Source organism: Candidatus Mycalebacterium zealandia, from assembly GCA_014075295.1.
Classification (GTDB): domain Bacteria; phylum Desulfobacterota_D; class UBA1144; order Nemesobacterales; family Mycalebacteriaceae; genus Mycalebacterium; species Mycalebacterium zealandia.
In genome coordinates, this window is the sequence record CP046180.1 from 287,348 (window position 1) to 402,690 (window position 115,343).

The 115,343-nt window shown below is 49.9% G+C and carries 111 protein-coding genes and 1 tRNA gene (2 of these 112 running past the window's edge); 63 read left to right on the plus strand and 49 right to left on the minus strand.

Annotated features, from left to right (window positions below):
* On the plus strand, positions 1-436 hold the final stretch of the coding sequence (gene dnaE / locus GKS04_01420) for a DNA polymerase III subunit alpha (protein QMU55849.1). 3,056 nt of this gene lie to the left of the window's left edge; the window shows 436 of its 3,492 coding nt (coding positions 3,057-3,492); its start codon lies beyond the left edge, outside the window; it ends in the stop codon at positions 434-436.
* Here dnaE and GKS04_01425 read toward each other — a convergent pair.
* The 3 genes from GKS04_01425 to GKS04_01435 all read right to left on the minus strand — a co-directional run bounded on the left by GKS04_01425 (position 348) and on the right by GKS04_01435 (position 4,006).
* Entirely contained in the window at positions 348-2,687 is a 2,340-nt protein-coding gene (locus tag GKS04_01425; GenBank protein QMU55850.1) for a DUF4131 domain-containing protein, read from the minus strand. The two genes, dnaE and GKS04_01425, sit on opposite strands and share 89 nt — an antisense overlap.
* A 126-nt stretch (positions 2,688-2,813) precedes the next feature.
* Entirely contained in the window at positions 2,814-3,296 is a 483-nt protein-coding gene (locus tag GKS04_01430; protein QMU55851.1) for a 2-C-methyl-D-erythritol 2,4-cyclodiphosphate synthase, read from the minus strand.
* Positions 3,293-4,006 carry an NTP transferase domain-containing protein gene (locus tag GKS04_01435; GenBank protein ID QMU55852.1) on the minus strand — a complete coding sequence of 238 codons (714 nt, stop codon included), beginning with the start codon at positions 4,004-4,006 and terminating at the stop codon, positions 3,293-3,295. The genes GKS04_01430 and GKS04_01435 overlap by 4 nt, the downstream gene beginning before the upstream one ends.
* An 81-nt stretch (positions 4,007-4,087) precedes the next feature.
* On the opposite strand from GKS04_01435, the gene GKS04_01440 reads away from it, so the two are divergent.
* The 6 genes from GKS04_01440 to GKS04_01465 are packed head-to-tail and all read left to right on the plus strand — an operon-like array spanning position 4,088 to position 10,596.
* Positions 4,088-4,825: an MBL fold metallo-hydrolase gene (locus GKS04_01440; GenBank protein QMU55853.1), complete on the plus strand. Its 738-nt coding sequence runs from the start codon at positions 4,088-4,090 to the stop codon at positions 4,823-4,825.
* Positions 4,822-6,114: an adenylosuccinate lyase gene (locus GKS04_01445; GenBank protein ID QMU55854.1), complete on the plus strand. Its 1,293-nt coding sequence runs from the start codon at positions 4,822-4,824 to the stop codon at positions 6,112-6,114. Before GKS04_01440 ends, GKS04_01445 begins: the two co-directional genes overlap by 4 nt.
* 10 nt (positions 6,115-6,124) lie before the next feature.
* Positions 6,125-7,117 carry a thioredoxin domain-containing protein gene (locus tag GKS04_01450; protein QMU55855.1) on the plus strand — a complete coding sequence of 331 codons (993 nt, stop codon included), beginning with the start codon at positions 6,125-6,127 and terminating at the stop codon, positions 7,115-7,117.
* Positions 7,118-7,123: 6 nt separating this feature from the next.
* Positions 7,124-8,329: a glutamate--cysteine ligase gene (gene gshA / locus GKS04_01455; GenBank protein ID QMU55856.1), complete on the plus strand. Its 1,206-nt coding sequence runs from the start codon at positions 7,124-7,126 to the stop codon at positions 8,327-8,329.
* A 48-nt stretch (positions 8,330-8,377) separates the two neighbouring features.
* On the plus strand, positions 8,378-8,755 hold the full coding sequence (locus GKS04_01460; protein QMU55857.1) for a hypothetical protein: 378 nt from the start codon (positions 8,378-8,380) through the stop codon (positions 8,753-8,755).
* Between the two features lie 41 nt (positions 8,756-8,796).
* Entirely contained in the window at positions 8,797-10,596 is a 1,800-nt protein-coding gene (locus GKS04_01465; GenBank protein ID QMU55858.1) for a DUF4209 domain-containing protein, read from the plus strand.
* A 28-nt stretch (positions 10,597-10,624) separates the two neighbouring features.
* Here GKS04_01465 and GKS04_01470 read toward each other — a convergent pair whose 3' ends face one another.
* Positions 10,625-12,322, minus strand: coding sequence for a CBS domain-containing protein (locus GKS04_01470; GenBank protein ID QMU55859.1), 1,698 nt, complete (start codon positions 12,320-12,322; stop codon positions 10,625-10,627).
* A gap of 84 nt (positions 12,323-12,406) precedes the next feature.
* Here GKS04_01470 and GKS04_01475 point away from each other — a divergent pair, with 84 nt between their 5' ends.
* The 8 genes from GKS04_01475 to atpC are packed head-to-tail and all read left to right on the plus strand — an operon-like array spanning position 12,407 to position 19,574.
* The gene (locus tag GKS04_01475; protein QMU55860.1) at positions 12,407-13,696 is read left to right on the plus strand and encodes a cation:proton antiporter; all 1,290 of its coding nucleotides are present in this window, start codon (positions 12,407-12,409) and stop codon (positions 13,694-13,696) included.
* Between the two features lie 22 nt (positions 13,697-13,718).
* Positions 13,719-14,231, plus strand: coding sequence for a hypothetical protein (locus GKS04_01480; GenBank protein QMU55861.1), 513 nt, complete (start codon positions 13,719-13,721; stop codon positions 14,229-14,231).
* Positions 14,224-14,784: a hypothetical protein gene (locus GKS04_01485; protein QMU55862.1), complete on the plus strand. Its 561-nt coding sequence runs from the start codon at positions 14,224-14,226 to the stop codon at positions 14,782-14,784. The genes GKS04_01480 and GKS04_01485 overlap by 8 nt, the downstream gene beginning before the upstream one ends.
* Positions 14,766-15,308, plus strand: coding sequence for a hypothetical protein (locus tag GKS04_01490; protein QMU55863.1), 543 nt, complete (start codon positions 14,766-14,768; stop codon positions 15,306-15,308). The genes GKS04_01485 and GKS04_01490 overlap by 19 nt, the downstream gene beginning before the upstream one ends.
* A 27-nt stretch (positions 15,309-15,335) precedes the next feature.
* Positions 15,336-16,865 (plus strand): F0F1 ATP synthase subunit alpha, encoded by a 1,530-nt coding sequence (atpA, locus tag GKS04_01495; protein QMU55864.1) that lies wholly within the window; start codon positions 15,336-15,338, stop codon positions 16,863-16,865.
* A gap of 12 nt (positions 16,866-16,877) precedes the next feature.
* Positions 16,878-17,756: an ATP synthase F1 subunit gamma gene (gene atpG / locus GKS04_01500; GenBank protein ID QMU55865.1), complete on the plus strand. Its 879-nt coding sequence runs from the start codon at positions 16,878-16,880 to the stop codon at positions 17,754-17,756.
* Position 17,757: 1 nt separating this feature from the next.
* Positions 17,758-19,161 (plus strand): F0F1 ATP synthase subunit beta, encoded by a 1,404-nt coding sequence (gene atpD / locus GKS04_01505; GenBank protein QMU55866.1) that lies wholly within the window; start codon positions 17,758-17,760, stop codon positions 19,159-19,161.
* On the plus strand, positions 19,158-19,574 hold the full coding sequence (gene atpC / locus GKS04_01510; GenBank protein QMU55867.1) for an ATP synthase F1 subunit epsilon: 417 nt from the start codon (positions 19,158-19,160) through the stop codon (positions 19,572-19,574). Before atpD ends, atpC begins: the two co-directional genes overlap by 4 nt.
* Positions 19,575-19,670: 96 nt before the next feature.
* Here the strand turns inward: atpC and GKS04_01515 are convergent, their stop codons facing one another.
* Positions 19,671-22,124, minus strand: a complete 2,454-nt coding sequence (locus GKS04_01515; GenBank protein QMU55868.1) for an adenosylcobalamin-dependent ribonucleoside-diphosphate reductase — start codon at positions 22,122-22,124, stop codon at positions 19,671-19,673.
* Positions 22,125-22,297: 173 nt separating this feature from the next.
* Between GKS04_01515 and GKS04_01520 the strand changes: the two genes are divergently transcribed.
* The 4 genes from GKS04_01520 to GKS04_01535 all read left to right on the plus strand — a co-directional run bounded on the left by GKS04_01520 (position 22,298) and on the right by GKS04_01535 (position 24,865).
* The gene (locus tag GKS04_01520; protein QMU55869.1) at positions 22,298-22,912 is read left to right on the plus strand and encodes a DUF924 family protein; all 615 of its coding nucleotides are present in this window, start codon (positions 22,298-22,300) and stop codon (positions 22,910-22,912) included.
* A gap of 286 nt (positions 22,913-23,198) precedes the next feature.
* On the plus strand, positions 23,199-23,612 hold the full coding sequence (gene ruvX / locus GKS04_01525) for a Holliday junction resolvase RuvX (GenBank protein ID QMU55870.1): 414 nt from the start codon (positions 23,199-23,201) through the stop codon (positions 23,610-23,612).
* Positions 23,613-24,410 (plus strand): alpha/beta fold hydrolase, encoded by a 798-nt coding sequence (locus GKS04_01530; protein QMU55871.1) that lies wholly within the window; start codon positions 23,613-23,615, stop codon positions 24,408-24,410. It begins immediately after the preceding gene.
* A 23-nt stretch (positions 24,411-24,433) separates the two neighbouring features.
* Positions 24,434-24,865, plus strand: a complete 432-nt coding sequence (locus GKS04_01535) for a DoxX family membrane protein (GenBank protein QMU55872.1) — start codon at positions 24,434-24,436, stop codon at positions 24,863-24,865.
* A 3-nt stretch (positions 24,866-24,868) separates the two neighbouring features.
* On the opposite strand, the gene grxD is transcribed toward GKS04_01535, so the two are convergent.
* Both grxD and GKS04_01545 read right to left on the minus strand, forming a co-directional pair.
* Positions 24,869-25,192: a Grx4 family monothiol glutaredoxin gene (gene grxD / locus GKS04_01540; protein QMU55873.1), complete on the minus strand. Its 324-nt coding sequence runs from the start codon at positions 25,190-25,192 to the stop codon at positions 24,869-24,871.
* Positions 25,193-25,194: 2 nt separating this feature from the next.
* A complete protein-coding gene (locus GKS04_01545; GenBank protein QMU56669.1) occupies positions 25,195-25,452 on the minus strand; it encodes a BolA/IbaG family iron-sulfur metabolism protein in 258 nt (85 codons plus the stop codon).
* A gap of 44 nt (positions 25,453-25,496) precedes the next feature.
* On the opposite strand from GKS04_01545, the gene GKS04_01550 reads away from it, so the two are divergent.
* The 10 genes from GKS04_01550 (at position 25,497) to GKS04_01595 (ending at position 38,322) form a co-directional block, all read left to right on the plus strand.
* A complete protein-coding gene (locus GKS04_01550; GenBank protein QMU55874.1) occupies positions 25,497-25,937 on the plus strand; it encodes a CBS domain-containing protein in 441 nt (146 codons plus the stop codon).
* Positions 25,930-27,327 (plus strand): cobyrinate a,c-diamide synthase, encoded by a 1,398-nt coding sequence (locus GKS04_01555; GenBank protein QMU55875.1) that lies wholly within the window; start codon positions 25,930-25,932, stop codon positions 27,325-27,327. Before GKS04_01550 ends, GKS04_01555 begins: the two co-directional genes overlap by 8 nt.
* Entirely contained in the window at positions 27,324-28,388 is a 1,065-nt protein-coding gene (locus GKS04_01560) for an aminotransferase class I/II-fold pyridoxal phosphate-dependent enzyme (GenBank protein ID QMU55876.1), read from the plus strand. Before GKS04_01555 ends, GKS04_01560 begins: the two co-directional genes overlap by 4 nt.
* The gene (locus tag GKS04_01565) at positions 28,378-29,871 is read left to right on the plus strand and encodes a cobyric acid synthase (protein ID QMU55877.1); all 1,494 of its coding nucleotides are present in this window, start codon (positions 28,378-28,380) and stop codon (positions 29,869-29,871) included. Before GKS04_01560 ends, GKS04_01565 begins: the two co-directional genes overlap by 11 nt.
* Before the next feature lie 11 nt (positions 29,872-29,882).
* Positions 29,883-30,932, plus strand: a complete 1,050-nt coding sequence (gene cobW, locus GKS04_01570; GenBank protein QMU55878.1) for a cobalamin biosynthesis protein CobW — start codon at positions 29,883-29,885, stop codon at positions 30,930-30,932.
* Positions 30,933-30,950: 18 nt separating this feature from the next.
* Positions 30,951-34,679: a cobaltochelatase subunit CobN gene (gene cobN / locus GKS04_01575; protein ID QMU55879.1), complete on the plus strand. Its 3,729-nt coding sequence runs from the start codon at positions 30,951-30,953 to the stop codon at positions 34,677-34,679.
* A 52-nt stretch (positions 34,680-34,731) separates the two neighbouring features.
* Complete coding sequence (locus GKS04_01580; protein QMU55880.1) at positions 34,732-35,763, plus strand: gfo/Idh/MocA family oxidoreductase; 1,032 nt, start codon at positions 34,732-34,734, stop codon at positions 35,761-35,763.
* Between the two features lie 48 nt (positions 35,764-35,811).
* Positions 35,812-36,870 (plus strand): aminotransferase class V-fold PLP-dependent enzyme, encoded by a 1,059-nt coding sequence (locus GKS04_01585; GenBank protein QMU55881.1) that lies wholly within the window; start codon positions 35,812-35,814, stop codon positions 36,868-36,870.
* A 25-nt stretch (positions 36,871-36,895) separates the two neighbouring features.
* Positions 36,896-37,252: a hypothetical protein gene (locus GKS04_01590; GenBank protein ID QMU55882.1), complete on the plus strand. Its 357-nt coding sequence runs from the start codon at positions 36,896-36,898 to the stop codon at positions 37,250-37,252.
* A 305-nt stretch (positions 37,253-37,557) separates the two neighbouring features.
* On the plus strand, positions 37,558-38,322 hold the full coding sequence (locus GKS04_01595) for a glycosyltransferase (protein QMU55883.1): 765 nt from the start codon (positions 37,558-37,560) through the stop codon (positions 38,320-38,322).
* Positions 38,323-38,446: 124 nt separating this feature from the next.
* Here GKS04_01595 and GKS04_01600 read toward each other — a convergent pair whose 3' ends face one another.
* Complete coding sequence (locus GKS04_01600; GenBank protein QMU55884.1) at positions 38,447-39,376, minus strand: NAD-dependent epimerase/dehydratase family protein; 930 nt, start codon at positions 39,374-39,376, stop codon at positions 38,447-38,449.
* 175 nt (positions 39,377-39,551) lie between these two features.
* Here GKS04_01600 and GKS04_01605 point away from each other — a divergent pair, with 175 nt between their 5' ends.
* Together GKS04_01605 and GKS04_01610 are read left to right on the plus strand one after the other, a co-directional pair.
* Complete coding sequence (locus GKS04_01605) at positions 39,552-40,106, plus strand: GNAT family N-acetyltransferase (GenBank protein QMU55885.1); 555 nt, start codon at positions 39,552-39,554, stop codon at positions 40,104-40,106.
* Between the two features lie 67 nt (positions 40,107-40,173).
* A complete protein-coding gene (locus tag GKS04_01610) occupies positions 40,174-42,207 on the plus strand; it encodes a hypothetical protein (protein ID QMU55886.1) in 2,034 nt (677 codons plus the stop codon).
* A 40-nt stretch (positions 42,208-42,247) separates the two neighbouring features.
* Here the strand turns inward: GKS04_01610 and GKS04_01615 are convergent.
* Positions 42,248-42,331: transfer RNA gene (locus GKS04_01615), tRNA-Leu, on the minus strand.
* Positions 42,332-42,520: 189 nt separating this feature from the next.
* On the opposite strand from GKS04_01615, the gene GKS04_01620 reads away from it, so the two are divergent.
* The 5 genes from GKS04_01620 (at position 42,521) to argH (ending at position 48,309) form a co-directional block, all read left to right on the plus strand.
* Positions 42,521-42,820, plus strand: a complete 300-nt coding sequence (locus GKS04_01620) for a co-chaperone GroES (GenBank protein ID QMU55887.1) — start codon at positions 42,521-42,523, stop codon at positions 42,818-42,820.
* 26 nt (positions 42,821-42,846) lie between these two features.
* Complete coding sequence (gene groL / locus GKS04_01625) at positions 42,847-44,499, plus strand: chaperonin GroEL (protein QMU55888.1); 1,653 nt, start codon at positions 42,847-42,849, stop codon at positions 44,497-44,499.
* Positions 44,500-44,587: 88 nt separating this feature from the next.
* Positions 44,588-45,808: a cation:dicarboxylase symporter family transporter gene (locus GKS04_01630; protein ID QMU55889.1), complete on the plus strand. Its 1,221-nt coding sequence runs from the start codon at positions 44,588-44,590 to the stop codon at positions 45,806-45,808.
* Positions 45,809-45,825: 17 nt separating this feature from the next.
* Positions 45,826-46,920, plus strand: coding sequence for a mechanosensitive ion channel (locus tag GKS04_01635; GenBank protein QMU55890.1), 1,095 nt, complete (start codon positions 45,826-45,828; stop codon positions 46,918-46,920).
* Complete coding sequence (gene argH, locus GKS04_01640) at positions 46,921-48,309, plus strand: argininosuccinate lyase (GenBank protein ID QMU55891.1); 1,389 nt, start codon at positions 46,921-46,923, stop codon at positions 48,307-48,309.
* Here argH and rsfS read toward each other — a convergent pair.
* Genes rsfS through prmC form a run of 8 tightly spaced genes read right to left on the minus strand, consistent with a single transcriptional unit; the run spans position 48,295 to position 54,871 of the window.
* Positions 48,295-48,612, minus strand: coding sequence for a ribosome silencing factor (gene rsfS, locus GKS04_01645; protein ID QMU55892.1), 318 nt, complete (start codon positions 48,610-48,612; stop codon positions 48,295-48,297). The two genes, argH and rsfS, sit on opposite strands and share 15 nt — an antisense overlap.
* A 38-nt stretch (positions 48,613-48,650) precedes the next feature.
* Positions 48,651-49,340, minus strand: a complete 690-nt coding sequence (gene nadD / locus GKS04_01650; GenBank protein QMU55893.1) for a nicotinate (nicotinamide) nucleotide adenylyltransferase — start codon at positions 49,338-49,340, stop codon at positions 48,651-48,653.
* Positions 49,337-50,443, minus strand: a complete 1,107-nt coding sequence (gene ribD / locus GKS04_01655; protein QMU55894.1) for a bifunctional diaminohydroxyphosphoribosylaminopyrimidine deaminase/5-amino-6-(5-phosphoribosylamino)uracil reductase RibD — start codon at positions 50,441-50,443, stop codon at positions 49,337-49,339. The genes nadD and ribD overlap by 4 nt, the downstream gene beginning before the upstream one ends.
* Positions 50,444-50,449: 6 nt before the next feature.
* Positions 50,450-51,487 (minus strand): signal recognition particle-docking protein FtsY, encoded by a 1,038-nt coding sequence (gene ftsY, locus GKS04_01660; GenBank protein QMU55895.1) that lies wholly within the window; start codon positions 51,485-51,487, stop codon positions 50,450-50,452.
* Complete coding sequence (locus GKS04_01665; protein QMU55896.1) at positions 51,429-52,142, minus strand: hypothetical protein; 714 nt, start codon at positions 52,140-52,142, stop codon at positions 51,429-51,431. The genes ftsY and GKS04_01665 overlap by 59 nt, the downstream gene beginning before the upstream one ends.
* Before the next feature lie 4 nt (positions 52,143-52,146).
* Positions 52,147-52,776, minus strand: coding sequence for an ATP phosphoribosyltransferase (locus GKS04_01670; GenBank protein QMU55897.1), 630 nt, complete (start codon positions 52,774-52,776; stop codon positions 52,147-52,149).
* Positions 52,773-54,029 carry a UDP-N-acetylglucosamine 1-carboxyvinyltransferase gene (gene murA, locus GKS04_01675; protein QMU55898.1) on the minus strand — a complete coding sequence of 419 codons (1,257 nt, stop codon included), beginning with the start codon at positions 54,027-54,029 and terminating at the stop codon, positions 52,773-52,775. Before murA ends, GKS04_01670 begins: the two co-directional genes overlap by 4 nt.
* Positions 54,017-54,871: a peptide chain release factor N(5)-glutamine methyltransferase gene (gene prmC, locus GKS04_01680; GenBank protein QMU55899.1), complete on the minus strand. Its 855-nt coding sequence runs from the start codon at positions 54,869-54,871 to the stop codon at positions 54,017-54,019. Before prmC ends, murA begins: the two co-directional genes overlap by 13 nt.
* Positions 54,872-54,980: 109 nt before the next feature.
* Between prmC and GKS04_01685 the strand changes: the two genes are divergently transcribed.
* The 6 genes from GKS04_01685 to npdG all read left to right on the plus strand — a co-directional run bounded on the left by GKS04_01685 (position 54,981) and on the right by npdG (position 58,596).
* Entirely contained in the window at positions 54,981-55,667 is a 687-nt protein-coding gene (locus tag GKS04_01685) for a YggS family pyridoxal phosphate-dependent enzyme (protein QMU55900.1), read from the plus strand.
* 3 nt (positions 55,668-55,670) lie between these two features.
* A complete protein-coding gene (gene proC / locus GKS04_01690) occupies positions 55,671-56,495 on the plus strand; it encodes a pyrroline-5-carboxylate reductase (GenBank protein ID QMU55901.1) in 825 nt (274 codons plus the stop codon).
* Positions 56,492-56,785, plus strand: a complete 294-nt coding sequence (locus GKS04_01695; protein QMU55902.1) for a YggT family protein — start codon at positions 56,492-56,494, stop codon at positions 56,783-56,785. The genes proC and GKS04_01695 overlap by 4 nt, the downstream gene beginning before the upstream one ends.
* 5 nt (positions 56,786-56,790) lie before the next feature.
* Entirely contained in the window at positions 56,791-57,078 is a 288-nt protein-coding gene (locus GKS04_01700) for a hypothetical protein (protein QMU55903.1), read from the plus strand.
* Between the two features lie 66 nt (positions 57,079-57,144).
* The gene (locus GKS04_01705; GenBank protein ID QMU55904.1) at positions 57,145-57,849 is read left to right on the plus strand and encodes an alpha/beta fold hydrolase; all 705 of its coding nucleotides are present in this window, start codon (positions 57,145-57,147) and stop codon (positions 57,847-57,849) included.
* 87 nt (positions 57,850-57,936) lie between these two features.
* Positions 57,937-58,596 carry an NADPH-dependent F420 reductase gene (gene npdG, locus GKS04_01710; GenBank protein QMU55905.1) on the plus strand — a complete coding sequence of 220 codons (660 nt, stop codon included), beginning with the start codon at positions 57,937-57,939 and terminating at the stop codon, positions 58,594-58,596.
* Here npdG and GKS04_01715 read toward each other — a convergent pair whose 3' ends face one another.
* Positions 58,597-59,013 (minus strand): YjbQ family protein, encoded by a 417-nt coding sequence (locus GKS04_01715; protein QMU55906.1) that lies wholly within the window; start codon positions 59,011-59,013, stop codon positions 58,597-58,599.
* 66 nt (positions 59,014-59,079) lie between these two features.
* Here GKS04_01715 and GKS04_01720 point away from each other — a divergent pair, with 66 nt between their 5' ends.
* The 3 genes from GKS04_01720 to GKS04_01730 are packed head-to-tail and all read left to right on the plus strand — an operon-like array spanning position 59,080 to position 62,624.
* A complete protein-coding gene (locus GKS04_01720) occupies positions 59,080-60,162 on the plus strand; it encodes a M20/M25/M40 family metallo-hydrolase (GenBank protein QMU55907.1) in 1,083 nt (360 codons plus the stop codon).
* 56 nt (positions 60,163-60,218) lie between these two features.
* Positions 60,219-61,844, plus strand: coding sequence for a site-specific DNA-methyltransferase (locus tag GKS04_01725; protein QMU55908.1), 1,626 nt, complete (start codon positions 60,219-60,221; stop codon positions 61,842-61,844).
* Positions 61,845-62,624 carry a TdeIII family type II restriction endonuclease gene (locus tag GKS04_01730; GenBank protein ID QMU55909.1) on the plus strand — a complete coding sequence of 260 codons (780 nt, stop codon included), beginning with the start codon at positions 61,845-61,847 and terminating at the stop codon, positions 62,622-62,624.
* A 103-nt stretch (positions 62,625-62,727) separates the two neighbouring features.
* Here the strand turns inward: GKS04_01730 and GKS04_01735 are convergent, their stop codons facing one another.
* Positions 62,728-65,352, minus strand: coding sequence for a TIR domain-containing protein (locus GKS04_01735; GenBank protein ID QMU55910.1), 2,625 nt, complete (start codon positions 65,350-65,352; stop codon positions 62,728-62,730).
* A complete protein-coding gene (locus GKS04_01740; GenBank protein ID QMU55911.1) occupies positions 65,336-66,649 on the minus strand; it encodes a hypothetical protein in 1,314 nt (437 codons plus the stop codon). Before GKS04_01740 ends, GKS04_01735 begins: the two co-directional genes overlap by 17 nt.
* 96 nt (positions 66,650-66,745) lie before the next feature.
* Here GKS04_01740 and GKS04_01745 point away from each other — a divergent pair, with 96 nt between their 5' ends.
* From GKS04_01745 to GKS04_01760, 4 genes are read left to right on the plus strand one after another with little or no spacing between them, the layout of a single operon-like run.
* Positions 66,746-68,224 (plus strand): AMP-binding protein, encoded by a 1,479-nt coding sequence (locus GKS04_01745; GenBank protein QMU55912.1) that lies wholly within the window; start codon positions 66,746-66,748, stop codon positions 68,222-68,224.
* Positions 68,206-68,928: a methyltransferase domain-containing protein gene (locus GKS04_01750; protein ID QMU55913.1), complete on the plus strand. Its 723-nt coding sequence runs from the start codon at positions 68,206-68,208 to the stop codon at positions 68,926-68,928. The genes GKS04_01745 and GKS04_01750 overlap by 19 nt, the downstream gene beginning before the upstream one ends.
* 13 nt (positions 68,929-68,941) lie before the next feature.
* Positions 68,942-69,418, plus strand: a complete 477-nt coding sequence (locus GKS04_01755; protein QMU55914.1) for a RidA family protein — start codon at positions 68,942-68,944, stop codon at positions 69,416-69,418.
* On the plus strand, positions 69,415-70,221 hold the full coding sequence (locus tag GKS04_01760) for a hypothetical protein (GenBank protein ID QMU55915.1): 807 nt from the start codon (positions 69,415-69,417) through the stop codon (positions 70,219-70,221). Before GKS04_01755 ends, GKS04_01760 begins: the two co-directional genes overlap by 4 nt.
* A gap of 5 nt (positions 70,222-70,226) precedes the next feature.
* Here the strand turns inward: GKS04_01760 and GKS04_01765 are convergent, their stop codons facing one another.
* From GKS04_01765 to GKS04_01815, 11 genes are all read right to left on the minus strand, one after another.
* Positions 70,227-71,045: a thiazole biosynthesis protein gene (locus GKS04_01765; GenBank protein ID QMU55916.1), complete on the minus strand. Its 819-nt coding sequence runs from the start codon at positions 71,043-71,045 to the stop codon at positions 70,227-70,229.
* Between the two features lies 1 nt (position 71,046).
* On the minus strand, positions 71,047-71,787 hold the full coding sequence (rplI, locus tag GKS04_01770) for a 50S ribosomal protein L9 (GenBank protein QMU55917.1): 741 nt from the start codon (positions 71,785-71,787) through the stop codon (positions 71,047-71,049).
* Positions 71,788-71,798: 11 nt separating this feature from the next.
* On the minus strand, positions 71,799-72,041 hold the full coding sequence (rpsR, locus tag GKS04_01775) for a 30S ribosomal protein S18 (protein ID QMU55918.1): 243 nt from the start codon (positions 72,039-72,041) through the stop codon (positions 71,799-71,801).
* Complete coding sequence (rpsF, locus tag GKS04_01780; GenBank protein ID QMU55919.1) at positions 72,038-72,568, minus strand: 30S ribosomal protein S6; 531 nt, start codon at positions 72,566-72,568, stop codon at positions 72,038-72,040. Before rpsF ends, rpsR begins: the two co-directional genes overlap by 4 nt.
* Positions 72,569-72,699: 131 nt before the next feature.
* Complete coding sequence (locus GKS04_01785) at positions 72,700-74,778, minus strand: sodium-translocating pyrophosphatase (protein ID QMU55920.1); 2,079 nt, start codon at positions 74,776-74,778, stop codon at positions 72,700-72,702.
* 40 nt (positions 74,779-74,818) lie between these two features.
* Positions 74,819-75,460, minus strand: a complete 642-nt coding sequence (locus GKS04_01790; protein ID QMU55921.1) for an aminoacyl-tRNA hydrolase — start codon at positions 75,458-75,460, stop codon at positions 74,819-74,821.
* Positions 75,399-76,094 carry a 50S ribosomal protein L25 gene (locus GKS04_01795; GenBank protein ID QMU55922.1) on the minus strand — a complete coding sequence of 232 codons (696 nt, stop codon included), beginning with the start codon at positions 76,092-76,094 and terminating at the stop codon, positions 75,399-75,401. Before GKS04_01795 ends, GKS04_01790 begins: the two co-directional genes overlap by 62 nt.
* 41 nt (positions 76,095-76,135) lie before the next feature.
* The gene (prs, locus tag GKS04_01800) at positions 76,136-77,089 is read right to left on the minus strand and encodes a ribose-phosphate diphosphokinase (protein ID QMU55923.1); all 954 of its coding nucleotides are present in this window, start codon (positions 77,087-77,089) and stop codon (positions 76,136-76,138) included.
* 134 nt (positions 77,090-77,223) lie between these two features.
* Positions 77,224-77,619: a hypothetical protein gene (locus tag GKS04_01805; protein QMU55924.1), complete on the minus strand. Its 396-nt coding sequence runs from the start codon at positions 77,617-77,619 to the stop codon at positions 77,224-77,226.
* Positions 77,620-77,622: 3 nt separating this feature from the next.
* Positions 77,623-78,417 carry a 1,4-dihydroxy-2-naphthoyl-CoA synthase gene (locus tag GKS04_01810; protein QMU55925.1) on the minus strand — a complete coding sequence of 265 codons (795 nt, stop codon included), beginning with the start codon at positions 78,415-78,417 and terminating at the stop codon, positions 77,623-77,625.
* A 2-nt stretch (positions 78,418-78,419) separates the two neighbouring features.
* Positions 78,420-79,889 carry an aldehyde dehydrogenase family protein gene (locus tag GKS04_01815; protein QMU55926.1) on the minus strand — a complete coding sequence of 490 codons (1,470 nt, stop codon included), beginning with the start codon at positions 79,887-79,889 and terminating at the stop codon, positions 78,420-78,422.
* 71 nt (positions 79,890-79,960) lie between these two features.
* Between GKS04_01815 and GKS04_01820 the strand changes: the two genes are divergently transcribed.
* The 7 genes from GKS04_01820 (at position 79,961) to GKS04_01850 (ending at position 86,587) form a co-directional block, all read left to right on the plus strand.
* On the plus strand, positions 79,961-80,386 hold the full coding sequence (locus GKS04_01820; GenBank protein QMU55927.1) for a GFA family protein: 426 nt from the start codon (positions 79,961-79,963) through the stop codon (positions 80,384-80,386).
* A gap of 187 nt (positions 80,387-80,573) precedes the next feature.
* Positions 80,574-81,452 carry a biotin synthase BioB gene (bioB, locus tag GKS04_01825; protein QMU55928.1) on the plus strand — a complete coding sequence of 293 codons (879 nt, stop codon included), beginning with the start codon at positions 80,574-80,576 and terminating at the stop codon, positions 81,450-81,452.
* A gap of 26 nt (positions 81,453-81,478) precedes the next feature.
* Positions 81,479-82,810: an adenosylmethionine--8-amino-7-oxononanoate transaminase gene (gene bioA, locus GKS04_01830; protein QMU55929.1), complete on the plus strand. Its 1,332-nt coding sequence runs from the start codon at positions 81,479-81,481 to the stop codon at positions 82,808-82,810.
* A 104-nt stretch (positions 82,811-82,914) separates the two neighbouring features.
* Positions 82,915-83,808: a polyphosphate kinase gene (locus GKS04_01835; protein ID QMU55930.1), complete on the plus strand. Its 894-nt coding sequence runs from the start codon at positions 82,915-82,917 to the stop codon at positions 83,806-83,808.
* Positions 83,780-84,295, plus strand: a complete 516-nt coding sequence (locus tag GKS04_01840) for an NUDIX domain-containing protein (protein ID QMU55931.1) — start codon at positions 83,780-83,782, stop codon at positions 84,293-84,295. The genes GKS04_01835 and GKS04_01840 overlap by 29 nt, the downstream gene beginning before the upstream one ends.
* A gap of 6 nt (positions 84,296-84,301) precedes the next feature.
* Positions 84,302-85,471, plus strand: coding sequence for an 8-amino-7-oxononanoate synthase (gene bioF, locus GKS04_01845; protein QMU55932.1), 1,170 nt, complete (start codon positions 84,302-84,304; stop codon positions 85,469-85,471).
* A gap of 69 nt (positions 85,472-85,540) precedes the next feature.
* Positions 85,541-86,587, plus strand: coding sequence for a zinc-binding dehydrogenase (locus GKS04_01850; protein QMU55933.1), 1,047 nt, complete (start codon positions 85,541-85,543; stop codon positions 86,585-86,587).
* Between the two features lie 6 nt (positions 86,588-86,593).
* On the opposite strand, the gene coaBC is transcribed toward GKS04_01850, so the two are convergent.
* The 11 genes from coaBC to tmk form a co-directional block, all read right to left on the minus strand.
* Positions 86,594-87,826, minus strand: coding sequence for a bifunctional phosphopantothenoylcysteine decarboxylase/phosphopantothenate--cysteine ligase CoaBC (coaBC, locus tag GKS04_01855; GenBank protein ID QMU55934.1), 1,233 nt, complete (start codon positions 87,824-87,826; stop codon positions 86,594-86,596).
* A gap of 40 nt (positions 87,827-87,866) precedes the next feature.
* Complete coding sequence (gene ilvD, locus GKS04_01860; GenBank protein QMU55935.1) at positions 87,867-89,561, minus strand: dihydroxy-acid dehydratase; 1,695 nt, start codon at positions 89,559-89,561, stop codon at positions 87,867-87,869.
* A 51-nt stretch (positions 89,562-89,612) separates the two neighbouring features.
* Complete coding sequence (locus GKS04_01865) at positions 89,613-89,948, minus strand: hypothetical protein (protein QMU55936.1); 336 nt, start codon at positions 89,946-89,948, stop codon at positions 89,613-89,615.
* Positions 89,936-90,106 carry a prepilin-type N-terminal cleavage/methylation domain-containing protein gene (locus tag GKS04_01870; protein ID QMU55937.1) on the minus strand — a complete coding sequence of 57 codons (171 nt, stop codon included), beginning with the start codon at positions 90,104-90,106 and terminating at the stop codon, positions 89,936-89,938. The genes GKS04_01865 and GKS04_01870 overlap by 13 nt, the downstream gene beginning before the upstream one ends.
* Positions 90,103-90,510 (minus strand): hypothetical protein, encoded by a 408-nt coding sequence (locus GKS04_01875; protein QMU55938.1) that lies wholly within the window; start codon positions 90,508-90,510, stop codon positions 90,103-90,105. The genes GKS04_01870 and GKS04_01875 overlap by 4 nt, the downstream gene beginning before the upstream one ends.
* Positions 90,507-91,190, minus strand: coding sequence for a prepilin-type N-terminal cleavage/methylation domain-containing protein (locus GKS04_01880; GenBank protein ID QMU55939.1), 684 nt, complete (start codon positions 91,188-91,190; stop codon positions 90,507-90,509). Before GKS04_01880 ends, GKS04_01875 begins: the two co-directional genes overlap by 4 nt.
* Positions 91,135-91,560: a prepilin-type N-terminal cleavage/methylation domain-containing protein gene (locus GKS04_01885; protein ID QMU55940.1), complete on the minus strand. Its 426-nt coding sequence runs from the start codon at positions 91,558-91,560 to the stop codon at positions 91,135-91,137. Before GKS04_01885 ends, GKS04_01880 begins: the two co-directional genes overlap by 56 nt.
* Entirely contained in the window at positions 91,547-93,091 is a 1,545-nt protein-coding gene (metG, locus tag GKS04_01890) for a methionine--tRNA ligase (protein QMU55941.1), read from the minus strand. The genes GKS04_01885 and metG overlap by 14 nt, the downstream gene beginning before the upstream one ends.
* A gap of 6 nt (positions 93,092-93,097) precedes the next feature.
* Positions 93,098-98,017, minus strand: coding sequence for a hypothetical protein (locus tag GKS04_01895; GenBank protein ID QMU55942.1), 4,920 nt, complete (start codon positions 98,015-98,017; stop codon positions 93,098-93,100).
* A gap of 106 nt (positions 98,018-98,123) precedes the next feature.
* The gene (locus tag GKS04_01900) at positions 98,124-99,200 is read right to left on the minus strand and encodes a hypothetical protein (GenBank protein ID QMU55943.1); all 1,077 of its coding nucleotides are present in this window, start codon (positions 99,198-99,200) and stop codon (positions 98,124-98,126) included.
* Positions 99,133-99,792, minus strand: a complete 660-nt coding sequence (gene tmk / locus GKS04_01905) for a dTMP kinase (GenBank protein ID QMU55944.1) — start codon at positions 99,790-99,792, stop codon at positions 99,133-99,135. The genes GKS04_01900 and tmk overlap by 68 nt, the downstream gene beginning before the upstream one ends.
* 71 nt (positions 99,793-99,863) lie before the next feature.
* Here tmk and cofG point away from each other — a divergent pair, with 71 nt between their 5' ends.
* The 4 genes from cofG to GKS04_01925 are packed head-to-tail and all read left to right on the plus strand — an operon-like array spanning position 99,864 to position 106,564.
* Positions 99,864-101,123: a 7,8-didemethyl-8-hydroxy-5-deazariboflavin synthase CofG gene (gene cofG, locus GKS04_01910; protein ID QMU55945.1), complete on the plus strand. Its 1,260-nt coding sequence runs from the start codon at positions 99,864-99,866 to the stop codon at positions 101,121-101,123.
* Between the two features lie 26 nt (positions 101,124-101,149).
* Positions 101,150-102,358, plus strand: a complete 1,209-nt coding sequence (gene cofH / locus GKS04_01915) for a 5-amino-6-(D-ribitylamino)uracil--L-tyrosine 4-hydroxyphenyl transferase CofH (GenBank protein ID QMU56670.1) — start codon at positions 101,150-101,152, stop codon at positions 102,356-102,358.
* Position 102,359: 1 nt separating this feature from the next.
* Complete coding sequence (locus tag GKS04_01920) at positions 102,360-103,709, plus strand: NADP-specific glutamate dehydrogenase (protein QMU55946.1); 1,350 nt, start codon at positions 102,360-102,362, stop codon at positions 103,707-103,709.
* A gap of 29 nt (positions 103,710-103,738) precedes the next feature.
* Positions 103,739-106,564, plus strand: coding sequence for an FAD-binding protein (locus tag GKS04_01925; protein QMU55947.1), 2,826 nt, complete (start codon positions 103,739-103,741; stop codon positions 106,562-106,564).
* Positions 106,565-106,572: 8 nt separating this feature from the next.
* Here GKS04_01925 and GKS04_01930 read toward each other — a convergent pair whose 3' ends face one another.
* Positions 106,573-106,761 carry a hypothetical protein gene (locus GKS04_01930; protein QMU55948.1) on the minus strand — a complete coding sequence of 63 codons (189 nt, stop codon included), beginning with the start codon at positions 106,759-106,761 and terminating at the stop codon, positions 106,573-106,575.
* 17 nt (positions 106,762-106,778) lie between these two features.
* Positions 106,779-107,264, minus strand: coding sequence for a CBS domain-containing protein (locus GKS04_01935; GenBank protein ID QMU55949.1), 486 nt, complete (start codon positions 107,262-107,264; stop codon positions 106,779-106,781).
* A 98-nt stretch (positions 107,265-107,362) separates the two neighbouring features.
* Here GKS04_01935 and GKS04_01940 point away from each other — a divergent pair, with 98 nt between their 5' ends.
* From GKS04_01940 to GKS04_01950, 3 genes are read left to right on the plus strand one after another with little or no spacing between them, the layout of a single operon-like run.
* Entirely contained in the window at positions 107,363-108,205 is an 843-nt protein-coding gene (locus tag GKS04_01940; protein QMU55950.1) for a sulfurtransferase, read from the plus strand.
* Between the two features lies 1 nt (position 108,206).
* Positions 108,207-108,626, plus strand: coding sequence for a SufE family protein (locus GKS04_01945; protein ID QMU55951.1), 420 nt, complete (start codon positions 108,207-108,209; stop codon positions 108,624-108,626).
* 21 nt (positions 108,627-108,647) lie between these two features.
* Positions 108,648-109,019 carry an iron-sulfur cluster assembly scaffold protein gene (locus GKS04_01950; GenBank protein QMU55952.1) on the plus strand — a complete coding sequence of 124 codons (372 nt, stop codon included), beginning with the start codon at positions 108,648-108,650 and terminating at the stop codon, positions 109,017-109,019.
* Here the strand turns inward: GKS04_01950 and GKS04_01955 are convergent.
* The 5 genes from GKS04_01955 to GKS04_01975 all read right to left on the minus strand — a co-directional run.
* Positions 108,995-109,807 carry a hypothetical protein gene (locus GKS04_01955; protein ID QMU55953.1) on the minus strand — a complete coding sequence of 271 codons (813 nt, stop codon included), beginning with the start codon at positions 109,805-109,807 and terminating at the stop codon, positions 108,995-108,997. The genes GKS04_01950 and GKS04_01955 overlap by 25 nt on opposite strands.
* A complete protein-coding gene (gene uvrA, locus GKS04_01960) occupies positions 109,808-112,570 on the minus strand; it encodes an excinuclease ABC subunit UvrA (GenBank protein QMU55954.1) in 2,763 nt (920 codons plus the stop codon).
* A 23-nt stretch (positions 112,571-112,593) separates the two neighbouring features.
* On the minus strand, positions 112,594-113,442 hold the full coding sequence (htpX, locus tag GKS04_01965) for a zinc metalloprotease HtpX (GenBank protein ID QMU55955.1): 849 nt from the start codon (positions 113,440-113,442) through the stop codon (positions 112,594-112,596).
* 43 nt (positions 113,443-113,485) lie between these two features.
* On the minus strand, positions 113,486-113,686 hold the full coding sequence (locus tag GKS04_01970; GenBank protein ID QMU55956.1) for a DUF45 domain-containing protein: 201 nt from the start codon (positions 113,684-113,686) through the stop codon (positions 113,486-113,488).
* Between the two features lie 148 nt (positions 113,687-113,834).
* Positions 113,835-115,343: the 3' portion of a hypothetical protein gene (locus tag GKS04_01975; GenBank protein ID QMU55957.1), read on the minus strand. 138 nt of this gene lie beyond the right edge of the window; the window shows 1,509 of its 1,647 coding nt (coding positions 139-1,647); its start codon lies beyond the right edge, outside the window — the gene reads right to left on this strand; it ends in the stop codon at positions 113,835-113,837.

Below are 115,343 nucleotides of genomic sequence, written 5' to 3' on the forward strand. Positions count from 1 at the left end.
AGGATCGGTTGAGTGCGTGATTTTCAATGACGCGATAACCAAAAGCCGCAACCTGCTTGAACAGAAGACCGAGCCGGTGATTTTGACGGGCAATGTTGACGGTCCCGAAGACAAAAAGCAGATGAAGGTCAGAGAGGTTCTGTCCGTTTCGGAATTCCTCTCCCGCGCGTCCCGCGTTACCATTTCCGTTGACGAAAGCACGGCGAACGTAGCAAACCTCTCCAAACTTGAAAACATTTTCAAACAGCACCGGGGCGAGGCGAAGGTTGATTTAAACCTCGGAGTGGAAGGTAAAACGGTTTCCATTGAGGTCGGTAAATACGGGGTTGAGGCGTCTCCAGATTTTGTCAGGGAGATTGAGTCGCTTCTCGGAGATAGGGCGCTCGCGTTTGAGGTACGGAATGGCGGCGCGGAGAGAAAACCTCCGTTCGGGTGATTTGCTCCCCGTCCGTGAAAACGGACACCATTCCCTCAATCTCCGTTTCACGGATTTCAAAAGTGGGATTCTCTCCAAACATCTTTTTGCACATGCGGCACACCACAACACTCGGACGCGCCGACCTTACAAGTCGCAAAAGCGCATTTTTGTTTCTCTTTGTGATTTCGGGCAGAAACACCAAATCACTACGCAATTCGCGGTTTTCCACAATATCCACAATATCAAACTTTTCCACATCACTGTGGATATTGTGGATAGATTCCATCAATAGAAACGAGGTTTTTCCACATACGATTTTGAGGATAACAGGGCGCGGAAAACGCGAGTCGGCGACCGTAAAGTCTTCTAAACGAAGGAATTTCAGTTGTGTCGCGCCGTTTTTGGAGATGTCATGAACAGGAGGGGATTTGTGGATTTTTTTCCACGTTACGCCGTAGTTTTCCACAGTTTTCCACAATTTATTGTTCAACTTTGCACCGTTTATCCACAGGTTTTCCACACTATTGTTCTCTATCAACGCCGCCGCGCCGTTGAGTTGGCTCTGGTCGTTTGCCAGCAGAATGAGGTGATCCGTTTTTGTTATCCGCTTGGCAAGCAGGGCGCGAGAGACAACGGCCGAACCGATGAAGGCCGAGCGCGCTTTGCGTGAAAAGCCACCCTTAACGAGCACGGTTGAGCCGTCTGTGAATGTGAACAGCGCGATGTTCTTGCGCCCTGCGTCAAAAAACGCCGCTTCAGTTTCTCCGTTTCCCGCAGGGCGGAAGTCGTAAGTCGCGCTTGCGGTTAGGCACACAACAAGAACGGCTGCGGCAACCTGTGCGGTTTTGCGCCCCCTTTTCACAAAAAACGCGGCTGCAAGCGCCATGTAGAAAAGCGCGAAAGTCAGTCTCGACATCTGCGGCACGGAAATCGCGGGGCTTAGGGAGAAAAGTGCTTCGGCAACTGCGGTTAGCGTGACCGAGAGAAGCGACAGAGACGAGAGCAGAAACTCCGGCACAAAACCGAGGGCGGCAAAGACCGCTACCGCAACAACGCACAGAGGCACCATCGCAAGCGCAATCGGCATCGCGACTATGTTTGCGGGGAAAGTAAGAACCGGCGCGACCCCGAACATGTTCACGACAAACGGCAGAGTCGTCATGGTCGCCGCCGCCGTTGTGAACACAACCGCAATGAGCGCGAGCGAGGTTTTTCGCGCCAGAGTCCTGTTCTCTCCGGATTCGGGGTTTTTCACTCCAAACCGATTCAGGGCGAGCAGTATTCCCGCCACCGCTGAAAAAGACAGAATAAACGACGGCTCAAACAGCGCGTTTGGGGTGAACAGCAGAATAATCACCGCGGCGGCCGCGAGCGCGTTCATTCTGTCGTCCCGTCTGCCCGAAATCATCGCGACCAGATAGACCGCCGCCATAATCGCCGCGCGAACGGACGAGTTTCCAAAACCCGCGAGCAGGGCATAGAGAAAAACCGCCGGTATCGTCAGCCCCGCCGCGATTTGCGGCACGACAAACCGCGTCATAATGTATTCAGAGCGTTTAAGTAGCCACTTGACCGTCATAAAGAAAAATACCGCCGCGATGCCGACGTGCAATCCCGAAATTGCGAACAAATGTCCTATTCCAAGCGTTGTGAATTTGCGTTTAAGCGTTTCGTCAAGGGCGCTTTTTTCGCCTATGGAGAGCGCGTTCACAATTTCAGCCTGCGAGTTCGGAAGGTTTTGTCGTATGAAAACGGCGTAGTCGCGCCGCAAGCCGTTCACAAGACGCAAAAGGGCGCCGGATCGCTCCCGTGAGCCGAGCGGCTTGATTTTGTCCGCTTCGGCGTACGCAGTGAAAAACACACCGCTCTGCGCGAGCCGGCGGGCGTAATCCGTAGCGCCGGGATTCTTGAAGCCGGTTATCCGACGCGCGCGAATCCGCACCGAAATCTCATCGCCGTAGGCAAGATTTTCATGACCGTTTGAATAGACGATGACCTTCGCGTTCACAGGCGCGGTTTGGTCGCCGTGAGTCGCGCTCTCAATTTTGAGCGGGATTTTTACCGAGCCATTTTGCCGTTTCTGAGCGTTTTCGTAGAGCGAGCCCGCAACGGTTATCCGCTTTCCTTCAAGTGCGGAAAGCGCGGGGTCCGGTCCGGACTCATAAAGACGCGGCAACGCCATTCCAAGCGGAAAAAAAAGAAGGGCGAATAAAACCGCAAAGCGTTTTTTCCCGCCCGCAAGAGCCAAAGCGGCCAGCAGGAGGCACAAAACCGCCGTCCACCCGGGTTAAAAACCGCGAGGCAATTATGCCGAGCATAAGCGCCAGAGCACAGGCGACAATTCCGTGTTTGCGCCACAGCGATAAAAGAGGGGACGATGGGAGAAGTCCAGGGCTCACGGCTTTTCTGTTATCAGGCAGATTGCCTTTGCGGCTATTCCCTCACCGGCTCCGGTCCACCCCATTTTTTCGGTGGTTGTGGCTTTTATGTTTACCGCGCCGGGCGCGATGCCGATTGCCTCCGCGATTTTCCCGCTCATCTCTTCTGCGTACGGGGTAATAAGCGGTTTTTCGCATATCACAACCGCGTCCACATTTGAGACCTCAAAACCCGCGCGCACGATTTTTTCGCGCGTTTGTTCAAGCAAAGACGCGCCGCTCGCGCCTTTGTATGTGGGGTCTGTGTCGGGAAAATGTTTTCCGATGTCTCCCAGCCCAGCCGCGCCGAGCATGGAGTCGCATATCGCGTGGGCGAGAACATCGGCGTCCGAATGGCCTTCAAGCCCCCTGTCAAACGGAATTTTCACACAGCCGAGAAAAAGCTCGCGGTCCTCCGCAAACCTGTGCGCGTCAAATCCGATTCCGGTGCGTATTGTCATTTTTCCGTCTCCATATTTTTCACTACGGTCTCGGCGAGGGCAAAGTCCGCGCGCGTGGTGATTTTCATATTGAGTCTGCTTGAAGCCACAATGACGGCGGGCGTTTTGCTTCCTTCGAAAAGCGCGGTTTCATCAGTAATTTTTCCGGGGTTGCCTGAAAAGTTTTCATACGCGCCAGAGAGCAAATCGCGCCTGAACGCCTGAGGTGTTTGAATGCGCCAAACATCTTTGCGCTCCAGATTTCCCGAAACGCGGAGAATATCCGGATTTTGCTTGTCTTTCCCCGTCAACTTGATTGAGTCGTCAAGTGAAATCGCCGCGGTTGACGCTCCGAATTTAATCGCGGCGCTAACGCACCGCTCTATCAGTTGCTTTTCAACAAACGGCCTTGCCGCGTCATGAAACACAACCGCTTTGCTCTTTTCGCTCGCGGCATAAAATCCCGCCCGCGCCGACTCAAAACGGGTTTTACCTCCGGTGATTACAGCCGCTTTTCCGCCCGTCCATTTTTGAGATATTTCCCGTGCCTCTTCCATTTTGCCCGCCGGCGCGACGATTATAATTTCGCTTACAGTTTCGCAGGACGCGAAAGTTCGCAAACTTCGCGCAAGAACGGGCTTGCCCCCCAACAGGGCGAACTGTTTGCGTTCTCCGGCTCGTTTTCCCTCTCCTGCCGCGAGAATGACCGCCGAAGCACGAAAATTTGCCATAGGGGAAAGTATATCAGTATCAATACCGCTTGAAAAAACGGAGGCGAATAATCATAATAAGCGGCGGAAACAGGAGCATAATTGAAGGTTCAAACCCTTGCCAGCGGCAGTTCAGGAAACTGCACTTTTATAGACAGTGGTAGCGCGAAAATTCTTGTTGACGCAGGTATCAGCGCGAGGCAAATCTCGGAGCGTCTCAAATCGGTCGGGGCGCAAGTCAGTGAGTTAAGCGGCGTCATCGTCAGCCACGAGCATCAGGATCACACAAAAGCGATAACCGCTTTGCCGGTTCCGGTTTATGTTTCATCCCGCACACGACATTTGTGGAGCGGCGTGGAAGATTTGCGGGAGTTTCGCACGGACGAAGCTTTTAGTGTGGGCGACATTCTCATAACGCCTTTCCCAGTTCCGCACGATGCGGTTGACCCGGTCGGGTTTGCTATTGAGGCGGGTGGCAAAAAGGTGGGAATTGTTACCGATCTAGGGTCTGAAACCGAACTAGTTCTTGAACAGCTCAGCGATTGCGACATGCTCATCATAGAGTCCAACCACGACGAGGGACGGCTTCTCACGGGGCGTTATCCTCTTGAGTTGAAACAGAGAGTCGCCGGGCGGCTGGGGCATTTATCAAACCGCCAGTGTTCGCGGTTGCTTGAGAGTGTCGTGCACGGTAATCTGCGTTTTGTTGTTCTCGCGCACCTGAGCGAGAGAAACAACCTGCCGCGTCTGGCGTTGGACGCCGCGCGCAGGGCGGTAAAAGGTTTTTCCGCGTCTCTTCACATCGCACCAAAAAATTGCGGGGAGGTTTTTGTGCTTTGATTTCACGATACAGCCGGAAGGAAATGGTGGAAATTTGGAGCGACAATTCGCGATACGCGCGGTGGCTTGAAGTTGAGTTGGCTGTCTGCGGGGCATGGAGCCGGAAGGGGAAAATACCGCGCGCCGCGCTTGCGGACATCAGAAAAAAAGCCGCTTTTGACGAAAAAAGAATCTCCAAACTTGAAAAGGATTTGAAGCACGATGTTCTGGCGTTTCTTACTTGCGTTTCTGAAAAAGTCGGCAAAAACGCCCGCTACATTCATATGGGCATAACCTCGTCCGATGTGCTGGACACCGCATTCGCGCTCCAATTGAAAGCCGCGTCCACAATCATCCTCAAAGACATGGGTGATGTGATGAAGGTTCTCAAAAAACTCGCTCTGCATCACAAAAAAACACCTATGATTGGGCGCTCTCACGGCGTTCACGCCGAACCGAAAACTCTGGGGCTGGTTTTCGCTCTGTGGTATGACGAAATGGGGCGCAACCTTGAAAGAATGAAACGCGCCGCCGCGGGCGTGAGCGTGGGAATGATGTCGGGCCCCGTCGGAACTTATTCAAGCGTTCCGCCCGAAGTTGAAAAAATAGCCTGCCGCGAGCTGGGCTTGAAGCCCGCCGCCATCTCCACGCAGATAATCCACCGCGACATACACGCGGAGTATTTTCTGTGCCTTTCGCTTATTGCCGCCGCGATTGAAAGAATCGCAACCGAGATACGCCATTTTCAGCGAACCGAAGTGCTTGAAATGGAAGAACCGTTCGCAAGCGGTCAGAAGGGGTCTTCGGCGATGCCGCACAAGAAAAACCCCATTCTGTCTGAAAATCTTTGCGGGCTTGCGAGGGTTGTGAGGTCTCACTCCGCCGCCGCGCTTGAAAACATCGCGCTGTGGCACGAAAGAGACATAAGCCATTCTTCGGTTGAAAGGGTTATCGCTCCGGACGGGACGATTTTGATTGACTTTATGCTCGCGCGGCTCAAAACCCTGCTGGAAGGGCTTGTTGTTCACAAAGACCGCCTCGCGCAGAATATGGATTTAACGAAAGGGCTTGTGTTTTCGCACAAGGTTTTGCTGAAGATTATAGACACGGGCGTTTCGCGCGAGAAGGCGTATAAAATAGTTCAGAGAAACGCGATGAAGTGCTGGGAGAAAAAGACGGACTTCCGCGCAATTCTGAAAGAGGATGCAGAGTTGAAACGCGTTCTTTCTTCGCGGGAGGTTGACGCCTGTTTTGATATTTCGGAGGACTTTCAACATATTGACGCTATTTTCAAAAGGGTTTTCGGCTGACTTTCGGCGCGTGAAGATTTTTTTATTCTCGGTTTTTCTCTGTCTGACCGTGCTTTCATGCGGCGGGCAGAGCGATGAGGACTTGCGCGAAAAGGCGGATGCCGCCGCGCAATTTTTTGCCGGAACATTTTCGCTTTTCATTCCGGATGGGTACACCGTCAGGGCGGAAAATGTCAGAGACAAAGGAGACGGATTTACGGGCGGAGTGTTTGTTGTAAAGTCGCCAGACGGCTACGAGGCGAATATTCCCGCCGTGCCTTTTCTTCTCACGCCGGACGGACGGCGTATTGTCCTTGAAGCGCACGGACCTTTTGATGAGGACGATTTGAATGACTCTCAAGTTCCCGGCTTCAAAGTCGCGCCGCAGTCTTTCACGGGCGCGCCACTGTTGCTTGTGTCATCTGACGGGCGTGTGATTGCGGGGAACAGGATTCTTGACACGGCTGTTGATTATGCGGCTGAAAATATGAAAAAAATCTCCCTTGATGAAACCGCCGTTCTCGGCGACCCGGGCGCGCCGGTTGTGATTGTGGAGTTTTCGGATTTTCAATGTTCTTATTGCCGTAACTCGTCCGGAGTTTTGAAAAAAATTCTGGACGAATACAACGGCTATGTGAAGGTTGTTTACAAGCAATTTCCGCTTGATTTTCACAACTGGGCTTACGAGGCGGCTGAGGCGTCATACTGTTTTATGCGGTTAGGCGGCAATGAGGCGTTCGGGTTTTTTCACGATGAGGTTTTCGCCGCGCAGGGGGAGATAACAAAAGACAATCACAAAGGGTTATTTGCCGCCCTCGCCGTGAAGGCGGGACTTAACGCCGGCAAGTTCGCGCAGTGCGTAGAGCAGTCCGAAACGGCAGATTTGGTTGAGAGGGACGTAGCCGAAGCGTTTTCTTTGCAGGTGGACGGAACACCCGCGTTTTTTGTGGACGGTTTGAGGGTTCCCAACGACCCCGGGCTTTTGAGAAAAGCGATTGAAATGCGCCTTTCACGCATAAAATAACTGGATATGGATTTTATAAACGAGGCAAGCGAGACGGTTGCTGGCGCGGCGGCGGATATCAAGGCTTGGGAGGCTGCTCATCTGGAAAAGGTTTTTGTGCCGTTTTACTCCTCGGCGGACATCAGGATTTCATCAAACAAAGCCGCCGTGGTGGACACAAACATCTTTCCCGCCGGTTTCAACAACCTCTCTCCCGAATTCCGCGACCGGCTCGGGCTCCTCATCAGGGACGCCATTTCGCGAAAATATCCCGGCACTGGCAAACTCCTTGTGATTCCGGAAATCCACGCGCGCAATCCGCATTACTGGGAGAATGTGAAGACGCTTGAAGAGGTTTTGCGCGCGCGCGGTTTTGAGGTCAAAGTCGGTTTTGTTGACGATGAGATTAAGCGCGGCGCGGTGTCTGTGGCGGCTTCGGGGGGTGGAACGGTTGAGGTTGTCAAAGCCGCGAGGGACGGAGCGAAAATCTCCGCCGCCGGTTTTGTTCCGGACGTGGTTTTGCTCAACAATGATTTTTCCAATGACTGCCCCACGATTTTGCGCGACATAGAGCAGCCCGTTTTGCCTCCGGTGGAAATCGGCTGGCATTCCCGCAGAAAGGACGTGCATTTTGAGTTTTATAACTCGCTCGCCCGCGAAGCGGCGGCGGTTTGCAAAATTGACCCCGCGATTATTTCTATTGAGACGCGCCTAATTGAGGATGTGGATTTTGACGAGTCCGAAGACAGGGAAAGGGTTGCCCTTGTGGCTGATGAAATGGCGGGGACCGTGCCGGCCGGGCCGCTTCTTTTTGTGAAAAGCAACAACGGCACTTACGGAATGTCGGTTGTCGCGGTTTCAGGCGGGGACGCGATTAGAAATATGAACGCGGAAAACAGAAAGAAGATGCGAGCCGGAAAGTCAAAAAAGCCTAGCGGGCAAATTGTTATTCAGGAGGGAGTTGAGACCGTTTTGCGCACCGATGAAGGCATGCCTGCGGAGCCGGTTCTGTATATGGTGGAAACCGAAGTGGCGGGCGCGTTTTACCGCACCAACTCAAAGAAAAGCGCGGCGGAGAACCTGAACTCGTCGGGAATGGAATTCAGGCAATTTCCCGATTGCGTCAAGGATTTGAGAAATATCCCCGAACTACTGTCGCTGTGCGCGAAAATCGCCGCCCTCGCCGCGGGTTATGAGATTGAAAAAGTTATGCTTGAAGGCGGATGTGAGTGATTTTGCCTACACGGATTTGGTTGGTATTATCAAGAAATTGACAAAAAAATGAACCCTTGGATACAAATGAGCATTGACTACGCTAACCAGCGCAGTTATTTGGATGACCTATTTACTGTTTATCCGACAATCCCCGACGGTATTCATAAAATAAACCCGAAAATATGGGATGACGTAGAAAAGTCGTTTGTAAAACAAGACAATGTTGCGCTTGTTGAAGCGTCATCAAACGAAGGAGATTTGGTGTTGGATTGTTTCGCGGGGTCGGAGACAACTCTTGTAGCCGCACAATCTCTCAACCGCAATTGGATTGGAATTGACGAGTCTGAATCGGCAATCAAAGTTATCAGGAAAAGAATGAAAAACTTGCCGAACAGTCTTTCTTCAATGGTTGAATATGAGTTTTTGAAGAAAAAAGGGGGGTAATGTCTCCCATTTGAGCAAAGAGTAACAATTTTCACAAATCAATGCTTCACGAGAGAATCAAAGAATACCTTGAAAAATTGGACAGAGAAAAAAATCCTCTGGAAAATTTACATGGAGAAAATGCTTTTTCTCACGAGATGAAGAAAATTCTTGATGGACTCAAACCCTACAAACCCAGCAAGGAAGATCAAATAGAAATACAATCCTTTGACTTCACGGAAGCCTATAGAACCCAAGATTCTGGTTGGACAACTTACTATGGGTCAATGCTTTCCACCTATAGGTCAATGTTTTCCACGCCAGAATATGAATATCCTGACATTAATAATATAGACGAACAATATTTAGATTATTGGTCAGAAAGAGCAAGGCAGGCTCAAAACCCTGTTTTGTCGGCAAGATATGCAGATTTAGTTGTCAATTTTTCCCCGATGGTTTTGAGTGAAAAAGCGGACATTGAAATGTTTCGGAAAGTAATTGACTCAAATATACAAATCTGTGAAAACCTTTTAGCAATTGACATTGATTGCAAAAAGAAAATAGAAAGAGCGTTGTTTTTGTCAACTTTTATAAAAGATGAGAGACGAATATTAAGAGCAAAGAAAGCAACAATCGATCTCGAGAAAAAAATTTCAGTAGATGACAAACCAAGTCTTTGGGGTTTTTCTTTTCGGTTGCTTTTGCTGGAATTTCCGAAAAAAGTTAAGTGTACGAAACAGGAAGAGAAAGAACTGGTGGAAGAACTCGAAGGAAGACTTAAAAGAGCAGAGAAAAATAGAATGATTGTAGAGTGTGCCACCACACCCCTTGCGGAGTATTATCACAAACAAAAAGATGAACAAAACCTCATGCGTGTTTTGGGTGTTTTGGAGAACATGCTCAAAACGGACGAATATATCAATTCCTCCCATTTGTTAATATTAGGTGCCTACGAACAACTTCGAGAAACATATGGGAGGTACGCCAGCAGTTTTTCAAAAGCAAAGGAGTCGGAAAATAGAATTTTGCAAGAGATGAGTCGGTTTGATTTAGACGAGAAAAAATCCCTTAAGGTAGTATCCGCAGAAACAACAATAGATAGGAAAGAAATTGATGATAATCTTAAGAGGATTTTTGGTGAACATGAAGAGCGTAGCCTGCCTGAAGTTTTACAAATGGTTGTAATACAGAGTTTGCCACGAAAAGAAAATGAAGAAAAGTATTTCAACGATATTTCGAAACAATCTCCTTTGGAACTTATTATTCCGAAAAATATACTCTCAGATGAAGGCTTCAGTATTGGCAAGGCTAATTCTTTTGACCAGAACTTTCTTTTGCATGCTGTACAAGGAGTACAATTTGCCTCGTTAATTTCTAGGTTTGCAATTGATAAGCTCAAAGAGAAATTTTCCAGAGAAGAAACTTTTGATTATTTAACTAACTCAATGCTTTTTGAAAAAGAAAATAAAAATTATTTAAAAAAAGCAGTTTTTTCATATTGGGATGGTGATTATCTTGTTTCTTCGCATTTTTTCATTCCTTTAATAGAAAGTGGTATTAGAGAGTTAATTAAGAGATGCAACGGTGTAGTGTTGAAACCAAATCAAATTGGCGGATACGAATGTGTTTCGCTGTCTAGCTTGCTCGGAAATTGCGAGTACGAGAAAGATCTCAACCAAATCTTTGCCTTTTTTGGCAAAGATGTGGTGTTTTATTTGAAATTGATACTTACAGAGAGGCTTGGATTGAATTTGAGGAATGATTTTGCACACGGACTAGTAAAAGAAAAATTTGGCAAGAGAGAAACTTCAGACATATTATTTTGTGTTTTGTCTTTAATGTCTTTTCTTAAGGAAAAGTAATATCAGCGAATGCATTGTTTATTTTCCCTCACCCCACTGCAACCGCTTTGTTATACGCCTCAATCACGTCGCGCCGCGACAAAATTCCCACAAGTTTTTTCGACCCTCTCGCTTCCACAACGGGAAGAATTTCAGCGGGTTTTTGACCGAGAATTTTGACCACTTCATAAAGATTGTCGTCCGGGCAGACGGTCGTAACATCCAGAGTGGCAAACTCCTTGACGAGTAGCAAGTCTTTCAAATCCTCCTGAAAAAGCCACTGGCGGAAGTCCTGAATTGAAACAATGCCGGACAGCCCGCCGTCAGAGTTCACAATGGGGAATGTTGTGAATTTGCTTCCCGGTAAATCCTCAATCAGTTTTCGCAAACTTGTGTTTTCGTCAATGGTCTCAATGGTTGTTCTCATCACGTCCCGCACGCGCAGGGAGTGCAGACTCTCATTCTCTATGCCGCTTATTTCCACGCCCTCTTTTTTGAGTTCAAGAGCCTCTATGGAGCCGCCGGACAGAGAGCGGGCGATAGTCCAGCTTGTTACAACGCAAACCATCGCGGGCACAATGAGGTGGTAGGTGTGGGTCAGTTCCAGGATCAGAAATATGGAGGTGAGCGGCGCGTGAGTGATTGCCGCCAGAAACGCGCCCATGCCTACCGTTGCGCACACGGGCGCGATGCCTGCGGGTGTGGACGTGACGGCCGCCATCGCTTTTGAAAACGCTCCTCCCGTTGCTGCGCCCATGAATATCGCGGGAGCGAAAAGCCCTCCGGGCCAGCCCGAACCGACTGTTACGCAAGTTGCGAGCGGTTTAAGAAGCAGTATTGCCGCGAGCGCGAAAAGTGTTGTGTTGCCCGTGAGAATTTTCCGCACATGCTCGTAGCCGTTGCCGAGCACCTCGGGCAGCAGAAGGGCTATGCAGCCGAGAATGGCGGCTCCTAAAAAAAGCCGTATTTTAGCGTCTCCGATTTTTTGAAACAGGTTTTCGGTCGTGGAAAACATCTTGATGAAGCCCGCCGCGAGGAGCCCCGTAACTATTCCCAGAGGGAGATAGAAAACCGCGAGGTCGCTCAGACTGAAAGCCGAAAACCCCGGCATGTCAAAAAGAGGCGTACTGCCTTTGAGGAAATATGAAATTGCGGTCGCGGACGCAGACGATATAACAATGGGAATAAAAGTTGCCGAGCGCAGATTTCTAAGCAGCACGATTTCCTCGCTGAACATCACGCCCGTGATAGGGGCGTTGAAAGTCGCCGCGATTGCCGCCGCCGTTCCGCACGCTATAAAGGTGCGTATGTTTGACTTGGAAAGCCGCATGCGTCCGCCGACCGCGCTACCTATGGCTCCACCCGTTTGCGCTATCGGTCCCTCCTGACCCGCCGAGCCGCCGAAGCCCAGTGTTATGATGGACGCGAGAGCTCTCACAATCGCTTCGCGCCCCCGAACAATTCCGCTTCCGAGGTTTATGTGTTCAATGAAACGGGGGAATCCGAAGCCCAGCAGATCTTTCGGCGCGAAAGGGATTTTTGAAACCGCGATAAGCAGAGCGGCGCCCGCAAAAAGCGGCGCAAATAACCACAGTCCGCGCTCAAAAAACGGCTGAACCGCACCATTGTAAATCTCCTCGTAAAAAGCCGTGAAAAGATAGTTTACGCCGCCAGCCGCGATTCCTATGACAAGAGCGCCGATTATAAGAAGGGTTTGCTCTCTGGAGAGAGAGCCGTTTTTTTTCATTTAAACCCCGTTCGGGTTTGACAGTAAAGCGTATTGATATGTAAAGTCTGTGCCAGTGTTTCCCTTCTTTGGGCCGAAAGTTCCATGATATCAGAGTCCGCGCATACCGCTCATAATCTATCCGCGAGCGATTTCCTGCTGATTTTATCCCTTGTGTTGATTGTATCCAAGTTTTTCGGTGAAATTGCCGAACGGTTCAAGCAGTCCGCAGTTCTGGGCGAGCTTGTGGCCGGCGTTGTTCTGGGCGCCGGCGCGCTGGCGATTATGCCGTCATCCCCGGCTGACGCGGGCTATCAGACTTTCCATCTTATCGCCGAACTTGCCGTTGTTGTGCTTCTGTTCGAAATCGGTCTTGAAACCAAACTGAAAGAGATTTTGAAGGTGGGTCCCGTTTCGCTGCTTGTCGCGCTTGTGGGAATAGTCGCGCCGTTTGCTCTGGGATTTCTCTGTGTTTACGCGCTTGCCGCCTACGGCATTATGGGGCTCGGAGAGGAGAGCGTGTTTCTCATCGCCGTAACGGCGGGAGCAACCCTCACGGCGACAAGTGTGGGAATAACGGCGCGGGTTCTTTCGGACTTGCGGCAGTTGGGCTCGCCCGAAGCGAAAATTGTAATCGGGGCGGCGGTCATAGACGATGTGGTGGGGCTTATTATCCTGAGCCTTGTGAGCGGGCTCATAGAAACGCAAAACATGAGCGCGGCCGGCGGCGTGTCCGTCTCGCAAATCGCCATTATCGCGGGCAAGGCGTTCGGTTTTCTTTTTCTTGCCGTTGTTCTCGGAAACCTTGTTGTGGAGAGGGTTTTCTCTTTCGTGGAGAAACTCCGGAGCCGGGGCGCCATGATAGTCGCCGCGCTTTCGGTCGCTTTTCTCTACGCTTATGCCGGGCAATATTTTGCCGAAGTCGCGCCGATAGTCGGCGCGTTCGCGGCGGGGTTGGTTATCAGGAAAACGCATCATTTTGAGGAAATTGAGAGCCAACTGCGAAATGTTTCGGACTTTCTCGTGCCAGTGTTTTTTGTTGCGGTAGGCGCTCAAGTGGATGTGGGCGTTCTCAATCCGTTCTCAGAAGGCAACTCTGCCGTGCTCATGGTCGCGCTGGTGCTGTTTGTTGTGGCGTTCATCGGAAAATACGCGAGCGCGTTTGCGGCTTTCGGTTCGGGCATCAGAAGGAACATAGTCGGCATCGGTATGATACCGCGCGGGGAGGTGGGGTTGATTTTTGCGCAGATTGGCTACAATAATGGTAACGGAGTTTTTGATTCTAGATTCTTTTCAGCAATAGTGCTGACTGTTATGCTTACGACCTTCGTCGTTCCGCCCCTGCTCCAGAAGGGATACGGAAATCCGGCGGACGAAAAAGGTGTGGAGTCTTAACGGCTTTTAGGTCTTTTAACAAGTGAAGACAAAAACGAAAATATTGTTTTTAGGGGCATTTTTTGCCGTGTTCACAAGGGCTCAGGGTGCGGTTGCCGCAGATGATTTAATCACTGCGGACAAAACCCTGTTTGTACAGTTCGTTATTTTTCTCGTTGCACTTTATCTGCTCAATATCCTGTTTTTCAAACCCCTGATGGGACTCGCCGACAGACGTGAGAAAGCGACCTCCGGTTCGGGGAAAGAAGCCGAAGATTTGTCCGAGCGTGCGCGGGAAATGACAGAGCAATACGATTCCGCTCTCAAAGAGGCCAGGGAAATCGCGCTTGCCGAAAGGGCTGTTATTACAAAAGAGGCGACGACGGAAGCGGAAAAGATTGTGTTTTCGGCGAGAGAGGAAGCGCGCCTGATTCTTGAAAAGCGTGTGGCGGAACTGATGGCGGAGGCGGAAAAAGCCAAGGCGGAAATGAAATCCGAAATAGAAGACATGGCGGCGATGGTGGTCCGCGCCGTGAGGGGAGGAAAAGATGTTTGATTTTTCCCTGCTCGCCGCCGCGAACGAAGCCACGGGCGGCGCGGCGCATTTCAACTGGGTGTATGTTGGAAAGCACGCATTCAACCTCACCGTTTTGCTTGGCGTTCTCGCTTACATTCTGAAAAAACCGTTGTCGGAATTTATGAAGTCGCGCAGGCGCGAGATGTCCGAAAAGTTTGAAGAGTCCGGTAAAAAACTAGCCGAAGCTAAAAAACTTTTTGAGGAGTGTAGCGCGAAGGTTGCGAATCTTGAATCTGAAATAGGTTCCCTCAAGTCGTCAATCGCGGAACAGTCACAAACCGAAAAACAGAACATCCTGCTCCGCGCCGAAGAGGAGAAAGAAACGATACTCAAAGAGGTAAACGAGAGTCTGGAGTTTGCCACCGCCAGAGCAAGCGCGGCAATCAGGGAAGAGTCCGCCACCGCCGTTATGAGCGCGGCGGAAGAAATTTTGAGAAACTCTGCGGACGGAGAGCAAACCGCTTCGGTAAAGACATTTGAAGACGCCGTGAAAGACGGCAAGATGGAGGGCAAATGGCTGCCGCGAAATTAAAGGATCTGATTGACGCGCTTGTTTCATGCTGTGAGGAAAACGTGGATTCCCTTGACGCTTGCGTTTCCGGGCTTGAGGAGTTTTTCAGGACTATTGAGAACTCGCCCGATTTGAAAAGGGCGATTGAAAGTTCCGTTGTTCCGGATTCGGAGAAAATAATGATAGTGAAAGACCTTTCCTCGGCGGGAGGTTTTTCAGACGTTTTGAGAAATTTTCTCGTTGTTGCCGCAGAGTTCGGCAGATTGAAAGCCCTTTTTGCGCGGCGCAGAGCTGTGATTAACCGTCTGCGCTCTGCGAGCGGCGTAATCCGGGCGACCGTTACAGCGGCGCGCCCCTTGGACTCCGATGACCGTAAGCGCGTCAAAGGCGCGATTGATAGTGTCGCGGGCGGCAGAAAATCAGATGTTGAGTTCATTGAGGATTCGGGAATAATAGACGGAATGATTGTGAGGGTCGGGAACACCGTCTACGATGACAGCATCAAAACCCATTTGGCAAAAATGCGTGCGGCTATTTCAAAATGAGCGCCACGGCGGGAAAAGGAGACAACAATGCAAGACACCATAAAAGTTGATGATGTTGGCGAGATACTCAAAAAGAGAATAAGCGGCTACGAGCGCAGTTTTGAAACCTCGGAGGTTGGAACCGTTATTTCAGTCGGGGACGGCATTGCGAGGGTCTACGGGCTTGACAACGTGGTCGCGGGCGAACTTGTTGAGTTTTCGGGCAGCATCAGAGGGCTTGTTCTCAACCTTGAGGAAGACAACGTCGGGGTCGCGCTTTTCGGAGAAGAGAAGGAAATCAATCAGGGTGACATCGTGAAGCGCACGGGGAGCATCGCCGCGCTTCCGGTTGGTGACGCTATGCTCGGCAGAGTCGTGAACTCGCTTGGGATTCCGGTGGATGGCAAGGGCGCAATTCAAACATCCGAGGTACGCAGCCTTGAACTCAAAGCGCCGGGTGTTGTTTTCAGAAAATCCGTCAACGAGCCTCTTCAAACCGGCGTTAAAGCCATAGACGCGATGATTCCCATCGGCAGGGGACAGAGGGAGCTTATTCTTGGTGACCGGCAGACTGGCAAAACCGCCATCGCCATTGACACCATAATCAACCAGAAGGGCGGAGATGTTTACTGTATCTATGTTGCGATTGGTCAGAAAAAATCCAATGTGGCGCAAGTTGTGGACAAACTCAAACAGCACGGCGCGATGGAATACACAACCGTTGTTACAGCTTCGGCGAGTGAGCCGGCGCCGTTTCAGTTTATTGCGCCCTATGCGGGTTGCGCGCTCGGTGAATACTTCAGGGACAACGGCAAACACGCGCTTGTAATCTATGACGACCTCACAAAACACGCGTGGTCTTACAGGCAGCTTTCGCTTCTGCTCAAACGCCCTCCGGGAAGGGAGGCATATCCGGGAGATGTGTTTTATTTGCACTCGCGTCTTCTTGAGCGCGCCGCGAAGATAAGAGACGAGGACGGCGGCGGCTCACTTACGGCGTTGCCTATTATTGAAACGCAGGCGGGAGACGTGTCCGCCTATATTCCGACAAACGTAATCTCCATAACCGATGGGCAGATTTATCTTGAGAGCAACCTTTTCTATTCGGGCGTGAGGCCCGCGATTAACGTGGGGCTTTCGGTTTCAAGGGTCGGCGGGTCCGCGCAGGTTAAGGCGATGAAGAAGGTCGCTGGAACATTGCGGCTTGAGCTTGCGCAGTACCGCGAGGTTGAGGCGTTTTCACAGTTTGCTTCCGACCTTGATAAAATCACGCAGGACCAGCTTGCCAGAGGTGTGAGGCTTGTTGAGATTCTCAAACAGGATCAGTTTGTGCCGCTTGCGGTGGAGAAACAGGTAATTTCCATATTCGCTGTTACAAAGGGATATCTGGACGAATATCCAGTTTCTTCGGTGCGCGCTTATGAAAAAGAACTTTTTGACTTTTTTGAAGCCAAACACAGAGGGCTTCTTGACGAAATCAGGGACAAGAAAGAGATTTCAGACGAGTTGGAGCCTCGTGTAATCTCCGCTCTTGACGAACTGAAATCACAGACCGCCGGGCTTGCGCAGGAAGGATAGGCGCACGGAGACATGCCAAGTCTTAAACAGATAAACACGAAGATAGCCAGCGCGAAAGGCACAAGGCGCATAATGAGCGCCATGAAGCTGATTGCGGCTGTAAAACTGCAGAGAACGCAGTCTCTTCTGAAATCGCACCGCGTTTACGTTGAGGCTTATGAGAAAATCGCCTCGGGCGTTTTGAGCGTTTGCGAGCCAAACGCGCACCCGCTTCTTTACCGTCCCGAAGAACCGAAGAGTGCTCATGTGGTGTTTCTTACCTCCGACAGGGGACTTTGCGGGAACTTCAACAATGTGCTCATCAAGGGGCTTGACGCAATGGTTTCCGAGCGCGGTTTAAGCAAAGAGGATTTGAAAATGACCTTTATCGGCAACAAAGGCAGGGACTTCTTTTCGCCGCGCGGATTTTTACAGGGCTCTTACTACACTGGCGTGAATGAGGAAAACTACGCCGACATCGCGGGAGAACTCGTGTCTCTTCTCTCAAAGGAATTTTCAGAGAGGGAGACTGACGAAGTGATTCTGGTGCACAGCAGTTTTATTTCCGCGCTGTCCAGGCAGACCGTTTTTGAGACCGTGCTTCCGGTTGAAATTCCGCCCGCGCCTGAAGGGGAGACTCAGGACTGCATTTTTGAACCGTCAAGGCAGGAGATAGTAGACGATTTGATTCCGGGCAGTTTGCGGCTCAGGATTGAAAGCGCTGTGCTTGAGTCGCTCACGAGTGAGCACGCCGCGCGCATGACTGCGATGGAAAACGCCACGAATAACGCTGATGAACTTATAAAAAACCTCACATTGCTGTTTAACAAAACAAGGCAGGCGATAATAACCACCGAGCTTATGGATATTGTTAACGGAACCGAAGCATTGAGAGATGGAGGAGAAAATTAGAATGAGCGGAAAAATTGTTCAGGTTATAGGGCCCGTAATTGACGTTGAGTTTTCCGAGGGAAAACTGCCGGAGATTTACGGCGCCTTGAAGGTTACGAACCCGTCAGTCAGTTCCGATGAGTGGAATCTGGTGCTGGAGGTTGTTCAGCAGATAGGTGGAAACCGTGTTCGTTGCGTGGCGATGGATTCCACGGAGGGACTTCAGAGGGGGCAAGAGGTGGTTGACACCAACGAGGGGATAACCGTTCCGGTCGGCGAAAAGGCGCTCGGACGGCTTATAAATGTTGTTGGCGAGCCGATTGATGAAGCGGGACCGATTGAGTGCGACGAGAGGTGGCCAATTCACCGTCCGGCGCCGGAGTTTGTTGACCAGAGCACAAAACTTGAGCTTTTTGAGACCGGAATCAAGGTCATAGATTTGCTTGCACCGTTTCTGAGAGGAGGAAAAATCGGACTGTTCGGCGGCGCGGGAGTTGGTAAAACAGTTCTTCTTATGGAGTTGATAAACAATGTCGCGAAGGAGTACGGCGGCGTTTCAGTTTTCGGCGGAGTGGGTGAAAGAACCCGCGAGGGCAACGATTTGTGGATGGAGATGAAGGAGTCCGGGGTTCTCGACAACACGGGTCTTGTTTTCGGGCAGATGAATGAGCCGCCCGGAGCCCGTGCGCGAGTTGCGCTGACGGCGCTTACACTCGCGGAGTATTTCAGGGACGCGAAAAATCAGGATGTTCTTCTGTTCATAGACAACATTTTCCGCTTCACACAGGCGGGTTCGGAGGTGTCTGCGCTTCTCGGGCGCACGCCTTCGGCGGTTGGTTATCAGCCGACTCTTTCCACCGACCTTGGAGAGTTACAGGAGCGAATTACCTCTACGGTAAACGGCTCAATTACTTCAGTGCAGGCGATATACGTTCCGGCGGACGATCTTACGGACCCTGCTCCGGCAACCACTTTCGCGCATCTGGATGGCACAATAGTGCTTTCCCGCCAGTTGACCGAACTCGGTATATATCCGGCGGTTGACCCTCTTGACTCAACTTCGCGCATTCTTGAGCCGAAGGTTGTGGGCGAAGAGCACTACAGGGTGGCGCGTAATGTGCAGGAAGTTCTTCAACGCTACAAGCAGTTGCAGGAGATAATTGCCATTCTTGGTATGGACGAGCTTTCCGAGGAAGACAAAATCACGGTTTCCAGAGCCAGAAAGATGCAGAGATTTCTCTCGCAACCGTTTTTTGTCGCCCAGCAATTCACGGGAACCCCGGGCCAATACGTCCCCATTAAGGACACAATCAAGGCGTTTAACGAGATACTTTCAGGCGCTATGGACGATGTTCCCGAGCAGGCTTTCTATATGGTGGGCGGAATAGAGGAAGTTCGGGAGAAGGCGTCAAAAATGGTTGCCTGACGGTGGGGATATTCAAGTTGGCGCAAAACCTCACACTGAAAGTTATCACTCCGGCCGGGCTCGCTCTTGAAGCCCCGGTTGAAACTGTTGTTCTCAAAGGCGATTTGGGAGAGTTCGGCGTACTTGCGGGTCATGTTGCTATGGTGTCAAACATCGTGTCGGGAAGAATCAGGTATGTGGATGAGCAGGGCGAGAAAACCCTTATCGCTCACGGCGGCATATCTGAAGTCAGAGACAACACCGTAACGATTCTGACGCAAACCTTGGAAAACCCGGACGAGATTGACGTTGCCGAAGCCATTAAAGAATTTGAAGAGATTGAAAGTCGCCTTGAATCCGGTTTTCTCGGCGAAGAAGAACAAGAACGCCTGTCCGACCGTCTTCAGATTGTCCGCGCTCGTGCGGGAATGTAGTTCATAAAAACAAAGAAAAATCCCGGTCGGAAAAACTTGTTCCGACCGGGATTTTAGAAGGAGGATAGAGGAGAAATAATCTCCGTTCTTTTCAGGTTATCCACACTTTGAGTACCCGCATGACCGACAAGTTACGCATCCTGATTCAAAAGCCAGTGAGGCGCTGTCGCATTCAGGGCAGTGGCTGGACAGATCTTTGAACTGTTGCGTGGCGACTTTATCTTCACCGTCACAGAAGTGTTTTTTCAGCACCGCGGCGACCGCATCCGCTATTGACATGACAAGCTTGCCTTCGGAGAACACCGGAGACGCACCGCCAATTCCTTCAAGTTGTTCAACTATCTGTTTGGCCTCTATTCCGGCTCTCAGGCCCAGAGAGGCGAGCCGCCCTATTGCCTCAGCGTCCGCCATTGTGGTGTAGCCTGATTTGCCTATTTGAACAAAGACTTCAAACGGTTTTTCGTCAACGGTATTTACCGTAACGTAGAGGTTGCCATGACCCGTGCGCACAACCTCGGTGAAGCCTTTGAGAACCTGCGGCCTTTCCTTTTTTTCAGCCGCAGAAATTTTAGAGGGATGAAGAGACGAGGTGAGGTTGGGGTGAGTGGCTTGTGGAATCTCCCCATCCCTATTTTTTTTATTTTCTTGTTCTTGCTGTTCGGTAATCAGAATGCCCTCTCTGGAGCCTTCTCTGTAAATGGTTACACCTTTGCAACCGGTTTTCCATGACTGGAAGTAAATCTTCTCAACATCTTCAAGCGATATGTCGTTTGGAAGGTTGACGGTGCTGGATATGCATGAATCGATGTGTTTCTGTATGGTCGCCTGCATGCGCACCCTGAATTCCGGTTTGATTTCGTGCGAAGTTACAAAGGTTTCGGGCAGGTCTTCTTCACCGGAAAGATTGAAAGTGTCCATGTAGGAGCCGACCAGAGGGTGATAGACCTTGAACTGCTCTTTTGAAAGAGACTCGGACCTTCTGAAGTATGAGAGCGCGAATATGGGCTCAATGCCGCTTGAAGTGCCCGCGAGAACCGATCCGCTTCCAACCGGTGGAACGGTCAGTATGCAGGCGTTTCTCAAACCGCTCTGTTTGGCTTTCTCGAGCACTTCGGTGTCAAGAGAGTCAAGGAACGGGCTTTTGAAGTGTTTTTCCGGGTCGTATGCCGGAAAGGTCCCTTTCTCTTCGGCAAGCTTGGCGCTTGACATGTAAACGGTGTTTTTGATGTGGCTGAAAAGTTCGTCTGTGAACTCAATGGCTTCATCGGAGTCATACTTTTTGCCCAGTTTGGCAGCCATGTCGCCGAAACCCGTAAAGCCAACCCCTATGCGTCTTGAAAGTTTAGACGCTTCGGTCTGGAAGGTGAGCGGGTGCTTCTTTTCATTGTAGTCCAGTATGTTGTCCAGAAAACGCACGGAGTATGACAGCGAGCGGTCAAGATTTCCCCAGTCAACGCACGCGTCATCGGTGAACTCGTCTTTAACGAACATGCTGAGGTTTATGTTACCAAGGCAGCAGTTTCCGTAATTTTCAAGAGCCTGTTCGCTACAAGGATTGACTCCCTCAACCTCCATTCCGCCGTATTCGGTTGGTGAGTAGCGTTTTACGGCATCCCAGAAGATAAGACCCGGCTCTGCGGAAGCCCATGCTGATTTCACCAGCCGCTTCCATATCTCTCTCGCTTTGACGGTTTTTCTCATCCGCACTTTTTTGTTTTCGTATTCCAAATCAAAATCCCCGTCTTCCTCAACCGCTTTCATAAACTCATCGGATACCTTCACTGAGATGTTCGCGAATTTAACCTGCGACCTGTCCTGATCATTTTTGATGTCCAGAAAATCAAGTATGTCGGGGTGGTTGACATCAATTGTTATCATGAGAGCTCCCCTTCTTCCCGCCTGACCGATTGTGCCGGTCGTGGTTGAGAGAAGTTCCATGAACGAGACCGCTCCGGTGGAGTGAATCGCGGAGTTGTTAACAGGCGCGCCTTTGGGTCTTAGAACGGAAATATCTGTTCCGACGCCGCCACCAAAAGAGTATGTTCTCGCGGCTTCCTTGCACCATTCAAAGATTCCCTCAATGGAGTCTTTCTTGATGGGCATAAAGTAGCAGTTCAGAAGTGTTGAGCGCCTGGTCTGTCCGGCGCCGAAGAGGATTCTTCCTCCGGGAACAAAACGGAAGTTTGACAGAAGCCAGTTGAACTTCTCCGTCCATTCCTCTCTAAGTTCTTTTGTCTTTTCGGGAGACGCCATTTCGGTCGCGACCCTTTTCCACATCTGTTCCGGCAGTGTCTCAACCGTTGTGCCGTCTTCATCCTTCAGGGCGTATTTCTCGTAAAACACTCGCGCGCGCAACTCGTCTCCGCCGAACGCCTCAATTGTTTCTTTCGGGAGGTCTTCCTCGGTCTGCTCGTTCACAACCAGTCTTGGAGAGTCGGGTTTTTCCTCATTGCGGAAAACCGTATCGTCCGGAATGGACTTCTTCGGCAATTCAAATATGTTGCCGTTCTCTTTTCCCGTTACTCCGTTCCCAGTTTTTTCCAAAGACATCCTTACATCACTCCTTTTTCTCTTTTCCCCGCCACTTCAATATGTCGTGCTACGAGGGGTATTAGACTACCATATATTGAGGTAAGTCAAGAAGAAAACTTTTAAGTTTTCTTTAAAAAACCGAAAAGTTCTTTATTTTAAGTGCTTAAGAATGGATACTTGATAAAGGTTTTATGTCGGTGGAAGGTCTGACAGAGCGCATAAACAATTTCTGGTTCGGCAAAACGGAGAAAAACGGGCTTTGCGCGCCCGAAAAGTCGTCCGCGTGGTTTGGGAAAAATGAGGAGTTTGACCGTCTTGTGAAACGGGAATTCGGCGGATTTCTGTCTCTTGCGAAAAGCGGGGAATTGGAAGGGATGTTGCAAACGCCCCGCGGGACTCTGTCTTTCATACTTCTCACTGATCAGTTTTCCCGAAACATACATCGGGGGCATTCCGAATCCTTTGCTTTTGACGACATCGCGCTCGCCGCGTCCCGCGAAGGAACGAAACTTGGATTTCACTCGGTTCTTTTTCCCATGGAGCGGCTTTTCTTTTTTATGCCGCTTATGCATTCCGAGGATATTTCCGTCCAGAAAATATCCGTTAAAACTTTTTTATCTCTCGCCGATGAATTTAAGGATTCCGTGGAGGTTTTTGAATTTTTAAAAGGGTCGGCCGATTACGCGCGAAGGCATTATGAAATTATTGAAAAATTCGACAGGTATCCGCACAGAAATAAAATACTGGGAAGGGAAAGCACGCTTGAGGAAATTGAATTTTTAAAACAGCCGGGAAGTTCGTTTTAAAGGGGACACCTTTTAAAAAAGTAATACAAAAATGAAAAAATATATTTCCACTTTAATTTTCGCACTCTTTTTTTGTGTTTTTTGCAATGTTTGCCGGTTTGCAAATATCGCCCGCGATAGGAAGCATGATACCGTTTCCCCTTGTTCTGGATGCATATTTTCCGGACACGGATTTCGAATCTTTTCCGTTTTATATTAAATTGGGCTTGCTTATTTTGACGGTTTTATTTTGGAGCGCAGTATTTGTCGCATTAATTAATTATTAAAAATAAAAGATGAATTTATTATGAAAATCCTTGCTCTTGATGTCGGAACAAAAACCATCGGTGTTGCCGTGAGCGACGAACTCGGCATAACCTCAAACGGACTCGGCGTTATAAAACGGAAAGACGAAAAAAGCGATTTAAAATCCCTCGCGGTTTTTATTGAAGAGCACGGACCAGCGCGGGTGGTGGTGGGAATTCCGTTTAATTCGGACGGCTCTCTGGGAAAAAGAGCGGAAAATATAAAAAAGTTTTCGCAAACCCTTAATGAATTTTTCAAAATTGAAACCGTTTTATGGGACGAAAGTTTTTCAACCGTTCAGGCGGAACAAACTCTGATTGGCGGCGGTATGGGGCGCAGGAAAAGGAAAAAGGTCGTTGATAAAGTGGCGGCGGTCGTTATTCTGCGGGAATATCTTGACAGTTTGGAGAATTAAATGCCTCTTGCCAAAGTAAACGGAGTCAACATCAACTACGAGGAACACGGCTCTGGCGCGCCCGTTTTTCTGATTGGCGGACTCGGAAGCACTATTGAGAGTTGGAACGATCAAATCACCCTTTATTCAAAGCATTTCCGGGTGATTGTTTTTGACAATCGGGGGTCAGGTCTTTCGGACAAGCCTCTTGAGCCCTATTCAACGGAGGATATGGCCGATGATGTGGTCGCGCTTGCGGGTTTTCTCGGAATTGACAGGGCGTCTTTTGTGGGCAAGTCAATGGGCGGCATGATAGCGCAGTGGATTGGCATTAAATACCCCGAAAATACTCAACGCCTTGTAATGGGTTGCTCATCGGCGCGCAGAGACGAAGTAGGCAACCTTATTCTTGAAACGGGCAGACACATATCCGAAAAAGCAGGAATGGGCGCGGTCTGGCTGACGGCGCTTTTTCTCGGCTACGGCAGAAAATACATTGAAGACAACATTGGCGAGATTAAAAAACGGCTTCTCGCCGTTCGGACAACGCCCGAAACCATAGCGGGCTATCATGGGCAATGCCGTGCGTGCGAAGGGCATGACACTGCGGAAAAACTTCATCTTATCACCGCGCCGACACTTGTGATGTTCGGAACCGATGACAATGTTACGGACCCGCGCAGGGCGGCTGAGGTCGGGGAATTGATACCAAACGCGAAAGTCCGCGCTTTTGAAGGTTCCGGGCACGGATTCTGGCGTGAAAACAGTAACGAAGCGGACAGCCTTGTTGTTGACTTTCTTAAGGGAAGTCAGGTCTAATAAATTTTAAAAGAGGGTTCAATTTGAGATTTCTTTACAAAACTGACGACAATCTCGCGGGGTTTTTCGCGCGGGTCGCGCTCGGAGCCGTTATGTTGCCGCACGGATATCCGAAGCTGGTGAATTTTGAGCGGGCAATCGGCGGGTTAACAGACGGTGTGGGGCTTCCCTATGCGGTGGCGTTTCTTGTCATAATCGGCGAATCAGTCGGCGCTGTGTCTCTGATAGCTGGTTTCCTGTCGCGTTTCTGCGCTTTTTCAATCGGCATAATAATGGCGGGTGCCATCTGGATGTTTCATCTCAAGCACGGCTTTTTTATGAACTGGGGAGGAAACCCCGAAGCCGGAGAGGGTTACGAATACCACGTTCTTGCCATCGGTCTCGCGCTTGTGGTTACCGTTGCAGGAGGCGGAAGGTTTTCCGTTGACAGGCTGATTACCCGGATTTTGAAATAGGCGTTATTCCTTTTCCGCGGACTCAACCGTTTGTTTAAGTTCCCCTGTGCGGAACATATCTTCACATATGTCGCAACCGCCTATGAAGTTTCCGTCTATGTAGAGTTGCGGAATGGTGGGCCAGTTGGAAAACTCCTTTATTCCCTGCCGTATTTCCTCGTTTTCAAGCACATTGACTGTTTCGTAAGGAACCCCGAGCGTGTTGAGAATCTGCACCACTCTGGCGGAAAATCCGCATTCGGGCATCTCTCTTGTTCCCTTCATAAACAGAATAACCGGGTTGTTTTCCACTTGAGATTTAATTGAGTTTTTTATTTCTTCGGACATTGTTATCCTCCATTTTTTTCTCCGCCCCATTGCTCCGGGGTGTAGGTTTTGATTGAAAGCGCGTGAATTTCCTCTTTCATCGCGTCTCCGAGCGCCGAATACACAAGTTTGTGCCTGTCAACCGGGCTTTTTCCTTCAAAATCGCCCGAAACAACAACAGCTTCAAAGTGAGTTCCATCCCCGTCAACCTCAACATGTGTTGCGGCTATCGATTTTTCTATGGTCTCTTTAATGCTTTCCGGGCTCACGGGTGGTATTATCTTTACCGGCGCTTTTGTTGTCAATAAATCCGAGAGGTGAAAAGATGCTCTTATCTGAAATCATGACCACTCCGGTCGCGACCATCTCCGAAGAGGCGTCTCTGAAAGATGTCGCGGACACAATGAAGGAAAAATCTGTTGGTTGCCTTCCTGTTGTTGACGGGGGCGGAAAACTTACCGGAATAATATCGGAAACCGATTTTATCGGCGCGATGGAAAACGTTCCCTTTTCCCGCCAGACCGGGCATGTGCTTTTCGGCAAATGGACTGACGGTTCCGGAATTGTGGATGCCTGTCGCGAGGGCGGCGGCTTAAAACTGAAGGATTTTATGCAAACCCGCGTCATCACGGTTGAAGAGAGCGACACAGTAGAGGACGCCGTTACGAAGATGCTCGAAACCCGCGTCCACCGTCTTCCGGTCGTCAGAGATGAAAAGCCCGTGGCGATGTTCTCAAGAAGAGATCTGCTGAAAATCTTTGAATAGCAAACCAGCCGTGTATTCAAGAGTAGTTATTGCGGGAGAGCGGAGCGGATGCGGAAAAACAACGGTTTCGCTCGCGATTATGAACGCGCTTTCCCGAAAAGGTGTTCGGGTTCAGGGGTTTAAAACCGGTCCCGACTATCTTGATACTTCCCATTACGAAGCAAGAACCGGAACGAAGGGCAGAAATATTGACCTGTGGATGACCAGTCCGCGACACTGTCTTGAGATTTTTCTCCGCAACGCCGCAGACGCGCAAATTTCCGTCATTGAAGGCGTAATGGGGCTTTATGATGGTTCCCGTCCGGACAACAAGGCGAGCACGGCGCATACGGCAAAATTTCTCTCCGCGCCCGTAATTCTCATTCTGACCTGTGATGGCGGCGCGCAGACAACGGCTGCGACCGCGCTGGGGCTCAAAATGTTTGACGAAGAGGTCAACATTGCGGGTTTTGTGCTGAACGGGGCCACTTCAAAAGAAAGCGCCGAAGTAATTGCCTCAGTCGTTACCGGAAAAACGGCGATTCCTTATCTGGGTTTTATGCCGCTTGACGACAGAATCGCGCTCACATCAAGGCATCTGGGGCTTTCCCACGCGTTTGAGGAACCGCCGCACGCGGACAAACTCTCTTCCGAAGTGGAAATCGCCTCAAAATCGCTTGATCTTGAGCGCATTGAAAAAATTGCGATTTCAGCTCCTCCTCTTTTTCCGCCCGATTGTGGTGACCCTCTCTATCCGTTCGTGCCGGAGCCGCAAAGCGTCCGTTTAGCGGTCGCGCGCGACAAGGCATTTTCGTTCTACTACGAAGACGCGCTTGAGATTCTTTCTCTTTGCGGATGTGAAATCGCGCCTTTTTCCCCGTTATCCGAAGAACGTTTGCCTGCGGGAGCGGACGCCGTTTTCATTGGCGGCGGGTTCCCGGAACTTTACTGCGGCGAACTTGAGGGCAACGTCCCGATGAGAGATGATTTGCGCAATTTCGCCTTTGGTGGCGGCACGGTTTACGCTGAATGCGGCGGAATGATGTATTTGGGCGCTGGGCTCACAGATTTGAACGGGCGGAGATTTGATATGTGCGGCGCGCTGGAAGCGGATTTTGAGATGCGTCCACGTCTGCAAGCAATCGGCTACAGAGAGGTGATTGCCGCGACTGATGCGGGTTTTTTCCGCGTGGGAGACAGGGAAAAGGGTCATGAGTTTCACTATTCCACCCTTTCAGACGGACACGCGGGCGATTTTTTTAACATAACAACTTCTGCGGGCGGCGCGTCTCGCGGCGGAATGGCTTTCCGCAACACGGTCGCTTCATACATCCATTTGAACTTTCTTTCTTCGGGAATCATAAAGCGCATTCCCGCCCGTCTTAAAGCGGTCGCGGAGGACGGAATTTGAGGCTTTCAGCGCGAGCTTCCGCGCCGGTTCACGGCGGAATTGACCATCAGGAGGTTCGCTCTCTGGGGCTTGACCCCGCGAGCGTGGTTGATTTTTCAAGCAATCTCAATCCGTTTTTCCCGTCATCAAAATTGCTTTCGGGCGCTTGCGCGGGAGCCGGCGAATATCCCGACGCGCAATACTCCGAACTACGGGGCGTGATTGCGGCGGTTCACGGTGTTTCACCGGACTGCGTTTTCGCGGGCAACGGAGTGTCCGAAATAGTCCATATTCTGTGCCGGTGCCTGCCCGTGGGCGGTTCGGTTCTGATACCCGTTCCGACTTTTTCCGAATACGAAAGAGCCGCGGTGATTTGCGGCGCGCGGACGATTTTGTGTCGCACTGATGATACCCTGCGCTTTGACCCCGCGTTCATTGCTTCGGAGATACGGCGCGAGTCGCCCGACCTTGTTTTCCTCTGCAATCCGAACAACCCGACAGGGCTTTACCTTTCGCGCCCGGAGGTGGAGGAAATCGCCTCGGCGGCGGACTCAGTTTTTGTGATTGACGAGTCATATGCGGATTTTGTGCAAAACCCATGGGACTCCGCGCCGCTTGCCGGGTCGGGAAATGTCGTGATTTTGCGCTCGCTCGCGAAGTTCTACGGGCTTGCCGGAATCAGGGTCGGCTACGCGATTTCAAACCCGCACGTCATTTCCGTTCTCAACGCCGCACGTCCGCCATGGAATGTTAATTCGGTCGCGTGCAGAGCGGCGCGGGCGGTTTTTGAGCTTTCCCCGTCCGCTCTCTTTGAGAGCAAATCGCGGCTTTTTGCCGCAAGGGATTTTCTTGTGGACGCTCTTGCCGCGACCGGCAAACCGTGCCTTCCTACCGACACGGGCTTTTTCCTTGTCAAAACCCCGGATGCGCGACTGCTGCGGGACGGGCTTTTGAAAAAAGGGCTCGCCGTGCGCGACTGTTCGTCTTTTGGGCTCGCCTCGCACATACGGCTCAGCGCCCGCCCGCAAAAGGATTGCGAAAGACTTGTAAAAGAATGGACGGAGATAGACCGTGAAGGCTAAAACTTTGATGATTCAGGGCACGGCGTCCCACGCGGGCAAGAGCGTAATCGCCGCCGGGCTGTGCCGGATTTTCGCGCGAAAAGGGTTTTCAGTAGCCCCGTTCAAGTCGCAAAACATGAGTTTGAACTCATTTGTAACCCCCGATGGCTCGGAGATTGGCAGGGCGCAGGCGATGCAGGCGCACGCCGCGGGCGTTGCCCCGTCCGCGGATATGAATCCCATTCTGCTCAAACCTCTAAAAGATGACGGCTCGCAGGTGATGGTTCTAGGCAAAAGCGCGGGCAATATGACTTTCGCGGAGTATGTGGAGTTCCGTCCGCGGGCGCTTGAAGCGGTTAGCGGCGGTTTGGAGCGCGTGATGAGCGAATTTGAAGTGGTTGTGATTGAGGGCGCGGGCGGCGCGGCGGAGATCAATTTTTCCCGCAGCGAGATAGTCAATATGACCGTGGCAAAACTCGCCGACAGCCCTGTTCTGCTTGTTTCCGACATAGACAGGGGAGGGGCTTTTGCCTCTCTTGCGGGAACGCTTGACCTGCTTGGTAATGACAGAGACCGCGTGCGCGGAATGATAATCAACAAGTTTCGCGGCAACCGCGTTTTGCTTGACGAAGGGATAGAGTTTATTGAGCGAAAAGCCGGAAAGCCGGTTTTGGGTGTTGTGCCTCATATCAAGCCGCTTTTTCTTGACGACGAGGATTCCGTTTATCTTGAAAACCCGGTGCGGCGCGGCGGCGGTTTGAAGGTGTGTGTTCCTAAACTGCCGCGCATATCAAACTTTACGGACGTGCGTCCGCTTGAGATGGAGAGAGGCGTGTCCGTTTCATACGCGCTTGGCGCGAATGATCTTTGCGGCGCGGACGCGGTTGTGCTTCCCGGAAGCAAGGCGACAATTGAGGATTTGCGGTTTTTGAAACGCAGCGGAATCGCGGATGCGCTTGCGGGCATGAGCGAGTCCGGTGTTCCGGTTATAGGAATTTGCGGCGGCTATCAGATGCTCGGCTCGGCGCTTGAGGATGCGGACGGTTTTGAATCCGCGAAAACCTCTGAGCGCGGGCTCGGTTTTTTCCCCGCTGAAACCGAAATACACGAGGAGAAAACGCTTCGGCAAACTTCGGCGACGGTTGAAAATGGCGGCGCGATATTCTCCGGCATTGAGGGGGAGGAAATAACGGGGTACGAGATTCACATGGGGCAGACGCAGTTTTCCGGCGCGAACAACGCGCGTTTTCTCAAAAAAGCAGACGGCTCTTTTGACGGCGCGGTGAGCGAAAACGGTAATGTTTACGGAACTTATCTGCACGGGATTTTTGAAAATGACAATCTTCGAAGCACGTTTTTGAACCATCTGCGCGCAAAAAAGGGATTGCCCGATGAAAAAACCGCGAACTTCGCCACCGAAATGGAAAAGCAGTATGAAAGACTCGCCGATGTGCTGGAAGAAAGTTTGGATATGAACGCGGTGATGAGTATGGTTTTCGGTTAGATACAGGCGTTATGAAAAACTCCAAAATCCCCATAACCGTCATAACCGGCTTTCTCGGAGCCGGAAAAACAACTCTTGTGCGCAATCTGCTCACGCAGACGGGCGGGCGGCGCATTACCGTTATCGTCAATGAATTCGGTGATGTGGGAATTGACGGCGAAATTATCCGCTCTTCGTGCGGTTGCGATGAAGGCGAAATTGTTGAACTCAGCAACGGATGTCTTTGCTGTACAGTGCAGGAGGAATTTCTGCCCACAATGACAAAACTACTCGGACGCAAAGACGACATTGACCATATTGTGATTGAAACTTCCGGACTCGCGTTGCCGAAGCCGCTTGTTCGCGCCGTCAACTGGCCCGGTTTAAAGCCGCATTTTTCGGTGGATTCGGTGGTTTCCGTTGTGGACGCCGCAGGCGCTGCGACCGGCGAGATTTGCGACAGAAAAAAGATTCAGTCCCAGCGCGAGGCGGACGATTCCCTTGACCATGAAACCTCGATTGAGGAACTGTTTTCAGACCAGCTTTCATGTGCGGATATGGTGGTTTTGAACAAAACCGATCTTGTCAGCGATGAAGAACTAGACAAAATCACCGGGTTTTTGAAAGACAAAATGAAGCTCGGCGCGGCGGTTGTGCGTGCCAAAATGGGAAATGTTTCACCCGATGTTCTGCTCGGAATGGAAGCCGCCGCCGAAGATGATCTGGATTCCCGACCGTGCCTTCACGAACAGCACCACGAAAACGGAAGCGACCACGAGCATGATGACGACATAGATTCGGTTGTGGTGGAGGTTAAATCCTCACCCTCTCCCGAAAAACTTATGGACGCGCTCAGAAAAACCGTTCAAGAACATGAAATCTACAGAATAAAAGGGTTTATCAATGTCGCGGACAAACCGATGAGGATGCTCATACAGGGAGTCGGAGAGAGGTTTGACGGATATTTTGACCGCCCGTGGAGAGAAGATGAAACCGCGCGCACCCGCCTTGTTTTTATCGGGAGAAAACTTTCGCTTTTAAATCTCGGTGAAATTGTGGAAAAAAATCTGACCCTCTCCTGATTTTTTGTTTTTTGTAAAATGCATTTAATCGCGACCATACCGGGAGGCTGGAATCCGGGCGAGGACGACGGGGTTTTTTTCATAGACCAGACTCCGGGGGATATTGTTTTTCTGTCCGCCGCCGACACAGATATTTTCTGTCTTAATTCCGCTTATTCAAAAATCAATTCGCGCGCGAAAAAAATTCCTTCTTTGCGCATGGCAAATCTCACATATCTCAAACGCGAACTTTCAGTTGATAATTACGTTGATTCCGTTGTGAGTGGCGCGCGCCTTGTTGTGGCGAGAATGCTCGGCGGAAAAAATTATTATCCGTATATCTGCGACCGCCTTGCGTTTGAGTGCGCGAAAAATAAAACGCCGCTTATTTTTCTTCCCGGAGACGACAGTCCCGACGTTGAATTAATGGCAATGTCTTCCGCGCCGGCCGACATTGTGCGCGGGGCGTGGAACTATTTTTCACGCGGCGGGGAGGAGAATTGTGAAAATTTTCTCAAACTTGTTTTTAACGACTTTTTCGGTTTTTCGCTTTCGCTTTCCCCACCCGAAGAAACGCCCGATATTTTCGTGCGTGATGTTTCCGCGCCGCCGGCAAAAAAACCTGACGCAAAAGCGGTAATTCTTGCTTACAGAAGCCACTACCTTTCGGGGAATATTTCGCCCGTTCAAAAACTCGCGGAAAAACTCACGGAAAAGGGTTTCGGTTCGTGCGCGGTTTTTGTGAAAAGTCTCAGAGAGGCGGAAGAAATAGCCGATTTGTCAAAAATTCTTTCGGACGGAAATTTTGATTTAATTTTGAATACCACAAGTTTTGCGCTTAAAGGCGCGGACGACGGAAAAGATTTTATTTTTGAGAAAATAAATGTTCCGGTTATTCAGACAGTTTTTGCCTCATGCTCCGAAGAAATCTGGCGGGAAAATCTTTTCGGACTTTCGCCGACCGATATCGCAATAAATATATCTCTGCCCGAAATTGACGGAAAAATTGACTCCGGTCCCGTTTCCTTCAAACAAGCGCGCGGAAAAGATTCGCTCACAGATTCTGAAATTGTCCGCTACGCCCCTTATGAAGACGGATGCGCCCGCGCGGCGGTTTTTGCACGGTCATGGCTTGACCTCGCCCGCGCGAAAAATCCGGACAAAAAAATCGCGATAGTTATGCCCAACTATCCTTCGCGGGACGGACGGCTCGCCAACGGAGTTGGACTGGACACTCCCGAAAGCTGTGCTCTGATTCTTAAAAAACTTTCCGAATCCGGTTACGAGACGGGGCGCGATTTCCCCGAAACCGGCGCACGCCTTATGGAAATTCTCTCTCTCGGCGTTACAAATGACCCGGATTTTATGCATACAAGGGATTTTGAAATTTCTCTTTCTTTTGAACAGTTTCGCGGATTTTATTCCCGCCTTGCGCCCGAAATGCGCGAACGCATTGAAGGGCACTGGGGAAAACCCGAAAATGACCCCCACATCAGAGACGGCGTTTTTCCACTGCCGGGAGTTTTGTTTGGCAATGTGTTTGTTTCAATCCAGCCGGAGCGCGGATACGGGCAGGATACGAAAGCGGTTTATCACTCGCCCGATATTCCGCCGCCTTTCCGCTATCTGGCGTTCTATTTCTGGATCTCAAAGGTTTTCCGCGCTTCCGCGGTAGTCCATCTCGGAAAGCACGGCAACCTTGAGTGGTTGCCCGGAAAAAGCGTTGCCCTTGATTCCGAAACATGCTTTCCGGCGGCGGTTTTCCCGCCGGTTCCGCATTTCTATCCGTTCATTGTGAACGATCCCGGTGAGGGCACCCAGGCTAAACGCCGCGCGCGCGCCGTGATTATAGACCACCTTGTTCCACCGATGGTTCGCGCCGACTCCTACGGAGACTATCTTCTGCTTGAACAGTTGATGGACGAATACTATCAGGCGTGGGGGCTTGACCCGGCAAGGGCTGAGTTTTTGAAGGGTAAAATCACCGACGCGGTTGAGCGGACGCGCCTGTATAAGGATTTGGACTGCGCGCCCGGCGATTTGGACGAAATTCTCACACGTCTTGACGCTTATCTGTGCGATATCAAGGAGTCTCAAATTCGTGGCGGGCTTCACATTCTTGGACAGCGTCCCGAGGGAAACGCGCTTGCCGAAACCGTTGTCGCGCTTCACAGAATTCCTTCATCCGGAATTGCCGGCATAACACAGGCGCTTGCGGACGATATGGGGCTGGGTTTTGACCCTCTTGACTGCGATTACGGCGTGGCTCTGGGGCGCGAGGTTTCCGGAGAAAATTGCAGAACCGTTGGCGCGGCAACTGAAGCGCTTGAAAAAACGGTGCTTGAGAATGTCGCAACCGCAATCAAAACCGGCTCCACCGCACATATTGACGGCAAAAAGTTTCCCGGGTTCCTCGCGGTTGTCCGCACGGCACTGCGGACCACTGTTCCGCGTCTTTCCGCCTGCACCGATGAGATTGGAAACCTTATCGGCGGTCTGGACGGGCGGTATGTTCCGTCCGGTTCATCAGGCGCGCCCACGCGCGGCAAGCCGGACGTTCTTCCCACCGGCAGAAACTTTCACTCGCTTGACACTCGCGGACTGCCGACCCGCGCCGCTTATGAGTTGGGGCGCAAAAGCGCTGACGCGCTCATCAAAAAGTACACTCAGGAAAACGGCGATTATCCCTCATCGGTTGGTATTTCGGTCTGGGGAACCTCAACAATGCGCACGGGCGGTGATGACATCGCGCAGGCGTTTGCTCTGATGGGGCTGCGTCCCGTGTGGCGCGGCGAGAGCGGCAGGGTTGTGGATTTTGAGGTCCTTTCCCTCACGGAACTGGGCAGACCCAGAGTGGATGTTACTTTGCGGATTTCAGGGTTTTTCAGGGACGCTTTTCCCGAGCTCATTTCGCTCTTTAATTCCGCTGTTGAAAAGGTTGCCCTGATGGATGACGAGCCCGAAGACTTGAATCCTTTGAGAAGCCGACACTTACGGGAAAAATCTGAGTGGGTTGAAAGCGGGATTGACGAGGAAACGGCACGGCAACGCTCTCTTTATAGGATTTTCGGTTCAAAACCCGGCTCCTATGGCGCGGGTTTGCAGTCCGCCATAGACTCGAAAAACTGGAGCGCTCCCGAAGACCTCGCGATGATATACGTTAACTGGAGCGGCTACGCCTATGGCAAAAACGGACCTAAAACCGCCCACGAAACCTACCGCCGCCGCCTTGCGTGCATGGAGGTGGTTCTTCAAAATCAGGACAACCGCGAGCATGACATTCTGGATTCCGATGACTACTATCAGTTTCACGGTGGAATGGCGAACGCCTCACGCTCGGAGCGGGGAGAGATGCCGGCGGTCTATTTCGGCGATCATTCAAAGCCCGAAAGCCCCGGAATTAAAACCCTAAAAGAGGAAATTCTCAAAGTTTATCGTTCGCGAGTCGTTAACCCGAAGTGGATTAAGGGAATGAGGCGGCACGGATACAAGGGCGCTTTTGAAATGGCGGCGACTGTGGACTATTTGTTCGGCTATGACGCCACGACTGATGTTGTGGACGATTTTGTTTATGAAGGCGTGGCGCAGACCTATCTTTTTGACAGTGAGAACCTGAATTTTTTGAAAAATGCCAACCCGCGAGCGGCGGCGGAGATGGCGGAGAGAATTCTTGAGGCGGCCCAGCGCGGCATGTGGAAAAATCCCGCCGCTCAAACCCTTGAAAAACTGCGCGAGGTTTTTACCGAAGCAGAAGCCGTTACCGAGTAGCGGGTAAACCTCTATTCAAAAACACTGCGAATTGTTGTAGTCTGAATCTGTTATGAACATAGCAGTTGCAGGTTACGGATACTGGGGACCTAATCTCGCGCGCAATTTTGCTTCCCTGGACGGCGTAACCCTGAAAGCCATTTGCGATGAGGACTCGAGTCTTCTGGAAAAAGCGCGCAAAAATCATCCGCTTATTTCCACCACGGAAGACTTTGAGGACATTACCTCCGATGAGTCAATAGATGCCGTCTGGTCAATAGATGCCGTCTGTCTGGCAACTCCCGCGCTAACGCACGCCGAGCTCGGCTTGCACGCCCTGAAGGCGGGGAAACACGTTCTGGTTGAAAAACCGATGGCTACCACTTCCGCCGATTGTGAAAAAATGACAAATGAGGCGGAGAAACGCGGTCTTGTTCTTATGGTTGATCATGTTTTTGCGTATTCGGGCGCGGTGCGCAAACTTGCCGCACTCGCTTCTGAAAAGTCGCTCGGAGAACTTTACTACTTTGATTCAACGCGCATCAATCTGGGCATTGTGCGCTCCGATGTGAATGTGCTGTGGGATTTGGCAATTCACGACCTTTCAATACTTTTTCAAGTAAATCCCGCCGAGCCGGTCGCGGTTTCCGCTTCGGGCGTTTCGCATATCAAGGGAAAACCCATCGACACGGCGTATCTGACTCTGCATTACGACTCGTTTTTTATCGCGCATGTGCACGTGAGTTGGCTTGCGCCTGTAAAGATCAGGCGCACAACGGTTGCCGGCGATAAAAAAATGGCGATTTACGACGACACCGAGCAGGCGGAAAAACTCAAAATCTACGACAGCGGAATCAACACAAAATCGGCAAGCAGTGAGGACATCAAAAAACTGCTCATTGAATACCGTACGGGCGATATAAACTCTCCCAAACTTGATTCCTCGGAACCGCTTTTTCTCGCGGCGAAAGAGTTTTACGACTGCGTTCGCGAGAAGAAAGAACCGCTTACGGGCGCGTATGCCGGAGCGCAAATCGCGCGCGTTCTTGAAGCGGCGGACACTTCAATCAAACAAAACGGACAGAGGATTGACCTCTCTCGCTGAAAATGAAAAAAAGTTCCTTTTCTTGACCTTGCCTCTCAGCACTCCCCCATCGCGGATGAGATAAAACGCAGACTCGGGCGTGTTGTGGATTCGGGCGCGTTTGTTCTCGGTTCCGAAGTTGAGAATTTTGAGCGTGAATTCGCCGGATATACGAACACGCGACATGCGGTTTGTGTCAACAGCGGAACAAGCGCGCTTCACCTTGCGCTTCTGGCTGCCGGAGTGGAGCGGGGTGATGAGATTGTTGTTCCCGCGATGACCTTCATCGCAACCGCGATGGCGGCAACCTATATCGGCGCGGAGCCCGTCTGTGTTGATGTTGACCGTTTCTGTACGATGGACTCAGGCGCGCTGGAAAAAGCGATAACCTCGAAAACAAAGGTGATAATGCCCGTTCATCTCTACGGGCAACCCGCCGACATGGACCCGATAACTGATGTGGCGGAAAAACACGGAATTGCCGTTATTGAGGACGCTGCGCAAGCGCACGGCGCGGCGGACAATGGGCGCAAATGCGGTTCTCTGGGGCGCGTGGCGGCGTGGAGTTTTTATCCGGGTAAAAATCTCGGCGCGCTTGGCGAGGGCGGCGCGGTTACCACCGATGATGACGAGATCGCGGAAAAATGCCGCATCCTGCGCGACTGGGGGCAACGCGGGAAGGGAAACCATGTTGAAAAAGGATTTAATTACAGAATGGACGCTTTTCAGGGCGCGGCGCTTGGCGTTAAACTGGAACACATTGAGAGGTGGACAAATTTGAGAATTTCCGCCGCTGATTATTACCGAGAAAAACTCGCGCGCTTGAATGGTATTGAAACCCTGCCGGTGAGGGAAAACGCCAGATGCGTGTGGCATATTTTTCCGATAATGGTGGAAAACAGGGACGAAGTCGCCCAGTACTTGCGCGATGCGGGCATAGGGGTTTCGGTTCATTATCCCTGCGCGGTTCATCTGCATCCGTGCTACAAGGATTTGGGATATAAAAAAGGCGATTTTCCGAACGCTGAAAAAATCGCCGAAAACGAACTTTCGCTCCCGATGTTTCCGGGTATAACCCGCGAACAGATTGACACGGTTGTAAACGCGCTTCGCGAGGCGGTTAAATGAGCAAAACAATAATGGAAGCGGAAAAATGTTTAATTTAAAAACCAAACTTAATATCGCGCGGGGTTTTATCACAAAAAACCGCCCTTTTTATATTCAGTATTACATTCTTTCGCGGTGCAATCTTAATTGCAGACAGTGCAATATTGTTGAGGCGAATTCCGATCTTCAAACCGCCGGTTTTCAGACAACAAGAGAGCAGTTTGAACTTTGCAGGGAGGTGGGGGCGAAAGATATAAACATCAGTCTTGACTCGCTTATTCCCGCAAAACAGGAGTGTATAAACGGCGGGATACCGAACTCGTGGCACCGCGCAATTGAGTGCATAATGGATTGCAATGAAATATTCGATCCACCCACCCGACGGCCTGCGACTCGTCCGTGAAATCAACACCGTAATGAATTCTGTAGTATGTCGCGGCGAATAAGATTAATGACGCGAAATAAAACAGGACTTTTGCGGCTTTTGAGTCAACAAAAAGGGTTTGGCTTTGCGTGGCTGGGTTGCCGGAGTTTTCCATTCTTCAGTCCGATTTCCCGAAACCGGCTTTTGCCTGAGCACGCACGGTGGGTGTATCGGACTGATAATCTATCAAATCTCCGTTCTGTCAAACTGCCGATAAGGGCGGCAAGAGGGTTTGTATTGATAAGAATTCCGGTTGGCGTTAGAATTGAATTTCCGGACGGAATATGAAGAAATTATCGGTAATTTCACCCGCATTTAACGAAGAGAAAAACCTTCCCGCAGTTCACTCTGAACTTGTTCCCGCGCTTGAAGGGCTCGGAATGGATTGGGAATGGATAATAATTGACGACCATTCAACAGATAAAACGCCCGATGTCATAAAACGGCTCTGCGAAAGCGACTCAAGAATAAAAGGGTTGCGAATGGCGGAAAATCAGGGTTCTCACGCGCTCTGTCTTTTCGGTTTGAGCAAGGCAAGAGGCGACTGCGCTGTACTTCTCGCCTCTGACGGACAGGATTCACCTGAAAATATCGGGCGTCTTGCGGGTGAAATGAAAAAAAGCGGAAACAAGGTTGCTTGGCTCACGCGCGAAGAGGGCAGGGAAGACCCTTTTTTCAAGCGTTTCGCGGCGTGGGGCTTCTATTTTTTAATGCGCCGTGTTATGGGGATTTCTTCAATTCCGCCGGGCGGCGGCGATATGGTTCTTGTTGACGGCGCGGTTTTGGAGCGGTTGCGCGAAATAAAACGGAAAAACATCAACGTTCTGGTCGCAATCGCGGAACTGGGTTTTTCTCAAAGTTATGTCGCGGGGCAAAGACGCGCGCGAGTTCACGGAAAAACTAATTTTACCTTTGCAAAAAACATCGGTCTGTTTTTTGACACTCTGACGACTCTCAATTCCGCCGCGCCGTTGCGGCGAATGACTCTTCCGGGATTTTTAACCGCCTTAACGGGTTTTGCGGCTTTTTCTTACGGAATTAATTTTTAGTTCCAGCCGTTCTTGTTCTGGGCGGCGCCGGGATGCTTACGCTCGGAGCGGCGGGCGAATACCTTTGGCGCAGGCGCGTCACCCCCGAATGGACGCCCGTTGTTGAATCCGAATGGGGCTCGCATTAGTTTCCCCGAGCCCACTTCCAGGTTTTCTCAATTCCCTCTTTAAGACTGATTAGAGGTTTCCAGTCGAGAGTTTCTCCGGCGAGCGAGTTATCCAGAAAAATCCTGTCCACATCGCCGCTTTTTCTTGCGGCTTTTTCGGTTTTGACCTCTTTGCCCGAAACTTCGGCAAGGAGGTCAATAATCCGATTGAGTGAATTTTCCTTTCCCGTACAAATATTGAAAATTCCGCCCGCCCCGCCCGCACCAAGGTGTTCAGAGCAAATGGAGTTTGCCTTCGCGACATCGGAGCAATGAACATAGTCCCGTGTCTGCTCTCCGTCTCCGAATATGGTCGTTTTCGCGCCTTTTTTGTGATTTCCGCACAAAATCGCCACAATTCCGGTCATCTTTTCAATTCTCTGCCTTTCGCCGTAAACATTTGAATAGCGCAGGGAGGCAAAGTCAATTCCGCGCGCCGATTTGAAAAAACGCAGATAGTTTTCAACGCACAGTTTCGCTATGCCGTATGGCGACTCGGGATTTTGAGGAGTCTGTTCGTCCGTGGGCAGTTTTGACGCGTGTCCGTAAACCGCGCAGGTTGAGGCAAAAACAAATTTTTTAACGCCGTGTTCGGCGCAAAGATTGAGCAGGTTCAGTGAACCGGCGATGTTGATGTCCGCGTCATGCGCGGGATCTTCGGCGGAAACCCTCACATCTATCTGCGCCGCGTGGTGGTTGATAATGTCCGGCTTGAAGGACGAGAAGATTTTATTTAAAGCTCCGGCGTCCCTTATGTCGCATTTTTCAAATTCAGCTTCGGGCGCAATGTTTTCCTCTTTTCCCGTGGACAAATCATCAATAATTAAAACTTTATGCCCGTTTTCCAGAAGTTCGCGGCAGATATGCGAGCCAATGAAACCGGCGCCGCCGGTGAGTATGGTTTTCATTGGAGTTTGAATATATTATTATTATGTATCAAGTGCAAATCTGTATTATATTGAACACTTTATGAGCATCGCTGAAGATTTAGTTATACGCTCTGTCAGAGCTTTGGCTGAAACGGACGGGATTGAAAGAACTTTCCGGCTGCGGGCGTTTTAAGAAAAAAAGGAAACTATCTTCATGAAAATCTCCAAAGCGGAAGGGTTAACGGTGTCATTTCGTTTTGTCCGGGAAGATGATGCCGAGTTTATCTTGAATTTGCGTCTTGATCCCGAACTCGGGCTTTACTTGTCTCCGACAGACCCTTCCGTTGAAAAACAACGTGAGTGGCTTGCGGAATATAAACGGCGCGAGGAGGCGGGCGAAGAGTATTTCTACATAATCACCAACAATAAAAACGGAAAAAGATGCGGTACCGCAAGACTGATTATCAAAGAAGAACATTTTGAATTTGGAAGTTTTATTTTGAATAGTGATAAAACTCCCACGGCATCTATTGAAACGGCTCTTTTTATCTACCATACGGGTTTTGACAATCTTAATTTTGAAAAAGCACATTTTAATGCCAACAAGGAGAATATTCGCGTAGTTAAATTTCATGAAAAAATGGGAGTGCGGATAATTGGTGAAGTGGAAACCGGAGTGGGAATTGAACATCTTTACGAAATGGATTTACGTGATTGGGCGAAACTCCGTGAAAAATTCAAAGCATTTATTGTAAAGGACTTGAATTAAAGGAATTCTAATTGCGGCGAAGATTTACCTTATTGCCGCGAAAAAAATAGATTTTCCTGAATTTGTGATGAAAGCGCAGTTTTTAAGATTTTTAATTGCGGGCGGCGCGAACACCGTTGCTACCTATGCGATATATCTGGCTCTGCTTTACTTTGTAAATCCGTATTGGTCTTACGCCGTTTCTTTTGTTTCCGGCATTTTTATTTCGTATTTTCTTAACTTGAAGTTCACTTTCCGGGCGGAGCACTCAAGCGGAAAGGTGTTTTTGTATTCGCTTATTTATCCGTTGCAGTTTCTGTTGGGAATTTTAGCGCTTCATATTTCCCTCAAAGCGGGAGTTCCCGAAGGTTTTGCCGTGCTTTTCGCAGCCGCTGTGGGGGTTCCGTTTAAGTTTTTGATGTCGCGCTGGGTGATAGTCGGAAAAAGAGGTCTGAATCCGCTTCTGTTTCTTTCAATTTCCGCGTTCGTGTTTTCAATCGCCGCGGTTTACGGCGCGCTTTTTGCGGGAGATTTGTTCCCGCGCGGTTTGTTGTTCACATCTGATTTTGCAACCCCTTATCTAATGTGGAATGACATTTCTTCAGGCGCGGTTGCATTCGGAGATATATTCAATGAATGGAATTTTCAGAAAGTTAGCACTCCTTACATATTTACGGACCTGCCTTTTCTTTGGGTCATTTATTCAATCACGGGAGGCGGTTTGGCGGCGGGAACTCATATTTTCGGGGTTTTGATTCTGCTTCTGAACACGGTTGGCTGGTTTTTTCTGTGCCGTTTTGTTTTTCGTGAAAATCCGTCACGCGGAAATCTTGTTTTTATTCTGTCCGCTCTCACATATACTTTTCTCGCCTACGGTTCCTCCGACCTGTTCGGAGTTGTGTTTTTCCCCATTGCTCATTTTTCAACATGGAGTTTGGTGCCGTTTTGCGTACTTCTTTTTCTTTCCGCCGCGCTTTCGCGAACTGTTGTTCGCAATGTTGGTTTGTCCGTTATTCTCGCGGCGGTTTGCGCCGCGGTGTTTTCTTCCGACATTATCTTTGCCATCTGGTTCGCGGCTCCCGCTTTTGCGGCCGCCGCTCTGATATTGGTTCTTTTTCGTAACCGGGGTTTTATTGCACCCGCTGTTGCCGTTGCCGCCGGATTTTTTTGCGCGCATTTCACAAGAGAGATTTTTATCAATTCCGGTGATGTAACCATACAGTTTTCCGGTTTTGGTAAACCGGAGCACATACAAGACGCCGCGAGTGATATCGCGGTCTGGTTTTCCGAAGCCGCGTTGCGGCACCCCGTGCTTTCAATCATCTGGATTATTTTCTTTTTGCTTCTTCTTTATTCCATTTTCAAGGGGATTTTCGGCACGAAGAAACCGGCTCCGGAAAGATTGTTTGCGTGGCTGTTTCTGTTGTTCTCGCCGCCCGCCGCGGCGGGAGCGGCGATTTTGACGGGGAATTTTTTTATTGAAGTTTCTCCCGAAAGTCTTTTTGCCGTTAGATATTTTCTTCCCGTTCTGTTTATTCCGCTTTTTGCGGGATGGGCTTTTCTGCCGGATATGACAAGGGATTTTTTCAAACGTTCCCGTTTCTTTATTGTCGCGCCGATTTTTCTTATTCTGGTCTCCCTGCCAGGCGTTTTGAAATTCAAACAAAATTCGTCCGCTTTCGCGGAGTATTATCCGGAAGTGGCGCGATGTTTTGATGAAAACTTTTCAAGTCGCGGTCTTAAAAAAGGAATTTCCACTTACTGGTGGGGAAAATCTCTTATGGGAACTTCAAAAACGGGCGTTGAAATCGGACATGTTTACGTCTATGCGAATCCCAACAGGCGCGCTCAGCTTTTTTCTTGGAGATACGGGATTTCAAACAAGTTTTTTGAAGGTCCGTTTGATTTTGTCATAGCAAACAGCGGCAAGTTCAGACCTGATCAGGATTATTGCGAAGGCACGGTGGGAAGATACGGATGCAGGATTTTCTCTTCGAAAAGAGACCCGATACAAAGTTATCTGCTTTCGCCCGCGAACGCCCTTCGCCATTTTGGAAGAAATCCCTCATCAGTTTTTGAATGCGGCGGCGCGCAGGTTCTGGTTTTTGACCCGCCGCTTTAAGGATACGGCGGACTATTAGTGGTAAGGGGATAGCCGTTTATGCCGAAGGGGGGACTTGAACCCCCACGAGCTTGCGCCCACAGGATTCTGAATCCTGCGCGTCTGCCAATTCCGCCACTTCGGCTGCAACAGGTCTTTCCGGACGCCTATCTTAACACGCAAAAGCCGTTTTTTCGCTTTAATGCGAAAATCCTTTCTTGACAACGCATAGCCAGTGATTATCTTTACCCCTGTTCGGGGCGAGGTGAGGTGTTTTGCGCTGCATTACAGAGCGTCCTGTTACAAAGAAATCTAAAACGGAGGACAGGCTACAATGGCTTCAAAGGTAAAGTTCAGGCCACTGCACGACAAAGTTCTTGTAAAACGGTTGGACGGAGAGGAAAAAACGAAGGGCGGTATCATAATTCCCGACACCGCTCAGGAACAGTCTCAGGAAGGTAAGGTTGTTGCCGTTGGCAATGGCATTATTGGTGAAGATGGCAAAGTCAGAAAACTTGATGTAAAGCCGGGCGATAACGTTCTCTTCAACAAATATGGCGGAACTGACATCAACATAGAAGGTGAAAGTTACGTTGTTATGAAAGAGGAAGACGTACTTGCCGTTATCGGTTAGGCGGAAGTTAAAACAAGGAGGAAAAAATGTCTGTAAAGAATATTAAATTCAGCAGGGAAGCGCAGAACTTGGTTCTGACCGGCATCAACAAGCTTGCCGACACGGTCAAGGTAACGCTCGGACCCAGAGGCAGAAATGTGCTTATGGAGAAACCGTTTGGCGCACCCAACGTTACAAAGGACGGCGTTAGCGTCGCCAAAGAGATAGAACTTGAGGACAGGTTTGAAAACATGGGAGCGCAGATGGTCAAGGAAGTTGCGTCAAAAACAAGTGAAGTTGCCGGAGACGGCACCACCACTGCAACCGTTCTTGCGCAGTCCATATTTACCGAAGGCATAAAACTTGTCGCCGCCGGACATGACCCTATGAAACTCAAACGGGGAATTGACAAAGCGGTTGAGGTTATTGTTGACAGCATCAGGCGGCTCAGCAAACAGACCAAGGACAGAACTGAAATTTTTCAGGTCGCGACTATTTCGGCAAACGGTGACGAAGAGATAGGAAACAAAATCGCAGACGCGATGGAGCAGGTCGGAAAAGACGGCGTCATCACTGTTGAAGAAGGCAGGAGCCTTGACACCGAACTTGAGGTTGTTGAGGGAATGCAGTTTGACAGGGGATACCTTAGTCCTTATTTCGTGACGGATTCCGAAAGGATGATTGTTGAACTTGAAGACCCGTTTGTGCTTCTTTTTGACAAGAAAATCGCAAGCATGAAAGACCTTGTGCCCCTTCTTGAAGAGGTTGCCAGAAATTCAAACCCGCTTCTTATTCTCGCTGAGGATGTTGAGGGCGAAGCTCTTGCGACCCTTGTTGTGAACAAGTTACGCTCCACGCTCAAAGTCGCCGCCGTCAAAGCGCCGGGATTTGGCGACAGACGTAAGGCGATGGTTGAGGACATAGGGGTGCTTACCGGCGGGAATGTGATTTCCGAGGAAGCCGGAATGAAGCTTGAAAGCGCCACGGTTGCCGATCTTGGAAAAGCTAAAAAAGTTGTCATAGATAAAGACAACACCACTATCGTCAGCGGTGCCGGTAAAAAAGCCGACATAAGCGGCAGAATCAACCAGATTAGAGGGCAGATAGATACGGCTAGCGGCGAATATGACAGGGAGAAGCTTCAGGAGCGCCTTGCCAAACTTGCCGGAGGAGTCGCGGTTATCCGCGTGGGAGCCGCTACTGAAGCGGAGATGAAAGAGAAGAAAGACAGAGTGGAAGACGCTCTGAACGCCACACGCGCCGCAGTTGAGGAAGGAATTGTTCCCGGCGGTGGAGTTGCCCTTGTGCGCGCCGTTGACAACCTTGAAAGTTTCAAAGGTGCGGACGAAGAGGAGCAGGCGGGCGTGAACATAGTGAAGCGCGCCCTTGAAGAGCCGCTCAGGGAGATTGCCAGAAATGCCGGTTGGGACGGCTCAATTGTTGTCCAGAAGGTAAGAGAGGGCAAGGCTTCATTTGGTTTTGATGCGGCTTCCCTTGAATACAGGGACATGCTGAAAGCCGGAATCGTTGACCCGTCAAAGGTTACGAGGTCGTGCATTCAGAACGCGGCAAGCGTCGCGGGCCTTTTGCTCACCACCGAAGCTCTCATAGCGGACTCTCCGAAAGATCAGCCCGAAATGCCGATGGGCGGCGCTCCCCCGATGACCGGAGGTCCCGGAGGAATCGGAGGTATGATGTAATTCCCACTTTCTTAGGGTAGTATAAAAACCGGTGTTGTCTTTCAGGGCGGCGCCGGTTTTTTTTTATTTTTAAATTCTGAAGAGAGCTATGCAAGCAAAGAAAAATGTTCTGCTTCCCGCAATTATTGCCGGTGTTGTGCTGGGTATTTTTTCTGGCGTTTATTTTCCTGAATTCAGTCTGTCTCTGGAATTTGTCGGAGACATATTTCTTAACCTGCTGAAAATGATGGTCATTCCGCTCATCATCGTGAGCATAACGCTCGGCGTTATGAAACTGCGCGATTTTAAGACGGTGGGAGCAAAAACGCTTATTTATTACATGACGACAACTGCCATATCGGTTTGCATCGGCATAGCGGTTGTTTCTTTGATTAACCCGGGTGCGCCGGAGACGCTCGGAACAATGACCGAAGAAATGAGGTCGCAGGCTCAGGTGAGCGTTGAGGGGAAAAACATGGGAGTCAAACAGATACTGGACAGTATGATTACTTCCAATGTTTTCAAGTCCGCCACGGATTTTCAAATTCTTCCGCTCATAGTTTTCTCTCTGCTTTTTGGTCTGGCTCTGGCGCGATTGGGAGACCGCGCCGCGCCGCTTGAATCAGTTTTGACCTCGCTTGACGGGGCTATAATGAAACTTGTCCATTGGATAATCACCCTAACGCCTCTGGGGGTCGCGTGCATAATAGCGGCGAGAATAGGCAAAGCCGGAGGCGGAGAGGCTATTTACGCCATGGCGGCCGGAATCGGAAAATATATGCTCGCGGTCGTAGTAGGACTCGGAATTCACGGGCTTGTGGTTTTACCGCTCGTTCTGTTTGTTTTCACACGCAGAAATCCGTTGCAATACATCAAACATATGAGCAAGGCGCTTCTGACCGCTTTTTCCACGGCATCTTCCTCGGCAACGCTTCCATTGACAATGACAAACGCCATTGAGGATGCGAAGGTGTCTCGGAGAGTGGGTAATTTCGTTTTGCCTCTCGGCGCGACCATTAACATGGACGGGACCGCTCTTTACGAAGCGGTTGCGGTGATTTTCATAGCGCAGGTTTACGCTGTTCCGCTTGATTCAGGCGCACTTGTTATAATATTCCTGACTGCGACTCTCGCCGCCATAGGCGCGGCCGGGATACCGGAAGCGGGGCTTGTTACAATGGTTATCGTGCTTACAAGCGTTGGACTTCCCCTTGAGGGCATCGGGCTTCTTTTGTCCGTTGACTGGCTTCTTGACCGATTCAGGACCACCGTCAACGTTTGGGGAGACAGTGTGGGTGCGGCTGTTGTGGATAGCACCGCCGGAGGGTAGCGTGCGGAAAGTTTTCCATGTTAACGATTGTGGAAACGGAGGTTGCAAAGTTGCTTGAATTTTTTTATTCAGGGGAATTTCGTATCTACATAAAACCTCTGCTTGCCTTCTGTATTTCGTTTTTTCTCCTGTTTTTTTCGGTCAAGTTTTTGTCCTCCCGCCTCAAGGATATTGCCAAATCCACCGCTAACACTCTTGACGACATTATTGCGGACGCTCTTGTGGAAACGCGCGGTTTTATTCTGCTTGCCGCCTCTCTTTACATCGGCTCGCGTTTTATTAGTCTTGCGCCCGAAACAAGGGAAACCGCAAACACGCTTATAGCCACCGCGCTTATTATTCAGGCGGTTTTGTGGCTGGGGAAAATAGTAAGCGGCTATCTCTCCAACAACTACGAAAAATGGAACATCACCATCTCGCAGACGAAGATTTCTATTTTTTTCCTGCGTCTTGTCCTGTGGTCGGTCGCGGTGCTTCTTATTCTGGAAAATCTCGGAATTCGCGTAACGCCTCTGCTCGCGGGGCTTGGAATCGGCGGAATAGCGGTAGCACTAGCAGTCCAGAGCATTCTGGGAGAGGTTATCGCGTCCGTTTCAATAATTATAGACAAGCCCTTTGTTGTGGGCGATTTCATCGTTGTAGACGGATTCAGGGGAATTGTTGAAAAAGTGGGCTTGAAGACTACGCGCATAAGAAGCATTTCCGGCGAACTTGTTGTTTTTTCAAACAATCATCTCGTCAGCACCACAATACAAAATTACAGAAATCTTCCGCGCCGTCGTAGTTTTTCTACGGTTGGGGTCGTATATGGAATTGACCCGGACAAACTGGCGAAGATTCCGCAGATTATCAAAAATATAATAGATGAGCATCCGCAGACCGAATATGAAAGGGTTCATTTTGTCGCGTTTGCGGATTTTTCGCTCAATTTTGAAGTCGCTTATTATGTTTTAACAAGCGATTTCATTGTATATCTTGACGCCGTGCAGGACATTAATCTGGAAATAATAAGAAAATTCCGCGATGAGAGAATTGATTTTGCATATCCCACGCAGACAGTTTTTGCCGGCAAGCCCGTGGAAGTTGCGATGAAGAATCAGGTGGAAAATTAATTGTCAAAAAAAACATTGTGGTCGGGAAGGTTTTCAAAAAAACCCCATCGTCTTGCGGCGGAGTTTTCCTCTTCGGTGGATTTCGACCGCCAGCTTGCTTTTGAAGACATAGAGGGAAGCGTCGCGCATGTGAAAATGCTTGCCGCTCGCCGGATAATTTCAAAAAAGAACGCGGGCCTGATTTTGAAAACGCTTGCGGAAGTAAAAAAAGAAATAGAGAAAGGCGTTTTTCCGTTCAGGAGCGAATATGAGGACATTCATCTGAACATTGAAAAGCGCGTTATTGAAAAAATTGGCGATGTGGGCGGAATGATCCACACCGCACGCAGCCGGAATGACCAGATAGTTTTGGATGAACGGCTTTACCTGAGGCGGCAGACTGCGCTTGTTATTGACGGAATTGCCGCGCTGGCGGACTCCGTAGTCGCGCTTGCCGAAAAATATCCGGATGCGGTGATGCCGCTCTACACTCATCTTCAAAGGGCGCAACCCGTGCTGGTTGCACACCATTTGCTCGCTTATTTTGAGATGCTCAAACGCGACCGCGCGAGGTTTGAGGACTGCCTGAAAAGGATAAACACAAACCCTCTGGGCGCTTGTGCGGGAGCAGGCACACCGTTTCCGATAGACAGGAAAATGACGGCTAAACTGTTGGGATTCCCGTCCGTTACGGCAAACAGTATAGATACCGTGAGCGACAGGGATTTTCTCGCCGAATTTGTTTTTTGCTGCGCGATGCTTGCCGGGCATCTCGGCAGGCTCGCCGAAGAGTTTGTGTTGTGGTCTTCGCGTGAGTTTGATTTTGCCGATCTTGGGGACGGTTTTACAACCGGTTCAAGCATAATGCCGCAGAAAAAAAATCCTGACATCGCCGAACTTGTACGCGCAAAAGGGGCGAGGGTGAACGGAAACCTGGTCTCGTTGCTGACACTTCTCAAGGGATTGCCGCTTTCATACAGTCGTGACATGCAGGAAGACAAGGAGCCCGTGTTTGACTCCGTGCGGACCGTTACGGACTGTTTATCTGTTTTTTCCGCGATGCTTGCCGGGTGTAAACTCAAAACCGCGAATATGCGAAAAAGTCTTGATGGCGGTTTTGTTACAGCAACCGACCTTGCTGATTATCTGGCGCGGCGCGGCGCACCTTTCAGGAAGGCGCATGAGATTTCCGGACGAATTGTTGCCTATGCGGAAAAAAATCGCAAAGAACTGGGCGACATTACACTTGCGGAATTCAAAAAGTTTTCGGCGGATGTTGGTCCCGACATATACAAAGCGCTCACGATAGAGGGGTCAATAAAAAGCCGAAACTCCGAGGGCGGAACCTCGCCCGCGCGGGTAAAGAAAATGGTCGCTTCGGCGCGCCGTGAAATATCACGCTGGCGCTGAGCCGTCTTCCACGGGAATCTTGGGAGAGTCAATCCATAAACCGTCCAGATTGTAGAAACCGCGCGCTTCGTGGTGGAAAATATGGACTATCACGTCTTCGGTGCCGAGAAGAATCCAACTCTTTTGCGAAAGTCCTTCTTTGTCGAGAACCCGTATTTTTTTCTCTTTAAGGATTTTTTCAACGTGGTCGGCGACGGCTTTTGCCCCCCTCTCTGAAGAAGCGCTGCATATTACGAAAAAGTCCGCGATGCCGCTTCTGTTTCTTACGTCAACAACGACGACATCACTTGCTTTTTTGTCCATCGCGCACTGCGCGAGAAGAATTGCTTGCTGTTTTGAAGTTATTTTCGGGGTTCCTCTAAGTAGAGTTTTTCGCGTTTTATGAAATCCGCGACTGTATTGGGAACAAGACTCTCAAAATCCCCACCTTCTTTTATGAGGTTTCTTACCTGCGTTGATGAAATATCCGGAGTGTCTATTTCTTCAAAATACAGTTTGGAGCCGCTTTTATGTATGTATTCTCCCTGCCTTCCGCCATATTGAAAGTTCTCCCTTATCTCAAGGGGCGGTTCCGGCGGCGGTCGGTCGGACAAGGGGTTGCCCGGAACCCTTACCGGTATGATTACTATATTTGAGACTTCAAAAATTTTCCTGAAATCCTTCCATTTTGTTATTTCCTTAAAAACTTCCCATCCCATTATAAACCACGACTCGTGTTCCTCTCCGAGATGCTCCTTCCACAAGCGCAGGGTTTCCACCGTGTAAGAAGAGGATTTTTTTTTCATTTCCACATCAGAAACCTTCACCCCTTCAACGCCCTCGGTCGCGAGCCGTAGCATTTCAAGCCGCGCTCCGGGCGGCGCGTGTGATTCGTCTTTGAGCGGGTTTTGGTAGTTTGGCACAAAAAATACCGTGCCCACACCCAATTTCTTCCTGATTTGAACGGCGGCTTCCATATGTCCGTTGTGGACGGGGTCAAAACTGCCGCCCAGCAAAGCGGTTTTTTCAGACAAAACGGTTTCAGATTTCAAAATTCAGGTTTTGCCTCCACAACGATTGTTCCGTCTTTCATCGTCGTTTTTTTAAAAATCAGTTTTTTCGCGTTTTTCACCAGAGCCGTTTCCATGCCCGATACCATGTCCGTTCCGTCCCCGCCGATTATTACGGGGGAGTAGAAAAATATCATTTTATCCACGATTTTTTCTTTCAGTGCCGATGCGGCGATTTTTCCCCCGCCTTCAATTAAAACGGATTTAATTCCGTTCACGGACAGTTTTTTCATTAAATCTCGCATGGATATTTTTCCCCGGGAGTTTTTTTTGACGCGCAGTATTTCAACTCCCTTTTTTTCCAGTTTTTTTATTTTTTCCTTTTTCGCATCCGTTCCAGTCGCAACAATTGCGCCTTTTTCCTCGAACATTTTTGCTTCGGGCGAAACACTCAAACCCGTGTCCGCCACAATGCGAACGGGTTGGCGCGGCGCTTTCACGAGCCGTACGTCAAGTGAGGGATTGTCTTTGCGAACTGTCTCCGAGCCAACAAGAACAGCATCGCATTTTTTTCTCAACATGTGCGCCATTTTTCTCTGCGAAATATTTCCTATCCATTTTGAATTGCCCGTGCGAGTCGCTATTTTTCCGTCCGCGGATGCGGACAGTTTCAAAATCACAAATGGCAGTCCTGTTTTTACATTTTTAAAAAACATTTCATTTAATTCGCGGCAACGGTCTTTGAGAATTCCTTTTTTGACTTTGATTCCGTTTTTACCGAGGACCTCCGCACCTTTTCCGACTTTGGGGTTCGGGTCTTCACAGCCTATGAAAACTTCCGCGATGCCGCTTTTTATAATGGAGTCGCAACACGGAGGAGTTCGTTTCTCCGCGTGGTCGCGCGCGCACGGCTCAAGATTGACATACATAGTCGCGCCGTGCGGCGATTTTCCTTTGCGCTCGCAGTCTTTGAGAGCCTCTATCTCCGCATGAGGCAGACCGGATGCTTTGTGCCAGCCGCGTCCGATAATCGCGCCCTTTTTTACTATTACCGCGCCTACAAGAGGGTTAGGGCTTACTGAGCCTTCTCCTTTTCGCGCGAGCGCGATGGCGGCGGACATAAATTTTTCATGAGTATTTTTCAATTTTCCTTATCCATTTTCGTCAAAAAGACCGGACGCAAACCGCACCGGTTCAAATTCGGTTATATCCGCTGCTCCCTCACCCGTTCCCACATACGCGACCGGTATTTCAAACTCTTCGCAGACCGCGATAACAACCCCGCCTTTCGCCGTGCCGTCAATTTTTGTGAGAACTATGTCCGTTATGCCGACCATGGAATTAAACATTTCAGTCTGACGTATGGCATTCTGTCCCGTTGTGGCGTCAAGAACAAGAAAAACATCGTCCGGCGCACCTTCGCGTGCTTTGCCGACAACCCTTTTTATTTTGGACAGTTCGTCCATAAGGTTTGTTTTTGTGTGAAGGCGTCCGGCGGTATCAATAATTACCGTGTCGCAGTTTTGCTCCTGCCCCGTCTTAACCGCATCAAACGCTATCGCCGAAGGGTCGGTTCCGGGCTTTCCTTTTATGAACTCGCTACCGCTTCGCAGAGCCCACTGTTCAAGTTGCTCCGTTGCCGCCGCTCTGAAGGTGTCTGCCGCAGCAAGCATAACTTTTTCGCCCCGCGAACTGAATAAATCCGCGAGTTTTCCCGCTGTTGTGGTTTTACCCGTGCCGTTGACGCCGACCACCATGCAGATTCTCGGCTTTAAGCCCGCCGCCTCCGCGCGAGCCGGGTTTTTAAGAATTCGCGCCGTTTCGTCCACAAGAGAGTTTTTTATTTTTTCGTAATCACTCAAATTCGCGCCTGAAAGTTGTGCCTCAACCCGTTTCCGTATCTTCGCCGCGCCCTTGATTCCCACATCTGAGAGAATAAGCATCTCTTCAAAACTCTCCCATAAATCCTCGTCTACTTTTCCGCCCGCGACAACTTTTTTGAGTTTTGAAAGCAAACCCGAGCGGGTTTTTGCGAGACTTTTTCTCAGACCCTCAACCTTGTTTGAAGATTTTTCCGCGTCCGTTTTTTTCTCCGCCGGAATTATTTTTTTCAAAATATCAGTCAAATCGTTACAAACCGCTTTTCCAAATGGCTTTCCCCGCGAAAAAGGGTCCCAGCGCCTGAATATATTCGGAGGTCTGCCGTGTTTTTCTCATCGCCTGAACAACTGATGAGAGCGGATACAGATTTTTGCCGAAAAGCCCTATGACAAAGTCATTGTCTTCGGTGTCAACCCCGTGGCAAGCGAGCCGTACGTCCTTGACGAGCCCCGCTTCGCCGTATTTGAAGCCCAGTTTTCCATGCTCGCCGAGAATGGCTCTTTTTTCGTTTTCAGCAAGGGTTTCAAAACTCTTCTCCCTGCGAAGTGGATACCAGATCGCCCATGGAAACTCCGGCAAGAGGATCTTTTCGCGCGGCGCGCTCACAAGCATTTGTCCAAGGTCATTTTCATAGCCCAGAGAGTATGTTCTTCCAAACATCGCGTACCGGTCTTTGAACGTGAGGGAAGAGAAGGGCGCGGAATTAAGGATTTCCTTCAGTTTTCCAACAAAAAAGTTTTCATCCTCGCTTATAAAAACCGTCCCGATGCCGGACGGGTCGTTGAGATCTGAATAAACAGCGCACTCCGCGCCGCTTTTTTTGAGTGAGTCAATAATCTCGCGCTCATCGCTCGCTCCGCCAAATGCAAAAAACTGAACAAACAACCTCCTGTCGCTGTAAACTGGCTTGCCGCTTTTGGACCTGCCTTTTTCCCGCAAGTCTATTTTTGCGTCCTGGGTCACCGTTTTAAGTCTCCCGCGTGCACCATTTTTCTATCTTTGAGATGAATTCATATATTTGCGGCGATTTCAGTTTCATTCCTGCCTTGTTCACGACCAACCGTGCGGTTATGGGCGCTATAAACTCAATCTCTTCAAGGTTGTTTTCCTCCATGGTTTTTCCACTCGCCGTCAGGTCAACAATCACATCGGAAAGCCCGACCATACAGGCGAGCTCAACCGAGCCGTAGAGTTTGATGATTTCGGTGCGCACATTCTTTTTTTCAAACCAGTCCGCCGCTATGCGCGGATATTTTGTCGCAATGCGAACAGTTCCGCCGTTGGGGAATTGATATCCTTTGGGAGCCGCCACCACCATTCTGCATTTGCCTATTCCCAGATCCAGAGGTTCATACAGGTTGTTTTTCTGCTCCATAAGCGAGTCTTTGCCAACAATGCCGCAGTCCGCGACACCGTGTTCCACATAGGAAGGCACATCTGTCGGGCGCACAACGAAAATGGTGAGATCGTGTTCTTTGATTTCGTGTATTAGTTTTCTCGATTTCTTTGCGGAGCTTTTAATCTTTATGCCAGCCTTGTTCAGAACCTCAAGAGATTCCTCAAAAAGTCTGCCGCGCGATACGGCGATTTTAATCATTCTTTTTCCCTCCAAACTGAGGCTCCCAGCCGTTCCAATTTTCCGTCCAGCCGCTCATATCCCCTGTCAATGTGATAGACCCTGCTTATCTCGCTTTTTCCCCGCGCCGCCGCGCCTGCAACCACAAGCGCCGCGCCCGCTCTTAAATCACTCGCCATTGTTTTCGCTCCTTTGATTTTTTCAACGCCTTTGACCACCGCAGTATTGCCAATCAGTTTTATATCCGCGCCCATTCTTTTCATCTCCGCTATGTGCATAAACCTCTGAGGGAAAATGTTTTCCGTTATTATGCTTATGCCGTCCGCGGCGCACATAAGCGCCATAAACTGCGCCTGCATATCGGTCGGAAAGCCCGGATACGGAAGCGTTGTTATATCGGCACAGGTGATTTTCGCGTCCGCTCTCACGCGTATTCCCGCGCGCGTTTCTTCAACCTTCGCGCCGGCTTTCATCAGTTTCCCCGCCAGCGTTCCAAGATGGTCAAACCTGCCGCCTTTTATGAGAGCGTTTCCGCCAGTCGCCGCAACCGCAACCATCAGCGTTCCCGCTTCTATTCTATCAGGTATCGTCTCGTAGTTCTTAAGCGGTTTGAGAGAAGACACTCCTTTTATCCGTATTATATCGGTTCCAATTCCGGTGATTTTCGCGCCCATTTTGTTCAGCGCGTTTGCCAAATCTGAAACTTCGGGCTCGCACGCGGCGTTGTAGATAACAGTGTTTCCCTGTGTAAGAACTGCGGCGAGCATCAGGTTTTCCGTGCCTGTCACAGTTGACACATCAAGCGGTACGACCGCGCCCTTCATTTTTTTCGCCGATGTTTCAACGTATCCACTTTCAATGTTTACCCGCGTTCCTAAGGCTTGAAGCCCTTTCAGATGCTGGTCAATCGGTCTTTCCCCGATGGAGCATCCGCCCGGAAGGGAAACGCGCGCCTTGCCGAACCGCACCGTTAAGGGACCCAGCGTCAGTACCGAAGCCCTCATCTTTTTCACCATTTCATATTCGGTAACCCATTTGTTGATTCCCGAAGAATCTATTGAAAGCCGGTTGCCGCTCCGCTCGATTTTCGCTCCGAGGGCGGTGAGGATTTCCGCCATCACTCTCACATCCATAAGGTCCGGCACGTTTTTAAGCGTGCTTTCGCCGTCGCACAGTATGCACGCCGCCATAAGAGGCAGAACGGAGTTTTTTGACCCGTTTACCGAAACTTCGCCTTGCAAGGGCTTTCCGCCCTCAATCACTATCTTTTCCAAATTCCCTCAACCGCCCTCGGTTTTCCGCTTATGTCATTGGTTGTTGATATTCCGGAAAATCCGTTTTTCTCAAAAATTTCCACGCACCCGGGCGCCTGCCCGTCTCCCACCTCAACAACGCACCATCCGCCCGCACGCAAAACCCGCGCCGCATCGGCAACAATTTTTCTTATATGCTCAAATCCGCCTTCACCGCTCACAAGCGCTTTTTTCGGTTCAAAAATCCTGATTTCATCCGGCAGGGTTTCAAACTCCTCTTCCGAAACATAAGGAGGGTTTGAAACAATTATGTCCGCGCTGTTGTCCTCAAAGTTTCGAAGCGTATCTCCGCAAACAAAACTGATATCCGCGCCGTGAAAACGCGCGTTTTCTTCCGCCTTTTTCAAGGCGTGCGGTGAAATATCCACCGCTGTAACAGACAGGAGCGGTTTTTCTTTTTTGAGTGTTACCGCGATGCAGCCGCTTCCGGTTCCCACATCAATCGCGCGCATTTGTATGTCCTGAGGGATTTTTTCAAGCGCAACCTCAACAACCGTTTCAGTTTCGGGGCGCGGAATAAGCACCGCCGGACTGACGGCAAAACGGCGCGAAAAGAATTCGCGTTCCCCCGTCGCATAAGCGCACGGTTCTCCCTTCAAGCGCCTGGATGTGCGGTTTTCGCACTCGCTCACTTGTTTTCTTCCGACCGTGATTTGCGGGCTTGTATGAACCGCTCCCGAAGGTTTGCCAAGCACAGAGCAGACAATCACGGACGCTTCAAGTCCCGGGTTTTCGATTCCGCCCTGTCTGAACCGCTCCATTGTTTTGCGGTAAAGAGACCCAAGATTTGTTTCAAGGCTCATTTTAAGAAAACCCGCGTTCAAACCAACGCGGACGGGTAGATTGTATATGCGCTCAAGAGGTTTTCAAAGCCCCGGCGGGCGCGGTCTGCTGGTAGAATAACAAGCCGTGATGATTGAAATTGAAAAGCGCGTCGCCGAAGTCAGGCGCAGAATTGATTCCGCCGCCGAAAGGGTGAACGCGAACGGTTCACAGATTCTTCTTGTTGCGGTCGGCAAAACCGTCGCGCCTGAGATTGTGGCGCGAGCAGCCTCTTCGGGACTTTGCCATTTGGGTGAAAACTACGCGCAGGAATTGCGCGACAAACTTGCCTTTTTTGAGCGAACCGGCGCGCACGCGGATTGGCATTTTGTCGGTCGATTGCAGAAAAACAAGGTAAAATATGTGGTTGGCAACTGCCGTTTAATCCATTCGGTTGACAGCGCGGCGCTTGCCTCGGAGATAGATAAAAGAGCGGAAAATTCGGGAGTGGAAGCGCAAATCCTCATTGAGATAAATCAGGATTCCCCGTCAAAGGGAGGTGTGAGTCCCGACAATGCACGCGATTTGTTTGAGTTCACGGACGGACTTGAAAATGTCCGCGCGCGCGGGCTTATGACGATGCCTCCGTATTCGTCCGACCCTGAGGTTTCAAGGCGTTATTTCAGGGAGTTAAGGGAGTTAAGAGACGAAATCGCGCCGGATTTTCCGGACGCAAGCGAGTTATCAATGGGGATGAGCGCAGATTTTGAGACCGCAGTTGAGGAAGGCGCGACAATCGTACGCGTGGGCTCTCTCATATTCGGGGAGAGGAATTAGAAAATGGCGGGCATCGCTTTCATCGGAGCCGGTAAAATGGCTGAAGCGCTTATTGGCGGAATCACCGGGGCAGGCGTTTTCGTGCCTGAAGATGTGGTCATAAGCGATATTGACCCGGCGCGCGTCAAACTGGTAAGCGAAAAATACGGAGTTCGCGTGGCGGCGGACAATGTTTCCGCCGCCTCAGACTCCGAATGCGTTATTTTTGCCGTAAAGCCGCAGGATATGGAATCGGCTCTCACTGACGCGCGCGCGGCGCAATGCCCTCCCGGCGCACTTTTTGTATCAATTGCCGCCGGCGCGACTATCTCTTCCATAAAAGCCGTTCTGGGCGGTGGTGGCAAGGTTTTCCGGGCTATGCCGAACCTTCCGGCCGTGAGAGGCGAGGGCGCTTCGGTTGTTTGCGGCGAGGGCGAAGATGCGGATTTTGAGACGGTTGAGAAGATTTTCAGTTCGGTAGGTATGGTTGAGTTTGTGCCCGAAGAGATGATTGACGCTTTTACGGCGCTGTCGGGAAGCGGTCCGGGTTTTGTTGCTGTGTTTACGGAGTCCCTCATGTCGGGCGCGGAAAAACTCGGCATATCTCCCGACGTTGCTGAAAAATTCGCGGTTCAAACACTTTTCGGCGCGGCAAAGATTATGCGCGAAGGAATGTCTCCGAAGGATTTACGGGAGATGGTTTCGTCTCCGGCGGGGACAACCGTTGCGGGTCTTGAGGAGTTTGAAAAATCGGACTTTTCGTCCGTTGTTGAAAACGCTCTTGCCGCGGCGCGGAAACGCTCAAAGGAACTTGCCCGCAACGGCGGCGCCAAAGGGGGAAAGAAATAATGCTTGCTCAAAACACAGTTATCGCAATCGCTGAGGTGGTCAGTCTGATTCTGACCGTCTATACATGGCTTATCGTGGCCCGGGCGGTGATTTCGTGGGTTGATCCCAACCCCTATAATCCCATAGTCGGTTTTCTGTATTCTGTGACCGAGCCCGTTTTGGAGCGCGTCCGGCGCGTGATTCCGTTCATCGGTGGAATGGATTTCTCACCCATTATAGTATTGCTTCTGCTGTTTTTCCTTCGGCGCGTCATCGCGCAAACCCTTTACGGAATTGCTCAAGGGTTATAGCGAATATGGCGGATTCCGTTGTTATTGACGTTCACGTTGTTCCCGGCGCCGCGCGCGATGAGTTTGTCGGGCTTCACGGAGGCAAACTCAAGATTAAGGTCGCCGCGCGCCCGATAAAAGGGCAGTCAAACGCGCGTCTTCTTAAAATCCTTTCCGCCCGTCTGAGTATTCCGAAAAGCGCGATGGAGATACTCAAAGGTAGCGCGTCCCGAGGCAAGCGGATAAAAATCCAGGGCATGACCGAAAGCGATTTCAAAAACTGCTTCGCGGAGTTTTACGGCGAGACGGACTGAAATGGCTCAAATACAATTTCGCGGAAACGTTGTGAACTATGAAACGGCGGGCTCAGAACCGCTTGAATGCACCGTTGTTATGCTTCACGGAGCGGGGCAGAGCGCGGCGTGCTGGGAAAACAGATTGAGGCGCTTTCCGGCTACACGCGATTTCCCGCCCTCGCGCTTGATATGCCTGGGCACGGAGGCTCATCTGGCGAGGCTATGACTTCAATGGAGGATTGCGCCGATTTTGTCTCCGGTTTTTGCCTCCAAGCCGGCATCTTGAACCCGATTCTTATAGGCCATTCAATGGGCGGAAGGATTGCCCAGATAATTGCGCTCGGCGGTGAAGTGAAGCCGCTCGCGTGCATGCTTGTTGCCACGGGGGTGCGCATAAGGGTTTCGCGCTGGTCTCTGAAAACCGTTCGCAATAACTACGAAAATTTCTGCGTGACCGCGGCGCAAAACGCTTTTGCTTCAGGCGCGAACGGGCGGACGAGGGATGTTTTTCTCAGGCGGCTTCTCGCTCAAGCCCCGCAGTCAGTCTATAACGACCTTCTCGCGTGCGACAATTTTGATATTTCAGACTTGGTCGGACGAATAGACGTTCCAACCGTGATTGTGGCGGGAAGCGATGACGTTCTCACCCCCGCAAAGCACACAAACTTTCTGCACTCAAAAATTAAGGGGTCAAAACTTTTCGTCATTGAGGGCGCGGGGCATTTTATGATGATGGAAAAACCGGACGAGTTTAACAAAACCGTCTTTGATTTTCTGAACCTGCTTTGACCGCGCTTTCGCGACCCTCTTTTGAGCTCGGGTTTTGTTTGGTAGAATAAGGGCTTAGAATCTATTTAAGATGAGGAGGACTGAACAATGAAAATTTCTCTTTTGGGAGGTACGGGAGACATAGCCGAAGGGCTTGTTCTGCGGTGGTCAAAAGCCGGCCACGAAATTTTTGTGGGCTCAAGAAATCAGGAAAAAGCCGACACCATTACGGCGGAATACATTGAAAAAATTAAAGCGCTCGGCGTTGAGCCGAAAGTTGTGGGTATGGAGAACGCGCAAGCCGCCGCGAGCTCGGAGGTGGTTGTCATAAGCATTCCGCCCGAATACGCCGCAGACACAATAGCGGGACTGAGTGACAGCATAACGGACCAGATTGTCATCACGCCTGTTGTGCCGATGGCAAAAGAGGGCAAATCATTTCTTTTTGTTCCGCCGTCTCATGGCTCAAGCGCGCTTGAAATAAAAGAGAAACTTCCGCCGTCCGCACGTCTTGTGAGCGCGTATCACAACCTTCCGGCGAAGGGACTCAGCGATGTGGATAAAGACCTTAACGCAGATGTTGTTATCTGCGGCGATGACGAAGAGGCGAAGGCGGTTGTGGCGAAACTCACCGAAGACCTTTCGGGACTTAGAACGCTTGACGCCGGGCCTCTTGAAATTTCACCGATGATAGAGGCGATTACTCCGCTGATTGTCAACCTCAACGTGCGCCACAAAAAACACTTTTCAGTGAAGTTTGTGGACTGATCAACTGGTTGTCCGGACAATTATCTTGCGTTCTCTGGGGCGGTTGTCGAAATCCACGAGAACAATTTGTTGCCATGTTCCAAGCAGCGGGCGCGAGTCCGCGAACGGGACGGAAAATGACGCTCCGAGCAACGCCGCCCTGACATGAGAGTGCCCGTTGCCATCTCCCCATCGCGCGTTGTGCGCGTATTCAATACCTTCGGGCGCAATGCGCTCAAACGCGGCTTTGAAGTCTGCAACGGCGCCGCTTTCAAACTCTATTGTGGTTATTCCCGCCGTTGAGCCGGGCGCGAACACGGTTGCCGTTCCTTCGGAAAAAGGGCACTCCGCCACAATCTCCCCCACTTGCGCGGTGATGTCTATGATGTCCGTGTTGCCTTGCGTGTTGACCGTGAAAGATTTTATTTCAGATGCCATTGCGCTCTCCGTTCCTCCCGTGATTGGGTAATATCTACAATTCTACTCTGAAACGGGAGAACAGTTATGGCGACAAAAAAAGATATTCAAAACACCGAAGCCCTGCTTGCCGAACTTACCGAATCCGACGGCGTTGCGGGTTATGAGCGCGATATTTCCGCTGTTATCAAAAGCCATTTTGACAAACTGGGGCGCGTTTCAAAGGACAGAATGGGCAGTCTGATTTGTGAAGTTGCGGGCAAGTCCGCTTCTCCGAGCATTATGCTTGCCGGACACATGGATGAAATCGGCTTTATGATTCGCGCCGTTACGCCGGACGGATTTTTAAAGTTCACGCCGCTCGGCGGCTGGTGGGATCAGGTGCTTCTTGCCCAGCGCGTAAAAATCAAAACTTCAAAAGGCGAGGTTAACGGTGTGATTGGCGCGAAACCGCCGCACTTGATTCCGCAGGACGAGCGTAATAAAACGGTTCAGAGGAAAAGCATGTATATAGACATCGGCGCATCATCGGAGAAGGATGTTGAGAAAATCGGAGTCAGAGTTGGCGACCCTGTTGTTCCGGTGAGCGAGTTTACAAAACTTGCCAAGGACGGCGTTTATATGGCAAAGGCGTTTGATGACAGAATAGGGTGCGCGGTTGTGATTTCGGCGCTTTCAGCGATTGGCAAGTCGCATCCGGGCACGGTTTACGGCGTTGCGACCGTTCAGGAAGAGGTTGGCGTGCGCGGAGCCACAACCAGCGTGGAAGCGGTTGATCCGGATGCGGCGATTATTCTTGAATCCGACATTTCCGGCGATGTGCCGGGCATAAGCAATGATGAGTCTTCCACAAAACTTGGCGGCGGCCCCTCGCTTCTGCTTTACGACGCAAGAATGATACCGAATCTGAAACTGCGCGACCTTGTTATTGACACGGCGAAAAAGGCGAAAATTCCGCTCCAATTTGCCACAATGGAAGGTGGCGCGACTGACGGCGCGGCAATACACTTGCACAAGCACGGCGTTCCAACTGTGGTTCTCGGCGTTCCCACGCGGCACATACACAGCCACAATTCAATAATTCAACGAAAGGATTTTGAAAACGCGGTCAAACTGCTTGTGGCGGTGGTGAAAAAGTTGGACGAAAAGACGGTGAAAGGGCTTGTGTAGTAGGGTGGTGTTGTTTTAGAATGATGTTTGAAGATTAACGGAAACTGCTGACTGATATGTCTTCTCTAAATACGGCAATTGTTCTCTCCGAGCAAGAAGAGAGCCAAGACTTGATTGCCATACGCCAAGCGAGTGTATGGGCTTCCCGATACCTTAACAAAAATGTAACTACTTCAAATATCTCTTATCTAATTCAATACGGAAGGATTAGCAGATATGGGGAGAACGGCACAACACTTGTGAGCAAGGCGGAACTTGTCCGTTACTACGAGGGGTTTCACGGCAACAGGGAAACGAATTGGAAAGAGAAACTCGGAGATGATTTGAATTGGCTTCTTTCTTTTGACTTTCTGAAAGAGAAAGACACAACGAAACATGTTCATCGGCTCCATCCGTATAAAGGGAAATTTATACCTCAGTTGGTTGAATATTTTCTGGACAGCAATACGGATGAGTTTAAGAGAGAGACCTTTTTTCAGCCCGGAGATATTGTTTTAGACCCGTTTTGTGGAAGTGGAACAACGCTTGTTCAGGCAAACGAACTTGGTATGCACGCGATTGGCATTGATGTTTCGGCTTTTAACGCTTTGATTTCCAATGCGAAAGTGTCAAAGCACAACCTTAACAAACTACAAAAAGAAATTGACGAAATCCGACTCTCTTTTGAACGAAGAATTAAGCGGTCAAAGAATAGAAATTTTGAACAAGAACTTTTGGAAGAGTTAAACATCTTCAATAGCAAGTATTTCCCATCGCCTGATTTTAAGAAAAATGTCAGAACGGGTGAGATCAATGAGAAGGTCTATTGTTTTGAAAAAGAAAAAGAGTTTATGCCGATTTTTGACAAATTGGTTAAGCGGTACCGTCTGCAAATTGAACAGAAGAAAAACAGTCGCTTTTTAGAAAAATGGTTCTTAAAACCTGTCAGGAATGAAATTGAGTTTTTGTTTAAGCAAGTTGGAAAAGTTCAAGACAAACAGATTAGAGCGATTTTAGGGATTGCCCTCAGTCGTACTGTTCGCTCTTGTAGAGCAACAACGCATGCAGATTTGGCGACACTGAAAAGTCCCGTAACAAAACCTTACTATTGCAGAAAACACGGCAAAATTTGCAAGCCGTTGTTTTCTGTCAATTCTTGGTGGAATAGATACAGCGAGGATACAGTAAACAGACTGAAAGAATTTGAAGATTTGCGCACGCAAACCAGCCAAATTTGTTTGCAAGGAGATTCAAGAAAACTCAACTTGGCAAGCACTTTGTCAAAACGGAGAAAACATCTCGCCGAGCGGGTAAAAAAAGATGGAGTAAAGGGTATATTCACAAGTCCGCCTTATGTTGGTTTAATTGACTACCACGAACAACACGCTTACGCATACGACCTTTTTGCTTACGACAGAAATGACGGACTTGAAATAGGTCCTTTGTCGAAAGGGCAGGGGGCATTAGCAAGACAAAGTTATATTGAATCAATCGCGGAAGTTTTGTGTAACTGTAGAAAATATCTTGTTGATGATTTTAATGTTTTTATCGTTGCAAATGATAAATACAATTTGTATCCGTCAATCGCCGGACTTGCTGATATGCAAATAGTAAAAAGGTATAAACGCCCCGTTCTTAACCGGACAGAGAAGGATAAGGCGGCGTATTCGGAAATCATTTTTCATTTAAAGAGTGTTGAATAAATGAGTTTATCTGAAGAGAAAAAAGAAGAAATCAAAACTCTTATAAGTGAGATAATTGAAAAGAAATTAGAGAAATATAGCCCAGAGTCTTCATACATGCCTTTTTTAACGTGTCTATTGCAAGATAGTAAAAGAGTGGCTTCTTATTCTTTTACTCATTCTCTAGCAACATCTCTCGGAACATCTTTTTATGAGCAAGTCTCAACAATCATTCTTAACAACTGTTGCGATGAAGTTTGTCGTCAATATCCCATAAAGGGTGATATTTCTAAGTCTCAAAAGACAGAAATTGATAGTATTGTGACAGGATTAGGTAATGGGCAGAGAACTCCTAACATAGAGAAAGAAACTAATGAAGTCCTTCGAGTACAATCTACAAACGGCAACCCCCAAGACGATGGAAGAATTGCAGATTTGTATATGAAACGGGATGGTGAAGAACATTTTTTTGAAATTAAAACTGCAAAGCCAAATAAGGGAGGATTTAAGTCCTTCAAAATCCAATTACTTGAGTGGGTTGCAAGAAAGCAGAAAAAAGTCAAAGTTTATCTTGCTATTCCATATAACCCTTATCATCCAAAGCCCTACGAACGTTTTACGATGAAAAAGTATTTTAAACTTGGTGAAGATGCTTTGGTAGGTGAACAATACTGGACATTTATTGGAGGTGAAGGCACATATGAAGATTTATTGGAAGTTTTTGACGAGATTGGAAAATTTTACAAGAAAAAAATATCAGTCAAACTCAAAGAAGTTTCACGAGTTAATGTAATTTCTTAGTTCGATTTTCCGATGTCGATCCGATAGCGTGCTAGATGGAATTGTCTCCAATCCGAATTGCGATGTTTACTATCTGCGTTTCTGTTAAGGATAGGGTCGGGGATTATCTGTTTTCTTCTTGGATCATTATCTGCTTGTCAATAGGAATGTTAAACAGGCCTGCTATACTGTGAATTTCCCTAGATGTGACCGGATGCATTTCAATATAATCTCTTATAAAATCTGTTAATATCCTAGTGGCAAACGGATTGTTAGAAAATATTTTTTTCATTTTCTTTATTTCCTCGAAATCCAGTCTTTTTTCAAACCATTGATGGATAAAAAAGTTTATCAGTTTTGAGGCCGGGGTGTTGAGTTTTCCATTGACTCTATCTGCAATTGAGAGAACATTTTCTGATCCAAGTGAAAGAGAAATTTTTTTCATGAATCCAAAAGTCACAACATAGCCGAGATAAGCCATGAGTCTTGCAAGTATTTCCTTTTCAGACTGTGTTTTGTTCTTCTTTTTGAGTTTTGCAATTTCTTCTGCTAATAGGTCTATATCTGTTTCTGCAAGTAGATTATGAAAGTTTCCCAGCATTCTCAACCCTAGGTTTTGTCCTTCTGTGAATATCTGTATTTGTTTTGTAGTTTGCAGAGAGCCATATCTATTTCTTAATATTTGCCCCAGTATTTCTATTGTTTTAATTCCCTGATGTAGTTTAGATGCTGTGTCTGCAGCATCTTCTTCACCACTATCTTTTTCACAATCTTCTTTTCTTTCTTTTTCATCTTTCGTTTCCCATCTTCTTTCCCTCTCCTCTTTATAATTGGCAGATTCGAGTTGAGGTGTTTTAAATGACTCTATTACATCTTGTATGAAAGAAACGCTTTCTTTGTTAAGGCTGGCAGGCGGTTCATTTTCGTACAAACTAAGTGCTGTTAATATTATCTCATCTAAAACTGAGTCTTCTTTGCTATGATGTGAGACAAAAACCATTATGTTTGCATAATCTTTATTGTGTAATTTAGAGCAAAGATGAGTGATTGTACATTTTATTTTTTTATCCGATATGTTTTCTGCCAAATATTTTGATACAAAGTAATAGTATATGTATTCGTATTTGAAACAGTATTGTCCTGAATTATCAATAGAAAGTAATTTCCCTTTTTTCAATTTGTCAATTATTTCTATAAAGGATGTTTTTGTTGGAGGGAATTTTTCAGAATAAGATTGGTTGAATGATTCAAGGATTTGTTTTGATATTGTTTTATTTTGTTGACGGAAAATAAAATAAGAAAGCTCTGTTAGATAGTTCAAGTACAAATCTATTTTTTGTTGAGGAATTTTAGCTGTTTGATTCAGGCAACCAAATACTAAAAACTGATAATAATGTCCATATGAAGTCAAGTTGAGTTCCTGATGTGAAGTACCAATTTCTTTCATTCGGAGTATTAGAATGATAAAAAGTGGGCGTGCAGGAATTATTGTTTTGCCTAGAATTGAGTCGATGTTGGTTTTGTATATGTCAGATTGTTTTATAAACTCACTGTTGGATTCGTATTCTTGATTCTCTCCAATTAGTAGCCATTTTTCTATAAGTTGCGCTCTTAATCTATGTCCAAACGGCTTGATTTGGTAGTGTTCAAACTTTGATATTTCTTTGCTCGTCTTGAGCTGGTGTTCGGCTATGTTATAAGTATTATTTATGGATATTATTAGACCGTATGATTTTTCATCTATTTGTTGCAAGATTTGATCGCGACTTTCTTGATCTATTTTTGCAAGGTGCCAATCGTCAATAATGATTAATTTTCCTCTGTTGTCTTCTGTAAAGTTTGAAAATGTCTTTCCTATGTATTGATGTGTGAAACATTCGCTAATTATTTTATCAATATTCGTGTTTTTAATGTCTTTTCCTTTTATGAATATAGGAAGAGTATTAAGGTTGTGTAAATCTTGAAATAGTGTTTTTAGTAGAGATGTTTTTCCAATTTGTTCTTCTCCTTCTAGTGCGATTTTCATTTTTGAACAATTTTCTACTTCAATCAATTTCCTGGATGATATTGAAGATGTTGTTTCTTGATTTTGTTTGTGTGAAATATAGTCCTCAACCGACGGATACACAAATAAGTCATTTAAATTTATTTCTTCTTTTTTGGGATGGGTTATACCAACACCAATATCGTTGATGAATTCATTTTTAAAAGACTCATTGATTGTGAAACATGACTCATCTTCTATGTCAAAAACAGCCCTTTCTATCCCACATCTTATGTCTTCCCAAGCTTCATCTGTGTTTTCCCATGTATTAATAGCTTGACCATCTTTGGGTAGTGCAAGGGGTATTTTTAATTTCGGCTCATTTTTCCAATCGCAAGGTCGTAGAATTATAGGAATTAATTTTTTCTTGTTTGTGTTCTCTTTTGCTAGGTTGAAGGATTCTTCCAATTCTTTGATGCATTCTTCAGAATCAAGAAAATCAGGACTGACGAGAAATAAAATAATATCAGAGTTTACTATATTTTCTTTAATTTTTTCAGAAATGTTGCTACCAGGAACTATTTTTCTGTCATGCCAACTATCTATCATTCCCTTTCTTTTCATAGTGGCAAGCCTTTTTTCAAGTTCTTTGCTATATTGCTCGTCTTTGTGGCAGTAACTATGGAATAGTTTTTTAGGATTGCTTTTTTGATCTATACTAGGACTATTCATATCTAAATACACTTCTTCATTTTTTCTTCCCAAACGGGTCTTTCTTTTCAGGATGCCAAAGTTTGAAATGGTCTTTATGTAAATCCGTATAAGCCCCCGGCGGGTAGAACTTGTCGTAGAAATCCAAATCAAGATGGTGCGCCTGAACCATAAACCGCAAAAACATCGGGTCTGAAAACGCGGGGAAGCGTCCGTATGTTTCGTAAATATAGTTGCAGATGTCTTTCACAACCGCGATTTCATCTTTGCCCGGGCGCGGGGTTTGGTCATAAACTCCCTGCGGGTTTGTGTAGGGCATGTTTTTCTTTTCCCAGTTGCTCCATTTCATGTCGTTGAATGCTTCAACCGCTTCGCCCATGTCCTTGTAATACGGTGGGCAAAAGCCGTGAAAAAGCCCGTCTTTGCCGACCGCCACCGGATTTGGGTTTGCCGTTTCGCCTTTCGGTTCGGGGGTTGTGAAAGTGAAGCCCAGTCCTTCAAAATCGTCCGACATCCCAAGAACAAACGGGCTCGCGAACCCGCTGAAAAGCCAGCCGCCGAGACCCAAAGTCTGCAGAGTCAGAACCATGTTCTGCCCCATAAACGCCTGCTCGGCGATGAACCCGTTGGCGAAACGCAGTTCGGCTTCAATGAGCGGCATTGTTTTGTCTTTGTCTATGAAGCCGTTTTTTATCCATTTTTCGGTTCCGGGCGGCTTCATTGCGCGCAACTCATCGGCGAAATTGAACCTGTGCCCCTCGCGCATATAGAAGAAATAAAGGTTGATTATGCACGAAGTCAGGTCGGTTACGGGCATAAAAACCGTTGTTCCGGGTTTATTCACATTCCACAGGTTGTGAACGGCAAGTCCCGGAGGTCTGTCGGGAATATCGGCTCTGCCATCTCCGATTTTGACTTTTGACTCCCTGAACAGACGGACAATTTCATCAACCCTTTTTTCAAGCGGCATAGCTTCCAGCCCCTTAAAATCTTCGGCTTTTTTGTCGTGCATCTTTATCATGTATGAGCCGTCATCATTTGTGTAAAACAGCTCCGTTCTGTGCACGTCTCCCAGCGCGGGAATGGTTTTACTTGTGAACTGGACTTCAAGATCAAGCCCCATATGAGGTGGAAAATCGGACAGGTTTATGTTTTTTATTCCAAGCCCCGTCCAGATGATTATGGCTTCCTCAAGTTCGGAAAGGGGCTCCGGTTTATGCCCGGATTTATACTCAAGCGGCCCCTCGGAGATTTCCATTCCCAACCCGAACCGCCGCGAGCGTCTCTCAAACACGGTGTCAAAAAAGCCGTGCCTTATCGCTTTTTTCAAGCCGTCCGGATACTTACCCATTGCGCCTCAAAGTGTATAGGAAAAACCCTCAGGTCAAAAACGCGCCGCGCCCGTGATAGATTATTTTCCGTGCCACCGATACCGATATTGAAAAATATGGAGCGCCACGGAGGAAAATCCGCGCTCACGGATTCAGATGGCGAGCATTCCCACTCCGAACTTCTGGAGATGTCCGCGCAAGCGGCGGGAGCGTTCCTGCGGTTTTGCGGCACAGACGACCTGAGCGAGCGGCGGGTGGCGTTTATGTTGCCCAAAAGCGCCGGGTATGCGGCTCTCAAACTTGGAATATGGCGGGCGGGCGGGGTTTGTGTTCCGCTTTGCGTCTCCCATCCGCCGGCGGAGATAGCATATGTGGTTGATGACTCCGCTCCGTCTCTGGTTGTGTGCCATCCCTCTTTCAGGGAGAAAATTGAACCAATCTGTTCTGAAAAAGGCGTTGTTTTCGCTCTGAGCGATGAGTTTTTTCAGTTTCCTTCCGCACGCGCATTTCCTGATTTTCCTTTGTCGCGCCGCGCCATGATGATATACACAAGCGGAACAACGAGCCGCCCAAAGGGCGTTGTAACGACCCACTCAAACATTGACGCTCAGATAAACGCGATGCTCCAAGCATGGGAATGGACTGACGCTGACAGGGTTTTGAATGTTCTGCCGCTTCACCATCTTCACGGCATACTGAATCTGTTGCTGTGTCCGCTCAGCGCCGGAGCTTTGTGCGAAATGGCGGATTTTGACCCGGGCGCGGTCTGGGAGCGATTTCGGCGCGGGGGGATAACGGTTTTTATGGCGGTACCGACCGTTTACGCTAAACTGGCGCAGTTCTGGGAAAACGCGCCTGCGGACGACCGAAAAGATATGAGCCGGGCGTGCGCGGCGATGCGGCTTATGGTTTCCGGCTCTGCGGCTCTTACGGTCAGGCTTTCCCTCAAGTGGCGTGACATAAGCGGGCACACGCTTCTTGAGCGCTACGGAATGACCGAAACGGGAATGATTCTTTCAAACCCTCTCAAAGGGAAAAGAAAGCCCGGCTTTGTCGGCAAACCCATGCCCGGCGTGCGCGCGAAGCTTTTCACCCCGGAGGGCGCCCCCGCGCACCCCGGAGAACAGGGCGAGGTACGGGTGAAGGGCGCGGGCGTTTTCCTTGAGTATTGGAACAATTCCCGGGCAACCCGGGGCGCATTTTTAGATGGCTGGTTCAAAACGGGCGACATGGCTGCACTTGATTCCGAAGGTGATTTTCAGATGTTTGGCAGAGAGTCCGTGGACATAATCAAATCTGGAGGCTACAAGATTTCCGCGCTTGAAGTGGAGAGGGAAATTCTTGAAAAAAACGGGGTTGCCGCCTGCGCGGTTGTTGGAGTCGAAGATGGGGTCTGGGGGCAGAGAGTCGCCGCCGTGGTTGCGCTTGAAAACGGCAAATCCCTTTCTTTGACAGAGTTAAAACAGTGGCTTGAGCCGCGCCTCGCACCTTATAAAATTCCCTCTCTGCTTGAAAATGTTGACGAACTTCCCGTGAACGCTCTGGGAAAGGTTCAAAAGCCCGAACTTGTGAAAATCTGGGAGGGAGAGATTTGAGCGTCATAGACCCCGCGCGGCATTTTGACCGCGACAGGGCGGAGGGCTATGACCGCAGGGTGCGCTATCTGATTCCCGGCTACTCCGTTATTCACGAGTTGTCCAAATCTCTTCTTGAAAGTTGTCTGTCCGCGCGGGCGAAAATTCTTGTTGCCGGCGCCGGCACGGGAAATGAGGCGGTTTTCCTCGCCGAGGACAATCCCGATTGGGAAATCACCGGCTTTGACCCTGCTCCGGAGATGATAAAAATCGCCAGATTAAAGGTTAGCGAGAAAGGGCTCGGCGGACGAATTTCTCTGGTTGAGGGATTTGCACCGGATTTAAAAAGTAAGGCGCTTTTTGATGCGGCGACCGCGATACTGGTTATGCACTTTCTGCCCGATGACGGTTCAAAAGATCAATTCGCGCGCGAAATATCAAAACGGCTCAAGCCCGGAGCAAAGTTTATTCTCACCGATCTTGAAGGGGATACGAAGAGCGAAAACTTCCGGTTGCTTGTGTCAGCGTGGAAACGGCATCTGCTCCGCATTGTGCAAGACCCCGAGAAGGTTGAGGAAACCTTTGAAAACATAATGAAAAACGTGAAGTTCCGCCCCGAAAGTAGAATCAGGGAAATACTTGAGAACGCAGGATTTGAGAAGATTGACAAGTTTTGCCAGAGCTGTCTGGCGGGTGGTTATATTGCGGTTAAATCCGCGGATTGAGTATGATTCTCAAATGAATTCTCTCGAACAAAAACTCAAAACAATGGGTTTTACATTGCCGCCCGCGCCCGCACCGGCGGGTTCGTATGTTCCGAGCACGCGTTCCGGCAACCTCATATTTGTTTCCGGGCAATTGCCGCTCAAAGACGGAAAACTGCTGTTTGAAGGGAAAGTTGGCGGTGGGGTTTCGGTTGAGCAGGCAAAAGAGTGCGCGCGCATTTGTGCGATAAACGCTCTGGCGGTTTTAAGCGTGAGCGACGGACTTGAAGCGGTGGAGCGGATAGTCAAGGTTACCGGATATGTCGCTTCGGTGGATGGATTTACCGGTCAGGCGGATGTTGTGAACGGCGCTTCTGATTTTTTCAGCGAGGTTTTCGGCAGAAAGGGCGGACATTCAAGGTCGGCGGTCGGCGTCTCCGAACTTCCTCTCGGCGCGCCCGTTGAGATTGAAGTGATAGCCGAAACTTCCGCGCCTGCGTCTTCAGAATGAAAAGAAAAATTTCCCTCTGGACTGACTGCCTTGCCGGTTCGGTTGAATCCGCGCAAATTGAAGATTTCTTGAAAAGCAGGTTGGGCGGCTTCGGTTTTGAGACACAGATGCGCGGCGAGTTGTTTGAGCAACTTTCCGAAGACCGCCGGAGGGACTTTGCGCTTTTTCTCGCGTCCATACGGATAAAGGATTTTGAAACACCGCTTGAAAGCCCGGCCGTTTGCCCGAGCGCCGAGAGCGAACTTGAGTTTTCAAAACTCCGGTCGCGCAAGACCGATTCCGATTGTGTCTATGAAGGTTTTTGGTTTCAGAGAAAACTTCACTCCGAAATTGCCCGTTTGCGTTCTCTGGACGCCGTGGCCAACCTTGTTTTTACGGGTCGGCTTTTGTGCACATGGGAACAAAGGCGTTACCACGCGCGGGTGGTTTTAATGGGTGCGGATGCGGGCACTGCACAGGTCATTTCGTCCGCAGGTGTTGTTGAGGGTCCGTCAAAACCGCCTGATTACTACTGGGCGAAAGGACGTCTTTTTCAGCAGGGATTCGCTCAAGACAGGAAAAATGAGACGCTCGCGGCTCTTGATGAAACATTTAAGGGCAAGTTCATCAAACCATCAGACCCTCTGATGGGACGGGTGGTAGCAGCTTACGGGCTGCAACCGCTTATGTATGTTATTGCGGGGAAACGGTTTTGTGAAAATCCCGATTGCTGCCTTTTTAATTCGCACCGGCAGTCCGAGGTTCTGAACGCTCAGAAAAAAGGCGGGGTTTGTCCGCAGTGCGCTGTTGTGCTTGCGCCGTAGCGGTTTCAGGATTCCATTTTTTTCAGGGTTTCGATCGCCACTCGCGCGGCTTTCTTTCCCGAAAGGAGCATGCCTCCGAAGGTGGGTCCCATTCTCGGCAGTCCGTATGCGGTGTTTACGGACATTCCGCACGCTATCAAACCCGGATGGACTTCGCCCGTGTATTCAACGAGCGCGTCTTCGGCTTTTTCAACCCACATTGACCCGTGTCCGGGAAGTTTTTTGTAAAGTCCCTGCTGGGAAAGACGCGAGATGGCATATGCGTCATGCCCGGTTGCGTCTATGACGAGTTTTGACTCTATCGCTATGGGGTCGAGGCAGGTGATTTCTTTTGGCACATTTACTATCGGAGTCCAGTTGATGACGATTCCCGCGACCCGGCCGTTCTCTCTCAGAACAAGGTCGTCAAACATCGTCATGTTTCTAATCGTGGCTCCGGCTTCGCAAGTCATTGAGATGAGTTTTGAGCAGGCGTAAGGGGCGTCCACAATGTAATGCCCTTCGGAAATCTCTTCGTAGGGAACCTCTATTTCGTCCAGAACAGTTTGCCCCGGCGCACGCACGCTCGCTTTGTTCATAAGGTATCCGCCTATCCAGAATCCACCGCCGAGTGAGTTCAGACGCTCAACGAGCAGAACTTTGTATTTGGCAAGCGCAATGTCTTTGGCCGCCACAAGACCGCTGGGCCCCGCGCCGATGACAATCACATCGCTCTCGGTGTGCTCAAGAAATTCGCGGGCGAATCCTTCAACAATTCCCCGTGTAACCTCTTTCTCTCCAACCGGAGCGAATTTCACTTTTCCGTTTTCGCCGTTCTCACCCATTTTACGCCTCCTCTTTGCTTTCTTCATCGGCAGACGGTGTTTCTTCCGACCCGTCGGTGTCGGGAAGCGACATATCAACTTTTTCAAAACCGTCCAGTTTTACCGAGGTGTCGCCGTCTGTTAGTGTTTGTTCCTCAACTTTTTCCGTTTCTTCGCCCTGCGGCTCTTCACTTTGTTCTTCTTCGCTTTGTGCTTCCGGAGCCTGCTCAGTTTCGGTTTGCATGGCGTCCTGCTCTTCGGTGTTTTGCGTTTCTTCCATCTCCGCGACTTGCGCTGCCGCGAGAGCTTCTTCGTCTTGCTCAGCCGTAATTTGCACAATTACGGATGCTTTTATGTGCGCCTTGATTCTGATGGGCACTTCAAACCTGCCGATGGATTTTATGTTTTTTTCAAGCAGTATGTTTCGTTTCTCAATCTCAAGACCATGCCGTTCTTTCAGGACTTCGGCGATGGTATGAACACTTACCGAGCCGAACATCTTTTCGCCGTCGCTGAGTTTTGACTCTATCTCTATGACGGTTCCGTTAATTTTGTCCGCGACCGTCTGCGCTTCCGCAATTGTTTTTTCGCGCTTTTCTTTCAGCACTTCAAGTTTCTTACGCCAGTCGCGCAAGCTTACTTCAGTTGCCTTTATGGCGAGTTTGCGGGGAATTAGATAGTTTCTTGCGAGACCGTTTTTGACGGTCTTAACCTCTCCCGCAAGGCCGATGTCGTCTATGTCCGATGTCAGTATGATTTTCATTTCCCGTTCCTCTACTTGTGAAGTGTGGTGTATGGAATGAGCGCCATAAACCGCGCCCGTTTAATCGCGGTTGCCACTCTTCTCTGCTCCTTGGCGTTCAAACCGGTTCCCCGTCTGGAGATAATTTTTTTCCTTTCCGTGGTGAACTGCGAAAGAAGTTCCGTGTCTTTGTAGTCAATCCTTTTGCCTTCTTTGGCAAGATTGCGGACTTTCTTTCCTCTTTTTCTGTTATGCCGTCTCTGCTGACCCCTCATTGTTTTTCCTCTCCTTTATTGTTCACGCCCTCCGTTTTGGTTTCCGGTGATCCGGCTTGTTTGGTTTTTTCATTCCGTGTGGCGGAATCCGGCGCCTTGAACTCTTGCGTTTCTGAGTTGGAACCTGTGCCGCTTGTGTGCCGTTCCTTGCGCTGTTCGCTACGGGGAGTTTCTTTTTTAGGCTCCTCTGCGGGAGGTTTTTCCGGCTCTTTGCCGTGCGCTTGATACTCGTCCACGGAAACCGTCATAAATCTCATCACTTCGCTTTTGTGAAAACCCAGATGTTTCTCAATTGCCGAGACAACACCGGGAAGCGCTTTGTATGTGAGAATATGGTACGTGCCACGCCTGTAGCCGTTTATTTCATAGGCCAGGTCGCGCTCGTCCCATTTTTCGTCTTTAATGGTTTCCCCTTTGTTATCTTTCAATGCGCCGGCAATCTTTTCCTGAATTGTCGATAGCTCGGCGCCATCCAAATCGGGACGCACCAGATAAAGGGTTTCGTAAAAATTAAATCTGTCGGTCAACTTCTTCCTCCTGCTTCGGTCTTGCGCCCGCGCCGCTCACCATTCCGCACGGGAACAGGCAAGAAAGTGCCTTGGCTCGTATTATATAACACACAAACCGTTTATTCAAAATCTCTTCTGAATCTCTATTCTCAAAGCATCAGGGGAGCAACAACAAGCGAAACTATGGACATAAGTTTGATGAGAATGTTCATTGCCGGTCCGGAAGTGTCTTTAAACGGATCTCCGATTGTGTCTCCCACAACGGCGGCTTTATGTGCTTCAGAACCCTTGCCCCCGAGGTTTCCTTCCTCTATGTATTTTTTCGCGTTGTCCCACGCGCCACCCGAATTAGCCATAAGCAGAGCGAGCATAACGCCTGTTACCACCGCGCCCGCGAGAAAGCCGCCGAGCGCTTCCTTGCCGAGCAATAACCCTATCGCGATTGGCGCGACAACGGCGACTATGCTTGGCGCGACCATTTCGCGCAGGGAAGCGTCCGTGCTGATACTTACGCAGGTTGAGTAATCCGGTTTTGTTTCACCCTCAAGGATTCCCTTTATTTCCCTGAACTGTCTTCTCACTTCCTCAACCATCTTCTGCGCTGACCGTCCGACCGCGCCCATTGTGAGAGCGCCGATTAAAAACGGCATTGTTCCGCCAACCAGCATTCCAATCACGACTTTGGGCTGTGAGATGTCTATGGATGAAAGCCCGACCGCATTTACGTAAGCCGCGAAAAGCGCGAGAGCGGAAAGCGCCGCCGACCCGATTGCAAAACCTTTGCCAATCGCGGCGGTTGTGTTTCCGAGAGAATCAAGTTTGTCCGTGATTTTTCTCACATCATCTCCGAGACCGCTCATTTCCGCTATTCCGCCCGCGTTGTCCGCGACCGGGCCGTAGGCGTCAACTGACATCGTCATTCCGATTGTGGCAAGCATGCTGACCGCCGCTATGCCGATTCCGTAAAGCCCCGCGCAGTAATAAGAGGTTCCTATGGCGACCGCTATTGTAACGACCGGAGCCGCCACGCTGTACATTCCGACCGCGAGCCCCTCAATGATGTTTGTCGCCACTCCCGTTTCGGACGCTTCGGCGATTCTTTTCACCGGGTCCGCGGATGTGTAATACTCCGTTATGCGTCCTATTAAAACGCCTGAGAACAGACCCGTAACGGAAGCGAGAAAAATTCCAATTGCGCTGATTGACACAACCACGCCCGCGTCGCTGAAACCGTAGAGACCGTTTCTGTCCAAAGCGGAGCCGTCCGCAAGAAACAGCAGAGCCACGAGAGACAGCCCTATATACACAACGCCCGCTATGATGGTTGACCACCGTAGCACGAGTTGCGGTTCATGGTTTTTCAGCCACCCGACTGATTGCGCCCCGATGAGCGATGACATGCTTCCAAGAAGTATCAAACCGAGCGGAATGGACATAAAAATCGAAGTGTTAACAGTCGCGCCGTTTTGAGATACAAAAGTCGCGGATGCCGCGATTACCACGGTTGCTATTACCGCGCCTACATAGGACTCAAACAGGTCGGCTCCCATTCCCGCGACATCTCCCACGTTGTCTCCCACATTGTCCGCGATTGTCGCTGGATTTCTGGGGTCGTCTTCGGGAATGCCTGCTTCAACTTTTCCGACAAGGTCGGCTCCCACGTCCGCCGCCTTTGTGTAGATTCCGCCGCCGATTCTGGCAAAGAGCGCGACCGTGCTGGCGCCCATGGCGAAACCGCCTATGACTTCAGCAAAAACGCTGTTATCTTCGCCGGAAAGAACGATGAAAGTAATCGCGAGCCCTAAAAGACCGAGTCCCGCAACCGAAAGCCCCATAACATTTCCGCCTTTAAAGGCGGCTTCAAGTGCTTTGCCCTGACCGCTACTTGCCGCCGCTTGCGCCGTTCTCACATTGGCTTTAGTGGCGGATTTCATTCCGAAAAATCCGGCAAGCACCGAACATGCCGCTCCGCCCACATACGCGACACCCGTTTGCCAGCCTATCGCGTAGGTTAAAAAAGCGAAGACCGCGGTCGCGAATATGAAAATAATTCTGTATTCCCTTTTAAGGAAAACCATTGCCCCATCGTGAATGGCTTCGGATATTTCCTTCATTTTGTCGTTTCCGACAGGCAGAGCTTTCAGCCCTCTGTAAACAAAATATGCGTAGAGCAGAACAAGCGCTCCGACAACTGTTCCGGCAATTCCCGCCGTGTTGACATCAAACATTTTTATTCCTCCGTTGATTTGGTGTTTTTTTCAAAAATTTTCAGTCCCGATTGTATTTGTTCATCGCGCTTTCCACGCCTTCAGCAGCTATTTCGCAAGCCGCATCCGCCGCTTTTCCCACTGAATCCTTAATTGCACCGAACTCTTCTTCCGTGAAATTTTCAAGAACATGGTCTGCGGTTTCCCTGCCGATTGCTGATTTTCCGACCCCAATTCTAATCCTTGTAAACTCGCTTCCAACGCTTTCAATTACCGATTTTATTCCGTTATGCCCCGCGCTGCCGCCACCCAATTTTACTTGAACGCGTCCGACGGGCAAGTCAATCTCATCATGCACGACCACAAGGTTTGTTTTTTCAATGTTGTGAAAGTTCATTATCCCTCTGACGGGGTCTCCGCTGTTGTTCATGTAGTTTTCGGGCTTGAACAGAATAAGTTTTATGTCTCCGTGGAAACCGCTTCCGCAACTTCCTCTGAAATCGTTTTTTGAAATCTCAATTCCGATTTTTTCCGCGACCTTTTCAACCGCCATAAAACCGACATTGTGTCTGTTGCGGCTGTAACGCAATCCGGGATTGCCTAGACCAACGATGATAAAAGCCACCGTGCGCCTCTCCGGCCTATTCCTTTTCACCACCTTCTTCTGGCGTCTTCTCCGTTTCTTCCTCCGCGCCTTCTTCAGTCGCCTTCACTTCTCCATCAACTGCTTCCGCATGCTCGTCGGTGGGTGCGGTCGCGGCTTCGGAGATTGCAGCTCTGGGCGCGATTACCATAACAACGGGGTCTTTGGGGTTGTTCAGAATCTCAAGCCCCTCGGCGAAATTCAGGTCTCTCACGTACAGAGACCCTCCTATTTCAAGTTCGGTGATGTCCACTTCAATTCTGCTCGGTATATTTTCGGGCAGGCATTTGATTTTGAAAAACCTTTGAAGCGGCTCAAGTATTCCGCCGTCCTTAATTCCCTGCGATTTGCCGACAAATTCCATTGGAACGTCAACTCTGATGCTTCTGTTCGGGTCTATGGACTGAAAATCAAGGTGTTTCGGTTTGCCCGTCATTGGGTCTTTATGCACGTCTTTGAGAATTGACAGAGCGGGGTTAACGTCCGAGTTCTCAATTTTGATTTCAAGCAAGGTATTTCTCTCAAGGTTGGTAGCGAGTGCTTTTTTCAAATTCTCGTGCGCTACCTCAATGTTGACCGGATCAATTCCGCTTCCGTAGATAACCGCCGGAATCATTTTGTCTTTTCTGACTTTTGAGACTCCGATTTTTCCGGTTCGCTCTCTTTTTTTGACTGTTAAACTGCTTTTTTCCATTCTCTGTTTTTCCTCTGAAATCAGGCCTTGAGCGGACAAAATCAATTGAAAAGAGGGCTTATGGATTCACCTTTCGCCACTCTGCGAATTGATTCTCCTATCAACTCAGCCATGCATAAGACGGTCAGTCTATCACACTTTTTCACTTTTTCTTCCTGCGCGATTGTGTTTGTTATCACAACTTCTTCGAAGCGCGAAGCGTTGATTCTTTCAATCGCCGGGCCCGAAAGAATGCCGTGCGTGCAGCACAACGAAACACTGCTCGCGCCTTCTTTCATAAGAACTTCGGCGGCTTGAGTGGCTGTTCCGGCAGTGTCAACCATGTCGTCAATTATTATCGCGTGCCTGTCTTTAACGTCTCCGATTATGTAATCAATGTCCGCCACGTTCGGGGCGGTTCTTCTTTTTGTGGTCATCGCGATTTCAAGACCCATTTTGTCGGCGTAGAACCGCGCGCGCTCCATTCCGCCGGCGTCCGGCGAAACAACAATGGCGTTCTGCCCGTCATATTTTTTGTTCAGGTAGTCAATTATCACGGGAGACGCATAAAGGTGGTCAACCGGAACGTCAAAAAAGCCCTGTATCTGTCCCGCGTGCAGGTCAATGGTCATCACGCGCTTCACACCGGCGTTGACGATTGTGTCGGCAATCAGTTTCGCCGAAATAGGTCCGCGCGGTTTTACCTTTCTGTCCTGCCGTGAATAGCCGTAATATGGCATCACGGCGGTAATTGAAGAGGCGGACGCGCGTTTGAGAGCGTCTGTAATTATCAGGAGTTCCATCAGGTTTTCATTGACGGGCGGGCAGGTGGACTGAATCACAAAAACATTCGCCCCGCGCACACTTTCAACAATCTCCGCGTAGATTTCGCCGTCGCTGAATCTGTGCAGATTAACCTGCCCCGGTTTGACGCCGATTTTTTCGCACACCGACTCAAAAAGCGGAGCATTGGAACTTCCGCTGAACACCTTTACCGTTTCATCTAAACCGGGCACTTAAAAAACCTCTCAAAGCCACAAAAAACCCGCCGAAAAGGCAGGGTTAAGTAAGTATAGACGGAAGGGGGGATTATGCAAGAGGATGGGCGGGGGTAGGTGCCCTTAGTGAAGTTTTAACTAAAGTGAAAAAATCACCAAAAACTTAAAAAAACCACCATAAACACTGTTGCCAACTCTGTTACAAAGGTCGCTACTAAGGCGGAACACAGAATTGAGACAATAAGAGAAAGCAATGGATTAGGAATTGCAGAATAAAACACCGTTAACCACAAAATGTTAACAGTAAATAGAAAAAAAATAATGGGAATCAATGGAATCAAAAAATGCAGAAATCCGAACAAAAAAAACAAACCAAGTAGCCCGATATATATGTCAAAATGAGAGAAAGAGAAGGATTTTTTGAAAATAATATTGCGCTCTTGGGTTCTGATACGCTGTAGTTTTTCACCAAATGGCTCTTTTGGGGGTTTACATGAATCTTCCCAAAGTTCAGCGGGACTTTTTAAATTTTCCTCAGTTTTTTTCACTGCCTACTTCCTGAACTTTCCGAAATCCACTTCGCGTTTTTCCACAAACGCCTCAACGCCTTCTTTTGATTCTTCGGTAAGGTGGAAAAGTTCAAGAGAACTGAGTCCCATGCGCGATATGCCGAAAATGCTGTCGGTGTCGGCGTTGAAAGAGTATTTTGCCACTTTGATGGCGGTTGGGCTTTTATCAAGAATTTCATCGCACCATTTGTTCACTTCGGCGTTCAGTTTAGTGGTAGGTACAACCGCGTTCACAAGTCCCATTTCAAGAGCCTCTTTTGCCGTGTATTTGCGGCACAGATACCACATTTCACGCGCTTTTTTCTCGCCGACAATCCGTGACAGATACGCCGTTCCAAATCCGGCGTCCACACTTCCGACTTTCGGTCCCACTTGCCCGAACACGGCGTTTTCAGCCGCGATTGTCAAATCGCACACAACTTGAAGCACGTTTCCGCCTCCGATGGCGTAACCCCTGACCGCCGCGATAACGGGTTTGGGAATGTTGCGGATAAGGTAGTGGAGTTTTGCCACATACGCGCCGACTCCGAGCAGGTTGTCATTTTTCACGGATTTGGATTTTTTCGCTTTCTGGTCTCCGCCTGTGGAGAACGCTTTGTTTCCCGCTCCGGTGATAACCACCACGCCAACCGTTTTGTCCTTCCACGCATCCGTAACCGCATCTACCATCTCACACAATGTTTTTGCCCGAAAAGCGTTCAGAACACCCGGACGGTTGATTGTGATGACCGCACGCCCTTTGGATTTTGAATATTTTATGTCTTCAAATTTTGCCATAACTATCCTTTATACCACTTGGGCGCCGCGCCGCCCGTCCAGATGTTGACGGTTTTTGTTTCAAGGTAGTTTTCAAGCCCTTCGGCTCCGAGTTCCTTTCCGAAACCGCTTTGTTTGAGTCCGCCGTAGGGGGTTTGTGGAACAATTCCGCCGTAGGTGTTAATCCACAGATAACCGACTTTGATTTCGCGCGCGCACCGGTTTGCCCTGTTTGTGTCGCTTGTCCACACGCCTCCGGCAAGTCCGTATTCGGTGTCGTTCGCGATTTTTAACGCTTCCGCTTCGGTTTTAAACTTCATCGCCGCGACCACCGGACCAAAAATTTCCATCTTCGCCGCGATATTTTTCGGGCTTACTTTTTCAAGAACGGTCGGTTCGAAAAACCAACCCTTTCCCCGCCGCTTACCTCCGCCGCAGGCGATCCGCGCCCCCTGTTGCACGGCTTGGTCCACGCAATCTTTGACCTTTTCAAAATGCTCGCGCGAAATGAGCGCGCCCATTTCCGTGTCCGGCTTTTCGGGGTTGCCGATTTTTATTTTCGCGATTTTTTTCAAATACGCGCTCATGAACTTGCCGTAGATTTTTTCATGCAGAAGCAGTTTTGTAACAGCCGTGCAGTTTTGTCCCTGATTGAAGAAACCGCCGCGCAGGCACGCCTCAACCGCCGCGCCGATGTCTGCGTCATCAAAAACCACGCATGACGCCTTGCCGCCCAGTTCAAGGGAGACCGGTTTTACATCGTCCGCCGCATTCTTCATAACGGTTTTACCCGTTTGCGTTGAGCCCGTGAAAGCGATTTTCGCCACTCCTGAGTGACGCGACAGTGCGTCTCCCGCCCGTGCGCCCGCGCCTGTTACAATGTTGAGAACACCGGCGGGCAAGCCCGCTTTCCGGACGCAGAGTTTCGCGATTTCTGTTATGGCGACCGATGTGAGTTCGCTCGGCTTCACCACAACCGCGCACCCAGCCGCGAGCGCGGCGGAAATTTTCCAGAACGCCAGAAGAACCGGAAAGTTCCACGGCACGATTTGAGCCGCCACGCCAACCGGCTCTTTTATTGTGAAAGATGTCTGATTTGCCGAAACGTCAATGGTTTCACCGCCGATTTTGACGGCAAGCCCCGCGAAGTATTCAAGGGTTTTTACCGAACCGCCAATCTCCACGAGTTTGCTTTCCCTTATGGGTTTTCCGGTCTCGCGCGTGTTGGCAAGGGCGAGCGCATCTGAGTTTTTTTCAAGAACTCCTGCAATTTTTCTCAAAGTTTTCGCTCTTTCGGCGGCGGGAGTGTTTTTCCACTTTTCAAAAGCGCGGCTCGCGGATTTTACCGCTGAGTCAACTTCTGTTTTTCCGCAAAGCGCAACTTCCGCGAAAGGTTTTTCCGTGGCGGGATTTTCGCGCGAAAGATATTTCGCCGCACGCGGCTTTGTTTCGCGTCCGTCTATAAACGGGTGGCATTTGATGACCGGAGGCATATTTTCCCTTCAGAAAGGTAGTTTATAGTAGTAAGTGTTGATATGAAAACGCGGCAACGGAGGAAACGATAATGAGCAATGCGATGAAAGCGGAGGGAAAGTGTTTGTGCGGGACGGTGGTTTTTAAGACGAAAGAGGCGAGCCCGCTTGTGGGCGTGTGCCACTGCGAGATGTGCAGAAGGTGGGGAGGCGGTCCGTTTATGGGGATTAATTGCGGTTCGGATGTGTCGTTTGAGGGCGGGGAAAACATAGAGGTTTTTAACTCGTCCGACTGGGCTGAGCGGGGCTTTTGCGGGAAGTGCGGAACGCACCTGTTTTACAGAATAAAGCGTAACAAAATGCACATGATGCCCGTGGGGCTTTTCGGCGACAAATTGCCGCTGAAATTCACTCACGAGGTTTTTATTGATGAAAAACCCGGTTTTTACGATTTCTCAAACGAAACCGAACAAATGACTGGCGAAGAGTGCTTCGCGAAGTTCGGGGAAGATGGGTGATTAACGCACTGATTTTGACAATCTCCCCTTTTTTCCTGTAAGTTAAGCCCTGTTTCTTTAACGGAGGAACCGGACAATCACTCTCATAGACAGCATCTATAAAAAAGTTGTTGAGCGCGGCGAAAGCATAGATTTTGATGAAGCGCTCGCGCTTACTGAGATTTCCTCATCCGCGATAGGCGAGCTTATGTGCGTCGCGCGCGATGTCACGAAAAAACACCATGGGGACGGCGTTTTTCTGCGCTCAATCATCTCCGCGCAGACCGGAAACTGTCCTGAAGACTGCTCATTTTGTTCGCAGTCCGCCCATTACGACACTGACGTTGAAGCCCACCCGCTTATGGCGGACGAAAAAATCCTCCGCGCCGCGAAACAAGCCGAGACAATGGGCGCGATGGATTTCTGCATAGTCATAAGCGCCAAGGGACCCACACCGCGCATTTTCAAGCGTGTTCTCGGAGCGGTTGACATGCTCAAGCGCGAAACCAATCTGAAAATCGGTTGCTCACTCGGCGAACTTACCGAAGAGCAGGCGATTTTGCTCAAAGAGCACGGCGTCTGGAGATACAATCACAACATAGAGACCTGCCGTAGCCATTTTCCAAGCATTGTTACCACGCACTCCTACGAAGACAGAGTGCGCACGGCTGAAATCGTTAAACAAGTCGGCATGAATCTATGTTCGGGCGGAATACTCGGAATGGGCGAAAGCACGCGCCAACGGGTTGAATTCGCCTTTGAAATACGCGATCTTAACCCGAACTGGGTTCCCATCAACTTCCTCAACCCGCGTCCCGGAACGCCGTTTTCAAATTTTGAGCCGATTCAGCCTCTTGAAGCGGTGAGAATGATTTCCATCTGGCGTCTTGTTCTTCCAGACAAAATCCTGATGATTTCCGGCGGCAGAGAGGTAACGCTCAGAGATTTGCAATCAATGGGTGTTTTCGCGGGCGCGAACGCGATGATAATCGGCAACTACCTCACAACGCCCGGAAGGTCTCCGGAAGAAGACCTCAAGATGCTTGAAGACCTTGAAATGCCGGTTCGTACCGACATAGCGAACTGAAACTCCGGCCGGGGTGTCTTCATACCATGTCCACAGGACGCAACAACATTTGGCACCCTTTCACGCAGATGAAAGAGCATGAGGATTCTCCCCCGCTTATGATAGAGAAGGGCGAGGGGTCTTACCTTATAGATTCCGAAGGCAACCGTTACATAGACGGCGTTTCATCGCTGTGGGTGAATATCCACGGGCACAGTGTTTCAGAGATAGAGGACGCGGTCAAAAACCAGTTGAACAGCATAGGCCACAGCACACTTCTGGGGCTTTCAAACCCCGCCGCCGAAGACCTTGCTGAAAAACTCGTTCGCGCCGCCCCGTCCGGGCTCTCAAAGGTTTTCTTCTCCGGCGACGGAGCGTCAGCCGTTGAAGTGGCGATTAAAATGGCGTTTCAGTATTGGAAAAACAAGGGAGAAACGCGCGCAAAGTTTATTTTCCTTGAAAACGGCTATCACGGAGACACGCTCGGAGCGGTGTCCGTCGGCGGGATAGACATGTTTCACTCCGCTTTCAAGCCTCTTTTGTCGGAAAATTTCAAAGCGCCTTCGTATTATTGCTATCGCTGTCCGCTTTCAAAAACCTATCCGTCGTGCGGAGTTGCCTGCGCCGATGAAATTGACCGTATTTGCTCGGAACACCTCGGCGAGATAGCGGCGGTAATAATTGAACCCTATGTTCAGGCGGCGGGCGGAATGATTGTGTCGCCTCCGGGATACCTCGAAAAAGTCAGAGAGATTGCCGACAAGCGCGATGTTTTGCTGATAGTGGACGAAGTCGCCACGGGGTTTGGCAGAACCGGCAAGATGTTCGCGTGCGAGCACGAAGATGTCTGCCCCGATATGATGGTTCTTGGCAAAGGGCTTACGGGCGGATACACGGCTTTGTCCGCCACGCTTACGACTAAGCGCGTGTATGAGGCGTTTCTCGGAGATTACGAGGAGTTCAAAACCTTTTTCCACGGACACAGTTATTCGGGCAATCCGCTTGCGTGCGCGGCCGGAGTTGGCAACTTCATGGCTTTTGAGAACCGAAAAACACTTGAGAAACTGCCTGAAAAGATTGAATTTTTTGAGAACGAACTCAAAGAGTTCAACTCAATTGAAAATGTTGGCGATGTCAGAAACAAGGGGCTTATGGCGGGAATTGAACTTGTAAAGGACAAAAGCACAAAAGAGAAATATCCCGCAGGCGAGAAAATGGGCTGGAAGGTCGCGGAAAAGGCGATGGACTACGGCGTTTTGTTGCGTCCGCTCGGAGATGTTGTGGTTTTAATGCCTCCGGTGGGGATTGAGATGGATGATTTGAAAAAACTTATGAAGGCGACCTACAGGGCGGTGCGGGAAGTTGCCACAGAGAGCTGAATCCGTATTGTGAACAATCCTGAATTCTCGTGTATAATCGCACAATCCGTTTACTTCCTTTAGGGGTGAGGAAGAATGCGGTTTCCCGGAATTGGTAGTGGCAAATGGGTTCGGCAAGAAAAGTCAAAAACGGCCTTTCAGAACATAAAAAATTCAAGGGTATAGTTCGTCGCATAGAAACCGTGTATGAAAACATCTCGCCCGCCAAATACCCGAACGAAAAACGCCGTCTTCAATACGAACTTCTGAAAATTCAGCAGGATGTTGTCAAACACGGGCGCCGTCTTGCAATTGTGTTTGAAGGTAGGGACGCCGCGGGCAAAGGCTCCACAATCAAGCGGTTCACCGAGCATATGATGCCGCGCCATTACAGAATTGTTGAGCTTGGGGTCCCAACTCCGAAAGAGTCAAAAAACTGGCTCCGCCGCTATATGGAACATATGCCGTGCAAGGGTGAGATAGTGTTTTTTGACCGCTCGTGGTATACGCGCGCCCTTGTGCACTCAACAATGGGATACTGCACGAAAGCGCAATACAGGTATTTCATGGAAAATGTTCTCAAGTGGGAGGAGGGTCTTTTTGACCGGGGGATTGAAGTCGTTAAGTTCTATCTTTCCGTGGACATCAAAACCCAGCTTGTCCGTTTCAATGAAAGAATGAAAGACCCGCTCAAATTCTGGAAACTGTCGCCCCATGACCTCAAGGCGCGAAATAAATGGGCGCGGTTTTCACGATACAAAGAGCAGATGTTTCAGCGCACTTCTTCGGAAGATCTTCCGTGGGTCGTCATAAACTCTAACTCAAAGCGCGAAGCGGCTCTTACGTGCATGTTGTATCTCGCCCGCCTCAACGGGGCGGATTTTACTCCACTTACGGGCGAGTTGATGGAAACGGAATACGAGATTGATTTCAAAGGGGTGAATTTCAAGGGGTTGACCGCTCGGCAGTATGCGGTCATAGCGGGTTTGATTGAGCAGGAAAAACACGCGGATGTATAACGAGCAGTTCATCAAATCGGTTGGACTGCCGCAAATGGAGTCCGCCGGCGGGTTGATTGTGAACGATTCGGGTTCGGTTCTTTTTATTATGAAGGGCGGAAGGCTGGACCTTCCGAAAGGGCGCGTTGAGGGGTCTGCGTCGCGTGAAGAAACCGCGTTGCGCGAGGTTGTTGAGGAGACCTCAATTGAGTCTGATTTGCTGACGATTATCAGCCCGCTCTGCCAGACCTTTCATCTGACTTCCTACGGGAACAACGAGTACATAAAAAAAACCAAATGGTTTGTAATGGAATACACCGGAAGCGGCGCGAGTCTGAAACCCCAGTTGGAGGAAGGCATAACGGATTGCAGATGGATTCATCCGGACAGTTTTAAGATATTCAAAGGCGCGATGCGCCCCCGCATATACTATGTGTGTTCCCTGTGGAAAAAGCTCTTCTTTGAGAGAGGGATTCACAAAATTCTTCTCAACAAGGCGACGGGCTGATTTTTAATGAACCCGCTTGACCGTATTGATTTCGAACTTTCAGCCATACGCGAAAAGAGGCTTTTTCGTGAACTGACCGAACTTCAAAGCGGACAGATTCCCGAAGTTTTAATCGGTGGCAAAAAATACATTCTTCTCGGTTCAAACGGTTATCTGGGGCTCGCCGCGCACACAGGAGTGAAAAAAGCCGCTCGTGAGGCGCTTGAAAAATACGGTGCGGGAAGCGGCGGTTCGCGGCTTGTCAGCGGAACTACAGACCTTCACCGCGAACTTGAGGAGAAAATAGCCGCTTTCAAAAAAACCGAAGCGGCGATTGTTTTCAGTTCGGGTTATCTTGCCAACATCGGCACAATTCAGGCAATTGCGGGCGCGGGCGATGTTATTTTCAGCGATGAACTCAACCACGCTTCAATAATAGACGGTTGTTCGCTTTCGGGCTCGGAAGTCAGGGTTTACCGTCATTTGGATTTCGGGCATTTGGAGGATTTGATAGTCGCGGAAAAATCCGCCGCCGCGAAACTGATTGTTACCGACACTGTTTTCAGCATGGACGGAGATCTCGCCGATTTGTCCGCGCTTTGCGAAATCGCCGAAAAACACAATTGCGCGCTTATGGTTGATGAGGCTCACGCGACCGGGGTTTTGGGCGGGCGCGGCAGCGGCGCGACCGAGCATTTCGGGGTTGAAAGCAGGGTGGGCGTTACAATGGGGACGCTCTCAAAAGCGGTCGGTTCAACCGGCGGATACATAGCGGGGAGCAAAAAACTCATTGAGTTCATACGCAACAGGGCGCGGAGTTTTATTTTTGACACTTCGCCTCCCGCGTCCGCGCTCGCGGCGTCTCTTGCGGCAATAGAAATTATAGAGCGCGATTCGGCGATGCGATTCCACCTCTGGAGGATGGTTGACATGTTCAAGACGGGGCTTGAAAAAACGGGGCTTGAAGTTCTGCCCTCGCAGTCCGCGATTGTTCCCGTTCTTATCGGAGAACCCGATGACGCAATGAAATTTGCGGCGGCTTTGCGCGAAAACGGCGTTTACACGCCCGCCGTCCGTCCGCCGTCCGTTCCGCCCGGAAAGTGCAGAATAAGGGCGTCAATTATGGCGACTCACGAAAAGACGCATATTGAAAAAGCGGTTAAGGCGTTTGCGAAAGCGAAAACTTCAGTTCTCTGAATTCCTTTGCTTACAGCAGCTTTCTTCGATAGATTGAAAGAAGTTTCTTTCAGTTAAGGAGGCGGTTCAATGAAAGCGGTTATCTACAACAAACCCGGCGATGTAAGTGTGGAGAAGATTGCCGACCCGAAAATTCAGGATGAGCGCGATGTCATTCTCCGCGTAACAAAAAGTGCAGTCTGCGGTTCAGATCTGCATTTTTATCGCGGAATTGTTCCGATGGACGAGGGGTTTGTGGTCGGTCATGAATTTATGGGAGTAATTGAAGAAGTTGGGAAGGGCGCGCGCGGCTTGAAAAAAGGCGACAGGGTTGTCGCTCCCTTCTGGGTGAGTTGCGGTTCATGCGTTCACTGCAAAAACGGATTGCCTACTTCTTGCGGCGGCGGTGGCGGATGTTTCGGTTTCGGGGAAGGGTTTGGCGGCTACGGCGGCGGGCAGGCTGAGTTTGTCAGGGTCGCTCTTGCCGACACAACGCTTGAAAAGGTTCCAGAAAAGATTGAGGACGAGAAACTACTTTTTCTCGGAGATGTGTTTTCAACTTCTTATTACTGCGCCGAACTCGCGGACATTAAGCCGGGGCAAACGGTTGTGATTTACGGGGACGGGCCGCTCGGACTTCTTGCCGTGCCTTCGGCGCGGCTTTTTGGCGCGGCGGAAATTATAGTGGTGGGGCATCACAAATACCGGCTTGATATGGCGAAAAAAGCCGGCGCGGACACCGTGATTAACTCCTCAAAAGAGGATGCGACCGAAAGAATAATGGACATTACCGGAGGGGTTGGCGCCGATGCGGCTCTTGAATGCATCGGCTCTCAGGACGCTTTGCTTGATACATTCAAAGTAACCCGCCCGGGCGGAGTGATTTCTTTCATCGGACTTTTTCTTGAGCCCGTGCCCGTGCCTATGCTGGATTTTTACCTGAAAAACTTCACTCTTCGCGGCGGCGTGTGCCCCGCGAAAAACTACATAACGAAACTGCTTCCGCTTGTTGAGAATGGAACGGTTGACCCGTCTTTCATAATCACGCACGACCTTCCCCTTGCGGACACGCCAAAGGGGTATGAAATTATGGATAAACGGACGGACAATGCGGTCAAAGTCGTTTTGACGCCTTAAGAGTTTTTATCCGTTGTCATATTTACCCTCATAAATTCCCAAAGCCGCGTCCAGAATTTTGTGTCCGAGCGCGTCTTTGGTCATAAGCGGAAGGGATTGAGGTTCGCCTTCGGGTTTTATAAAAACTGCCTGATTTGTGTCCGTGCCGAAACCCGAGCCTTCGGCTGAAACGTCATTGGCAACTATCATATCAGCGTTTTTCTTTTTCAATTTTTTTTGAGAGTTTTCAATGATTGACTGCGTTTCGGCGGAAAATCCGACAACAACGGATTTTTTTCCACGCCCGTTTTTTTTAAGAGATTTGCCGACCTCTTCCAGAATGTCGGGTGTTTTTTCAAGTTGCAAACACATAGTTTCAGAGGTCTTTTTAATTTTTTCCTTTTCTTCCTTCGCGGGCGCGTAGTCTCCCACGGCCGCCGCTTTTATGACAAAATCTGCGTCCCCGGCATTTTCCATCACCACATCAAACATCTCCTGAACGGATTTTGCTTCCACACGCCGCATTCCGGGCAAATCAATTCCCGCGCCCGCGCCCGACACGAGAACAACATCGGCTCCCCGCAACCAGCCTGCGCGCGCTATGGCGCATCCCATCTTGCCGGTTGACGGATTGGATATGAAACGCACGGGGTCTATGTACTCACGGGACGCGCCTGCCGTAACCAGCAGTTTTTTTCCTTTGAAGTCATCGGGAGCGACCGCTCTTTCGATTTCAGCGATAATTTCCTCCGTTTCACTCAGCCGTCCCTTTCCTTCCCATCCGCAAGCGAGGTCTCCCTCCGCCGGTCCCACAATTACAACACCCGCGCCCGTGAGTTTTTCAAAATTGCCGCGCACAAGCGGGTTTGAATACATATTGACGTTCATTGCGGGGCACACAACCACCGGGGCTTTTGTGGCGAGAATTACGGCTCCGAGCAGAGTGTCCGCGATTGCGCCCGCCATTTTGCCGATAAATGAAGCGGTCGCCGGCGCGACAACAATCGCGTCCGCGCCGTCCGCGAGCGAGATGTGTCCTATCTCCGATTCCCATTGTAGGTCAAACGGGTCTGAAACCGCCTTTTTGCCCGAAAGCGTTTGAAGCGTCAGCGGCGTTATGAATTTTTCGGCGTTTTTTGTCATAACAACCTGAACCTGCGCGCCACGCCGCATCAATTCTCTTGTGATTTCACATGATTTGTAGGCGGCGATGCTTCCGGTTACACCGAGCACGATTTTTTTATCTTCAAGAACGCTCATATTATAAAAATATAGAGAAACGGTGCGGCAAGGGCAAGTTTCAGAAGTCCGCCAGATCCGTTACCGCGCCATCGGAAGCCGAAGACACAAGCCGCGCGTATTTGGCGAGCGTTCCGGTTTTTTCTTTAGGAGAGGGCTTTTGCCAGCGTGCGGCTCTGCGTTTCAATTCCGCCTTTGAAACCGCGATGTTGATTTCCCGTTTCTTCGCGTCAATGGTGATTTTGTCTCCCGTTTTTACAAGCGCCAGCGGACCGCCGACCGCCGCTTCGGGTGTTACATGCCCAACAACGAATCCGTGACTGCCACCGGAAAATCTCCCGTCCGTTATAAGCGCGACATCGTCTCCAAGCCCACTGCCGACCACAGCAGCGGTTGGTCCAAGCATCTCCCTCATTCCGGGCCCGCCCTTGGGCCCCTCGTAGCGGACGACAATTACGTTTCCTTTTTTAATCTTTCCGGCGAGTATAGCTTTCATACTTTGCTCTTCGGAATCAAACACAATCGCGGGGCCGCTGAAAGAGTTTCCCTCTTTGCCCGTTATTTTTGCCACTGCGCCTTCGGGAGCCAGATTTCCGCGCAGTATTACCAGATGACCGTCTTTTTTGAGCGGTTTTTTGAGCGAGCAAACAATTTTCTGACTCGCGGGATATTTTTTCGCTCCGCGCAGATTTTCCTTTAAAGTTTTTCCCGTTACGGTCAGACAGTCTCCGTGCAGAAGCCTGTTCTCAAGCATTGTTTTCATAAGAGGGAGCAGTCCGCCGATTTTGCAGAAATCCGCCATCATATACGTTCCGCTCGGTTTTAAGTCGGCAAGAACGGGCGTGCGTTTACCTATTCTGGAGAAATCATCAATTGACAGTTTCACGTTCGCCGATTTTGCCATTGCGATGAGGTGAAGCACGCTGTTTGTTGAACCGCCGAGCGCCGTTACGACCGCGATGGCGTTTTCAAACGCTTTTTTTGTCATTATGTCGCTCGGCTTAATTCCCTTTTTCATCATATTTAGAACCGCTTTTCCGGCTTCCACGCAGTCGGTGTTTTTTTCGCGCGAAATCGCAACCTGAGCCGATGAGCCAGGCAAACTCATCCCCATTGCCTCAATCGCCGATGCCATTGTGTTGGCGGTGTACATTCCCCCGCACGAGCCGGGTCCCGGTATTGCGTCGGATTCTATTTTTTTTAGTTTGCCCGCGCTTATTTCACCGCTCGCGTGAGAGCCGACCGCTTCAAAAACCGACACTATGTCCACATCTTTTCCATCGTGGCAACCGGGCATTATCGTTCCGCCGTAAACAAAAACCGCAGGGCGGTTCAGGCGCGCAATCGCCATCATGCAGCCGGGCATATTTTTATCGCAGCCGCCAATCGCGACAAGTCCGTCAAAACCCTCCGCCGCCGTGACTGTTTCTATTGAGTCCGCGATTACCTCTCTTGAAACGAGGGAATATCTCATTCCCGGAGTTCCCATTGAAATGCCGTCCGAGACCGTAATTGTGTTGAAAATAACGGCTTTTCCGCCTGCACGGTTTGCTCCGTTTCCGGCGCGGATTGCGAGTTTATCTATGTGCATATTGCAAGGGGTTACCATGCTCCATGTTGAAGCAATTCCCACAACGGGACGGGAAAAATCTTTGTCTTTGAATCCGACCGCCCTCAGCATCGCACGGCTGGGAGCGCGGTCGGGGCCTTCAACGTAAATTGAGGAGAACTTTCTGAGGTTTTTATTTTTTGCCATTGGTAACTCCGGTTCGCAGGGTTTTTAAGCATATACGCCCGCATATTTCAGTCAATTGCACGGGTTTTCGGAGTTTGATGTTACGGTTATTCTCGCGAAACTTGAGATAGTTATTGTTTTCCAGCGGTTGCGGTTTTTGCTCTCAATGCAGAATGATTTGTTGCTTGAAGTTCCTCTGGGTCTGAAAACTATTTTTCTAATTTCGGTTTTTCCGCCTTTCTGAAAAACTTTGTATGGAATTGCGTTTTCAATAATCGGCTTCGTCGCGCCGGAGGGTTCACAATTTTCGCCGCCTTTTATAGTGAAAAGTTTCCACTCATTTGCCTTGTTTGCTTCTCCGAGCGGAATACAGACCGCGTACGGCTCATGCCTTGTTATGGCGAGCATTTTTTCCGCCTTATATGGGTTTCCACCTTTTGCGCCGCGCTTTCAAAACGGGATTTTTCCGCGTATTGGATAAGGAACGGAAGAGATAGCCCGACTGTCACCGCCGCTACCGTAAGAACAAAAAGCAACTCAATAAGTGAATATCCGCCGTTTTTCATTTCGGGTTCCGCTCTAATTTCCGCCGCCACGAATTCATCGTCACATTTCCGTTTCGCACCGAATAAACCGCTTGTATTTCGGTTGAAAAATTACCCGAGCGCCCGAGCGCGGTAAGTATAAAAGTTTCACTCACGCCCGGAAATTCAGCGTTCGCGCCCGTCACTTCGCCGATAATTTCAGAAACACATTTTTCGTCGTTTCCTTTGAGGCATTGCTCTATGCTGATTTCCGCTTCAACAAGAACCCTTTCGGCTTCCCGAAGGGATTTGCCGATCGCGATGCGGTTAAATGATATTTTTAAGTCCGCGACTGAAACGAAAAATCCCGCCGCGACAACCGCAGACATTGTCGCCACAATAAGGAGCGCGATTATAATCGCGAAACCGTTTTCATTTTTATTCATCGTATGTTTCTCGGATTTGCCACGACCGAATAGGTTTTGATTTCATAAGGGTTTCCGGGATTTTGAAGCGGCGCGGGCGATTTCAGTGTGAGGGTTACCTTTACGGCTTCAAGTGTTTCGCCTCCGGGAACGGAATTTTGAAGACCGCCTCCCGAACTTGTGAAAAAACCGATTTGAAAATCCTCAACCAGCAATTCCCCTCCTCCCGTCGTTAGAGACTGATTTCTTGAACTGTCGCTGTTGCGGATTTTCAAGATTCCCTTTTCAACGAAAAAACTTTTTTTAATCGCAATTTGTCCTTCGTATGACAAACTCTCAAAAGTAATACAGTCCGTGCCTCCTTCTTTTGCCGAAGACGGGTCGCATTCCCGGCTGTCTCTGTCTATTTTTCCTCCGCCGTCAACAAAACGTATGGGCGGCAACCCGCTTCCATACGCGCCCGAATTTTTTATTTCATCGGAAATTATTGAGAGGATTGAATGGGCGACATGGTCCATTTTGCTCGTGTTTATCAAAAATGTTTGAGTTTTTGACTGTTTTGAAATCGCTGAAAGCCCGACTGCCGTTAAAACCGCGAGCAATACGGCGGAGAAAAGAAATTCCAGCAGAGTGAAACCGCGCTCTTTATTTCCGCGAAACACGGATGAACTGCTCTCCTCTGAATGAGTTTTTTCCCACACAGGCGATGTATTTTATTTTTACCGCACCTTCGGTGGATTCCGGTGCGCGGCAGACTGTGCCGGAATTTTCCGCGATTTTCTCGCAGTCCAGTCGCGACAGATTTTTACACGAAAGTTCCGAAGTTTGAATGTGGCTGAAAATCTCTTCAATCGGATTTGTCGCGCCGGATTTTACGAGAGTTCCGAGCCGTCCCCTGTCTCTTTCCATCAGAGATTCAATTTCTGTCTCCGCGACCAGAGCTGCGTTGCCAAGAGCGCGGTTTTTCAGTGTTGCCGAATGAATTTCAAGCGCCGCCGCCACACCCGCCGAAACAATAAGCATGGCGAACAGCGATTCCAAAAGCGTAAATCCTTTCTCACCGCGTCTCATCTTCCATTCTGTTGAAAAGGTTGTCGCCTTTTTTGACTTTCGCGCCCGCAGAAAAAATTCCCCATCCGGTTGAAAGATGTTTTTGTGGAGAGTTTTTGAGCGATTGTTCAAAGCCCAGTTTTCTCCACAGGTTTTCCGCCGTTCCGGGCATAAACGGATATGTGTAAACGGCAATTATTCTCAACGATTCGCAAAGTGTCCACAGAACCGCCGAAAGTTTTTCCGTATCGCCTTTTTTATGAATTTCCCACGGCTTTGAGTCTTCAACGAATTTGTCCGCCTCGGCAATGAGTTCCCACAAAAGGGAAAGTGCTTTGCCGGGCTGGATTGCGTCCATTGCGGCGGGAATTCCGGAGGCGCAACTTTCCACGCGTTCTTTTACGGTGGAATTGTCGCATCCCTCGCCGTCTGAGTCCGGAACCGCGCCTTCAAAATATCTCTCAACCATTCCAAGAGTCCGGCTCGCGAGATTTCCAAGCCCGTTTGCGAGGTCGGAATTAATTCGCGAAATTAAGGATTTGCGCGAAAAATCCCCGTCTTTTCCAAATGGAATTTCCCTCATCATAAAATATCTGAATGCATCAACACCGAACTCGTCCGCAATTTCAACCGGATTTACCGAATTGCCCAGAGATTTTGACATCTTTTCCCCTTCAACCGTCCACCACCCGTGTGCGAAAACCCTCTGCGGCGGCTCAATGCCGGCGGACATAAGAAAAGCAGGCCAGTAAACCGCGTGAAACCTGATGATGTCTTTGCCTACCAGATGAAGGTTCGCGGGCCAGATTTTTTTGAATTTTTCCGCGTCTGATTCAAATCCCGCCGCAGTCAAATAATTGGACAGCGCGTCAAACCAGACATACATGACGTGTTGCGGATTTTCCGCAACTCTCACACCCCATGAAAATGTCGTGCGGCTTATGCTCAGGTCTTTCAGCCCGGATTCCACAAAGCTGCGGACTTCGTTCATCCGCTCTTTCGGCATCACAAAATCGGGGTTCTTTTTGTAATATTCAAGCAGGGGTTTCTCATACGCGGAAAGTTTGAAGAAAAAACACGGCTCCTTGATTTTTTCAATGTTCGGACGTTTTTCCGGAGGCATTTTATTAATTTCCTCCATCTGTGTTTCCGTGACGAAACTTTCTTCGCGCACGTCATACCAGCCTTCGTATTCACCGAGATAGATGTCTCCCGCGTCAAGCGAGGCTTTGAACAGTTTTTGAGCGCATTTGATGTGCCTTTCTTCGGTGGTTCTTATGAAATCGTCATTTTCAACGTTCAGTGTCTGCCACAGCGAGTGAAACCTTTCCACGACCCTGTCTGCGAGTTCTTTTGGCGTTTCTCCCGTTTGCGCGGCGGTTTGCTCAATTTTTCTGCCGTGCTCGTCCGTTCCGGTCAGAAAAAAAACCGGTTCGCCGCGTAGCCGCCGCCAGCGCGCCAGCGCGTCCGCCGCCACGGTTGTGTAAGCGTGACCTATGTGCGGCAGGTCGTTTACGTAATAGATGGGGGTTGTGATGTAGTAGGCTTTCATCCGGTGTCAGAAGCGGACATGAAACTGCGCCGAGCCGGTGTAATGGCGCATATCCTCTCTAAATTCAACCTCGTAACCGATTTTCAGAGCGAGGTGTTTATTGTCCGACATTATAATTTTTCCACCGGCGGCATAGCGGAGTTTGTCTTCGGTTCCGTTGCGGAAAATATTGTAATCGGTGTTGAAGAGGCTTGCGGGCGCGGGTTTGTTGTCCGCAGAGAAATCGTAGTAAATTCCGCCTTCTATTTCCGGCTGCACGGTTGTTCTGAGAACGGTTTTCAGCGGGTTGAAGGCGATGTTAATTTTCAGCCCCGCTTCAGTGGAAGTGGTTTCTCTTGTTTTCAGGGAAATGCCGAGCCCTCCGGTTTCCCGGTAAGGGTCAATTGACGACCTTCCGAACATAAAGGACGCTTCGGGTTTTATTCTTACAGGCAAGTTTTTCAACATTTCCACCCCCGCGGACACCTTCGCTCCGTAAACAAGGACATCGCTTTCTCCGCTGATTATGCCCGTGGTTGACGCGAACCTTTCCGATTCATAGTCATGCACGCCCGCGGAAACAATTCCAGTCGCGGAAAGTCTTCCGTGGTCGTATTTTGTGTAGATTGCTCCGTGAAAACCTTCGGTTTTTTCCGTTACGCGCTCGCCTGTTGTTTCCAGAAAAGAAGCGGCTCCTGCAATTCCCACGCCCATTCTTTCGTTGAACAACAGTCTGTGAATTCCCGCGAAGAATCCGCGTGAGCCGATTTCATACAAATTCCCCGAAGAGGTCTTTTCAAAACCGCCGCCGAAAATTCTGTAAGTCGGAGCTGGCTGAGGGCTCTCCCACAGCATAAGATGAACCGCCTCAACCACACGGTCCTCAATGGAACTGAAGAATTTTCTCTGAAGGTCTATTATTTCGTAGTCAACGCCTCCGTGCTCGCTTGGAATCAGCTCGGTTATCTGCGCTTCCGAAGTGCGACCATTGCCAATTTCCTCAACCGTTATTGATGAATTCTGGTCAACCCTGCCTGCGACCAGAGATGCTTGAATGACAGTCGCAAGTTCGCGCGGGTTTGAGCCGTTAAACGCCGTTTCTATCTCCTGACGCGCGCCTTCTGGTGAGTCAAAAGCCACGCGCAATCCGTTGTCTTCGTGCACGACGTCGGTGAAAAGACCGGGGTCTGTAATTTCAGTGTTCTCGTCTATGCCTGCGGTGTCGCCTTCAAAAATGGGAATTGACATGTTTGCGGTTTGCGAAAGGTCAAACGCGCTCAACCCCCGCACATTGATTGAGGAATTGGCGGCTGTGTGGATGCTGCCAGCGATTATTTTTCCTGAGTTCGCGGCGGTCCCGTTTCCTCCGCTTGCCGGTATTTCAATCACTATATTGAATGAGAGATTTCCCTGTTCAACGGACAGATTGCCCGATGTTCCCAAATCAACCGTTCTTTCTATGGAGAGAATTCCCTCTCCCGTTTTCCTGAGCGATTCAAAGTTTCTGTAAAGCTTGTCCGCGCCAACATTATTTCCGTTCAAAACGCGGGTTGTACCAACGCTCGCGTTCACGTTGATTGTGTCCGTTCCGTCTAGCGCGTCTATATATTCAATGCCGCTGTCGCTCACGCTAACGGTCCACATGTTGTCATTGTCGGACAGTTCCGCGCGCTCGAAGTTTTGCAGTCTCGCGAGTGCAGAGCCGTCATGGTTTCCATCTCCGAATATAGCCGTGTCTGTTCCGCCGAGCGCGTCAATGTTTTCAAGCCCGCGACCATTTTCCGTAACCGTCCACATGTTGTCATTGTCGGACAGGGTTACCTGTTCAAAGTTTCTGTAAAGTCCGTCCGAGGAGTTTATGTTTACCGCGCTGTGGTTGCCGTCTCCGAACGCGAGCGTGTCTGTTCCGCCGAGCGCGTTTATCCACTGCCATCCCGAAGTTGAGTCACTTGCCGAAACAACCCAGATGTCATTGTTGTCGCTTGTGGCGACCGCGACCTGTTCAAAATTCGAATAGTTTCCATAGGCGGGCATAGTTAAATCTCCCACGGAGAATGAAGAGTCCGCCGCGTTGAAAGAATTGTCGTTATTGGCGTCTTCAAGGATTTCTTCAAGCATGTCGGTTCCGCCGCCCGCGTTAATACTTTCAAGGTTCTGGTCGTTGTCCGTAATAGTCCAGATGTTGTTGTTGTCGGACAGAGTTACACGTTCAAAATTTCTGTAAATTCCGTCTGAGTTTACGTTCACCGCGCTGTGGTTGCCGTCTCCGAACGCAAGCGTGTCTGTTCCGCCGAGCGCGTCAACTCTTGAGAGACTCCTGTTGTTGTCCGTAACCGTCCACCTGTTGTCATTTTCGGACAGGGTTACCTGCTCAAAATTTCTGTAAATCCCGTTCGCGCTTACGTTTGATCCGCTACGGTCTCCGAGAGCGAGCGTGTCTGTTCCGCCGAGCGCGTCAATGTACTCAAGGTTGAAATCGCTGTCCGTTGCCGCCCATGTGTTTTCCGCGTCAGACAAGAACGCCTGTTCAAAGTTTCTGTAAAGCCCGCTTGAGGAGTTTACGTTTACCGCGCTGTGGTTGCCGTCTCCGAACACAAGAGCGTCCGAGCCGTTCATCGCGTCAATGAAGTTAAGGTCGCTGTCGTTCGCGCCGACAAACCATACGTTGTCTTCGTCCGACAGGGTCGCCTGTTCAAAATTCCTGTATCTTGACAGCACCTCTCCGTTATGGCTTCCGTTGCCAAACGCAATTGTGTCTGTTCCGCCGAGCGCGTCAATGTTTTCAAGCCCGCGATCATTTTCCGTAACCGTCCACCTGTTGTTATTGTCGGACAGAATTACCTGTTCAAAGTTTCTGTAGCGTCCGCCTATGCTCATGTTTGCCGATGAGTGGTTGCCGTCTCCGAGTGCGAGCGTGTCGGTTCCGCCGCGCGCGTTTATCCAAGTCCATTCCGTTGTAAAATCGGCTGCCGAATTGACAACCCACGTGTCATTTTCGTCCGTCATGCCAATGGCGATTCTCTCAAAATTTGAGTAGTTTCCGTATTCCGGAGAAGCCAGCAGTTGTTCCGGCGTGGATGATATGTCGTCCGCGTTGTAGGAGTTGTTACTTTGGCCGTCCCGGAGCATAATTTCCAGAATGTCCGTTCCGCCAAGCGCGTCAATGCTTTCAAGGTTGATGTCGTTGCTTGTTTCCGCCCAGGTGTCAGCTCCGTCAGACAGAGTTACGCGCTCAAAGTTTCTGTAGTGTCCGCTTGAATGAATATTATTCGCGCTGTGGCTTCCCGCGCCGAGAGCGAGCGTATCCGTTCCGCCGAGCGCATCAATGACTTCAAGGTCAGAGTCGCCTACGGTAAAAGACCATGTGTTGTCATTGTCGGACAGCGTTGTGCGTTCAAAATTTCTGTAAAATCCGTTTAAGGAGTTAATGTTCGCCGCGCTATGGTTGCCGTCTCCGAGCGTGAGCGTGTCCGTGCCGCCGCCCGCGTTTACCCACTGCCAGCGGGATGTTTCCTCGTTTGTTGAAGCGACCCATGTGTCGTCCGCGTCCGTTGTTGAAACCGCGACCTGCTCAAAATTCGAATAGTTCGCGAAAGCCGCGTCGGTCGCCAGAGAGTCCACGGAAAATGCGGAGTCCGCTATGCTTAAAAGCCCGTCTCCGGTTAAGTCCGTTATGGAGGTTTCAAGAGTGTCCGTGCCGCCGCCCGCATTAATGCTCTCAAGGTTCTGGTCGTTGTCCGTAACCGTCCAGTTGTTGTCGTTGTTTGAAAGGAATGCGCGCTCAAAATTTCTGTAGCCCCGGCTCTGGGTTAGTTGAGATGAGGTGGTAACCCCGTCTCCCAGTATTACTGTGTCCGTTCCGCCGAGCGCATCAACGTATTCAAGGTCTGAATCGTTAGAGCCGATAGTCCATGTGTTGTCGTTTTCTGAAAGGGTCGCGCGGTTGAAGTTCAAATATTTCGTCAAATCGTTGCCGCTGTGGTTGCCGTCTCCGAACACAACCGTGTCCGCCGTTCCGCCGAGTGCGTCAATGACAGAGAGTCCGCCGTCGTTGTCCGTAACCGTCCAGATGTTGTCATTGTCGGAAAGTGTTACCTGTTCAAAGTTTCTGTAAACGCTTGAGGAGTTGATGTTAACCGCGCTGTGGTCTCCGTCTCCAAGCGCAAGCGTGTCTATTCCGCCGCGCGCGTTTATCCACTGCCAGCGGGATATCTCCTCGTTTGTTGAAGAGACCCATGTGTCGTTCGCGTCCGTTGTTGAAACCGCGACCTGCTCAAAATTCAGGTAGTTCGCGAAAGCCGCGTCGGTCATCAGAGAGTTCAGGGAAAATGTGGAGTCCGCTATGCTCAAAAACCCGTCTTCGTTTGAGTCCGTTACGGAGGTTTCAAGGGTGTCAGTTCCGCCGCCCGCGTTAATACTTTCAAGGCTGGTGTCGTTGCTTGTTCGCACCCAGATGTCGTCTCCGTCCGACAGGGTTACGTGCTCAAAGTTTCTGTAAAGCCCGCTGGCGCCGATGCCGTCCGAGTTGCGAAGCAGGTTTCCGACCGAAAGCGTGTCTGCGCCTCCGCGCGCGTCTATGAATTCAAGCAACACGTCGTTGTTGGTTACGGTCCAGGAGTCATTGCCGTTTTCCGACAAGTAAGCGCGTTCAAAGTTTCTGAACACTCCGCCCGGGTGAATTTCCACTGCGCTGAAGTTTCCGCCCGCGCCCGTAACAGTAATGGAGTCGATTCCGCCTCCAAAGTCCTCAAACGAACCGTTTGTGAAAAACTCCGTGCTCAAAGAGGGGATTTGGAGTTCGTCATCATCGGCTCCTTCAATAATGCTCATGTTGACGGTTTCGCCGTCTGATATGGTTCTGACAACCGCTTCCGCCGCCGGATTATGACAGAAAAGAATGAGCGCGTAAATCAGCAGAAAAACCGGATTGCCAATTATTTTTCTCATAATGATTTTGCTCCGGCAAATATTTCTGAAACGTGAAGTGTTTGTTGTTTTGTCGACAAACTTTTTACTCTGTTGCGTTCCCTGTTTTTAATACGAATTTCTTACTCTATATGTTTGCTATTTTTAATACAAAATTCTCAAGCGCTATGCGGCAGTTGAGATTTCGCGCTTTTATGCCCGCCATCGTGTTTTCAAATTCAAGCGCTTTCTCAACTATTTCAGAGGGTTTGCGCCGCCGGGCGAAATCGGCGGAAACATCGCTCAAAGCGCCGTATGTGAATTCATTTGCTCCCGCGCTTGCCCGTAGCAGGTCGCGAATCCACAACGCCGTGAATTCGGCGAAGTTTTCTGCTTGAACTCTCTGTTCCGCGTTTCCTTTCGCTTTGCCGAGCAGATTTTCCACGAAAGCGAAAACCTCAGACGGTTTGCGCGCGTCAATTCCGGCAAGGGCTTTGACCGTTTCCACTATTTTGCCCGCCTCTTCGGAGGTGATTTTTAACGCCTTGCCGGGGCTGCCGTCGGTGATTTTTACCGCGAGTTCAATCTCTTCCGCCGAAAGTTCGCCCTTTTCGTTGAGTTTTTCGCGCGCGACCGTTCCGTCAAGTTTTCCGAACCCGACTGTGTGGCATCTTGAGCGTATGGTTGGCAGAATCATCAGAGGCAGGTCGGTTATGAGAATTATGACCGAGTAGGGAGGCGGCTCTTCAAGTGTTTTCAAAAACGCGTTCTGCGCGTTTGAGTTCATTCTCTGCGCGCCGTCAACAATGAAGATTTTGTATTGAGATTCAAAGGGTTTGAGAAAGATTCCCCTCTCAATCCCGTTCCGCACGTTGTCAACCGTGATGGCGTTTTTGTCTTTGTATTCAAAAAGTGAAACATCGGGATGGATTTTGGCGTCAATCCTTTCGCAGACCGGGCAATCCCGGTGCGCGCTTTCCGCCCGCCCGCGCTTTTCGGGGCATATCAACTCTTTTGCGAATGATATGGCGGTGAGTTTTTTTCCAACGCCTTCTGGACCGGAAAACAGGTAGGCGTGAGCAATCCGTTCGTCCGAAGCTGCTCTTTGAAGGGTTTTTTTCGCAAGCGAGTGTCCGTCTATTTCTTCAAACATATTCTTAACCAATTTCCCTTTTGACCGCCGCGCAAACCGCTTTGTGGGTGTCCGCAATTTCCCCGGTCGCATCAATGACTTTGATTCTCTCGGGCGAGTTTTCCGCTTCGGACAAAAATCCCGAACGCAGGAGGCTGTAAAAGTTTTTCGTTTCCCTGTCCATTCTGTTGGAGTCTTTGACGGTTTTTTTCCTGTTTTGTAAACGTTGCATGCACTTCTCAATGGGCACATCAAGAAACAGTGTGATGTCCGGCACAACTCCGAGCGCTGACTTTTTTGCCACCGATTTTACAAATTCAAGGTCAATACCCCTTCCGTAGCCCTGATAGACGACCGTTGAGTCAAAGAATCTGTCCGAAATGACGGTTTTCCCTTCGTCCAGAGCAGGTTTTACCACTTTTTGAACATGGTGGATTCTGTCGGCGCAAAACAGAAAAATCTCCGCGAGAGGGTCTATTTTTTTCATCCCCTCCATAAGAATTGTGTTTCTTATGCTTTGCCCTATTTCCCCGCCGTCTCCGGGCTCGTGTGTAAGCGCAGTTTTTTCGCCCTTTTTTTCAAGGCGGTCGTGCAACAACGCGGCTTGCGTTGATTTTCCGCAACCGTCAATTCCCTCAAAAGTGATAAACATAGGACTGATTGGCGGCGCGATACCGTTTAACATTCTTGAAATAACACGCCTTATATGTGAGTATAACTGCTGAATTGCGCCGGTGAGGGGGCGGCAGTAGTGATATGGGGTTTGAGTGTTCCGAAAATGAGATTTTTGACCGTTCGCGTTTGGAGTTTATGGCGCGTGTTGCGGGGCTTAATGCTTCGGAGATTCCGACTCCTGACCCGCAAGTGGCGAGGATTTGCGAAAAAGCCGCCCGCGGAGACGGGATTTCCCCGGGTAACGCCCTGTTTCTCGCCGGAATCGCGGAGCCTCAGATTCCCGTTCTTTTAAGTGCCGCGTCTTTTCTCGCCGTCCGCTCGCACGGCAAAGAACTCACATACTCAAAAAATGTTTTCGTTCCCCTTACACGTCTTTGTAGAAATCACTGCGGATATTGCACTTTCAAGATAGAGCCCGGAGACGCGGAGTTGTTCATACCTCCCGACGAGGTTGATGAAATAGCCCGCAAGGGCGCGGAACTCGGTTGCACGGAGTTGCTTTTCGTTCTCGGAGACAAACCCGAAGCCGTTTACGACGAATACAGGAAAGAACTTGGCGGTCTCGGATGCTCAACAACCGCTGAATATCTCGCCGAGGTGTGCGAGTCCGCCGTGGGGCGCGGGATTTTTCCCCATTCAAACCTCGGTCTTGCCACCAAGGAAGAGCTTTCGCGCCTCAAACAGAGCAATCCGAGTATGGGACTTATGCTTGAGAACATCAGCCCCCGTCTTCTCAAACCCGGAAACGCGCACCACCGTTGCGCGGACAAAGTGCCAAAACTCAGAATGGAAACCATGGAGCGCGCCGGAAACTTGAGAATTCCCTGGACGAGCGGAATCCTTGTTGGCATAGGCGAGACGCGCGCGGAAAGAGTTGACTCGCTTTTCGCTCTCAAAGATTTGTCAGACCGGCTGGGGCATATTCAGGAGATTATAATTCAGAACTTCAGCCCGAAAGACGGCATCGCGATGGAGGGTTTTCCGCCGCCGGATTTTGCCGACATGCTCAAAACGGTCGCGGTCGCGCGTCTTGTATTCGGGGGCGGGATGAACATTCAGGTTCCTCCCAACCTCAACGGCGAAACCTACGCGAATTTCATTCCCGCCGGAATAAACGACCTTGGCGGAGTGTCGCCGCTCACGATTGACTATGTAAATCCCGAAGCCCCGTGGCCTCTGCTTGAAGAGATGAGCACGCAGGTTTCGGCTCTGGGATTTGAACTTAGGGAGCGGCTTCCAGTCTATCCCCAATACATGAACACCGAGTTTCTTGAACCGCAGATGCTTGAAATGGTAAAAGCCCGCGTTGATGAGCGGGGGCTTGTTCCGGAGGCGAATTGAATATGTCCGCTCAGTTGAAAGATTTGATGGATTTGATAAATGACCGGCGCTCTTCCGGGCTTGAGGCGTGTCTCGCGCGCGTGGATTCGGGGCTTGCAAAAATTATAAGCAAGCCGTTTGAGTCAAAAGAGGTTTCGGTTTCCGATGCGGACGCGCTTTTTGCGATTACCGAGCCCGACGAAATTGCCGCCCTTGCAATTGCCGCGGACGATTTGAGAAAAGAGGATGTCGGTGATGTTGTTACGTACGTTGTCAATAGAAACATAAACTTCACAAACATCTGCGACGTTTATTGCGGTTTTTGCAATTTTATGGCGCCCGAAGGCGACGATAAAGCGTATTTCCTCTCAATGGAGGAGATAGCGGCAAAAACAAAAGAGGCGTGGGAAATAGGCGCGACCGAGGTGTGCATGCAGGGCGGAATGCACCCCAAGATTGACGGCAACTACTATGTGGATTTGATAAAGAACGTCAAAAAAGCGGTTCCGGGAATGCACACTCACGCGTTTTCGCCCTACGAAGTCTGGTATGGTGCGCACACTCTCGGCATTGAGGAAACTGATTTTATCAACATGCTCAAAGACGCGGGGCACGACACTTTTCCCGGTACCGCCGCCGAGGTGCTTGTTGAGGAAGTAAGAAAGAAAATCGCTCCGCGCAAAATTCCGACTGAAGTATGGATTCGGGTCGTTGAAAAAATTCACAAAGCCGGCATGAGAACCACCTCAACAATAATGTACGGACATCTTGACGAGCCGCGCCACTGGTCTGTCCACCTCGGAGTTCTGCGCGACATACAGAAGCGCACAGGGGGCTTTACCGAGTTTGTTCCACTGCGTTTTATTCCTTGGGAGACGCGCATTTTTCAGAAATCAAAAGGCAAGGTTCACGAGGGTCCGACGGACTTGCACCAACTTAAAATGTATGCCGTCTCGCGCCTTTTCCTGCGCGGCTGGATAGACAATATTCAGGTGTCGTGGGTGAAGCAGGGACCGGAGTTTGCGCAGTTTTCACTCACCGCCGGAGCCAATGATTTCGGCGGAACGCTTATGGAAGAGCAGATTTCACGAAAAGCGGGCGCGAGTTACGGGCAGTATTTCCCTCCTGAGCAGTTCCGCCGCCTTACGCGTGAAATAGGGCGTATTCCGGCTGAAAGAAATACGGTTTATGGCATTTTGAAAACATTTGACGAAAAGTTCGAAGACACAAGCGCGGATATGCGGAAAAACCTCTGAAATGGCGACCAGAAAATCCATTAACATCAAAGATTTTATGCGCGGTGTTGAGCGGCGCAACCCGTCCGAGCATGAGTTTCACCAAGCCGTAAGGGAGGTTTCGGAATCCCTTGTTCCTTTCATAGCGAAAAATCCGATTTATATGAAAAAACAGATTCTTGAGCGGCTGACCGAGCCGGACAGAATTGTGTCTTTCAGAGTCTGCTGGGAGGATGACGAAGGCAACATCCGCACAAATCGCGGATACAGGGTGCAGTTCAGCGGCGTTATAGGTCCGTACAAGGGCGGTTTGCGTTTTCATCCATCCGTCAGCCTCAGCGTAATGAAGTTTCTGGGGTTTGAGCAGATTTTTAAAAACAGTTTGACGGGCTTGCCGATGGGCGGCGGAAAGGGCGGAAGCGATTTCAATCCGCGCGGCAAATCCGATGGCGAGGTTATGCGTTTCTGTCAGGCTTTTATGACCGAGCTTGCCAGACACGTGGGTGAAGATGTTGACGTCCCCGCCGGAGACATAGGGGTCGGTGGGCGCGAAATTGGCTATATGTTCGGTCAGCACAGGCGTATTTCGGGCGCGTTCACGGGCGTTTTGACGGGCAAAGGCATATCTTTCGGAGGCAGTTTGATTCGTCCCGAAGCGACCGGCTACGGAAGTGTGTTTTTTGTGAGAGAAATTCTCAAATCTTCGGGCGACGATTTGGATGGCAAAACCTGCGTGGTTTCGGGTTCGGGCAATGTGGCTCAATACACTGTTGAGAAACTGACCCAACTCGGCGGCAAGGCGGTTACGATGTCCGATTCAGACGGGTTTATTTATGATCAGGATGGAATTACTCCCGAAAAACTCGCGTGGGTGATGGATTTGAAAAACAACAGGCGCGGGCGCATAAGCGAATATGCGAAGAAGTTCAAATGCAAATTTTACAAGGGCAAAAAGCCGTGGAGCGTGAAATGCGATGTGGCGTTTCCGTCCGCGACTCAAAATGAACTTATGGGCGCGGACGCAAAAGTTCTTATCAAAAACGGCGTTAAAGTTGTGGGTGAGGGGGCAAATATACCGTGCGACCTTGACGCGGTTCACGCTTTTCAGAAGGCGGGCGTTCTGCTTGCTCCGGCAAAGGCGTGCAACGCGGGCGGCGTGGCGGTTTCGGGTCTGGAAATGACGCAGAACAGCATGAAACTTTTCTGGAGCCGCGAAGAGGTTGAGGAGAAACTTCAGAACATTATGGTCGGCATCCACGAACGCTGTCTTGAATTCGGCAAAAAAGGCAAAAAGGCTGACTATGTCGCCGGAGCGAACATCGCGGGCTTCAAAAAAGTTGCGGACGCGATGGTGGCGCAAGGGGTGGTTTGAGATTTTTGTCAGTTAAACTTTGACTGACGATGCCCCTCTCAACCGACCTCGCAAAAACTCTCCGGTCCCGCACAAACTCCGAAGTCCGTTTTCGTAAAATAGACCGCATTATTTACGCGACTGACGCGAGCAACTACCGTGTTGAGCCGCTCGGCGTTGTTATTCCGCGCACGGCGGAGGATGTTGCGGAAACGGTCAAAATCGCCGGAGAATTCGGCGTTTCAATCCTTCCGCGCGGCGGCGGAACGGGGCTTGCGGGGCAATGCCTCGGAGACGGAATTGCCGTTGATATGTCCAAATATATGGACGGGGTTGTGGAGATTGATGCGGAAAACAGAACCGCGACCGTTCAGCCGGGAATATGCCTCGGACGGTTAAACTCCATAGCTGGAGAAAAAGGGCTTATGTTCGGTCCGGACCCGGCAAGCGCGAAAGTCGCCACTGCCGGCGGGGTTGTGGCGAGCAACGGCACGGGCGCGCACTCAATTCTCTACGGAATGGCGGGTGACAATGTTGTTTCGCTCCGGTCTGTTCTTCACACGGGCGATCAAACTTCATTCTCCGTAGAGGGTTGTTCTGATGCCGACCTCGCCCGCGCTCTTGAAAACTTCAAAAACACAAACCGCGCGCTTGTCGCGGAAAAATTTCCGAAGCACTGGCGGCGGGCTTCGGGGTATTCGCTTAACTACCTGCTTGATGACGAATTCAATCCCGCAAAACTTTTCGCTTCGTCAGAGGGCACTTTCGGAATCACAACCGAACTGACGCTGAAACTGGTGGAAAAACCCGCTTGTAAATGCCTCGCCGTGTTGCAGTTTGACAACCTTTTGCGCGCGATTGAGACGACTCCTCTCATCTTGGAACGTGCCCCCTCGGCGATTGAACTTGTGGATGGAATGCTCATCGGGCTTACGCGAAAACACGGTGGTTTTTCGCATCTTCTGTCATTTGTGAAAGGCAACCCGGAGGCGGTTCTTGCCGTTGAGTTCTTCGGAAAAACTGCGAATGAGTGCCGCCTGAAAGCCGAAGGGCTTATCACTTTTCTGAACGAAAAAGGTGTTGTGTGCGAAAAGGGGCTCGCGCTTTCCGAACAGGATCAGGCAAAGGTATGGGGCGTGCGGACCGCGGGGCTTGGTCTTTTAATGAGTTCGCGCTCTCCTGCTAAACCGATTCCATGCATTGAAGATGTGTCTGTGCCGGTCGCCTCGCTCGCCGCATACACGCGCGACATATCGCAAGTGTTTTTCTCTCTGGGTCTCAAAGCCGGTTTTTACGCCCACGCGAGCGCGGGCTGTCTGCATATCCGCCCTCTCATTGACCTTTCAACGCGCAAGGGCGCTCAGATGATGGAAGAGGTATCCGAAGCCGCGCTTGGCCTCGCGCTGAAACACGTCGGAGTAATGAGCGGCGAGCACGGTGACGGATTGCAGAGAAGCCATGTGAACCGGCGGCTTTTCGGCGATGAAATCTACTCGGCAATGACGGATTTGAAAGGAATCTTTGACCCGCAAAACAGGTTCAATCCCGGAAAGGTTGTGAACCCCTTCCGCAACGCGGCGGACAATCTCAGAAACTTGAAAAAAAGCGAAACGCCGTTGCCCGCGCTTCTTGACTGGACGGAAGAGGGCGGTTTTGAGTCCGCCGTTTATTCATGCAACGGGCAGGGGGTTTGCAGAAAAATCTCAGATGGCGCGATGTGCCCGTCTTTTATGGCGACCCGTGACGAGGTTGACACCACAAGAGCGCGCGCGAATCTTTTGCGGAGCGTTTTGAGCGGCGATGCAGGAGAGGATTTTCTTTTGAGTGATGAGGCGGAGGATGTTTTCGGTTTCTGCGTCGGGTGCAAGGCGTGCAAAAGCGAATGTCCGTCATCGGTGGATGTGGCGAAGATGAAAACCGAGTTTCTGGCGCGCAGAGCGGAGAAACTGGGTTTTTCCTTTGCGGACAGATTTTTCGCCGATGTTCACACAATTTCATCCGTGCTGTCGCGGGTTCCTGTGGTGAACCGCGTGGTAAATTCCGCGATTTCAAAAAACCTGCTTTCGCTCGCGGGCATAGACCCGCGCAGATCTCTGCCGCAGTTGAATGCACGGCGTTTCAGCGATTGGTTCTCCGGCCGTAATCCGGTTTCAAAACAGAAAAAGGCGGTTTATTTTCACGACACATGGGCGGAATTTTACAATCCCGGCGCGGGCGCGGGCGCGGTGAAAATTCTTGAAGCGCTCGGCTACGAAGTTGTGATTGAAAAAAGAAGGGTGTGTTGCGGAAGGCCCATGCTCAGCCGCGGAATGATTGACAAAGCGCGCGCCGCCGCCGAAATCAATATTGGCGTTCTCCATCCCTACGCGGACAAAGGGATTGAGATAATCGGAACCGAGCCAAGTTGCGTTTCAATGTTCAGGGACGACTACGCGGACATCCTGCCCGCGAGCGAAAAACGCGACACGGTCGCACGGATGTTTTTCACGCTTGAAGAGTTTGTAAAACCGCGCGCCGCGGAACTTGCCGCGAAAATTGAGCCGCCCGCAGAGACGGTTCTCGCTCACACTCATTGCCACGCCAAAGCGGCCGCGCCGGATTCGGGGCTTGTTTCCGTTTTGAGAGCGCTTGGTTTTAACGCGGTTGATTCGGGCGCCGGATGCTGCGGAATGGCCGGCGGGTTCGGTTACGAAAAGAAAAATTACGAGGTTTCAAAAAAAATCGCCGAAGACCGATTGCTTCCGGCTATTGAACGGATTGGACGGTCCGCGCGGGTTTGCGTTACCGGAATATCGTGTACGGAGCAAGTACGGCATTTTTCCGGTGGAACGCCGGAGCATTTTGCCGAAATTGTGTCGGCAAGCATCAGGGATTAGAGGACTTTTCAGGCGGTGGCAAAAGCGAAAATCACGCTTAAAACCACGAGTGCTACAAAGATGCCCATCATGTAAAACGGGTAGTTGGGGTTGTATCCCTTTTTGATGTTTGGCACGCGAAGTTGCCCGAACACAACCTCTCCTTTATCTTTCGGAGTTTCACCGTCCGGGGTTTCCTGTTTTTCTTCTTCAGACATTTTAGCCTCCTGTGTTTTCAGTCCTTTCCAGAAGGATATGGACCGAATGCGTATTGTTGTGTTATTTCAAGCATATTTTTCAGATTTTCAAGCATTTTGTCCTGCATGTCTTTCTGCGACACAACACCGTAGTAGTTTCCATCCTTATCTTCAACGACAAGGTGCGAGATGTTGTGCTGTCCAAAAATTTCAAGACATTCGGAAAATGTGTTGTGCAGGTTTACTTTGATGACATCGGGCGTCATAACATCTTTTACTTTTGTGGCGTTGGGGTCTTTGCCTTCCGTAACCACTTTTGTTGAAACATCGTAGTGGCTGAAAACTCCGACAAGCTTTTTGCCTTCGAGAACACCAGTCGCGCGGATGTGAAGCCGTTTAAGTGTGGAAGCGGCTTCTTTTACTGTATCGTCCAAGGAAACAGAGTAGAAAACCTCGCGGTTTTTCACCATGTCCTTGACGGTAACCCGACTCAAATCTTTGCCAGACATTACCATTTCCCTCACTAACTATTCTATTGTATGAGAGCGGGGGGCGCAATTGAAATGGACTTGCAGTGTGTTATAGTCCACCTTGAAAGAGAAAAGTTGCACCGGAGACGCAAGTGGCTGAATACAAATATCCTGAAGTTCTCGTTTCAACCCAGTGGGTTGAAGACCATAAAGACGACCCGGACGTTGTAATTGTTGAGTCCGATGAGGACATTCTTCTCTACGAAGTGGGACACATTCCCGGCGCAATCAAGCTTGACTGGCAGGTTGAACTGCAAGATCAGACCATCAGAGACTATCTCGCAGTTGAAAATTTTGAGAAACTTATGTCCGAAAAGGGCATATCAAACGACTCAAAAGTTGTTTTCTACGGAGACAAAAGCAACTGGTGGGCGTGCTACGCTTTCTGGACTTTCAAGGTTATGGGGCATAAAAACTGCCTGATAATGGACGGCGGAAGGCAGAAGTGGGTTGACGAAAAAAGAGAGATAACACGGGACGTTCCAAAACTCCCGAAGACCGGATACAAGGTTGGAAAGGTTGACGAATCCATAAGGGCTTTCCGCGATGACGTTATGAAGCACATGGAGGCGCGCGGCGCGCTTGTGGATGTGCGCTCGCCTCAGGAGTTCACCGGTGAGTTGCTTCACATGGAGGCTTATCCGCAGGAAGGTTGCCTCAGAGGCGGGCATATTCCCGGCGCGAACAGCGTTCCGTGGGCGAAGGCGGCAAATGAGGACGGAACCTTCAAATCGGCTGACGAACTTGAGCAGATATACGGAAAAGAGCAGAAACTTAAGCCCGCTGAGGATGTCATAGTTTATTGCAGAATAGGTGAAAGATCTTCTCATACATGGTTTGTTCTGACCTATCTTCTGGGCTACAAAAACGTCAGAAACTATGACGGCTCATGGACGGAATGGGGCAATATGGTGCGTGCTCCGATAGAAAGGTGAAATGGATCTCACTGAGATTGTTGAGCAGTTCAGGGATTCCGATTTCCAGACCACGCTTGATATGCTGGTTGACTATTCAGACGACCTTCCGCCACTTCCTGAAAAATACATTCCTCTTCTTGAAAAATCAGAAAACAGGGTTCCCGAATGTGAAACACCCGTTTTTATCTGGATTGAAGTGAACGGTGGAAAGGTTGCAATTCACGCTCACGTGCCCGAAGAGTCGCCCACGGTTCGGGGTTTTGTGTCAATACTTGTTGACGCTTTCACCGGAGTATCTCCCGAAGAGGTGGCGGACGCGCCGCCAAACCTTCTAAATCGTCTCGGTCTTGATAAAAAACTCGGAACAAGGCGCATGTACGGGCTCGGAGCCGTTTACGCGAGAATAAAAAAAGAGGTGGGCGAAAAAGCCCGAAATTAAACCGTGATTCACCACAAACTGATGGACACCCTGATGGACCACTACGAGAACCCCAGAAATTTCGGGGCTCTGGACGGCGCCGATTTCGTGCGGAGCGGAGGCAATTCCGGTTGCGGAGACACCATAACAATCTATCTCAAAATGGACGGTGACGTTTTAAGAGACATTGGTTTTGAGGGTAAAGGGTGCATGGTAAGTCAGGCGGCGGCTTCACTTATTTCGCTCAAAGTCAAAGGAATGAAAGCCGAAAAAATTTCCGCAATGGGCAGGGAGAACATGATTGAGATTCTCGGCAAAGAGATTGTAGTGCGTCGTCCCAGATGCTCAACACTTGTTCTTGACACTCTAAAAGGCGCGCTCCTGAAAGGTCAGAACGGGAAAAACCGCATCTGAACAAAAATCAGAATCAGCGCGGCTATCGCGACCCTGTAAATCACAAAAGGCGCGTAAGTCCGGTTCCGGACAAAGCGTAAAAGAAACCTTATGGAGACAATGCCCGTAAGAGTCGCGGCAATTGTTCCCGCGATAAACTCGCTTTCATTGGGAATTACCAAACCGTTTTTCCAGACCGTTCGCGCAATGGCGGCCGTAATCACGGGAACTCCCATCATAAAAGCGAATTTCGCCGAATCCTCCCTTGTGTATCCGAGGAACATTCCTCCGGCTATTGAGACGCCCGACCTTGAAAAGCCCGGCACCAGAGCGAACGACTGCGCCACTCCGAAAAACACGCAGTCTTTGACTGAGAGGCTCGTGAGCCGTTTTGTTTTTCCTTTTTTTCTGTCGGCGGCAAACAGCGCGGCGCTTCCCGCAAGTAGCGCACCCGCGACCACAACCGGATGCCTGAGCGCGCCCGCGACCACATCCTCAAAAATCAATCCGCACACGGCCGCCGGTAGAATTGTAATCGCGAGTCCGGCGCCCATTTTCGCGTCCGCGCTTTCAAACGAGCCGCTCCGCGCCGAGAGCAGTAAAGCGCCCGCGATTGCCGCCCATTCCTTTCTGAAACAGAACAAAATAGAGATAAGAGTCCCAAAATGGAGCCAGACCGCGAGGTCAAGCCCTCCGTCCCGCCACGACAAAAGCCATGAGAAAATCAGAAGGTGCGCCGTGCTGCTTACGGGAAGTACCTCTGTTATTCCCTGTACGACCCCGAGAGCGGCGGTTTGATGGTTCTCCAATCAATCTCTCCTCTTTTTGCCAAGAGCCTTTTTGAGATATTTGCCCGTGAGTGATTTTGCCGCCCGCGCCAACTCTTCCGGTCTGCCCTTGGCTACTATTTTTCCGCCGTTCTTCCCGCCTCCGGGACCCAGATCGATCACATAGTCCGCGCTTTTTATTATGTCCATGTTGTGCTCTATCACTATCACTGTGTTGCCTTTTTGAATCAATTTCTCAAGAGCCGCGAGCAGTTTTTTAACATCGTTGAAATGCAGACCGATTGACGGCTCGTCAAGCACGTAGAGTGTTTTGCCCGTTTCTTTCTGCGAAAGTTCTCTGGCGATTTTAATCCTCTGCGCCTCGCCGCCTGAAAGAGTGTTTGCTTCCTGTCCGAGACTGACGTATCCGAGTCCGACTTGTTCAATAATGTCCAGTTTACGTTTTATCTGCGGATGTTTTGAGAAGAATTCCGCCGCTTCGGAAACCGTCATTTGCAGGACGTCCGAGATATTTTTGTCCCTGTATGTTATCTCAAGCGTTTCGCTCTCAAAACGTTTTCCTCCGCACCGCTCGCAAGTTGTGTAAACATCCGGCAGGAAGTGCATTTCCACTTTAACGCTTCCCTTGCCGCCGCACAGACCGCAACTGCCCTCCCTGACGTTGAAACTGAAACGTCCCGTTCCGTAGCCCCGCAGTTTCGCTTCGGGAGTCATCGCGAACAGTTCGCGTATGGGAGAGAAAATTCCCGTATATGTTGCCGGATTTGACCTTGGGGTTCTTCCTATGGGCATCTGGTCTATTTTGACAACCTTGTCCGTGTGGCGCGCTCCGCAGACGGCCTTGAAACCTCCTCCCGCCGCTTTTCCACGCCGCGCTAATTCAATCGCGGGACACAGGGTTTCGTGAAGAAGGGTGCTTTTCCCCGACCCTGAAACCCCCGTGATGCAGGTAAAAGCCCCGACGGGAAAAGACACGTCCAGCCCGGCAAGGTTGCGCTTTGCCGCGCCTTTGAGAGTGATAAATTCTTCCGGCCTTCTTCTTTTCAGAGGAATATCTATCTTCTCCTTGCCGGACAGATATTTGCCCGTGAGCGATTCCTCGCAGGAAATCAGTTCCCGCACCGTTCCGAATCCCGTAATCTCTCCGCCGCGCCGTCCGGCTTCGGGTCCCATGTCCAGCACAAAGTCACTGTTTCGTATCATGTCTTCATCGTGTTCAACGACCACTATTGTGTTGCCGTTGTCCCTCATTGTTTTCAGGGTGCATATCAGTTTGTCGTTGTCTGACGGATGCAGACCGATTGACGGCTCGTCAAGCACATAGGTAACACCTGTCATTTTGGAACCAAGTTGGGTTGCGAGCCGGATTCTCTGCGCCTCGCCGCCCGAAAGCGTTGCCGCCGAGCGGTCAAGCGCGATGTATCCGAGCCCGATATCTTTGAGAAAACCTATCCGTGATTTGATTTCCTCCACGATTCCCCCGCCGATTTCCGTTTCGTATTTCCTGAACTTGAGGTCGGTGAAAAACCGCAGAGAGTCTTCCACGTCAAGGCGCGATATGTCGTAAATGGTTTTTTGGTTTACAAAAACCGACAGACTTTCCCTGCGCAGTCTCGCTCCGCCGCAGGAAGGGCAATCGCCCTTTTTCATATACTCCGCAAGCCCGGACTCAACTTCGGAGGACGAGGTTTCGCTCCGCCATTTTGACAAAGCGCCGATGACGCCCGGAAAATCGTCCGCGTTTCCGTTGCCGTAGAGAACCGTGCTCCGCGCTTTCGAGGGAAGTTTTTCAAACGGCACGTCCGTGCTGAAACCATAATATTCCGCGGTTTCCTCCATAAGCCGTTTGTGATACCGCGAATTCTTCCACGGCTTTATCGCGCCGTCCCGTATTGACAGCGACGAATCTACAATCAGTTCGGGGTCAAAATCGGTTTTTATGCCGAGCCCCGAGCACTCGCCGCACATTCCATACGGGCTGTTAAACGAGAAAATTCGCGGTGATATTTCGCCGTATGCTTCGCCGCACGAAGGGCAGGAAAAGGTTTCACTGAAATTCATAGTTTTGTTTCCGAACGCGCACACGGCGCTGCCTCCGGACTTTTTGAGCGCGAGAGTGAGAGAATCTTCAAGCCTTTTTCGTGCGCCCGCGCCCGAAGTTCCGACCGTGTCCACAATCACTTCAATGTTGTGCGTTTTGTTTCTGTCCAGAACAATTTCTTCGTCAAGGTCTCTTTCCTCTCCGTCTATGAACGCGCGTACAAACCCTTCTCTTTTCAGGTCTTCAATCTCTTTGCGGTAAAAACCCTTTCTGCCCCGCACAACCTGTGACATCACGGTAACTTCCTCTCCGCCCGCGGAGGACAAAATTCTTTTCGCCATCGCCTGCGCGGTTTGCGGGCTGATTTCCTCTCCGCAGCGGTGGCACATAGGTTTGCCCACGCGCGCGAAAAGCAGCCGCATGAAGTCGTAAATCTCCGTTATTGTTCCGACCGTTGAACGCGGGTTGCGGTAAAAGGTTTTCTGATCAAGCGATATTGACGGCGAAAGCCCGTCCATGAAGTCCACATCCGGTTTTTCAAGTTGCTCGACAAACTGTCTTGCGTATGCCGAAAGAGACTGCATAAACCTGCGTTGCCCCTCGGCAAACAGCGTGTCAAACGCAAGGGATGATTTGCCTGAGCCGCTCACACCCGTGATTGTTACAAGTTTTCCGCGCGGGATTTTCGCGCTTATGTTTTTAAGGTTGTGGCTTCTCGCGCCTTTTATGGTGATGAAACTCAAAGCGCGATTAATTTAACACCTATTCACCCGACCGGAGTCATCGCTTCAAGGCGGGCTATACGCTCTTCGGTTGGCGGGTGGGTGCTGAACAGTTTAGCAAAAGCGCCGCCAATCATCGGGCTGACAATCATCATATGCGATGTGCTTTCCGCCGTCTGCTCACTCACGCTCAAAGGAATCTGCTTCGCGTAATTGTCCATTTTTCTCAGTGCGTTCGCGAGAAACATCGGGTTTGAGCATATCTTTGCGCCTTCTCTGTCAGCTCCAAACTCCCTTGTGCGCGATATGGCAAGGCGCACTATGGTTGCCGCGAGCGGAGCCACAATCGCCATTGCCAGAAGGACAAAAACGTTGTTTCTGCCACGTCCGCCGCCGAAAATCGCCGCAAACTGCGCCATCCAAGCGATGTAACTGATTGCCGCCGCGATTGTTGCCGCGACGGAGCCGATGAGTATGTCGCGGTTTTTGATGTGGGCGAGTTCATGCGCAAGGACTCCTTTGAGTTCGTACCTGTCAAGGATTTTCATAATTCCCTGAGTTACCGCGACCGCTGAATGGGACGGGTTTCTTCCGGTCGCGAACGCGTTGGGAGACTGTTCGGGAACGATATATACCTTTGGCATTGGAAGCCCCGAATTGTGGGCGAGTTCGCGCACATCTGCGTAGAGTTCCGGCGCTGAGCTTTCGTCCACCTCCTGAGCCTTATACATTTTCAGCACAATTTTGTCGCTCCACCAGTAACTGGCGAAGTTCATAACTCCCGCGAAAACAAGAGCTATAACCGCTCCCTGCTGTCCTCCGAAAGCCCCTCCGCACCACACAAGAATCGCCGACATAACGGCGAGCAAAACAACGCTTTTCAAAGTGTTCATTCTTTTTTCCTCCGGGCGTCCGCGCCCTCATAAAGTATTATAATCACCCCACCTTGCGGTTCAATGTTTGCGAGTCCTTTATCTTGCGCCATTGAGGTATATGAGCGCTCAGCATCCGTTTGAAAAGTTTTCTGTGGTTGGGAATTTTCAAGTGCAAAAGCTTGTGGGCTATGACGAAATTGCGGAAAGTTTCCGGTCTTTTTTGAAACTGTCTGTATTTCAACGGGCAATTACTCAAATTCAAAGTTTTTTATCACAATGTCATACATGTCGCACAGGGTTTTTATAGTCGTCAAAGACCTCTTGAGTTTTTCATCGGGCGAAAGGATTTCATAGAGAGTCTGTGCTTTCCTGAAAAACTCAATGAATTTCTTTCTTTTTCCTTTGTCCGATTATCCTCTCCCAGCGGGCGACCAGTTTATGTTTTCTTTGTGCGATGAATCTATCAAGTCAAAAATTACTATCTGCGGCTCGGGAAAATCTTCAAGGTAAAACTTCACTTTCAAAAACTGTCTCCTGCCGTTGTCTCTTATCCTTACGGAGCAAACCACCACATTCCTGTGAGAATGATGATGGCTAACCTGCGCGGTGTATTTATTCTGTGTTCCCAGTTTTACTATTTTGGAAAGAGATCTGTAAAACGCTTCAAGTATCCACGGGAAAGGTTTGGAGCCGACCGGAGAGGAGACTATGTGAGGTATAACGGAACGGCTTTCGTGTTGTGCCGAGGAGGAGTAAATTGAGGCATATCCGGCTGTGTGAATGTCTCCGCTTAAAACTACGGTGTTAATGTTTTTTTCATTTTGCAGAGAAAAAAGAAAGTTAAGTATATTATCGGTTTCCGCGGCGTTTGCTTCCGCTTCCCACGAATCCCTGATGTCATCTCTTATATCTCCGAGATGTATTCTTTTAAGAAATTTCTTCGCGTATTTGTTTATAACGGGGGTCTTATAAAAGAAATTCCATGCTTTCATTAATAATCCTTCCGCAACCGGATCTCCATGCGCCATTACCACCGGAGTAACGAAAAACAAGGTGTCAATTGAACCAACTCTGCCTTCCACCCACTCCTTTATAGAATCCAGTTGTTCCGGTTTCCATAAAACCCCCTTCTTCCCGTCCTTGCCATCCGCAAAAAGATTTCTGTTGCTGCGCAAGTCCGCCATGACGAAACCGCAACGCCCGACAGTAAAACAAAAATCATGGCTTTTAACTCCGTTTTTTACGGTCAGACTGTCAGTCGGATTTCTTATTGCCTGCATATACGCAAAGGCTTTGTCCGCCGCGGAGAAAAGATCTTTGGCTTTTTCATTAAAATCGGTTTTTTCCTTGTTGAAAAACTCAATGCTACTTCCCCATCCGTCCATAATTTCATGGTCGTCCCACATCAAATATGAGGGGAGACGGCAAAGTATTTTCCGGTAAGAAATATTGCTCCAGTAATGTCTGTATACTTCCAGATAGATTTTTTCTCTTTCCTCCGGACTTCCGGCTTTTTCAATCTTTGTTCTCCACTTATCCGCATACACTTGGTCGCCGCCAAGTAGCGCAAATCTGACGCAATAATCACTTCCCTTGTTTTCTTCCAGAATTTGCGGGAGAGCTGACCAAACTCTGTATCCTTCGTTTTCCGATTTGGCGTAATCAGGGTCGTGGCAACTCATAATTAGAAAATCAACCCTGTCATTTTCACCTTTATCTTTTTGATTTGGCAAAGTTTTGAAAAAAAGATCTTCTGCGTTAAGCCCTTGAAGATCAAAGGATTGTGTGCGCCGTTCATCTTGCCATATCCGGTATTCGTACACTGTTTCAGGCTCCAAATTTTTCAACTCAACGCAATCGGAAAACAGATTTTCTTCCTTGAAAACAAATTTTTGAACACGAAGAATTTCTTCCGTTCC

Coding starts and splice junctions, on each gene's coding strand:
- GKS04_01430 (QMU55851.1), bottom strand. CDS start 3,296: ATGACAATACGCACCGGAATCGGATTTGACGCGCACAGGTTTGCGGAG.
- GKS04_01435 (QMU55852.1), bottom strand. CDS start 4,006: ATGGCAAATTTTCGTGCTTCGGCGGTCATTCTCGCGGCAGGAGAGGGA.
- gshA (QMU55856.1), top strand. CDS start 7,124: ATGGATTTTATAAACGAGGCAAGCGAGACGGTTGCTGGCGCGGCGGCG.
- GKS04_01460 (QMU55857.1), top strand. CDS start 8,378: ATGAACCCTTGGATACAAATGAGCATTGACTACGCTAACCAGCGCAGT.
- GKS04_01465 (QMU55858.1), top strand. CDS start 8,797: ATGCTTCACGAGAGAATCAAAGAATACCTTGAAAAATTGGACAGAGAA.
- GKS04_01470 (QMU55859.1), bottom strand. CDS start 12,322: ATGAAAAAAAACGGCTCTCTCTCCAGAGAGCAAACCCTTCTTATAATC.
- GKS04_01475 (QMU55860.1), top strand. CDS start 12,407: ATGATATCAGAGTCCGCGCATACCGCTCATAATCTATCCGCGAGCGAT.
- GKS04_01485 (QMU55862.1), top strand. CDS start 14,224: ATGTTTGATTTTTCCCTGCTCGCCGCCGCGAACGAAGCCACGGGCGGC.
- GKS04_01490 (QMU55863.1), top strand. CDS start 14,766: ATGGCTGCCGCGAAATTAAAGGATCTGATTGACGCGCTTGTTTCATGC.
- atpA (QMU55864.1), top strand. CDS start 15,336: ATGCAAGACACCATAAAAGTTGATGATGTTGGCGAGATACTCAAAAAG.
- atpG (QMU55865.1), top strand. CDS start 16,878: ATGCCAAGTCTTAAACAGATAAACACGAAGATAGCCAGCGCGAAAGGC.
- atpD (QMU55866.1), top strand. CDS start 17,758: ATGAGCGGAAAAATTGTTCAGGTTATAGGGCCCGTAATTGACGTTGAG.
- GKS04_01515 (QMU55868.1), bottom strand. CDS start 22,124: ATGTCTTTGGAAAAAACTGGGAACGGAGTAACGGGAAAAGAGAACGGC.
- GKS04_01520 (QMU55869.1), top strand. CDS start 22,298: ATGTCGGTGGAAGGTCTGACAGAGCGCATAAACAATTTCTGGTTCGGC.
- ruvX (QMU55870.1), top strand. CDS start 23,199: ATGAAAATCCTTGCTCTTGATGTCGGAACAAAAACCATCGGTGTTGCC.
- GKS04_01530 (QMU55871.1), top strand. CDS start 23,613: ATGCCTCTTGCCAAAGTAAACGGAGTCAACATCAACTACGAGGAACAC.
- grxD (QMU55873.1), bottom strand. CDS start 25,192: ATGTCCGAAGAAATAAAAAACTCAATTAAATCTCAAGTGGAAAACAAC.
- GKS04_01550 (QMU55874.1), top strand. CDS start 25,497: ATGCTCTTATCTGAAATCATGACCACTCCGGTCGCGACCATCTCCGAA.
- cobW (QMU55878.1), top strand. CDS start 29,883: ATGAAAAACTCCAAAATCCCCATAACCGTCATAACCGGCTTTCTCGGA.
- cobN (QMU55879.1), top strand. CDS start 30,951: ATGCATTTAATCGCGACCATACCGGGAGGCTGGAATCCGGGCGAGGAC.
- GKS04_01580 (QMU55880.1), top strand. CDS start 34,732: ATGAACATAGCAGTTGCAGGTTACGGATACTGGGGACCTAATCTCGCG.
- GKS04_01590 (QMU55882.1), top strand. CDS start 36,896: ATGTTTAATTTAAAAACCAAACTTAATATCGCGCGGGGTTTTATCACA.
- GKS04_01595 (QMU55883.1), top strand. CDS start 37,558: ATGAAGAAATTATCGGTAATTTCACCCGCATTTAACGAAGAGAAAAAC.
- GKS04_01600 (QMU55884.1), bottom strand. CDS start 39,376: ATGAAAACCATACTCACCGGCGGCGCCGGTTTCATTGGCTCGCATATC.
- GKS04_01605 (QMU55885.1), top strand. CDS start 39,552: ATGAAAATCTCCAAAGCGGAAGGGTTAACGGTGTCATTTCGTTTTGTC.
- GKS04_01610 (QMU55886.1), top strand. CDS start 40,174: ATGAAAGCGCAGTTTTTAAGATTTTTAATTGCGGGCGGCGCGAACACC.
- GKS04_01620 (QMU55887.1), top strand. CDS start 42,521: ATGGCTTCAAAGGTAAAGTTCAGGCCACTGCACGACAAAGTTCTTGTA.
- groL (QMU55888.1), top strand. CDS start 42,847: ATGTCTGTAAAGAATATTAAATTCAGCAGGGAAGCGCAGAACTTGGTT.
- GKS04_01630 (QMU55889.1), top strand. CDS start 44,588: ATGCAAGCAAAGAAAAATGTTCTGCTTCCCGCAATTATTGCCGGTGTT.
- GKS04_01635 (QMU55890.1), top strand. CDS start 45,826: ATGTTAACGATTGTGGAAACGGAGGTTGCAAAGTTGCTTGAATTTTTT.
- rsfS (QMU55892.1), bottom strand. CDS start 48,612: ATGGACAAAAAAGCAAGTGATGTCGTCGTTGTTGACGTAAGAAACAGA.
- GKS04_01670 (QMU55897.1), bottom strand. CDS start 52,776: ATGATTAAAATCGCCGTATCGCGCGGCAGACTTTTTGAGGAATCTCTT.
- prmC (QMU55899.1), bottom strand. CDS start 54,871: ATGAGCCTTGAAACAAATCTTGGGTCTCTTTACCGCAAAACAATGGAG.
- GKS04_01685 (QMU55900.1), top strand. CDS start 54,981: ATGATTGAAATTGAAAAGCGCGTCGCCGAAGTCAGGCGCAGAATTGAT.
- proC (QMU55901.1), top strand. CDS start 55,671: ATGGCGGGCATCGCTTTCATCGGAGCCGGTAAAATGGCTGAAGCGCTT.
- GKS04_01700 (QMU55903.1), top strand. CDS start 56,791: ATGGCGGATTCCGTTGTTATTGACGTTCACGTTGTTCCCGGCGCCGCG.
- GKS04_01705 (QMU55904.1), top strand. CDS start 57,145: ATGCACCGTTGTTATGCTTCACGGAGCGGGGCAGAGCGCGGCGTGCTG.
- npdG (QMU55905.1), top strand. CDS start 57,937: ATGAAAATTTCTCTTTTGGGAGGTACGGGAGACATAGCCGAAGGGCTT.
- GKS04_01715 (QMU55906.1), bottom strand. CDS start 59,013: ATGGCATCTGAAATAAAATCTTTCACGGTCAACACGCAAGGCAACACG.
- GKS04_01720 (QMU55907.1), top strand. CDS start 59,080: ATGGCGACAAAAAAAGATATTCAAAACACCGAAGCCCTGCTTGCCGAA.
- GKS04_01725 (QMU55908.1), top strand. CDS start 60,219: ATGTCTTCTCTAAATACGGCAATTGTTCTCTCCGAGCAAGAAGAGAGC.
- GKS04_01730 (QMU55909.1), top strand. CDS start 61,845: ATGAGTTTATCTGAAGAGAAAAAAGAAGAAATCAAAACTCTTATAAGT.
- GKS04_01740 (QMU55911.1), bottom strand. CDS start 66,649: ATGGGTAAGTATCCGGACGGCTTGAAAAAAGCGATAAGGCACGGCTTT.
- GKS04_01745 (QMU55912.1), top strand. CDS start 66,746: ATGGAGCGCCACGGAGGAAAATCCGCGCTCACGGATTCAGATGGCGAG.
- GKS04_01755 (QMU55914.1), top strand. CDS start 68,942: ATGAATTCTCTCGAACAAAAACTCAAAACAATGGGTTTTACATTGCCG.
- GKS04_01760 (QMU55915.1), top strand. CDS start 69,415: ATGAAAAGAAAAATTTCCCTCTGGACTGACTGCCTTGCCGGTTCGGTT.
- GKS04_01765 (QMU55916.1), bottom strand. CDS start 71,045: ATGGGTGAGAACGGCGAAAACGGAAAAGTGAAATTCGCTCCGGTTGGA.
- rplI (QMU55917.1), bottom strand. CDS start 71,787: ATGAAAATCATACTGACATCGGACATAGACGACATCGGCCTTGCGGGA.
- rpsR (QMU55918.1), bottom strand. CDS start 72,041: ATGAGGGGTCAGCAGAGACGGCATAACAGAAAAAGAGGAAAGAAAGTC.
- GKS04_01785 (QMU55920.1), bottom strand. CDS start 74,778: ATGTTTGATGTCAACACGGCGGGAATTGCCGGAACAGTTGTCGGAGCG.
- GKS04_01795 (QMU55922.1), bottom strand. CDS start 76,094: ATGGAAAAAAGCAGTTTAACAGTCAAAAAAAGAGAGCGAACCGGAAAA.
- GKS04_01810 (QMU55925.1), bottom strand. CDS start 78,417: ATGGCAAAATTTGAAGACATAAAATATTCAAAATCCAAAGGGCGTGCG.
- GKS04_01815 (QMU55926.1), bottom strand. CDS start 79,889: ATGCCTCCGGTCATCAAATGCCACCCGTTTATAGACGGACGCGAAACA.
- GKS04_01820 (QMU55927.1), top strand. CDS start 79,961: ATGAGCAATGCGATGAAAGCGGAGGGAAAGTGTTTGTGCGGGACGGTG.
- bioB (QMU55928.1), top strand. CDS start 80,574: ATGTGCGTCGCGCGCGATGTCACGAAAAAACACCATGGGGACGGCGTT.
- bioA (QMU55929.1), top strand. CDS start 81,479: ATGTCCACAGGACGCAACAACATTTGGCACCCTTTCACGCAGATGAAA.
- GKS04_01835 (QMU55930.1), top strand. CDS start 82,915: ATGGGTTCGGCAAGAAAAGTCAAAAACGGCCTTTCAGAACATAAAAAA.
- bioF (QMU55932.1), top strand. CDS start 84,302: ATGAACCCGCTTGACCGTATTGATTTCGAACTTTCAGCCATACGCGAA.
- GKS04_01850 (QMU55933.1), top strand. CDS start 85,541: ATGAAAGCGGTTATCTACAACAAACCCGGCGATGTAAGTGTGGAGAAG.
- coaBC (QMU55934.1), bottom strand. CDS start 87,826: ATGAGCGTTCTTGAAGATAAAAAAATCGTGCTCGGTGTAACCGGAAGC.
- ilvD (QMU55935.1), bottom strand. CDS start 89,561: ATGGCAAAAAATAAAAACCTCAGAAAGTTCTCCTCAATTTACGTTGAA.
- GKS04_01865 (QMU55936.1), bottom strand. CDS start 89,948: ATGCTCGCCATAACAAGGCATGAGCCGTACGCGGTCTGTATTCCGCTC.
- GKS04_01870 (QMU55937.1), bottom strand. CDS start 90,106: ATGAAAAACGGCGGATATTCACTTATTGAGTTGCTTTTTGTTCTTACG.
- GKS04_01875 (QMU55938.1), bottom strand. CDS start 90,510: ATGAATAAAAATGAAAACGGTTTCGCGATTATAATCGCGCTCCTTATT.
- GKS04_01885 (QMU55940.1), bottom strand. CDS start 91,560: ATGAGACGCGGTGAGAAAGGATTTACGCTTTTGGAATCGCTGTTCGCC.
- metG (QMU55941.1), bottom strand. CDS start 93,091: ATGAAAGCCTACTACATCACAACCCCCATCTATTACGTAAACGACCTG.
- GKS04_01895 (QMU55942.1), bottom strand. CDS start 98,017: ATGAGAAAAATAATTGGCAATCCGGTTTTTCTGCTGATTTACGCGCTC.
- GKS04_01900 (QMU55943.1), bottom strand. CDS start 99,200: ATGCGACCGGGGAAATTGCGGACACCCACAAAGCGGTTTGCGCGGCGG.
- tmk (QMU55944.1), bottom strand. CDS start 99,792: ATGTTAAACGGTATCGCGCCGCCAATCAGTCCTATGTTTATCACTTTT.
- cofG (QMU55945.1), top strand. CDS start 99,864: ATGGGGTTTGAGTGTTCCGAAAATGAGATTTTTGACCGTTCGCGTTTG.
- cofH (QMU56670.1), top strand. CDS start 101,150: ATGGATTTGATAAATGACCGGCGCTCTTCCGGGCTTGAGGCGTGTCTC.
- GKS04_01920 (QMU55946.1), top strand. CDS start 102,360: ATGGCGACCAGAAAATCCATTAACATCAAAGATTTTATGCGCGGTGTT.
- GKS04_01925 (QMU55947.1), top strand. CDS start 103,739: ATGCCCCTCTCAACCGACCTCGCAAAAACTCTCCGGTCCCGCACAAAC.
- GKS04_01930 (QMU55948.1), bottom strand. CDS start 106,761: ATGTCTGAAGAAGAAAAACAGGAAACCCCGGACGGTGAAACTCCGAAA.
- GKS04_01945 (QMU55951.1), top strand. CDS start 108,207: ATGGATCTCACTGAGATTGTTGAGCAGTTCAGGGATTCCGATTTCCAG.
- GKS04_01950 (QMU55952.1), top strand. CDS start 108,648: ATGGACACCCTGATGGACCACTACGAGAACCCCAGAAATTTCGGGGCT.
- htpX (QMU55955.1), bottom strand. CDS start 113,442: ATGAACACTTTGAAAAGCGTTGTTTTGCTCGCCGTTATGTCGGCGATT.